102 protein-coding genes and 1 other RNA gene (1 of these 103 only partly in view) are annotated in these 115,343 nt (G+C 48.4%); 64 read left to right on the top strand and 39 right to left on the bottom strand.

Annotation, left to right across the window (positions count from 1 at the left end; all coding sequences use genetic code 11):
- Positions 1–260, top strand: the 3' end of a protein-coding gene (locus tag FHP88_RS07465; protein ID WP_144358409.1) for a LysE family translocator. Its footprint begins 379 nt before the window's first position; only the last 260 of its 639 coding nucleotides appear in the window; its start codon lies off the left edge, out of view; its stop codon occupies positions 258–260.
- A gap of 1 nt (position 261) precedes the next feature.
- Here FHP88_RS07465 and FHP88_RS07470 read toward each other — a convergent pair whose 3' ends face one another.
- Positions 262–513, bottom strand: a complete 252-nt coding sequence (locus tag FHP88_RS07470) for a hypothetical protein (protein WP_144358410.1) — start codon at positions 511–513, stop codon at positions 262–264.
- 97 nt (positions 514–610) lie between these two features.
- The gene (locus tag FHP88_RS07475) at positions 611–1,057 is read right to left on the bottom strand and encodes an Lrp/AsnC family transcriptional regulator (RefSeq protein WP_260843197.1); all 447 of its coding nucleotides are present in this window, start codon (positions 1,055–1,057) and stop codon (positions 611–613) included.
- A 148-nt stretch (positions 1,058–1,205) separates the two neighbouring features.
- Between FHP88_RS07475 and lysA the strand changes: the two genes are divergently transcribed.
- Complete coding sequence (gene lysA, locus FHP88_RS07480) at positions 1,206–2,456, top strand: diaminopimelate decarboxylase (RefSeq protein WP_144358411.1); 1,251 nt, start codon at positions 1,206–1,208, stop codon at positions 2,454–2,456.
- A 205-nt stretch (positions 2,457–2,661) separates the two neighbouring features.
- On the top strand, positions 2,662–4,611 hold the full coding sequence (locus tag FHP88_RS07485) for a methyl-accepting chemotaxis protein (RefSeq protein ID WP_144358412.1): 1,950 nt from the start codon (positions 2,662–2,664) through the stop codon (positions 4,609–4,611).
- A 53-nt stretch (positions 4,612–4,664) separates the two neighbouring features.
- Here FHP88_RS07485 and FHP88_RS07490 read toward each other — a convergent pair whose 3' ends face one another.
- Positions 4,665–6,029, bottom strand: coding sequence for an ATP-binding protein (locus FHP88_RS07490; protein WP_186297644.1), 1,365 nt, complete (start codon positions 6,027–6,029; stop codon positions 4,665–4,667).
- A complete protein-coding gene (locus FHP88_RS07495) occupies positions 6,022–6,696 on the bottom strand; it encodes a response regulator (RefSeq protein ID WP_144358414.1) in 675 nt (224 codons plus the stop codon). Before FHP88_RS07495 ends, FHP88_RS07490 begins: the two co-directional genes overlap by 8 nt.
- 141 nt (positions 6,697–6,837) lie before the next feature.
- Here FHP88_RS07495 and FHP88_RS07500 point away from each other — a divergent pair, with 141 nt between their 5' ends.
- On the top strand, positions 6,838–8,769 hold the full coding sequence (locus tag FHP88_RS07500) for an LTA synthase family protein (protein ID WP_144358415.1): 1,932 nt from the start codon (positions 6,838–6,840) through the stop codon (positions 8,767–8,769).
- A complete protein-coding gene (locus FHP88_RS07505) occupies positions 8,769–9,485 on the top strand; it encodes a phosphatase PAP2 family protein (protein ID WP_144358416.1) in 717 nt (238 codons plus the stop codon). Before FHP88_RS07500 ends, FHP88_RS07505 begins: the two co-directional genes overlap by 1 nt.
- A gap of 34 nt (positions 9,486–9,519) precedes the next feature.
- Here the strand turns inward: FHP88_RS07505 and FHP88_RS07510 are convergent, their stop codons facing one another.
- Positions 9,520–9,948: a hypothetical protein gene (locus FHP88_RS07510; RefSeq protein ID WP_144358417.1), complete on the bottom strand. Its 429-nt coding sequence runs from the start codon at positions 9,946–9,948 to the stop codon at positions 9,520–9,522.
- Between the two features lie 183 nt (positions 9,949–10,131).
- Here FHP88_RS07510 and FHP88_RS07515 point away from each other — a divergent pair, with 183 nt between their 5' ends.
- From FHP88_RS07515 to FHP88_RS07530, 4 genes are all read left to right on the top strand, one after another.
- Positions 10,132–10,449, top strand: coding sequence for a DUF1244 domain-containing protein (locus tag FHP88_RS07515; protein WP_144358418.1), 318 nt, complete (start codon positions 10,132–10,134; stop codon positions 10,447–10,449).
- Between the two features lie 93 nt (positions 10,450–10,542).
- Complete coding sequence (locus tag FHP88_RS07520; protein ID WP_144358419.1) at positions 10,543–11,160, top strand: hypothetical protein; 618 nt, start codon at positions 10,543–10,545, stop codon at positions 11,158–11,160.
- Between the two features lie 205 nt (positions 11,161–11,365).
- On the top strand, positions 11,366–12,235 hold the full coding sequence (locus FHP88_RS07525) for a fumarylacetoacetate hydrolase family protein (protein WP_144358420.1): 870 nt from the start codon (positions 11,366–11,368) through the stop codon (positions 12,233–12,235).
- Between the two features lie 55 nt (positions 12,236–12,290).
- Positions 12,291–13,271, top strand: coding sequence for a hydrolase (locus tag FHP88_RS07530; RefSeq protein ID WP_144358421.1), 981 nt, complete (start codon positions 12,291–12,293; stop codon positions 13,269–13,271).
- 90 nt (positions 13,272–13,361) lie between these two features.
- On the opposite strand, the gene FHP88_RS07535 is transcribed toward FHP88_RS07530, so the two are convergent.
- From FHP88_RS07535 to FHP88_RS07565, 7 genes are all read right to left on the bottom strand, one after another.
- Positions 13,362–14,012, bottom strand: coding sequence for a glutathione S-transferase (locus tag FHP88_RS07535; RefSeq protein WP_144358422.1), 651 nt, complete (start codon positions 14,010–14,012; stop codon positions 13,362–13,364).
- A gap of 204 nt (positions 14,013–14,216) precedes the next feature.
- Complete coding sequence (locus FHP88_RS07540) at positions 14,217–15,425, bottom strand: hypothetical protein (RefSeq protein WP_144358423.1); 1,209 nt, start codon at positions 15,423–15,425, stop codon at positions 14,217–14,219.
- A 601-nt stretch (positions 15,426–16,026) separates the two neighbouring features.
- The gene (locus tag FHP88_RS19455; protein WP_186297645.1) at positions 16,027–16,620 is read right to left on the bottom strand and encodes a sulfur globule family protein; all 594 of its coding nucleotides are present in this window, start codon (positions 16,618–16,620) and stop codon (positions 16,027–16,029) included.
- Between the two features lie 172 nt (positions 16,621–16,792).
- Complete coding sequence (locus FHP88_RS07550; protein ID WP_144358424.1) at positions 16,793–17,119, bottom strand: sulfur globule family protein; 327 nt, start codon at positions 17,117–17,119, stop codon at positions 16,793–16,795.
- A 183-nt stretch (positions 17,120–17,302) separates the two neighbouring features.
- On the bottom strand, positions 17,303–18,424 hold the full coding sequence (locus tag FHP88_RS07555) for a sulfur reduction protein DsrS (protein ID WP_144358425.1): 1,122 nt from the start codon (positions 18,422–18,424) through the stop codon (positions 17,303–17,305).
- Between the two features lie 21 nt (positions 18,425–18,445).
- Complete coding sequence (locus FHP88_RS07560) at positions 18,446–19,696, bottom strand: DUF2201 family putative metallopeptidase (RefSeq protein WP_144358426.1); 1,251 nt, start codon at positions 19,694–19,696, stop codon at positions 18,446–18,448.
- A gap of 33 nt (positions 19,697–19,729) precedes the next feature.
- Complete coding sequence (locus FHP88_RS07565; RefSeq protein ID WP_144358427.1) at positions 19,730–20,776, bottom strand: AAA family ATPase; 1,047 nt, start codon at positions 20,774–20,776, stop codon at positions 19,730–19,732.
- A gap of 353 nt (positions 20,777–21,129) precedes the next feature.
- Here FHP88_RS07565 and FHP88_RS07570 point away from each other — a divergent pair, with 353 nt between their 5' ends.
- Positions 21,130–23,250, top strand: a complete 2,121-nt coding sequence (locus tag FHP88_RS07570) for a bifunctional diguanylate cyclase/phosphodiesterase (protein ID WP_144358428.1) — start codon at positions 21,130–21,132, stop codon at positions 23,248–23,250.
- On the opposite strand, the gene FHP88_RS07575 is transcribed toward FHP88_RS07570, so the two are convergent.
- From FHP88_RS07575 to FHP88_RS07595, 5 genes are all read right to left on the bottom strand, one after another.
- Positions 23,239–24,078 (bottom strand): HDOD domain-containing protein, encoded by an 840-nt coding sequence (locus FHP88_RS07575; RefSeq protein ID WP_144358429.1) that lies wholly within the window; start codon positions 24,076–24,078, stop codon positions 23,239–23,241. The two genes, FHP88_RS07570 and FHP88_RS07575, sit on opposite strands and share 12 nt — an antisense overlap.
- Positions 24,079–24,208: 130 nt before the next feature.
- Positions 24,209–25,117 carry a neutral zinc metallopeptidase gene (locus FHP88_RS07580; RefSeq protein WP_144358430.1) on the bottom strand — a complete coding sequence of 303 codons (909 nt, stop codon included), beginning with the start codon at positions 25,115–25,117 and terminating at the stop codon, positions 24,209–24,211.
- 100 nt (positions 25,118–25,217) lie between these two features.
- The gene (locus tag FHP88_RS07585) at positions 25,218–26,402 is read right to left on the bottom strand and encodes a YbfB/YjiJ family MFS transporter (protein WP_144358431.1); all 1,185 of its coding nucleotides are present in this window, start codon (positions 26,400–26,402) and stop codon (positions 25,218–25,220) included.
- A 107-nt stretch (positions 26,403–26,509) separates the two neighbouring features.
- The gene (locus FHP88_RS07590) at positions 26,510–27,508 is read right to left on the bottom strand and encodes a metal-dependent hydrolase (protein ID WP_144358432.1); all 999 of its coding nucleotides are present in this window, start codon (positions 27,506–27,508) and stop codon (positions 26,510–26,512) included.
- 16 nt (positions 27,509–27,524) lie between these two features.
- The gene (locus FHP88_RS07595) at positions 27,525–28,190 is read right to left on the bottom strand and encodes a DsbA family oxidoreductase (RefSeq protein WP_144358433.1); all 666 of its coding nucleotides are present in this window, start codon (positions 28,188–28,190) and stop codon (positions 27,525–27,527) included.
- Positions 28,191–28,418: 228 nt separating this feature from the next.
- Here FHP88_RS07595 and FHP88_RS07600 point away from each other — a divergent pair, with 228 nt between their 5' ends.
- Positions 28,419–29,159 (top strand): hypothetical protein, encoded by a 741-nt coding sequence (locus FHP88_RS07600; protein ID WP_144358434.1) that lies wholly within the window; start codon positions 28,419–28,421, stop codon positions 29,157–29,159.
- 37 nt (positions 29,160–29,196) lie between these two features.
- Here FHP88_RS07600 and FHP88_RS07605 read toward each other — a convergent pair whose 3' ends face one another.
- Complete coding sequence (locus FHP88_RS07605) at positions 29,197–31,404, bottom strand: putative bifunctional diguanylate cyclase/phosphodiesterase (RefSeq protein ID WP_144358435.1); 2,208 nt, start codon at positions 31,402–31,404, stop codon at positions 29,197–29,199.
- Positions 31,405–31,419: 15 nt separating this feature from the next.
- Positions 31,420–33,546, bottom strand: a complete 2,127-nt coding sequence (locus tag FHP88_RS07610) for an HDOD domain-containing protein (protein WP_144358436.1) — start codon at positions 33,544–33,546, stop codon at positions 31,420–31,422.
- Positions 33,547–33,704: 158 nt separating this feature from the next.
- Between FHP88_RS07610 and FHP88_RS07615 the strand changes: the two genes are divergently transcribed.
- Complete coding sequence (locus FHP88_RS07615) at positions 33,705–34,907, top strand: MinD/ParA family protein (RefSeq protein ID WP_186297646.1); 1,203 nt, start codon at positions 33,705–33,707, stop codon at positions 34,905–34,907.
- 93 nt (positions 34,908–35,000) lie between these two features.
- Positions 35,001–36,110, top strand: a complete 1,110-nt coding sequence (locus FHP88_RS07620; protein ID WP_144358438.1) for a zinc-binding metallopeptidase family protein — start codon at positions 35,001–35,003, stop codon at positions 36,108–36,110.
- An 82-nt stretch (positions 36,111–36,192) separates the two neighbouring features.
- Here the strand turns inward: FHP88_RS07620 and FHP88_RS07625 are convergent, their stop codons facing one another.
- On the bottom strand, positions 36,193–36,924 hold the full coding sequence (locus FHP88_RS07625; protein ID WP_144358439.1) for a hypothetical protein: 732 nt from the start codon (positions 36,922–36,924) through the stop codon (positions 36,193–36,195).
- A gap of 136 nt (positions 36,925–37,060) precedes the next feature.
- Here FHP88_RS07625 and FHP88_RS07630 point away from each other — a divergent pair, with 136 nt between their 5' ends.
- Both FHP88_RS07630 and FHP88_RS07635 read left to right on the top strand, forming a co-directional pair.
- Positions 37,061–38,518, top strand: coding sequence for a circularly permuted type 2 ATP-grasp protein (locus FHP88_RS07630; protein ID WP_144358440.1), 1,458 nt, complete (start codon positions 37,061–37,063; stop codon positions 38,516–38,518).
- A 1-nt stretch (position 38,519) separates the two neighbouring features.
- Complete coding sequence (locus tag FHP88_RS07635; RefSeq protein WP_144358441.1) at positions 38,520–39,440, top strand: alpha-E domain-containing protein; 921 nt, start codon at positions 38,520–38,522, stop codon at positions 39,438–39,440.
- 41 nt (positions 39,441–39,481) lie between these two features.
- Here FHP88_RS07635 and FHP88_RS07640 read toward each other — a convergent pair whose 3' ends face one another.
- Positions 39,482–40,327, bottom strand: coding sequence for a universal stress protein (locus tag FHP88_RS07640; protein ID WP_144358442.1), 846 nt, complete (start codon positions 40,325–40,327; stop codon positions 39,482–39,484).
- 15 nt (positions 40,328–40,342) lie between these two features.
- Complete coding sequence (locus FHP88_RS07645) at positions 40,343–41,821, bottom strand: SulP family inorganic anion transporter (RefSeq protein WP_144358443.1); 1,479 nt, start codon at positions 41,819–41,821, stop codon at positions 40,343–40,345.
- A gap of 602 nt (positions 41,822–42,423) precedes the next feature.
- Between FHP88_RS07645 and FHP88_RS07650 the strand changes: the two genes are divergently transcribed.
- Positions 42,424–45,165 (top strand): PAS domain S-box protein, encoded by a 2,742-nt coding sequence (locus FHP88_RS07650; protein WP_144358444.1) that lies wholly within the window; start codon positions 42,424–42,426, stop codon positions 45,163–45,165.
- Position 45,166: 1 nt separating this feature from the next.
- Here the strand turns inward: FHP88_RS07650 and FHP88_RS07655 are convergent, their stop codons facing one another.
- Entirely contained in the window at positions 45,167–45,760 is a 594-nt protein-coding gene (locus FHP88_RS07655) for an ANTAR domain-containing response regulator (RefSeq protein ID WP_186297647.1), read from the bottom strand.
- A gap of 511 nt (positions 45,761–46,271) precedes the next feature.
- Here FHP88_RS07655 and FHP88_RS07660 point away from each other — a divergent pair.
- From FHP88_RS07660 to FHP88_RS07675, 5 genes are all read left to right on the top strand, one after another.
- On the top strand, positions 46,272–46,571 hold the full coding sequence (locus tag FHP88_RS07660; protein ID WP_144358446.1) for a DUF3135 domain-containing protein: 300 nt from the start codon (positions 46,272–46,274) through the stop codon (positions 46,569–46,571).
- 85 nt (positions 46,572–46,656) lie between these two features.
- On the top strand, positions 46,657–48,966 hold the full coding sequence (locus tag FHP88_RS07665; protein WP_186297648.1) for an EAL domain-containing protein: 2,310 nt from the start codon (positions 46,657–46,659) through the stop codon (positions 48,964–48,966).
- 414 nt (positions 48,967–49,380) lie between these two features.
- Positions 49,381–51,405 carry a methyl-accepting chemotaxis protein gene (locus FHP88_RS07670; RefSeq protein ID WP_144358448.1) on the top strand — a complete coding sequence of 675 codons (2,025 nt, stop codon included), beginning with the start codon at positions 49,381–49,383 and terminating at the stop codon, positions 51,403–51,405.
- Positions 51,406–51,584: 179 nt separating this feature from the next.
- Positions 51,585–51,722 carry a hypothetical protein gene (locus FHP88_RS19125; protein WP_186297649.1) on the top strand — a complete coding sequence of 46 codons (138 nt, stop codon included), beginning with the start codon at positions 51,585–51,587 and terminating at the stop codon, positions 51,720–51,722.
- Positions 51,722–52,606 (top strand): polyphosphate kinase 2 family protein, encoded by an 885-nt coding sequence (locus FHP88_RS07675; RefSeq protein ID WP_144358449.1) that lies wholly within the window; start codon positions 51,722–51,724, stop codon positions 52,604–52,606. The genes FHP88_RS19125 and FHP88_RS07675 overlap by 1 nt, the downstream gene beginning before the upstream one ends.
- Positions 52,607–52,628: 22 nt before the next feature.
- Here the strand turns inward: FHP88_RS07675 and FHP88_RS07680 are convergent, their stop codons facing one another.
- The gene (locus tag FHP88_RS07680) at positions 52,629–53,291 is read right to left on the bottom strand and encodes an alpha/beta hydrolase (protein WP_144358450.1); all 663 of its coding nucleotides are present in this window, start codon (positions 53,289–53,291) and stop codon (positions 52,629–52,631) included.
- A 419-nt stretch (positions 53,292–53,710) separates the two neighbouring features.
- On the opposite strand from FHP88_RS07680, the gene FHP88_RS07685 reads away from it, so the two are divergent.
- From FHP88_RS07685 to FHP88_RS07750, 14 genes are all read left to right on the top strand, one after another.
- Positions 53,711–54,550, top strand: a complete 840-nt coding sequence (locus FHP88_RS07685; RefSeq protein ID WP_260843198.1) for a phosphate/phosphite/phosphonate ABC transporter substrate-binding protein — start codon at positions 53,711–53,713, stop codon at positions 54,548–54,550.
- The gene (locus FHP88_RS07690) at positions 54,547–56,010 is read left to right on the top strand and encodes a sensor histidine kinase (protein ID WP_144358452.1); all 1,464 of its coding nucleotides are present in this window, start codon (positions 54,547–54,549) and stop codon (positions 56,008–56,010) included. The genes FHP88_RS07685 and FHP88_RS07690 overlap by 4 nt, the downstream gene beginning before the upstream one ends.
- Entirely contained in the window at positions 56,003–57,340 is a 1,338-nt protein-coding gene (locus FHP88_RS07695; RefSeq protein WP_186297650.1) for a sigma-54-dependent transcriptional regulator, read from the top strand. Before FHP88_RS07690 ends, FHP88_RS07695 begins: the two co-directional genes overlap by 8 nt.
- A gap of 153 nt (positions 57,341–57,493) precedes the next feature.
- Positions 57,494–57,985: a YeeE/YedE thiosulfate transporter family protein gene (locus FHP88_RS07700; protein WP_144358454.1), complete on the top strand. Its 492-nt coding sequence runs from the start codon at positions 57,494–57,496 to the stop codon at positions 57,983–57,985.
- Between the two features lies 1 nt (position 57,986).
- Entirely contained in the window at positions 57,987–58,631 is a 645-nt protein-coding gene (locus FHP88_RS07705) for a YeeE/YedE thiosulfate transporter family protein (protein WP_144358455.1), read from the top strand.
- 26 nt (positions 58,632–58,657) lie between these two features.
- Positions 58,658–58,969 (top strand): sulfurtransferase TusA family protein, encoded by a 312-nt coding sequence (locus FHP88_RS07710; RefSeq protein WP_144358456.1) that lies wholly within the window; start codon positions 58,658–58,660, stop codon positions 58,967–58,969.
- Between the two features lie 9 nt (positions 58,970–58,978).
- Positions 58,979–59,188, top strand: coding sequence for a hypothetical protein (locus tag FHP88_RS07715; RefSeq protein ID WP_144358457.1), 210 nt, complete (start codon positions 58,979–58,981; stop codon positions 59,186–59,188).
- Positions 59,189–59,294: 106 nt separating this feature from the next.
- Complete coding sequence (locus FHP88_RS07720; protein ID WP_144358458.1) at positions 59,295–59,561, top strand: hypothetical protein; 267 nt, start codon at positions 59,295–59,297, stop codon at positions 59,559–59,561.
- Between the two features lie 4 nt (positions 59,562–59,565).
- The gene (locus FHP88_RS07725; RefSeq protein ID WP_144358459.1) at positions 59,566–60,411 is read left to right on the top strand and encodes a rhodanese-like domain-containing protein; all 846 of its coding nucleotides are present in this window, start codon (positions 59,566–59,568) and stop codon (positions 60,409–60,411) included.
- 54 nt (positions 60,412–60,465) lie between these two features.
- Positions 60,466–60,756: a hypothetical protein gene (locus tag FHP88_RS07730; protein WP_144358460.1), complete on the top strand. Its 291-nt coding sequence runs from the start codon at positions 60,466–60,468 to the stop codon at positions 60,754–60,756.
- A gap of 10 nt (positions 60,757–60,766) precedes the next feature.
- Positions 60,767–61,039, top strand: a complete 273-nt coding sequence (locus tag FHP88_RS07735; protein ID WP_144358461.1) for a hypothetical protein — start codon at positions 60,767–60,769, stop codon at positions 61,037–61,039.
- A gap of 16 nt (positions 61,040–61,055) precedes the next feature.
- Positions 61,056–61,241, top strand: a complete 186-nt coding sequence (locus FHP88_RS07740) for a hypothetical protein (protein ID WP_144358462.1) — start codon at positions 61,056–61,058, stop codon at positions 61,239–61,241.
- Positions 61,242–61,259: 18 nt separating this feature from the next.
- The gene (locus FHP88_RS07745) at positions 61,260–62,183 is read left to right on the top strand and encodes a sulfurtransferase (RefSeq protein WP_186297651.1); all 924 of its coding nucleotides are present in this window, start codon (positions 61,260–61,262) and stop codon (positions 62,181–62,183) included.
- Positions 62,183–62,812 (top strand): hypothetical protein, encoded by a 630-nt coding sequence (locus FHP88_RS07750; RefSeq protein WP_144358464.1) that lies wholly within the window; start codon positions 62,183–62,185, stop codon positions 62,810–62,812. The genes FHP88_RS07745 and FHP88_RS07750 overlap by 1 nt, the downstream gene beginning before the upstream one ends.
- An 83-nt stretch (positions 62,813–62,895) precedes the next feature.
- On the opposite strand, the gene FHP88_RS07755 is transcribed toward FHP88_RS07750, so the two are convergent.
- On the bottom strand, positions 62,896–63,327 hold the full coding sequence (locus FHP88_RS07755) for a type II toxin-antitoxin system HipA family toxin (protein WP_144358465.1): 432 nt from the start codon (positions 63,325–63,327) through the stop codon (positions 62,896–62,898).
- On the opposite strand from FHP88_RS07755, the gene FHP88_RS07760 reads away from it, so the two are divergent.
- The 3 genes from FHP88_RS07760 to FHP88_RS07770 all read left to right on the top strand — a co-directional run bounded on the left by FHP88_RS07760 (position 63,319) and on the right by FHP88_RS07770 (position 66,547).
- The gene (locus FHP88_RS07760) at positions 63,319–63,531 is read left to right on the top strand and encodes a hypothetical protein (protein WP_144358466.1); all 213 of its coding nucleotides are present in this window, start codon (positions 63,319–63,321) and stop codon (positions 63,529–63,531) included. The two genes, FHP88_RS07755 and FHP88_RS07760, sit on opposite strands and share 9 nt — an antisense overlap.
- Positions 63,532–63,942: 411 nt before the next feature.
- Positions 63,943–65,766: a DEAD/DEAH box helicase gene (locus tag FHP88_RS07765; protein ID WP_186297655.1), complete on the top strand. Its 1,824-nt coding sequence runs from the start codon at positions 63,943–63,945 to the stop codon at positions 65,764–65,766.
- 583 nt (positions 65,767–66,349) lie between these two features.
- Positions 66,350–66,547 carry a hypothetical protein gene (locus tag FHP88_RS07770; protein WP_144358468.1) on the top strand — a complete coding sequence of 66 codons (198 nt, stop codon included), beginning with the start codon at positions 66,350–66,352 and terminating at the stop codon, positions 66,545–66,547.
- A gap of 121 nt (positions 66,548–66,668) precedes the next feature.
- Here FHP88_RS07770 and FHP88_RS07775 read toward each other — a convergent pair whose 3' ends face one another.
- From FHP88_RS07775 to FHP88_RS07800, 7 genes are all read right to left on the bottom strand, one after another.
- Complete coding sequence (locus tag FHP88_RS07775) at positions 66,669–67,064, bottom strand: group I intron-associated PD-(D/E)XK endonuclease (protein WP_144358469.1); 396 nt, start codon at positions 67,062–67,064, stop codon at positions 66,669–66,671.
- A 911-nt stretch (positions 67,065–67,975) separates the two neighbouring features.
- The gene (locus FHP88_RS07780) at positions 67,976–68,362 is read right to left on the bottom strand and encodes a hypothetical protein (RefSeq protein ID WP_144358470.1); all 387 of its coding nucleotides are present in this window, start codon (positions 68,360–68,362) and stop codon (positions 67,976–67,978) included.
- Positions 68,359–70,212: a hypothetical protein gene (locus FHP88_RS07785; RefSeq protein WP_144358471.1), complete on the bottom strand. Its 1,854-nt coding sequence runs from the start codon at positions 70,210–70,212 to the stop codon at positions 68,359–68,361. The genes FHP88_RS07780 and FHP88_RS07785 overlap by 4 nt, the downstream gene beginning before the upstream one ends.
- Positions 70,209–71,105, bottom strand: a complete 897-nt coding sequence (locus FHP88_RS07790; RefSeq protein WP_144358472.1) for a toprim domain-containing protein — start codon at positions 71,103–71,105, stop codon at positions 70,209–70,211. Before FHP88_RS07790 ends, FHP88_RS07785 begins: the two co-directional genes overlap by 4 nt.
- Positions 71,095–71,283, bottom strand: a complete 189-nt coding sequence (locus tag FHP88_RS19130; RefSeq protein ID WP_186297652.1) for a hypothetical protein — start codon at positions 71,281–71,283, stop codon at positions 71,095–71,097. The genes FHP88_RS07790 and FHP88_RS19130 overlap by 11 nt, the downstream gene beginning before the upstream one ends.
- Entirely contained in the window at positions 71,280–71,495 is a 216-nt protein-coding gene (locus tag FHP88_RS07795) for a helix-turn-helix transcriptional regulator (RefSeq protein ID WP_144358473.1), read from the bottom strand. Before FHP88_RS07795 ends, FHP88_RS19130 begins: the two co-directional genes overlap by 4 nt.
- A gap of 147 nt (positions 71,496–71,642) precedes the next feature.
- Positions 71,643–72,170 (bottom strand): hypothetical protein, encoded by a 528-nt coding sequence (locus tag FHP88_RS07800; protein ID WP_144358474.1) that lies wholly within the window; start codon positions 72,168–72,170, stop codon positions 71,643–71,645.
- Positions 72,171–72,351: 181 nt separating this feature from the next.
- Here FHP88_RS07800 and hsdR point away from each other — a divergent pair, with 181 nt between their 5' ends.
- The 4 genes from hsdR (at position 72,352) to FHP88_RS07820 (ending at position 79,123) form a co-directional block, all read left to right on the top strand.
- Positions 72,352–74,778 carry an EcoAI/FtnUII family type I restriction enzme subunit R gene (gene hsdR, locus FHP88_RS07805; RefSeq protein ID WP_335341566.1) on the top strand — a complete coding sequence of 809 codons (2,427 nt, stop codon included), beginning with the start codon at positions 72,352–72,354 and terminating at the stop codon, positions 74,776–74,778.
- A 69-nt stretch (positions 74,779–74,847) separates the two neighbouring features.
- Positions 74,848–76,311 carry an N-6 DNA methylase gene (locus FHP88_RS07810; RefSeq protein ID WP_144358476.1) on the top strand — a complete coding sequence of 488 codons (1,464 nt, stop codon included), beginning with the start codon at positions 74,848–74,850 and terminating at the stop codon, positions 76,309–76,311.
- 2 nt (positions 76,312–76,313) lie between these two features.
- Positions 76,314–78,221 carry a restriction endonuclease subunit S gene (locus FHP88_RS07815; RefSeq protein WP_144358477.1) on the top strand — a complete coding sequence of 636 codons (1,908 nt, stop codon included), beginning with the start codon at positions 76,314–76,316 and terminating at the stop codon, positions 78,219–78,221.
- Positions 78,218–79,123 (top strand): DUF3800 domain-containing protein, encoded by a 906-nt coding sequence (locus FHP88_RS07820; protein ID WP_144358478.1) that lies wholly within the window; start codon positions 78,218–78,220, stop codon positions 79,121–79,123. The genes FHP88_RS07815 and FHP88_RS07820 overlap by 4 nt, the downstream gene beginning before the upstream one ends.
- An 82-nt stretch (positions 79,124–79,205) precedes the next feature.
- Here FHP88_RS07820 and FHP88_RS19135 read toward each other — a convergent pair whose 3' ends face one another.
- Entirely contained in the window at positions 79,206–79,367 is a 162-nt protein-coding gene (locus FHP88_RS19135; protein WP_186297653.1) for a hypothetical protein, read from the bottom strand.
- A 371-nt stretch (positions 79,368–79,738) separates the two neighbouring features.
- Here FHP88_RS19135 and FHP88_RS07825 point away from each other — a divergent pair, with 371 nt between their 5' ends.
- From FHP88_RS07825 to FHP88_RS07835, 3 genes are all read left to right on the top strand, one after another.
- Entirely contained in the window at positions 79,739–80,464 is a 726-nt protein-coding gene (locus FHP88_RS07825; RefSeq protein WP_144358479.1) for a hypothetical protein, read from the top strand.
- Positions 80,465–80,612: 148 nt separating this feature from the next.
- The gene (locus FHP88_RS07830) at positions 80,613–84,161 is read left to right on the top strand and encodes a hypothetical protein (RefSeq protein WP_144358480.1); all 3,549 of its coding nucleotides are present in this window, start codon (positions 80,613–80,615) and stop codon (positions 84,159–84,161) included.
- A gap of 101 nt (positions 84,162–84,262) precedes the next feature.
- Positions 84,263–85,105, top strand: a complete 843-nt coding sequence (locus FHP88_RS07835; RefSeq protein WP_144358481.1) for a hypothetical protein — start codon at positions 84,263–84,265, stop codon at positions 85,103–85,105.
- Positions 85,106–85,367: 262 nt separating this feature from the next.
- Here FHP88_RS07835 and FHP88_RS07840 read toward each other — a convergent pair whose 3' ends face one another.
- Positions 85,368–86,585: a tyrosine-type recombinase/integrase gene (locus FHP88_RS07840; protein ID WP_144358482.1), complete on the bottom strand. Its 1,218-nt coding sequence runs from the start codon at positions 86,583–86,585 to the stop codon at positions 85,368–85,370.
- A gap of 164 nt (positions 86,586–86,749) precedes the next feature.
- Positions 86,750–87,126: a transfer-messenger RNA gene (gene ssrA, locus FHP88_RS07845) on the bottom strand.
- Positions 87,127–87,427: 301 nt separating this feature from the next.
- Here ssrA and FHP88_RS07850 point away from each other — a divergent pair.
- Positions 87,428–89,263, top strand: a complete 1,836-nt coding sequence (locus tag FHP88_RS07850) for a C1 family peptidase (protein ID WP_144358483.1) — start codon at positions 87,428–87,430, stop codon at positions 89,261–89,263.
- A 45-nt stretch (positions 89,264–89,308) separates the two neighbouring features.
- Here the strand turns inward: FHP88_RS07850 and smpB are convergent, their stop codons facing one another.
- On the bottom strand, positions 89,309–89,791 hold the full coding sequence (gene smpB, locus FHP88_RS07855; RefSeq protein ID WP_144358484.1) for an SsrA-binding protein SmpB: 483 nt from the start codon (positions 89,789–89,791) through the stop codon (positions 89,309–89,311).
- A gap of 231 nt (positions 89,792–90,022) precedes the next feature.
- On the opposite strand from smpB, the gene FHP88_RS07860 reads away from it, so the two are divergent.
- From FHP88_RS07860 to FHP88_RS07870, 3 genes are read left to right on the top strand one after another with little or no spacing between them, the layout of a single operon-like run.
- Positions 90,023–91,396 (top strand): sodium-dependent transporter, encoded by a 1,374-nt coding sequence (locus tag FHP88_RS07860; protein ID WP_144358485.1) that lies wholly within the window; start codon positions 90,023–90,025, stop codon positions 91,394–91,396.
- A complete protein-coding gene (locus FHP88_RS07865) occupies positions 91,397–91,834 on the top strand; it encodes a type II toxin-antitoxin system RatA family toxin (protein ID WP_144358486.1) in 438 nt (145 codons plus the stop codon).
- Positions 91,824–92,129, top strand: a complete 306-nt coding sequence (locus FHP88_RS07870; protein WP_144358487.1) for an RnfH family protein — start codon at positions 91,824–91,826, stop codon at positions 92,127–92,129. Before FHP88_RS07865 ends, FHP88_RS07870 begins: the two co-directional genes overlap by 11 nt.
- A gap of 50 nt (positions 92,130–92,179) precedes the next feature.
- Here FHP88_RS07870 and FHP88_RS07875 read toward each other — a convergent pair whose 3' ends face one another.
- Positions 92,180–92,677 (bottom strand): outer membrane protein assembly factor BamE, encoded by a 498-nt coding sequence (locus FHP88_RS07875; RefSeq protein ID WP_144358488.1) that lies wholly within the window; start codon positions 92,675–92,677, stop codon positions 92,180–92,182.
- A gap of 90 nt (positions 92,678–92,767) precedes the next feature.
- On the opposite strand from FHP88_RS07875, the gene fur reads away from it, so the two are divergent.
- On the top strand, positions 92,768–93,190 hold the full coding sequence (fur, locus tag FHP88_RS07880; RefSeq protein ID WP_144358489.1) for a ferric iron uptake transcriptional regulator: 423 nt from the start codon (positions 92,768–92,770) through the stop codon (positions 93,188–93,190).
- 18 nt (positions 93,191–93,208) lie between these two features.
- Here fur and recN read toward each other — a convergent pair whose 3' ends face one another.
- Together recN and FHP88_RS07890 are read right to left on the bottom strand one after the other, a co-directional pair.
- Complete coding sequence (gene recN, locus FHP88_RS07885) at positions 93,209–94,888, bottom strand: DNA repair protein RecN (RefSeq protein ID WP_144358490.1); 1,680 nt, start codon at positions 94,886–94,888, stop codon at positions 93,209–93,211.
- A 6-nt stretch (positions 94,889–94,894) separates the two neighbouring features.
- Positions 94,895–95,776 carry an NAD(+) kinase gene (locus tag FHP88_RS07890; protein WP_144358491.1) on the bottom strand — a complete coding sequence of 294 codons (882 nt, stop codon included), beginning with the start codon at positions 95,774–95,776 and terminating at the stop codon, positions 94,895–94,897.
- A 219-nt stretch (positions 95,777–95,995) separates the two neighbouring features.
- On the opposite strand from FHP88_RS07890, the gene hrcA reads away from it, so the two are divergent.
- The 14 genes from hrcA to recD all read left to right on the top strand — a co-directional run bounded on the left by hrcA (position 95,996) and on the right by recD (position 115,314).
- On the top strand, positions 95,996–97,060 hold the full coding sequence (gene hrcA, locus FHP88_RS07895) for a heat-inducible transcriptional repressor HrcA (protein ID WP_144358492.1): 1,065 nt from the start codon (positions 95,996–95,998) through the stop codon (positions 97,058–97,060).
- A gap of 136 nt (positions 97,061–97,196) precedes the next feature.
- On the top strand, positions 97,197–97,802 hold the full coding sequence (grpE, locus tag FHP88_RS07900) for a nucleotide exchange factor GrpE (protein WP_144358493.1): 606 nt from the start codon (positions 97,197–97,199) through the stop codon (positions 97,800–97,802).
- A gap of 88 nt (positions 97,803–97,890) precedes the next feature.
- Complete coding sequence (gene dnaK / locus FHP88_RS07905) at positions 97,891–99,819, top strand: molecular chaperone DnaK (protein WP_144358494.1); 1,929 nt, start codon at positions 97,891–97,893, stop codon at positions 99,817–99,819.
- A 118-nt stretch (positions 99,820–99,937) separates the two neighbouring features.
- Positions 99,938–101,077 carry a molecular chaperone DnaJ gene (gene dnaJ, locus FHP88_RS07910; RefSeq protein WP_144358495.1) on the top strand — a complete coding sequence of 380 codons (1,140 nt, stop codon included), beginning with the start codon at positions 99,938–99,940 and terminating at the stop codon, positions 101,075–101,077.
- Between the two features lie 58 nt (positions 101,078–101,135).
- Positions 101,136–101,939, top strand: coding sequence for a 4-hydroxy-tetrahydrodipicolinate reductase (dapB, locus tag FHP88_RS07915; protein ID WP_144358496.1), 804 nt, complete (start codon positions 101,136–101,138; stop codon positions 101,937–101,939).
- 41 nt (positions 101,940–101,980) lie between these two features.
- Positions 101,981–102,370, top strand: a complete 390-nt coding sequence (locus tag FHP88_RS07920) for a DUF302 domain-containing protein (protein WP_144358497.1) — start codon at positions 101,981–101,983, stop codon at positions 102,368–102,370.
- The gene (locus FHP88_RS07925) at positions 102,370–102,855 is read left to right on the top strand and encodes a hypothetical protein (RefSeq protein WP_144358498.1); all 486 of its coding nucleotides are present in this window, start codon (positions 102,370–102,372) and stop codon (positions 102,853–102,855) included. Before FHP88_RS07920 ends, FHP88_RS07925 begins: the two co-directional genes overlap by 1 nt.
- A gap of 80 nt (positions 102,856–102,935) precedes the next feature.
- A complete protein-coding gene (locus FHP88_RS07930; protein WP_144358499.1) occupies positions 102,936–104,048 on the top strand; it encodes a flagellar hook-length control protein FliK in 1,113 nt (370 codons plus the stop codon).
- Between the two features lie 244 nt (positions 104,049–104,292).
- Positions 104,293–104,580: a LapA family protein gene (locus FHP88_RS07935; RefSeq protein WP_144358500.1), complete on the top strand. Its 288-nt coding sequence runs from the start codon at positions 104,293–104,295 to the stop codon at positions 104,578–104,580.
- 78 nt (positions 104,581–104,658) lie between these two features.
- Positions 104,659–105,822, top strand: coding sequence for a lipopolysaccharide assembly protein LapB (gene lapB, locus FHP88_RS07940; RefSeq protein ID WP_144358501.1), 1,164 nt, complete (start codon positions 104,659–104,661; stop codon positions 105,820–105,822).
- Between the two features lie 47 nt (positions 105,823–105,869).
- On the top strand, positions 105,870–106,589 hold the full coding sequence (pyrF, locus tag FHP88_RS07945; RefSeq protein WP_144358502.1) for an orotidine-5'-phosphate decarboxylase: 720 nt from the start codon (positions 105,870–105,872) through the stop codon (positions 106,587–106,589).
- Between the two features lie 97 nt (positions 106,590–106,686).
- Complete coding sequence (gene recC / locus FHP88_RS07950; RefSeq protein ID WP_144358503.1) at positions 106,687–109,896, top strand: exodeoxyribonuclease V subunit gamma; 3,210 nt, start codon at positions 106,687–106,689, stop codon at positions 109,894–109,896.
- 1 nt (position 109,897) lies between these two features.
- Positions 109,898–113,488 (top strand): exodeoxyribonuclease V subunit beta, encoded by a 3,591-nt coding sequence (recB, locus tag FHP88_RS07955; protein ID WP_144358504.1) that lies wholly within the window; start codon positions 109,898–109,900, stop codon positions 113,486–113,488.
- On the top strand, positions 113,485–115,314 hold the full coding sequence (recD, locus tag FHP88_RS07960; RefSeq protein WP_144358505.1) for an exodeoxyribonuclease V subunit alpha: 1,830 nt from the start codon (positions 113,485–113,487) through the stop codon (positions 115,312–115,314). The genes recB and recD overlap by 4 nt, the downstream gene beginning before the upstream one ends.
- The last annotated feature ends 29 nt before the right edge of the window (positions 115,315–115,343 follow it).

The raw sequence follows: 115,343 nt of genomic DNA on the forward strand, positions 1-115,343 counted from the left end.
ATGTGTTGAATCCAAAGACAGTGGTTTTTTACATGGCTTTTCTTCCACAGTTCATTCAGCCTACTGATCCTGCCCTGACCAAATCACTGTTTCTGGCGGGCATTCACTTTGTTATAGCCAATATCTGGCAACTGATGCTGGTGCTGATGGTACGCCGCGCCTATAACTGGCTGTCGCGTCCGCGAGTGGGGCGTGTGTTTGATAGCCTGACGGGTTCGATCATGGTCTTTTTTGGCTTGCGACTGGGTCTGGAATCTTAATCTACTCTTCTAACCACTCGATCAGATAATAGAGTCTAAAGCCCTCTGAAGAGACAGAAGGGCCGTACACAAGTGCCGGGTAATACTGTTTCGCTTTATCGGCCTGTTCAATGGCCGCTTGTGGTGAGTCCATGATCTGCACACAGTTCTCTGCAAACCGGGCGCGTCGTTTTCCGGGGGCATAGATCACTACATAATGTTTTTCTACGACGGAACTTTCGGAGTCGGCTCCGTGGGTTCTTGGAAAATCCATCCTGCTAAGCCTATATTGTTTTACTGCACTACAGCCTATCGTGATTGAACCCTGTTTAACAATCAGTGCTGTTAATCCTGCAATAGACGGGGCACTCTTACTCTTTTGTTACAGACTGCAATACAGGACAGGTCAGCAGCCGTTTCAGATCGGGGAGTTGTTCGAGTTGACGGCGGATCTGGTTCAGTCTCTCCATGGAATCGGTTTCAGCAAACAGTATCAGATCAATTTCCCCGCTGAGTGCGTGTCCCATTCGGATCTCAGGAATCGTTTGAAGTGTGGGCAGTAATTCATCAAGTTTGAAGGGAGACAGGCTCAGTTGAAAATAGGCTTGCACGGCCTTTTGCCCGGCTCCACCCAATCGGATGGTATAGCCCTGAATAATGCCGCGCTCTTCGAGTCGTTGTATCCGTTCCGCTACCGCACTACGGGAGAGGCCGATATCCCGGCCAATTGCAGACAGAGATTCACGCGAGTGGCTTTGTAATCGGCTGATGATCTGTTGGTCAAATTTATCCATATCCTGAATAGTGCGGTTTTTCAATCATATCGTCCAGTATTCTCTGCACAGTTAAATTAACGGAAATTCTGTCTAAATAACGGGCTAAAACCAGCATTTTTACAGCTGTATGGTCCAGTCGTTATCGCTAGCATCAATTCATCGAATCAAATTAGTCAGGATTAAAGAAGAGATGAATAACACATTGCACTATACAAACCAGCAACTCCACATGGAGTCTGTTTCACTCGATAGCATTGCTGAACAGGTCAGCACGCCTTTCTACTGTTACTCCAGGGCAGTAATAGAGCAGCAGATTTCGGCTTGTAAAAACGCCTTTAAAGTCCTTGATGCCACGCTTCACTATGCGGTCAAGGCGAACAGTAATCTTGCGGTATTAAGAATTATGGCGGGTGCCGGACTGGGTGCAGATGTGGTATCGGCAGGTGAGATGGAAAGGGCGTTGATGGCCGGGATAGCCGCCGAAAAAATTATCTTTTCGGGAGTAGGCAAACGTAAAGCAGAGATGTTGGCGGCCCTGGAGGCAGGTATTGCCCAGTTCAATCTGGAATCGATCTCTGAGCTAAAGGTCTTGATGGTACTTTGTGAGCAGCAGAAAAAAAGGGCCGGCGTCTCTGTGCGAATCAATCCAGACGTGGATGGCAAGACCCATCGGCACATCACGACCGGTGTTAAAGGGAGTAAGTTTGGCATACCGATGGAACAATTATCGCAGGCACTAGGCCTGATTGCTCAGAGTGATCATCTGACATTGCGTGGGCTGGCCGTTCATATCGGTTCCCAGATAGTCACTACTGAGCCTTACCGTGCAGTCTGTGAGCGTTTGCGTGATTGGATCATCGATTTACGGGGGCAGGGTCACGCCATTCAGCATCTCGATCTGGGAGGTGGTTTTGGGATTGATTACGGTGATGGTCAGGTCCTCTCTTTTGAGAATGTTGCCCAGGTCATGCGGCAGGCGTTGCAGGGCGTGAAGGATTTAAAAATTGCTATTGAGCCAGGGCGATCCCTGGTTGGAGATGCCGGAGTTCTGGTCAGCGAAGTCATCTATCGGAAGGAAGTCGAACCCGTACCTTTTCTGATCTTGGATGCAGGCATGAACGACCTTATGCGTCCTGCGCTCTATCAGGCCTCGCACAGCCTGGTGCCACTGATTTCCATGGAGAGAGGACATGAAACAGTGAGTGTAGTGGGGCCCATCTGCGAGAGCAGTGACTCTTTTCATAAGGAGATCAGTTTGCCTAGAATTGAAGAAGGTGAACGTATTGCCCTGCTTCAAGCGGGCGCCTATGGGGCGGTTATGGCCTCTGGCTATAACAGTCGGGACATCATTCCAGAAGTGTTGGTGGATAGTGGTGAATATGCGCTGGTTAGACGGCGAATAAACCACCGAGATCTCCTTGAACTTGAACAAGTTAGCTAAATTACACGGCTGATTTGATCTATATCAGATCGGAGGCTTTTTCACTAAAGTAATGTTCCCCAGGGTCGATAGCCTGATTAACTATGTTGAGACATGCGGAAACGGCGTGGATTTGTGAGCCTTAGGAAAGGCTTTGCATGATCTGATCGGCAATGTGCAAAACCGGTCAGAAAACAAGGACATTTATTCGTCTGGGGAACATTTCATGAGAGCATCAATTACCCATCTGATTCGTTGGTTTCTGTCCTTTTTGGGCATGCGCTCAATCAACAGTCAGTTTCTTTTCTCCTACGCATTGATTTTTTTCTGTGCACTCACGTCCGTGGTAACCATCTATCTGAGTATTGGCGCTGACTCCAATGCTATTAACGTGGCAGGACGGCAACGTATGTTAAGCCAGCGTTTGGCCAAAGAGGCAATGCTGGTCGGCCAACAGGCGGAAAGTCGAGCAGTGATGGATAAGACCATCACATTGTTTGAATCGTCCCATCAGGCACTCATTAAGGGTGATCCTGAGCAGAAAATGGTAGCGGTGAATGATGATGCCATTATTGCCCAGTTGAAGCATGTTGAGTCGCTCTGGTCACCTTACAAGAATATCGTTATTCAATATGCTGAAAAGCCCGAAGCCTCCGCATTGACTGCTATCCAAAAACAGTCTGTGCAAGTACTGGTTGAGATGAATAAGGCGGTAGTCATGATGGCCAACAAGGCCAGCGAAGCGGTGGCATTTCAGCAGGCTATCGCGTTTATCATGACCATTGCCATTCTTATATTGGTTGTTCTGGGTCGTATGTTCGGCATGACAGTTTTGATGTCTGAGATAGAGCGTCTGCGAAATCATTTGAGGGAAGTGAGTAAAGGCGATTTTTCTAAACCGATCAGCTATCTGGAAAAAGATAATGAAATAGGTCATGCCTATGCGGCCTATAACAATATGCTGCAGCAAGTGAGTGAGATGATCCAAGGCGTCTGTAATGTGGCTAATCAAGTCAGTAGCGCGACTGCTGAGGCCACACAAACACTCGATAGAACAGACCAAGGTGTCATTCAACAGCAACAGGAGATTACCCAGGTAGCGACGGCGATAAACGAGATAACAGTTACCGTACAAGATGTGGCTCGCAATACGGCCCATGCAGCCGATTCAGCCACTCAAGCCGATAATGAAGCCCGTACTGGCCAGACGATTGTGAATCATACTCGCACCGGAATACAGAATATGGCGCTGCAGATTGAAGAAGCAGCCTCGACGATCGGCATCCTTGAGAATGATACCCAGCAAGTCGGACAAGTACTTGAAGTGATCACCAGTATCGCTGAACAGACCAACCTGTTGGCACTCAATGCAGCGATTGAGGCGGCTCGTGCGGGTGATCAGGGTAGGGGCTTTGCCGTTGTCGCAGATGAAGTGCGTACACTGGCAAAACGGACACAAGAATCAACGGGCAAGATTCGCGAGATTATTGAGCGGTTGCAGAATCAGGCCGCCGCCTCAGTGAAGGCCATTGGAAAAAGCCGCGAGATTGCCAACCAGAGTGTTGAACAGACAACGGAAGCGGGTGTTGCTCTGGAGAAGATTGTGGAGATGGTGACCACAATCCGTGATATGAGTACACAGATTGCGACCGCGGTGGAACAACAGAGTCAGGTTACGGCTGAAGTGGATCGATCGATTGTCAGTATCGCTGATGTGGCGGATAGTACACGCAAGGCGGCACGACAGACCGTTAATTCCAATGCCCGTATCAGTGAAGAGATACAACAGCTCAACCGGGTTATGTCCCAGTTTCATACGAAGTCCGGTGTTGACCTCTCTGTAGCCAAAGCTGCGCACCTGGCCTGGAAAGGACGCTTGCGTGCCTATCTGGATGGCGAAGGTATGCTGACTGAACAAGAGGCGGTTTCGCATCATGATTGTGTCTTTGGTAAGTGGTATTACGCCGAAGGGATGAAAAGTTATGGCCATCTGCCCGTGATGAAGCAGATCGAACCGCCACACGCTGAATTGCACCAACTCATCAAAAAGATTATCCAGGCTAAAGAGGCTGGAAAAGATGCGGAGGCACAACAGCTCTTTACTCGGGTTGAACCACTTTCAGGGCAGATTGTTAGCTTGATTGATCGGCTGGAAGCAGAAATCAATAAAGCCTGAGTAATGCATATTCACTTGCTTGTAATATGAGTGGGTGAATATTTTCAACCTATCTAGCGGGCTGTTTTAAAGCGAAGCGATATGCTGAACTTTGTGGTTTTAGATGCAGGATTGACTGAAACCTGAGCGTTATGAATATCACCGATTCTTTGCACAATAGATAAACCCAGCCCACTTCCACTGGCGCTATTGTCACTGCCCCGTTTGAAGCGTTGAAACATCTGTGCAACCGCTTCAGGTGGAATACCTTTACCGGTATCCCATACACTTAAAATCACTTCGCCGCTTGTGCTGGAACGGGTTAAGTCAATGCCGGCTTGGGCGGGTGGTGCTGTATAGCGCAGTGCATTTTCCAGGAGATTTCGCAAGGCAATCTCTATCATGGTGGGTTCGCACTCCACATAAATACTTCGTTGATCAGTAGTAAAATTGAGTTTAATTCCGAGCTGTAGGGCCTCGGCCTTCATTGTTGATAATATGTTTTCTGACAGGCTTACTAAATCCACTCTGCCCATAACCAGTGTTCCAGCATCCTCTCTATCCGCTCTGGCAAGGGTAAGCAATTGATTGACTAGATGGGTCGCACGATCAATTCCCTCAACAGCCTTTTTCATTGCATTAGCTTTTTGTTGTGGGTCATCTGCCCTTAATGCAACCTGCAATTGTACCTTTAGACCGGCTAAAGGTGTTCTAAGCTCATGGGCTGCATCGGAAGTAAAGCGGCGTTCATTCTCTATGGCAAGATTTAATCGCTCCAGCAACTGATTAAGTGCAGTGATGAGAGGTGAAACTTCGCTGGGTGCATCTTCGATATTAAAAGGTCGGAGTGAATGGGAATCCATTGCACCGGCTTCATCGACCAGTTGTTTAAGTGGCTTGAGACTGCTGCTAATGCCCCACCAGATCAGCAGACCCATAACAGGCAGTATCAAGATATTGACAGACAGTGTGTCTTTTATCAGGTAGGCGACCAACTCCTCCCGTGCTTCCAGTTTTTGCGCGGTATGAATTACGAGATCAGTCTCTCTGTCCCTTAACGTGAATACCCGCCACTTGCTCCCGTTAAATGTATAATCGCTGAATCCGTCGGGCAGGGCAGTAAGAAACTCTGGTGCACCGCTTGACTGGATAGTAACTTTCCCAATACTGGCCCAGAATGCAATGTTCAACTCATAGGCGTGCATGCGGTCAGAATTCAATTCAATATCGCTAAGCAACTCAAGTTCACCTTCCTTGACCTCCTGCTGCAACAGTCCAAACAGGATGCGTGCGTTTTGTGCAAGACTGGCATCGTAGATCTCTTCCAGTTCATGTGTACTGTCTTTGCTAATCAGTACAAACACACCTAACCACGTCACACCAATCAATCCAATGAGGGTGATGAGCAAACGTTTACGGATTGAGATAGGGCTACTCATGGATATGTGCTTTCTTTGGGATTTTATAACCAATACCACGAACTGTTTCGATGGTTGATTTTCCAAGCTTTTTACGCAAATGGTGGATGTACACCTCAATGGCATTACTCTCTACACCATCCTCCCAGCCATACAGGGCCTCTTCAAGACGCTGTCTGGTCAGTGTCTGTCCGGCATTGCGCAAGAGTGTTTCAAGAATCGCAAATTCTCTGGATGTGCAGGTGATGGGCGTATCCTTGAACTGTACTGTACGACCAGCGGGGTCCAGAGTGATATCACCATACTGGAGTAGTGGTGTGCTGCGACCTCCTTTTCTACGTGAGATTGCACGGAGCCGCGCAGCGAGCTCTTCAAGGTCGAAGGGTTTACTCAGATAATCATCAGCGCCACTATCCAGACCCCTAATACGATCATTCAAGCCATCTCGGGCGGTCAATAACAGCACAGGGATATCATTACCCTGGCGGCGCAGTTTGCCCAGCAACGTCAAGCCATCCTGACCGGGTAGCGAGATGTCCAAAATGAGCAGGTCCAGTGATTTGTCCTGAAGTGCAGTCTCAGCCTGGTTTCCATCCATGATCCAGTCTACGGTATAGCCCATCTGCTGCAATCCGACAGAGAGACCGTCGCCGAGTAATTTGTCATCTTCCACAAGTAAAACGCGCATAACTGAGCCCCATGTGCTGCTGGGTATTGGGATCAAGTAGATCAGATTGTTCTATTGTTGACGAGTTCTCTTAAGTTTCCCTTAATTTTACGGGCGTATTCTCCGTGCAATATTTATCACTTATGTACGGGGAAAGTTCTGATGCAGGCAAAATCACCCAACAGTCGTTTTGCACTAATAGGGTATATGTTATTGATTGCAATAGCCTATTTCTCAGTGACGCGGGGTTTGCTTACGGCTGTCGCCAACTCGCAAGCGGATTTATCGATCATCTCTATTCCAAAAATCTATTTCGTCGGGCTCATCTATGATCTGGCATTTTATAGCTATGCGCTGATCCCTGTCACACTCTACCTGCTGTTTGTTCCTGAGCGGTTGTGGCAGACCACATTTCATCGTGGACTTGTTCATCTAGCGATCTTTTCCACCCTTTACACCCTGGGCTTTATACTTGCGGCCGAACTTCTGTTCTGGGATGAATTCAGCGTCCGATTTAATTTTATCTCTGTCGACTATCTGGTTTATAGGCGTGAGGTCACCGACAATATTCGTGAATCCTATCCCTTGCCACTCTATCTTAGTGCCATCTTTCTGGTAACGCTGGTGGTTTATGGATTGTCTTTCAAACGTATCGCACGCATCCTCAGCGCTCGCCAGCTCTTTCGGCAACGATTGGTTTATGGAATGGGATTGCTGGCGCTTCCCGTGCTGAGCTTTTTCTTGATTAATCAGGATTACCGGGAAGTATCCAATAACAGTTATCAAAATGAACTGGCCAGCAATGGGCCGTATCAGTTTATCTCGGCATTTAAGAATAACGAACTAGACTATTACAAATTCTATCAGACCTTGCCAGATTCAAAGGCGGCTACATTGCTGCAAAAAGAGATCGGTGATGGTAGTCAGGTGAATGCCAGCTTTGATATCAAGCGTCAGGTAGATAACCCGGGCAGCGAACGCCACTTAAATATCTTTCTTATCATGGTAGAGAGTTTAAGTGCCAATTATCTGGAGACATTTGGAAACAGTGAACAGTTAACCCCAAACCTGGATAGATTGGCCAATGAATCGATGCTCTTCACCAATCTCTACGCAACAGGTACAAGAACAACTCGAGGCCTGGAAGCCGTTACGCTCTCTATTCCTCCTACACCGGGTCGCTCTATTGTGAAGCGCATTGGCCATGAAACCAATTTGTGGTCACTCGGAAATGTACTCAAAAAGAAAGACTACGATGTAGAGTTTATCTATGGTGGGCGAGGGTATTTTGAAAATATGAATGCCTTCTTCGCGGGAAATGGTTACGGCATTATTGATCAATCCAGCACGCCGGATAGTGAGATGGGTTTTAGCAATGCCTGGGGTATGGCTGATGATGATCTTTACAATCAAGCCATCAAGGCTGCCGACAGTGCCCATTCTGCCGACAAGCCCTTCTTTTTCCATCTGATGACGACAACAAACCATCGGCCCTATACCTATCCTGATGGCCGTATCGATATACCGTCAGGCAGCGGCAGATCAGGTGCGGTCAAATACACCGATTGGGCCATTGGCGATATGATCGAAAAAGCGCGGACTAAGCCCTGGTTCAAAGATACACTGTTTGTAATTATTGCGGATCATACCTCGGGTAGTGCGGGTAAATCGGCTTTGCCTGTACAGCAATACCATATTCCGATGCTGGTCTACAGTCCTGCACATATCAAGCCGCAAAGAGTCGACAACCTCTCCAGTCAGATCGATGTTGCTCCGACCTTGCTGGCACTGATGAATATGGATTATGAATCAGCCTTCTTTGGCAAAAATATTCTGACCATGAAGCTGGCAGAACAGCGTGCATTGATTGGCAACTATCAGAAGCTGGGACTGTTTGCGGATAATAAGCTCTCTATATTGAGCCCTAAAAGAGGCATGGATAAACAGTTAAATGCGGCGTCTGAAACCCCCCAAGAGACCCATCTTGATCTGGTTGATGCTGATCTTGAACGTGATATTGCTTACTATCAAGGGGCAAGTTATATCTTTTCACAACATCTCAATGCCTGGGAACAGAAGCCGGTAACCCGATAATGCAAGGTAGTCGAACATTTTTGCGTCACCACTTGGTGATACCTTTTCTGGTATTTATTTTATTGGTTATCCTTCTGGAATTAACCGGTATCGATCTGTTTATTGCGGATAGGATTTATCAGCCGGGAGCAGGCGGTTGGACACTCCAGAACAATTACATAGTCTCAGAGTTACTCCATTCTAAAGGTAAGGTGTTTGTAAGAATACTGGCTGTTATTTTATTCGGTATAGCGATTCTGAGTCAGTTTCTACCGGGTCTAAAGCCCTATCGAAAAGCGATCTGGTATCTGGCGTTGGTAATGCCCTTGTCAGGCCTGTTGATCGGTATGAGTAAAGAGATCACCCACGTTGATTGTCCTTGGGATCTGTTGCGCTATGGCGGTGACAATCCTTACCTGAAACTTTTTGAACCTCATCCCGGCGACTATAAATACGGTAAGTGTTTTCCTGCTGCACATGCCGGTGCCGGTTTTACCTTTATAGCACTCTATTTTTTCCTGGCCATTATTCGCCCAGAATGGAAATGGTACGGACTGGCGGCGGGTGTCACGTTAGGTTTGGTTTTCGGTATTACTCAGCAGATTCGAGGCGCCCACTTTCTCTCTCACGACCTGTGGACAGCCGCCGTCTGCTGGTTTAATAGTCTTGGCTGGTACTGGTTCTTCTTCATCAGAGAAAACATGACCCAACAGATACCTGTCACGGTTGAGCAATGACCCAGAGCGTTAACTCTGGGTCAAAGCAGTAACCTTACCATCGATAGATAATCGTGCCAGAGGGCCGGCTATCACTATGGCCGTACAGATAGCTACGGCTGTAGCCTCGATTATTCCAGTAACCCTTGTCTACGCGGTAGTTATCATTATGTTTATAACTGTAGACTCGGTCATTCAGTCGACTTATGCGATTGGAAAGAATCTGCCGCTCTTTTCGTGAAAGATGCCCATCCGCATAAAATTTCCTTTTCAGTTGGCGAATAGATTGTTGCTGATGCCTGAGGCGATCGGCCTCCCGATGACTGATCTTTCCGGATTTGATGCCCCAATCAACACGCTGATTAAGATTCTTGATATCTGAGTGTTTTGTATAACCACGATTATGCTCAGAACCTGCTTGGGCCTGTCCAATTGAGACCAGGCAAAGCCCGGTAATTGCGACCATCTTGATGAATGTTTTCATGTCGATTCTCCGTTTGTGGCGCTCTGTTAATTGACGGTTACAGGTTACAACCCAAAGCCTGAACGGAGCCTGAACGAAAATGAATCAGAATACAGGCCAAAAACCTTGCACATTCCCTTTTGTTTTGAGCGCATAGAAGGGGTAGATTAAGTCTTTATTTACTGAGACTGGCTGGAGAATAGAATGGATGAGCTGGATCGAATAAAGCTAGAGGCGGCCGCATTTCGTGGATTGATCGGGCATCTGCAGGAGCGTAAAGATGTACAGAATATCGATATCATGAATCTGGCGGGTTTTTGCAGAAACTGCCTGTCGAAATGGTACAAGGCAGCAGCGGATGCTCAAGGTATTGAGTTAACCAAGGATGAGGCACTGGAAGCCGTATATGGCATGCCTTACAGCGAATGGAAAGATAAGTATCAGAACGAGGCAACCCCGGAGCAGATGGATAAATTCAATGAAACCAAGCCGCTGCATGCCAAGATAAGTGGACACGTTTAGCAAATTCGTTATCAGTGTGGCGTAGAATATTAACCATACATTATCTATGACATACTGAGCGTCTTATCACGCTGTGCAGATCAAAGGTACGAAATGGCCAAGTCAACACTGGATGAGATTCTTTCCCGACTGCAGACCATGCAGACCGAACTTGAATTGGAGATTGATCGACTTCTCCAAGAGAAGCGAAGGCAATTTCACTATACTCTCCAACAAGGCAAGGTGCGTTTTGAACAGGGCTTCAAGGCACTGCAGCGTCAACAACGTATCGGCTTGTGGCGTTACATTCGTGAAGCTCGACTGGTTCATATCCTCTCAGTCCCCATCATCTACAGCCTGATCATTCCGTTGGTATTACTGGACCTGATGATCACCCTCTACCAGCACACCTGTTTTAGACTCTATGGCATACCGTTGGTGGTACGAGCAGAATACATGCGAGTAGACAGACTGCAACTCTCCTATCTGAATGCGCTGGAGAAACTTAACTGTCTTTACTGTAGTTATGGCAACGGACTGGTTGAGTATTGCCGTGAAATCAGTGCACGTACAGAACAGTACTGGTGTCCGATCAAACATGCCCGACGTACGCCAGACCCGCATCAGCGCATGGATCACTTTGTTGATTTTGGCGATGCCGAGGCCTACAAAAAACGCCTGTCTGAACTCCGCAAGCGTTGGGATGAATTCAAAGCGGATGGTGGGGTATAAAGATCAGTTTGTGAAACTGTATTCTGAAAGGTGTTTTCGTAGGTTGGGGTGAACGAAGAGATGCCCAACAACTGCTGTTAGGCTTCGCTATGCTCATGCCATCCTGGCATAAAATAATCCAATGCCAACTTCTTGAATTGATTGGCAGAGGTTTCGGCATGGTTAGGTGTTGCGCTAATCATAATAACTCACATGGAGTAAGCAGATGAGGCTATTGACCTTTCGCATGGGCGCGGACACACGCTGGGGATTAAGCACAGCTGATGGCGTACTGGATATTGCCGCTGCCCAGGAGGAGCTTAACGGTGATGCCCGACCATTCACCCCTTCCTGCGACCGACTGGCCGAGCTGAGCGAGTTACTCGAACGGGCGAAGGGGCACGAAGATCTCTTTTTCGATGAGGCCGATCTGCAGCTGGGTCCCTGCCTGCCTGTCGCCAACAAGATTATCTGCATCGGGCTCAACTACCGCCGCCATGCGCGCGAGGCCAACATGGCCGAACCGAAAGCGCCAATCCTGTTCGCCAAATACAACAATTGTCTGGCATCGGCGCACGACAACATCAACCTGCCAACAACACGTTACCAGTATGACTATGAGTCCGAACTGGCCGTGGTGATCGGCAAACAGGTCAAGCGCGTCAGTCCCGAAGAGGCGCTCGATTGCGTATTCGGCTACTGTGTGGCCAATGATCTGAGCGAGCGCGAACTGCAGATGAGTGCCGGTCAATGGACTATCGGAAAGATGCTTGATGGGTTCCTGCCCGTTGGCCCCTATCTGGTCACTGCCGATGAGGTGGGCGATCCGCAAAACCTGGGTATCCGCTGTTGGGTTAATGGCGAGTTACGACAGGACTCAAACACCTCCGATATGATCTTCTCCGTTGCAGAACTGATTAGCTATATCTCCTGTTACGCCACGCTGGAACCGGGCGACATCATCGTCACAGGCACGCCCGAGGGGGTAATATTGGGAATGGAAAACAAAGTCTGGCTCAAACCCGGTGATGAAGTTGTGGTGGAGATCGACAAACTCGGTCGCTTGAGCAACCGTATGACCACCACAGATAATTAACAGCGCTCTGCCTCTTTTTACGAGGCAACATTAAATTATTGCCGATAAATTATGTATGATACGCAACAGCGCCTTTAAGCCTGCATGGTGGTTATCCAACCCACACGCCCAAACCGTTTGGCCATTCCTTTTTCGCCGCAGACCCGAGCCCAACACCCGTACTGAAAGCGTTGAATTACCAGATGGCGATTTTTTAGATATCGCCTGGCTGGATAACAATGCTGGCCCCTTCATTCTCATCATGCACGGCCTTGAAGGTTCACTCCAGTCACACTACGCAGCGAATCTACTCATGCAACTGGATGCCGTTGGCTATTCTGCCGTCTTCATGCATTTTCGCGGTTGCGGGGGAAGACCCAACAGGAAAGATCGAAGCTATCATTCAGGCGATACAAAAGATTTCTCTTTCATGCTTGATTATATAGAACGGAAATCAGGACGCAGCGTTGATGCCGCGATAGGATATTCACTGGGTGGCAATGTACTCCTAAAATGGTTGGGCGAGACGGGGACAAAGAGCAAACTTACTATTGCCATTGCCATCTCAGTGCCTTTTCTGCTGGGAGATACTGCAACCCGTCTTGAAAAAGGTGTATCAAAGCTTTACCAGGCCCACCTCTTATCGAGTCTTAAGCGCAGTTATAAACAACGCTTTAAAGACCGACCTTCCCCACTGACTATTGATATTGAGAAACTTAAAACATTTCGAGAGTACGATGACCAAGTGACTGCGCCGCTGAATGGTTTCCGAGGAGTAGATCATTACTATAGTGAATCAAGCTCCAGACAGTATCTAAAAAATATCCAATCGCCCACATTGATCCTGCACGCAAAAGATGATCCGTTCATGTGGCCCACCACAATCCCAACTCAGGAAGAGCTCTCCGAATATGTCACGCTGGAACTTACCAAAGGCGGCGGCCATGTTGGATTTGTTTCGGGTACAATTCCAGGACTAGCCCACTACTGGCTTGAGAAAAGAATCATTGAGGAGCTACAACTGCACATGCCAATCAACCAAAATACACTTGAATAAGTGTGGAGTTTTAATGCACGGGAAAGTGTGGGCGCCCTGTTTTACCTATCGGTAGTGATAAGCGTATTTTCACAACCTCTATATCTTGGCCTATGGAAAAACCGTCGGGGAGTCCTCTGGTTTCCACTGAGGATACTTCACCATAATCGACTGAAAGATTGGAGAGGCCTGCCATTGTTGCAACCAGATTCTCAAATGAGGGTAGGGTGCTTCGTTAAACCATTTTGAATCAACGCCTGCAAATTGGCGAATAAAGGGGAAGATAGCCATGTCTGCAAGTGTGGCGCGTGGGCTGATCAAATAACGACTTTGGCTGAGCCGCTGTTCCAGCTGCCGTAAAAAATATTCACCTTCCAATCGATATACTTGCTCCGTCTTTTCAGGATACCCGATTGAATATTTATACCGGTCAAGCAGCGGCTTAAACTGAACATCGTTTTCTTCAATGAGTTGATTGGTTATCGCACGTTCACCCGGTGACCTGGGTAACCAGTTATCCGGATCATTCTGCTCAAGCGCCCATTCGATAATATCAAGGCTTTCATCGATAATAGCCCCACCATTCAATTGCAAGACAGGAACGGACGCTTTCGGTGAACAACGAATAAACTCCTCCGGTCTATCCTTTAAAAACACTTCACGAAGAATGGTTAATTGGCCGCTGGAAGCAATCGCCAATCGGGCGCGTATGGCGTAGGGGCAACGTCTAAATGAGTAGAGAATCGGCAGTTTGCAGTTCATGGTAGAACTATTTAAACACGTTTTTTATTACCTTGTTTTACCAATCACAATCTTGAAGCGAACTCAGCAAGGTGCTGCATGGGATCGCTTATTGGTTAAACTATATCCAATCAATGAAGTCAGTAATTTGTAGCACCCTTCATAAAATCAATCCAGTAGCCTTATAATTTATTTAGTATGAAAGGTGCCCGATTTACACCGGTATTATTTTTTAAGAAGATTGTTTTGTGGAATTCCCGGTGGGGGTTTAATGCCAGGAACATTCGGCTTTTTGCTTTGAGGCACATCTGATGACGGTATGGTGCCAACTGGCTTCAGCGTTTCGATTCCTGGAATACCTCGTGGAGACGTAACACCAAGGTTCTTAGATTTCAAGCCATGTCCAACAGGGCAATTTATTGAGTAATTTACAACATTTGAAATAAAATATTTGGGCTCGAATCCAACAACATGTAAACGCCCGGTCTCAAGCCCCGCCTTGTTCTCTACCTTCAATTTATGGTTCCCTATTGCGTTTCCATTTCGATCAGTTACGACACGATAAACCGTGCTATGGCGTCCCAAGTGATTCTCCAGTGTGTAAGCCAGCGGCTGATTAGGGTGAGTCGTACTGATACCCACCTGTGCTGCAATTTCACAGGTTCCATCAGCGCGCGTAACAGGCCTGATCTGAATGGTTGTACGTTTAACATTGAAGCTAGTATCTGCAGCGCAGACAATCTCCATAGCGGCTAATCTTTCTGTTGAAGGGAATGAATGCATCTCTACATTGTCGCCTTGGAACGCCTTGTGACCCCATTCTCCCGTTAAAGAAATGATGAGTGGCAATCGACGATCTATGGCAAAAATATCAACAGCACGATTACCCATCCCCAGCATCCTTTCTTTTTCTCTATTACATTCTTTGATGGCGAATTGCGCTATAACATCTCTTGGGATATTAACAGCTGCTGAATCCCGATCTCGGTCCTGATTTGAACCACTATATCTTTTTACCCATTCTAGGGGGTACTCAAGTGCTGCCCTATCACTGGAACTTGACATTACTCTGAATTTAATAGAGGCGTGGTCAAGAGGAACGCCATCCCCATTTGCCGCAATGCCAAAATTGGCCCTGAGTTGAACTACACGGCCATTTAGAAGCTCTGTGTATTCTTGATTTCGACTGATTACTGTCAAAGCAGCAGGTGCAACCCTATCGAATGTCAGGTCTTCTGCATGCCCACTACTTGTCCATGCAAGTGAAGATGTCGGCGAGAGAGCTGTAAAAACCAGCGCTAACCATGGCAAAACAATAACCTTAATTACAGGCGGTAAACGAATAGCCCTGGTAATGGGTGTTGGCAGACTGAACAAGTGCCACTTATTTACGTTTAAACTGCGTTTAAATTGAATCAGACTAGATGCAGCCATTACCATCTCCTCATGTGTTTATATTATTGTGAGTCGAGCGAGACATGCCATTGGTTCAATTATTGTGTAATCACTAAAGATTAGTTATCCGAAACCGCCTTCCACTATTATTGATGATAGGTTATTTATTGAAATAACCATACCACTTAAAATTTGTGGCCTATATGCCGACATGCATAAAGATACTATCCAACACCAAACCACAATTATTCCAGCTAATGTGATTGATGTAACAAATTGCGTCTTTTCGATAAAGCTGAAAAACAAGGTAAGTCCAGCTGCGCTTAATGTCATAAGCTGCGGCTATGAACGTTGAGTTATCTTCTTTGAATCAATTCTTTCTTGAATATAGTGTTTGTGGAAGGTGTTTATTAATTCAGAAGGTGTTTATTAATTCTTTTTAAACCCTAGTTAACGGACACAACTCGTGGTAAGGGGCAGTCGGAGCGGAGCGTAGGCTGTCCCGCACAGGCCGCTCTTTTGCGGTCAGAGTGTACTGACCACCTTGTAAGTACTGAGACGGATTTCTTGCTGACATAAAAAAAGCCCGTGACATGCATCACGGGCTTTTGCGTCAGATCTGAGCGTTTCAGATAAAGACTTATTTTGCTTTACGCGCTTCCATGGCTTGATGCATGGCTTCGTGACGTGCTTCCACCTGCTTTTCAAATTCGGCACGACGGGCTTCACGCTGTTTTTCCATTTCGGTGCGACGCTCTTGCATCTGTTTCTGCATTTCTGCACGATGCTCGTCACGCTGCTTGAGCATCTCTTCACGGCTCATGTTCATATCGGGCTGTGCGAAGGGCGCTTGGCCAGGTGCAGCTTCTTCAAATTGTTTACGCTGTGCTTCCATGGCTTCCATCATGGCTTGATGATGGGCTTCCATGGCTTTCTGCTGTTCTTCACTCATTGCACCGTATGGGGCAACAGGGGCGGAGCCGTAGCCATAAGGCTGAGCGCCATATCCGTAAGGAGCACCGTAGCCACCGTAGTAGGGGTTGTTATAGCCGTAGCCATTGCCTCTACCGTACATGTTACTACGACCACTGAAACTCATGTTGAAATCGCCGGATCCGTCTCCAAAACCGTCACCGAGGCCATTTCCATTCCAGGGATTACCACCCCACCATGCACTGGCGGTCATTGTTACGGTGGTCAGGGCAATAGCAGCAATCAACTTGGTCATTTTCATTGTTTTAAACCTTAACGTGATTTGCAGAGTACTGCAGCCTGTTGTACTGGCATTATCTGTGTGCGCCAGACACGGAATCTCTGCACGGGTTGAATCATTTACTTTTAGGTGATGTGCACATCCTTGTGCATCGATATCCTTTTAATAGCTCGTTAACTACTTGACGAGACTATTATTGAGCAGGAGCCTGTGGGGCAACTGGCTGGCCGTAAGGGGCATAACCGTAAGGAGCGCCATAAGCAGGAGCACCGTAACCAGGAGCGCCATAACCGTAAGGTGCGCCATAGCCACCGTAGTATGGGTTGCCATAGCCGTAGCCATTGCCATTTCCACGTGAGTAACCGTTACCACGACCACTGAAGTTCATGTTAAAGTCACCAGATCCGTCACCCATGCCATTTCCCATGCCGTTCCATGGACCACCGCCCCACCATGCAGAAGCAGTAGCAGAAGCAGACAACATAGCGACAACAGCAGCGATTTTTGCAAATTTGTTCATGAGTATATCTCCTGAGAAATCTTAATAAGTTTTGTATTTTGTTCTGTTAAGCTCTTACAGCTTGCCTTAACTGAGATCTACAATATAAGAAATTACTTAAATAGTAAACAACTATTTTAGTAATTTCTTAATTACAAATTAAATCAGTATGTTAGGTGTTATTATTTTAGCTAGAAAGCCACTTTAAGTGAGCTTTCGTCCGAGAATTACCGAAAGATTAGCCAATAAAGGCTCAGAAACTGGGCGGATTTTTTTGCGCATGACGGTTCCAACGGCATCGGTCAGGCTGAGAATAGGCGTAAGTACAACGTCGTCGAAATGGGCCAGGAATAGCATGGCACGTATTTCAGGTTGTAAAGCAGGGACACTATTGCACAATTCCTGAAGTGGTCCGCTCTCTTGATTGATGAGTGAGTCGACCAGGTTTTCTATCTCTTCTATTTTGCGAAGTTCATCCTGGTGTGTACGGATACACTTATAATAATGACCCACGGACTTGAAGAGTGCGGTGGCAACATCTTGATTGGCCGGTCGCGTTAATGCATCGGCGGCTGTGTGGGCAAAGGTCTGTCCCGTGCTGTGCAACAGTTTCATTAATAATAAAGCATAGGCATTGTTTTTATCGGCAAGCTGCTGGAGTCTTTCCTGATGCGCTTCCAATGCGTAATGAGGTGGATGTGGATCGGGCAGATCGTCCGGTATGGTTTCAAGAAAACCAACGCGATAACTCTTTGTTGAGCGTCCTCTGTTCCAGAGTCGTTGTTTAAGCGCGTCATCAATCAGTCCCGGTTGCAGTACCAGTCGTACGGTTTCCAGCATCATTTGTGGTTCTGTCTCAAAAGGAAGATGTTCCACCAGGTAGGCTGCCAGTTCTGGCCCCAGTGCTCCTGTGGCGACTTCAGGCTGTTCCAACAGGCGTCTCGCATATTCGGCGTGGGGTTCACACCACCAGGCGAGGCGTGCCAGTTCAGTACTTAGTCCTGGTGAGCAGACCACCGCCATGACCGCTTCTGGTTCAGCCAGTTTCAATAGACTGGAGAGGCGTGTACTTTCAACTTGGCCAGTGCGAGTCCATCGCTGGATAAAAACGGGATAACCACCGGGTGAATTAAGCGCAATGCTGGCTAGTACTTCTCGTACTTGCTTGATGTAGCGATCCTGATTACCCGTGGGGTGGAGCTGAGCCTTCATCTCCTTGTCACCCTTCAGTCCGAATACCTCAAGGGTGTTTTCATTGATGCGTATGGCATCCGCATTAACGGCCAGTACATTTAAACGGAGGAGGTCTTCACTTGTCAGGTCCACTGCATCTTTTCCTAAAACGGTTCAGCTCAGCTGAATGCGCTGACCCCAGGGCACTTCAGCCCGTCCCTTGACCAACCAGATCACGGGCATACGCGGTTCATGCTCAGGAAAATGGCCCTGGGCATCAGTGAAGTAGATGAGCAGGTCTGCATTTTCGTCATACTGTTCAACCCACTCGAACACGGGTTTGAAATCAGTGCCGCCACCCCCTTTGAATTCACGGGGTAGTTGAAACTGTTCCCAAGGTTCGGTAATCCAGGGGCTGTCCTCCGTGAGGGCCGCATCACAGGCCAGTAGTGTGATGCGGGCATTTGCCTGACCTTTCAGTGCATCCAGTTCAGAAACAAACTGCTTCATCTCTTCATCGCTGATGGAGCCGCTGGTATCCAACCCGACAATCACTTTCAGTTCATTACTGCGGAGGCTCGGGAGAATGGCATCGCCTTCACGGCGCGAGGGTCTTGCCCAGTTGTAATCATCTCTTGCGGTTGCTGTCATGTATTGTGCCAGCAGCATGCGCCAGGGAATCTGCGGCTGTAGCAGATGGCCGATCATGCGCCCCAGTGCGCCACCCATCTTACCGGCTTGTATCGCTTGCTGATGGGCGCCCGCCAAACGTTGAGTCCACTGGATGGCGAGTTGTTCCTGCTCTCGCTTTGTGAGCGGAGGCGGTTGTTCACCGCCGGATGATCCAGCGTCTTGCTGTTGTTGCTGACCTTGATGTGGAGTATTGCTGGTTTGGTTTTGTTGTCCGCCCTGACCGGTCGAGGGTTGCTCATTTTCGGCATTGCCACCACCGCTGGGACTGCCGCCGGGGTTGGACTCTCCTTGATCATAGATGTGGTGATCATGGGTATTCATATGATCACTCTCATCAATACAGGGATAGATCTCTTCTGCGGTCATGCCGTCATACTCGACAACATGCAGTGCGCCAGGGCAGGGTGTCAGGTCTTCCGCGATCAGCAGGGGATTGATGGCGAGGTCACAAGCGATATCCCAGCGGTATTTATCTCGGTTCATTCTTCGTGCGAAGTGTGAGAGGGCGCAATGCAACGCTTCATGGGCGAGTACAAACTGAGTCTGTTCCAACGTCAGGGCATTGATGAAGTCCGCATTGTAATAGAAGCTGCGGGCATCTGTTGCGGTGGTTTGACACCAATCGCCTTCGGCTTCAATCATCGGTAGACGTAATACCAGTGCACCCAGGAAAGGCTTATCCAGGATAAGCCGAGTCCTGGCGGCACTGAGTTTGGTTTCGAGTTCACTCATTATAAAGGGTTCATCTGTAGGTTTTAATCAACACTACAGGTCATAAAGCATCACATCGGCAACCGCTTCTGCCCATGGAGCAAACTCTGGAATGCCAAAAAGTTCTGCACCAATAGCCCGATGCATATCAGACACCAACATGATACCCATCTCCCGTTGTGGGAAGCGGCTGGCGTATTCCAATATGCGTCCGTAGATGCTCGCGCCTTCGGCACCCTCTTTATGTTTTACCGCGCGCCCCACCAGGGCCGAGGCTACGGCATACTGTAGGTCGATCTCGGTAGGTACCACGACCGGCTCGCCTCGCAGGATGGCATCAATATCTGGTAGCTTGTGCAAGTTGTTAACAAAGGCTGCGAGCTCTATTCCGGCGGCTGGTCCGACACAGGCCTGCAGGGTGTCGGTTAGCAGGTCTGGTATCTGATCAAATTTCTGTAGCCCACGATGCGCAAATTCCCAGGAGCGTGGGGTGGGAAAGGCGACAGGGTTGTGTGCAGGGTCAAAATCAAATAGCCGTTCGGGTCTGAAGCGCAAAAATGCAATGACCCGCTCATCGATGCCATTGTTATAGGCCCAGGTTACCCAGTCATCCAGATGGGTATCCACTTCAAAATGGGTGAAACGATTGGCCAGTGGTGCAGGCATCGTGTAGGTCACACCCCGATCGCCCTGACGATTACCTGCTGCAAAGATGGCCCAGCCTTGAGGTACTTGATACTCACCGAGTCGTCTATCGAGAATCAATTGATAGGCGGCAGCGGAAACACTGGGTGGTGCCGAGGTGATCTCATCCAAAAACAGAATACCCCGTTCACCCTGGTTATTGGCATGGGGTAGTAGTGCGGGCTCTGCCCACTCAACAAGTTCGCCATTGCGAAAAGGGATGCCGCGCAAATCGCTCGGCTCCATTTGGGAGAGTCGAATATCAATGACAGGTACGTTGTGGCGTTCACCCACCTGACTTACTAACTGGGATTTTCCCACGCCAGGTGGTCCCCACAGCATTACTGGTGTGTGATGACCTTGCTCAGTACTCAGATATTCTCGATCAAGAATGGTTGCGATGGCTGCAGGTCGCATGGGACTCCTTGGGGTTAAACGGATACAAATATGCCCTCATATTACAATAACCTACCATAGAAGTGGGAAATACAAGTAATAAGAGATCGTGATGCCTGCTATTATTCAGCTTATGTCGATTCAGTCAAAGCGACATTCATAGACCAGAGGCTTAAGTCATGGCTGAATATGCCGCTATCATTTATGAATGGGTTCCAATGGTACTATTACATAGGCATCATGACGAGATGCCAAGCGGTCCGCCCGGTATATCAAAGATAGCCAGCAGCCATAAAGCAAAAATACAGCCAGTTTATTTTGCACTTTTAACGTTGACTGTTCATTAATATGAGGTCTGTTGATTAGGTATAGGAATGGCTGAAGTACTCCAGGATCAATACCGTGTGTTATTTGAGCACTCGGCAGATGCGATGCTTATCATCGACGAAGGTAGGTTCGTCGATTGTAATGATGCAACGTTAAAAATGCTTGGCGATATGAGTCGATCAGAACTTTTTTCGACCCACCCCTCTCAATTGTCACCTTCCTTTCAGCCAGACGGCGTGCCCTCATTTGATAAGGCCAATGAGATGATCTCAATGGCTATAGAAAATGGATCGCATCGATTTGAATGGGTTCATCGAAAAATTGATGGTACCGACTTTCCAGTTGAGGTTTTACTGACAGCCATCCCCGCAGATGACCGCACACTGTTGCACGTCGTTTGGCGAGACATTACCCAACGAAAAAAAACAGAAGAAGAGCTGCGACTCTCCACCTATGTGATGGAATCGACCAGCGAAGGAATTGTTGTTACGGATATGGATTTAAAGATTATTGAAGTGAATCCAGCTTATTGTAAATTATTGGGCTATACGCGGGATGAAGTTATAGGGCGTAATGCGGGCTTTGCAAAATCTGGAAGGCATGACGCTGAGTTCTATAAGGCCATTTGGCATTCGATTGATATGACAGGTCAATGGCAAGGCGAGATATGGGATAGAAAAAAGAGCGGAGAGGTTTTTCCGATCTATCTGCGTTTGAATGTTGTACGAGATGTAACAGGGCAGCCGCGTTTTTATACGGGGTTATTTTCTGATATCAGCCATCAGAAAAAAACAGAGGAGCAACTGGAGGAGCTGGCATTTTATGATCCTTTGACTAAGCTCCCCAATCGCACGTTGTTTCATCAACGGCTCAGGCAAGATTTGAAAAATTGCCGCCGAGCAAAAAAGAAGCTCGCCTTGCTGTTTATCGATCTCGATCGATTCAAATATATCAATGATTCGCTGGGTCATAGTAGAGGCGATTTGATGCTGGTCGCAGTGGGAGGGCGCATTCAACAGGCTGTACGCTCAATGGATACTGTGGCGCGTATGGGTGGTGATGAATTTACCGTGATTATTACTGACTTGACAGATGAATTTACAGCCGGTGAGGTGGCGGCAAAAATTCTTAAAGAGGTCATTCAGCCAGTCTGGATTGGAGAGCACGAAATTATTCCGCACATGAGTATTGGCATCAGTTTGTTCCCCAAGGATGGTGAGAATGTGGAAGATCTGACCCGCTATGCTGACATGGCAATGTACCATGCAAAAAATGAAGGGGGTGATAATTTTTATTTCTTTCGTGAATCAATGAATAAGGAAAGCCAGAAAAGATTAGTGCTTGAGAATGACATGAACAATGGACTGTGCAATGCGCAGTTTGTGCCTTACTATCAGCCAATAGTTGATCTACGGTCTGGCTGGATAGTGGGAGTAGAGGCATTGGCGCGTTGGCATCATCCGGATCGTGGTCTGGTAATGCCCGATGAATTTATACCGCTGGCAGAAGAGAGCGGTCTAATAACAACCCTTGGCCAGCAGATTTTGCAACAGGCCTGCTTACAGGTAAAACAGTGGATGGATCAGCATTCGCAAGAATTAACGCTGGCAGTTAATCTTTCTGGACGTCAGTTTAATTCAAAAGAATTAGTTCAGGATATTCAGGGTACGCTGGAAGAGGCTGGATTTTCTCACGGTAATTTAATCCTGGAAATTACAGAAAGCATGATGATGGGGCATGTCGATCGGGTGCGTAATCAGCTTGATCAGTTGCATGCTACCGGAATTAAATTAGCGATAGATGATTTTGGTACGGGTTACTCTTCATTGAGTTATCTCCAGCATTTTCCATTAAATTCACTCAAGATCGACCGCTCTTTTGTTACGCACCTGTTGAACGATAGAAATAAACGGGCAATCGTAAAAGCCATAATCTCTATGGCCAATGCGATGGATTTAGATGTCGTTGCAGAAGGAGTGGAGAGTCGGGAACAGGCGCTCTATCTAAAGCAGCTGGATTGTAAGAAAGTGCAAGGTTATTATTTCAGTAAGCCACTGCCAGCAATACAGTTTGAAAAACTGCTAACTAACGAAAATTCCCGATTCAACTTTAATTGTACGGACAATGATTTTGTGGATTCCGATCAAATAAACTCGCTATTTCAGTAGTTCGCTTAAATCCTCTTCAATATCGCTGTACTCAAGACTGCTAATTCCTAGGGTTTCCAGCACGCTTGTTTGGAGTATGTCCCATCGATAAATTTCACGGAATCGTCTGGTTCGATCAATGATGTTTTCAGCCATCTTGAGTATGGCGTAAGTGAGTTGATCACTCTGCCCCGTGATGTGATCCAGGTAATCATATTCGTGGTGCTGAAGGATGATGTCGCAGAGTGACTGCGGCAGGTTCCAGGATGTGGCGATAAAGTATCCCACTACCGCATGATTGGTGTTGTACCTGATGTCTTCTAATGCGGTAAGAGTCTGATCGGAGCTGTCATTGGCTTCTATCAGGGTGCTTCGGTAATCTGGGAAGCGGATTGCCATGGCGGGTATCCCACAGTCATGAAATAGGCCGACCGAGTAGAGGGTCTCCTGTGATACTTTTATACTGAGTTTGCTCTCGATATAGACCATGGCATTGGCAACGTCCGTGGCATTGTCCCAAAACCGTTCGAGTGAGATACAAGCATTGCCAGTTAAGGAACGCTTCAACTCGATTGATGCAACCAGATTGTTGATGCTTTTCAGTCCCAGCAGGGACACAGCCTGGTTTATGTTGCTGATGCTCCGGGACATGCCGTAGAAGGGAGAGTTGACGGTTTTTAGAATGGCTGAAGAGAGACCGACATCCGATGAAACCAGATCGGCTACATCACGCAAAGAAGGGTCGTCGCTGTTGTTGATGGCTTGCAGGCGTACCAGTGTTTCAGGTTTTGGCGGAATCTGAAAGCCATGTGTCAGTACATTAGCAACGGATTGATCTATCGTTATCATCAGTGGCTTCTCACTATAAATTTCGTTTGATACTAACCGAGTTTTCTGCGGGAGTTAAGTAAACAGGGCTTTAGGTTGTTGATCTATGCCAACTAAACGACAGATGAGGGTGCGAAGGGTAATATGGTGTTTAAAGTTTATTCGTCGAAAAGGTATCACACGCTTTTATATTGCCACTGCTGAGGCCGACTTTGAACCAGTTAACCCGTTGCGAAGAGCTGCCATGTGTGAACGAGTCCGGCGTGACATGGCCTTGTGCCTGTTTTTGTAGGCGGTCGTCACCGATGGCACTGGCTGCGGTGAGTGCTTCATCAACATCACCCTGTTCCAACAGTTGGCGAGAACGATCGGCATGATGTGCCCAAATCCCGGCAAAACAGTCGGCCTGGAGTTCTTGCCGTACTGAGAGTTGATTGGCCTGTACTTTACTCAGGGAACTTTTGGCCTTGTGAACTTTACTGGATATGCCGAGTAGAGTCTGGACGTGATGACCGACTTCATGGGCGAGAACATAGGCCTGGGCAAAATCCCCCGGTGCCTTGAAGCGGCGCTTCAGATCATCGTAAAAGCTGAGATCGATATACACTTTTTGATCTGCTGGACAATAGAAGGGGCCCGTGGCCGCCTGTCCCAGACCACAGGCCGATTGCACGGCATTACGAAACAGTACTAAACGGGGTTCTTTGTAATTCCCGCCCATCTCTTTAAACAGGCCTTGCCAGGTGGCTTCGGTATCAGCCAATACTACAGATACAAAACTGACCAACTCTTTCTCCGCAGCGTTTTGTTGGACGGTTTGTTGTTTGTTGGTGGTTTGGATATTGCCGGTTCCCAGCATGCTGCCGAGATTTCCACTGAAAAGACCATAGGCGCCAAGTGCGAGGACGGCGATTAGCCCACCTTTAAAACCAAGCACTTTAAACACCATAGGGAGCAGATTGAGCATGCCACCCCTGCCACCCAGTCCACCTAAGGCAGGTCCGGAGGCACCCCGACGATCCTCAACATTGCGACTCTCTTTCCGTCCGCGCCAGCGCATAGCCTCACTCCATTTTTTCTATCGGTGTTGTGTAGATTCTATCAGCTCTCACAAGAAGCGCGTCAGATACAACCGGCGAATATCGTAAATCTTTGTTAAATCAAACGGCAGCACGGCGCAGTTTTGTCTCGTGTGAGACCAGATAGAGCACCAGGATCAGGCCGATCGCCATTATGATGGCGGCCAAATAGAGGGAGCCGTTATAGGTGCCTGATGTTTCTGCAAGTGTCCCGGCCAGGGCTGGTGCGGCAATCTGTGCGACGCCATAGCTGAGGGTCAGTTTTCCCATCGGCTTGGCGGGTTTGGTGGGGTAAAATTTGCCGATCATGGTCAGCATGAGACTGACAATACCAATGAACGTGCCGCCATAGAGTGCTGCACTGAACATCACCACCACTAGACTGGGATCAAAAGTAGGAAGAATGATGCCGACTATCTGTAGTGCAAAGGCATAGGCCAGTGCCTTGAGTTCACCTGTCTTTCGGGCGATGCGATCCCAGATGAAACAGGCAGGTGCTGCCGCAAGCCCAACAACCAGCCAGGCCGGTTCACCATAACCGTTCAGGGCAGGCTCGGCTTCCACGATGACTACCAGAAAGGTGGCGCTAATGACGTAGCCAAAACCGGCACAGAAGTAGCTGGTAAATAATATAATCATCCATTTGGTTTCTGGCGGCCGATCCTCCATTTTAACGCCACTGGTCGTGAAAGGACTGGTGTCTGGTCTGGGGAGCCAGTTCCAGGCGGGAATAATCAGGATCATTCCAATAGCCGTCAGTGCCAGCCACTGCTGGCTCCAAGTCAGATGGGTTGCCATCAAGTCTACGGCCACTGCACTTAGAACAATACCCAGTCCCAGTCCACTGAAGTGAATGCCCAATTCCATGCGATGGTTATGTCGAATCAGCCAGTTCAGAATCAAACCTGAACCGATTAGGAGACCGGCTGCGCTGCTCAATCCAGCGAAAAAGCGCATGATGCCCCACAGCCAGAGACTTTCACTCAGCGCCATGCCCGCTGTCGTAACCAGTGCCAGGATCAAGCCGATACGATAGAGGGTGTCTTTCAATTGCAGATTACTGATCATGGCAGCGGTCAGGGCGCCGCACATGTAGCCCATATAGTTAAAGGTGGCAAGCCATCCCCCCGTGGCGTCTCCCAATAGGGTCTGTGCCTGCATGATGGGTAACAGGGGGGTGTACGCGAAACGCGCAATGCCGAGGGTCAGAATGAGGCTCATGATGCCTGCAAACAGGACTTTAAAATGGGATGGGGCTTGTGGCATGTGTCCTGTCCAGTGTCGTGTGATCGGTCATTATACCGATATGAATCAGGACTGTGATTATTTTTGTATCAAATGAAACGTTATTTGACCCAATAAAAAATGCGGTTTTAGCTAGGCTCGATCCAGATTCGCCGTAACATGTCGGGGACCCGGTCCCAACTTCTTGGCATGATTATCCGCTTATCCGTTGATGGTATGGGATGTGGATTGCTGATCGTGCCAACCGTGAAGCTAAAGACATAGTCGGGTTCTGCGCCCATACGCAGATCGGTCATGGTAATGGTGCCCTTGAGATTTTCAACCTTGTAAAAGCCCTTGGTAAACCAGGCCAGACGTTGAACGGGCCAATGCTGTTGCAGGTCATCAAGCAGATGGGTTGCACTCGCATAGCGAATAAAACTGATCGTTGGCTTTTCATCGAGTAGCGAGTAGTAGCCTTCATGGTAACCCTTGTTATCCATGGCAACGATTCGCCACAGAATTGTATTAAAAGGTGCTGGGGTTACCAGCAGTGCTGTGGGCGTCAGGTTGGCATTGGACAGACTCTCTTCCGCAATCTGTTTGACATGAAACTGTGCCGTGAAGCTCCAGCCCAGGTAGAGTGTGCTGATTACCAGTCCTGCCTGATTGAATCGCTGTGCCAGTCTGGGGCGGTGGTGTAGTGAGAGTGCGGTAATGACGCCTATCAGTAGCGGTAGGGTATAAAGGGGGTCAATTATAAAGATACTGCCAAGACCTATGGGTGTCTCCACTATAGGCCAGAGCAGTTGTGTGCCATAAATGGTGAAGCTGTCCAAGAGGGGGTGTGTGGTCAGTGACAGGAAGACGAGCCAGAGCCAGCTCCTGCGATATAACTGTGTTGCAGGGTGGATCTTGATGATCAACCAGGTGATTACGGGCGTGATGAGAGTGAGTACCAGCAGAGAGTGACTAAAACTACGGTGATAGGTGAAGTCAGCTACCGGCCCCCCCATGCTGATAAACACATCAAGATCTGGCAGTGTGCCGCAGAGTGATCCCCAGAGTGCTGCACGATAGCCAACGTGACGACCCAGAACAGCGTGGCCGACCGCTGCACCTAATGCAATTTGCGTTATAGAATCCAAAGGAACAGTACCCGCTTTATTGCCCTGCTGATGAATTATCTTCAGAGACCACTTCTCTCAATGTGGTTTTAAATGTCTCAACCGGATGACCGCCCACAATACTGTAGTGATCGTTGATGATGATGGTTGGTACTGAGTTGATTTCCAAAGAGCGGAAGTGTTGTTCCTTTTCCCGAACGCGCTCTGCATACTCATCAGAATCTAATATCGCTTTAGCGGCTTCAACCGGGAGCCCGACACGCTCCACACACTTGAGCAGATCGCTCTGTTTGCTCGGGTTGCCGTTGTCGGTGAAATAGAGTTTGAACAGAGCCAGCTTCAGATCAGTTTGATTGCCTTCATAACGGGCCCAATGCAATAAGCGATGGGCATCAAAGGTATTATAGATGCGTCCATTTTGTTGGAAATTGAACTGAAAACCTAGTTCAGCACCCCGCTGGGTGATCATCTGGTGATTCTCATCAATCTGTTTCAGGGTGGATCCGTATTTTTCCTGGAGGTGTTGATGAATATCCTGGCCTTCTAAAGGCATATTAGGATTCAGTTCGAAGGGTTGCCAGGTAATATCGGCCTCAATCTCGCCGGATAATTCCCGTAGTGCTTGTTCCAGTGATTTATAGCCGATCACACACCAGGGACAGGAGACGTCCGAAACAATATCTAGTTTGAGAGGGTGTGCCACTTGATGCTCCTTGTTCGCAACATGGATTCTAAGGTATCTGTACAAGTATGGCCGATTGGAGCGGCATTTGTTCCTGATTATGTTGTGATTGAGTAAGAAATTTCCATCAGGATTGAAGAAAAGAGTTTGCCCCTGTTTCTACAGTATCAGCTATTCTCTATGTAAGTAGTTAACCCATATAGATATGTCCAGTGGTGTGTGAGCTCACTTGACACAGAGTAGTGACTTATGAACTTTCTTGAATTTAACCATGCGCAGTATAGGGATACTTTCAACGAGGCAGTGGCAGATCTTTCACTCAGCCTGACCTTGGATGAGAGCCAACAGGCTCAACATGCCCTGCAAGGGATTGGTGCCATGCAGGGCTATATCGACATTATGCGGCGTCTTGATTCAGATCGGGAGCAGGGTAATGTCAGTCGTTCAGATGCCACGGATGCAAGCCAGATAGGCGACATGATGCTGCAACTGCTCGATGAACTCGGACATGTGGCGGTAAGCCGGGGTTTAACCGAGACCATGCATCAGATGCATCGACTGTCCTTGCCGGTAGCGCTGTGGATTGTGCAGCATGAAGGCACTATTGAACGGCTGGATATCATTGTTAATGCTGTTGCGTCTTTTGCCAATAATGTGAAAGGCCAAGAACAGTTGACGGCACTATGCCACGTGATAACACAAGTTCAGTCTGCCGTGTCAGAGACGATACGCCGTGATTTGGAAGTCAGTGACCCGATGCGTCCGTGGCGGATTCTTAATCTCAATTGGGGCATTATCGCCACTCGGACACTCAGTCCACAACTTATGGAATCTGTATTTGATCAATTGATCGATGCAATTCCAATTGATGCCAAGGCATTTTTTCAAGAGGGTATGCAACAGATGGATATCGTGGGATATCCTGATTCAGTACGGGCTGTGATGGCGCGTTATAACAATCTGCTTGGCGCAAGCGGAAGTCTGCACTAACAGTTGGGCGAACGTCTTATAATCCGGCGGAAAAGGCTTAAGTGTAGCCTTTCTTCAGAAACAGCCCGACATGTTCTTTCGGCATCGGTCGACCAAACAAAAATCCTTGTGCGTTCGGACAACCCAGTCGCTTCAATTGTTGATGCTGAATCTCTGTTTCTACACCTTCAGCAACGATATCCAGTCCCAGCTCTTTGGACATGGCAATAATGGCCGTCACGATGGAGTTGCGGCTACTGGATGCACGTATACCGCTGATAAAGGAGCGGTCAATCTTAAGCGTGCTCAGTGGTAATGATTGCAGATACCCCAACGAGGAGTAGCCTATGCCGAAATCATCAACGGCTATGCGCACACCATTGGCGTGAAGTTTACGCAGCTGATTGACCACTTGATCCATGTCTTGGATCAGCACGTTTTCTGTTATCTCCAGTTCAAGTGAAGAGCCAGGGATACCATGTTTGGTCATGATGTTGAAAACGTGGTGTTCGAAATCTGTCTGTGCCAGTTGCTTTGAGGAGACATTCACGGCCAGTCTGATGTTGCTGTGTCCGGCTTTGATCCATTTGCTCAGTTCTGCGCAACCACTGTCCAAGACCCACATGCCGATCTCATTGATAATGCCATTCTCTTCGGCAACGGGGATAAATTCGGTAGGGCTGATGATCCCGGCTTCAGGGTGTTTCCAGCGGAGCAGTGCCTCCATTCCAGAGATCATGCCGCTCTGAATATCAATCTGCGGTTGAAAATAGAGTTGCAGTTGCTCTTCATCCAGTGCACGGCGGAGACCGGTATCATAAGAGAGATGCTGATCAGCAGAGCCTTTCATACTATTGGTGAAGAACTCGTAACCATCTTTGCCGTGGCGCTTGACGTGGTACATGGCAATGTCGGCATGCTTGATCAGCGAGTCCATTGATTCGCCATCATCCGGGAAAATCGCGATACCGATACTGAAGCTGACAAAGACCTCGACGCCATCGATAAAGATCGGGTCTTTCAGATTGGCCATGACCTTTTCTACCAGCCTTATGGCGTCCACACGGCCTGATACTTCAGGGACCAGTAGGTTGAATTCATCACCACCAACACGGGCCAGTGTGTCACTGTCACGCAAGCAGTTACGCAAACGGTTGGCTACCGTTTGCAGCAGTTGATCTCCCGCGACATGACCGAGTGAGTCATTAATGACCTTGAAACGATCCATGTCGAGATACATTAAGGCGAGCTGAGTGCCACTGCGTTTTGCTTGTGATATGGCAAGTCCGAGACGATCTCGAAGTAGGGCGCGATTGGGCAGTTGTGTGAGTAGATCGTGATAGAGCTGGAAATTGATGATCTCTTCGGCGCGTTTACGTTCACTGATGTCACGTGCAACACCATAGGTACCCACAAAGCATTTATCGTTGCTTCCAGTCTCCTGATAGATACCCATTGAGTTCAGTTCGATGGAGACCGTGCGGCTCTCGAAATAGCGGCTGGGTTGTGTGTTGTCTTTACAGCGGAGGCGAAACTCTACGTTTCGACTGGCTCTGTCACCCGTGCGTCGTTCGGCAAAGGCGTACTTGGCTTTTTCGACATCCTCTTCATGGACTATCTCTGAGAAGTGATGCCCTATGAGGTCATTCTGTTTGTAATCGAGGAGTTGGCCAATGCGGTCATTTACAAAACAGAAATAGCCCGCCTCATCCAGCATATAGATGATGTCAGGTGAGTTGTCGACGATAAAACGATAACGGTATTCAGAGGCTTCAAGTTTTTGATGTACTTGTTTGATATCTTTTTCTAGCGTGCGCTTCTTAAGTACATTTTCAATAATCCCTAACAGCTCAACCGGGCTATAGGGTTTACGCAGAAAGTCGCTGACACCTTGGCGTAGGGCTTCAGTGGCATTGGCAAAGGTCGCTTCACCGCTGACGATGACCACATCGACATCTGGGAAATCCTCTTTGACCAAATCGAGAAACTCTAAACCGGTGACTTCCGGCATATTGAGATCAAGCAGAATCAGTTCAATCGGATGCTCACGCAATATCTCCAGCGCAGCATAGCCATTGGCCGCAATGAGACTGGCGTGTCCATAGGCTTCGAGGAGGTCGCGCACACTTTCCCGCATGCGGATTTCATCATCCACGACCAGGATTCTGGCTGGCATAGTTGCTGCGGTTGTGGCAACGTTTTCCCTACTGCCGGTTGACTGGGAGATGAATTCACTCCCAAGCCAAGACTCCGTGGACTTCATCATTATTATAATCCCCTGTTATTCGTCACCTAAGCGACGAGGCAGGTGGATAAGAAACTCGGTTCCACCTCCCGAACGTCCTCTGCAGCTAATGCTCCCTTTCAGCTCGTCTATGAGGTTTTTAACAATGGTTAATCCTAAACCAGAATGGCTACTGCCTTTTGTACTTTCTAATGGATTAAACAACTTGCCCATTATTTCGGGGGGAATGCCTGGGCCACTGTCTGCAATGCTGAGTTCAACGTATTCACGTCCCCCGATGTTGATATGGTCACGCGTCTGTAGCCATATCTCCCCGCCATCGGGCATTGCTTCAACGGCATTCTTGACCAGATTGGTGATCACCTGTTTTAGGCTTGCCCTGCTGATCAGAATTGCCGGTAATTTCTTATCGAGTTCTACATGCTCGGTGATGTTATGTGTCTTGAAATAGGATGCCTGAAAAATCTCGGTCAGATCACCGATAACCTCATTAATATCCACCGATAAGGAGGCAATGTGGTGCGGGTCACCGATATCATGCATACGCAGGGCGATATCACCCACGCGTTGAATCTCTTCTTTGATAATCTTCAGGTGGTCAGCAATGGTCGCATCGCCCTGGAATTTTGCTGAGAGCACATGCAGATAGTTATTGATAATACCCAGCGGATTATTGATCTCATGTATGATGCTTCTGGCTTCACGCTTGTGCCATTGACGGGCATTTTCCAGCTTCTCTTCCGTTTTAGAATTCATCAAGCGGCTGGTGTAAATGCTCTGGGCAGCGGTCGCAGAGAAAAGCGGCAGAAATTCCATCATCTGTTGCAGGTTTTCTGGGCTTGATGATCTCAGTCCAACCACGATCACACCGATGCGGTCAGTACCCGCAATGAGCGGAATGCAGAGGATATTTTCTCTATCGAGCGTTCGGGACAGCTGTTGATCGACTAATGATGTTGGATTGTTGTCCTGCGGCTTGAAGGGGCCTTGAACTTTTGCATCAATCAGGGCTTGCGATACAAGACTGCGATCCGGTTTGATCGGTATATTAAATTCAGCTATTTGCACATTGCTAACGGCCCGGGAGGCCACACCCGTCAGATGCTTGTTGTCGGCGTCTACCAGGAAAAGGATACTTCGATCCATCTCGAACAGAATATTTAACTCAGCCAGCACGGATTGTAAAAATGCCTGCAGGTCGGTTTCGCTTCCCGGTTCCAGATTAACGCCACCGAGCAGGGCAAATTCGCGAACCCGCTTAGCAAGCTCCAGGCGAACGGATTCTGTTTCAACCTGTACATTGATTGCACCCGTATCGGCTTTATCGATTCGAATACCCAAGCCGTCAGCCGCCTTCTGAACTTGCTGCCCAATATCTTTCTGCATGGCATCGACCACCGATGGCGTCAATCCAAACAGTAGATCGGCCTCAGCGTAGAGCGTATCCATATCGATACAGGGATCACTCAACTTATGAGTGAAGTTGGTCAATCTGACCAAGCGAGGTGCTTCCAGAAGCCTGTCTGCCGGCTCGTTTTGATAGAGCAGGGCATCACTGATGAATGACTTGATATCCCATTCCTGAACCAATATGGAGCTGACTTCGTGATAGGCCACACCAAACAGCTCTTTTTCCAGACCCGTCAGGATTAAATCGGAATGCTGTTTTAGTAGCAGTTCGTTGTAGGCCTCTGGCTGATTGTTCAGGAAGACCAGTTGCCCCAGCTTGTGCAGAAGCCCGGCCAGATAGGCCTCGTCCGGGAATTCATAGCTGGTGAGTTTTGCCAATGATTTCGCGGCATGGGCACACCAGAGTGACTTATACCAGATGCCGCCCAGGCTACTGCCGGTTTTGACATCAAACCGCGAGAAGAACTGGTGCACTGCCGCATTGATGGCAATGGTCTTGATGTTATCCAGACCCAACACCACCAGGAGTCGGTTGAAGTCTTTCGACTCGTTCCACTGGGCATAGGCGGGGGAGTTGCCCACGGCTGTAATCTTCGCGGTCAGCCCTACATCCTGCTGAATTATTTCTGCTAAATCTTCAAAACTGACGTCGACTTGATGACAGGCTTCGATTAATCTGAGCAATACCTGAGGGACAGAGGGAAGCCTGCCCAGGTTCAATTTTTCGATGCTGGCACGTGATGCGTCATTCATATCCTGACATCCTGCACCAGTTATCGACTATAAGTCAATGAGATAGAAGGGAATTCTGTATAATATTTGGACAGGTGAGAACGATTAAAGCGGCTATAGAGGGAACCTTTGGTCATAATTCGGGTATGAATGCGCCGAAATGTGACCAGGTTAACAAAATGATTGTGATCGCCAGCGGTAAAGGCGGTGTGGGTAAAAGCACCCTTTCGGCCAATCTGGGCATCGCGCTAGGCAGCATGAATCAGCAGGTGTGCCTGTTCGATGCGGACACCAATCTGGCCAATATCAATATCCTTTTCGGACTCAAGCCAAAATATACGCTTCAGGAGTGTCTTGCCGGTGAAAAAAGCCTAGAGGATATTTTACTTCCTGTTTCCGGTCGTCTTGATATAGTCCCTGCGGCCAGTGGAATTGCCGAGTTCATCGAAATGACTGCTGACCAGCAGCAACGCTTGATCACCGGGCTGAAGGGTATTGAAAGAAGCCATGATCTGATTCTGGTCGATTGTGCAGCGGGCATCGGTAACAGCCAGCTTAGTTTCTTTCTGGCCGCCTCTTGTTCTGTACTGGTCATTACACCCGAGCCAACCTCGCTTACAGATGCCTTCTCATTTCTGAAGATGGCCAAACGCTACGGCTTTAATCGCACGGTCTATATCCTGGTTAACATGACATCTGACTTGCATGCTGCCCGATCTGCCTTTAAGCGCTTCAAGCATGCGACAGAGCAGTATCTGCAGCTGGATGTTGGGTACCTGGGTTATGTGCTGTCTGATCCACATGTCCCGGAATCGGTCAGAAAACAGAAACCTGTCATGCTTTACAAGCCAGAGTGCCTGGCCAGTCGTTGTATCAAGGTGATTACAGAGCGACTGGTCCGCTTGATGCAACACGAGAAGACCGATGCGACGTTGTTTAGTCGGTATCTGGAGGAGATGAACCGGCCATTTGGCATAGATCTGACCGTATCCGGTGAGACGCAAGATTCAGCATCTGCTGAATTGGCTTCTGACCAGGATTGGCAACAACAATCACTGGACTATTTGCGTAAGATGGATCGAGACGAAGTGGGCCTTTATCTCCGCCATGCTGTCAGTGAATGGGCAGCATGGCATAATGCAGATGCGACTGAACTGATTCGAGACCACCTCGATTTTTCGGCACATGGAGTAACACAGGCCGATAATCTTGATGCTGGCAATAGGCTCTCTAATGTCACGCTGTTTAGTCGCGCGTCTGGTGATACATTCAATCAATCAGCATTGCCATCACTCCGGTCTTTTTCAGAACAGGTGTCCGAGAGCGAATACTGTGCGGCCGTGCAGTTTGCAGATTTATTGGCCAGAAGTGGAAAGACATAGCTAATCCGCTCCTCTGCGTGTATTAATACTTATGACGCGTGCTAGATTTGGCGGATGGGTTAGATACACGAAGTTAGACAGGTAAATCTGAAAATGAAAACCTACAGTTGTCAATGCGGTGTACGACTGCATTTTGAGAACACCTTGTGCGTGAGTTGTCAGCGTGAATTGGGCTTTCTTCCTGATATCCGCTTACTCAGTGCTTTAGAGCCACGGGGTGATAATTTATGGCAAGCGACTGCCAATAAGTCCAGCTATAGAAAGTGTAGAAACTATTCAGATCATCATGTCTGCAACTGGATGGTGCCAGAGTCAGATAATCATGCTTATTGTTACTCCTGCCGGCTCTCTGAAATTATTCCTGATCTGAGTAATCCGAATAATCTTAAATTATGGGGCCTCATTGAAAATGCCAAGCGCCGTTTGCTTTACAGCCTCTTGTGGCTGGATCTGCCCATCGTAAACAGAGAAGAAAATCCACAGTTAGGCTTGGCGTTCCACTTGATGGAAGATCAGGGTTATTCAGAATTTGCACAAGATATGCCGCTACAAGATGCAGTTTTCACGGGGCATAGAAATGGCATTATTACGTTGAATATTGCTGAAGCCAATCCTGTCTCTCGTGAACAGACACGCGCCCATATGGATGAAAATTACCGTACATTACTCGGCCACTTCCGGCATGAATCCGGGCACTATTATTGGGATGTGTTACTGCGCAATTCTCCCCGCATAGATGAGTTCCGTGCCCTGTTTGGCGATGAACGCATTGGTTATGGTGATGTGATGCAGGGTTACTACGCGAATGGCCCGGTAGCTAATTGGCAGACAAACTGGATTAGCGGTTATGCCAGTGCGCACTCCTGGGAGGATTGGGCAGAGACCTGGGCCCACTATCTGCACATGATCGATAGCATGGAGACAGCGAATGACTACGGATTTGATCTGGGTTCTACAAATGAACACACACCGCGGATGCAACAGTTCAATGCGGACTATTTGGCTTCAATTTCGATCCATGATCTGGTGAATGAGTGGAGTCACTTTACCGTTGCACTGAATGATATGAATCGCAGTATGGGTTTGCCGGACGCTTATCCCTTTGTGCTGACCGACACTATTATCCAAAAACTGGCTTTTGTGCACTCGGTAATTATTGATCAGAGCCGCAGTGGGCGAGAGAGCAAGTCGATATCGAATTAATAGTCATTCCCCAATATGTAAAAGCCATCCTTTCTGGTGGTTTTTACATATCTCTGATCAACAGCCCCTTTAATTAATCGTGTTATTCCCAATCAAATTTCGGCAGCCTGGAAAAAGCCCGCTTGAGTCCCTCATTCCAAGATTTCTGTAGCGTTTTATAATAGGGCGATGCCAGTTTCAGTGACATCTGTCTTGGCTCTTCCAAGCTGTCGCCGTTATACAGGGTAAGTTCAAAGGGTGGGCCAACAGAGATATTACTACGCATGGTTGAGTCCAGTGACACCAGTGCGCAGCGCGCTGCATTATTCAGGGATGAATCCATGCTGATCACACGATCAAGCATGGGTTTGCCATATTTATTTTCGCCAATTTGCAGGTAGGGTGTTTCGATTGAGGCGCTGATATAGTTTCCTTCCGGGTAGATAAGATAAATATCGTGCTCATGGCCTTTTATCTGACCACCCAAAATAAAGCTAGCCCCGGCGCTACCACCATTTTTTTCGATGGCAGGGCCGTGGTGATGTTGCTCTTTCTGGCTGAGGTCCCCGACATAATCAGCAATATCAAACAGGTGTTTGGCCTTTAGGAGATTAAATTTTGCCTTGGGATCATCCAGGTCACGCTGTACGGCATTCACTACGGCCTGAGTTGTAGCCAGATTACCCGCAGACAGAAGTACGATAATACGGTCTCCCGGCCAGAAAAAACGATGCATCTTTGAGCAGGTACGGATGTAGTCAACACCGGCGTTGCTGCGTGAATCGGATGCGAACACAATGCCATCATTGACACTGATCGCCAGACAATATGTCATTCTTTACTCCAGGCGGAAAATACCAGATTTAGCGGGAATAATACCAGATACTCGAATGCCACAAACGGGATATTTTGGCCATTTTACCTTAACTAGGCTAGAGTATTTAGCATGAGCAACTGATTACAGAGACTGTATGACTATTCGTTGGGGCAGTTATAAAGTAAAAGGATTCTACGACGAGTTGATTCGAGTGGCTGGGAAGCCACGACCTTCAGCCGAGGCGCTTTGCCAATATCTGCGCAATCTTTCAGATCGTGAAATTGAAGAGTATAAAACGGCCTCGGAAATGGCCATCAGCGTGATGGGCATTACCTTTACGGTGTACTGTGAGGAAGAGGGCTCAATCGATCGTGCATGGCCGTTTGATATTATTCCTCGAATCATCCCAAAGTCGGAATGGACCCAGGTTGAGAAGGGACTTAAGCAGCGTGTTAAGGCACTCAACTGCTTTATTGACGATATTTATCATGATCAAAATATTGTCAAGGCGGGCATCTTTCCCGCGGGGTTGCTGGAAAATTCTGTCAATTTCCGCCCACAGTGTGTCGGTATCGATCCACCGGGCGGCATATGGGCGCATATCTGTGGATCTGATCTTGTTCGCGATAAAGATGGCGTGATCTATGTACTTGAAGATAATCTGCGTGTTCCGTCAGGTGTCTCCTATATGTTGGAAAACCGTCAGGTAATGAAACGGGTTTTTCCTGATCTGTTTGAAAATCAAAACATTCTTCCTGTAGATGATTATCCCTCCAAGCTTTACGACATGCTTGCCGCCATATCTCCAAGGGTTATAGAGCAGCCTGAAATTGTCGTGCTTACCCCGGGTATCTACAACTCGGCTTATTTTGAACACGCTTATCTGGCGCAACAGATGGGGGCAGAACTGGTCGAAGGTCGTGATCTCGTTGTAGAGAAAGATAACTGTGTCTATATGCGAACGGTTGATGGGTTGTCCAGGGTGGATGTAATTTATCGTCGCATTGATGATATGTTCCTGGATCCAGAGGCCTTTCATCCAGACTCTCATCTCGGTGTGCCGGGTCTGATGCGTGCCTGGAAAGCGGGCAATGTTGCTTTAGCCAATGCGCCGGGTGCAGGGGTTGCCGACGACAAGGTGGTCTATGCTTTTGTGCCGGAGTTTATTCGTTACTATCTTAACGAGGAACCGCTTGTACGCAATGTGCCGACTTACAAATGCGTTGATAAGGACGACAAGGCGTATGTGCTGGAGCATATCGCTGAACTGGTGGTCAAGCCGGCCAACGAATCGGGTGGTTACGGGATGCTGATTGGTCCCCATGCCTCGGTAAAGGAGCGGGAACAGTTTAAAAAGCTGATCAGAAAGGATCCGCGCAATTACATTGCGCAACCGATGCTGATGTTATCAACAGCGCCCACCCTGGTAAATAATCGGGTTGAGCCACGCCATCTTGATTTGCGGCCGTTTATTCTCAGTTCACCAAATGATGCTTATGTCACGACAGGTGGTCTTACGCGCGTTGCGTTAAGAAAAGGTTCTATCGTTGTGAATTCTTCCCAGGGTGGCGGTAGTAAAGATACCTGGATTGTGGACGACGAGGGACGCTAACATGTTGTCACGGGTGGCTGAAAATATCTATTGGATGGCGCGATACATTGAACGCGCAGAGAATACTGCACGTTTGGTTATGGTCAATACCAACCTTCTGTTGGACTTGCCCAAAGGACTACAGCCCGGCTGGCAACCCATTGTTGAAATACTGGGTACAGAAGAGAACTATCTGCAAAACAATGTGGATTTTACTGAGCGCGCGGTACTCAAGTTTCTGATTGCGGATCCACAGAGTCCCAGTTCTATACTGTTTTCGCTGCAAATGGCCCGGGAAAATGCGCGTACCATTCGTGACATCATACCGCGGGAAGGGTGGGAGCAGGTCAATGATCTATACCTGATGGCCAAGAGCAATAGCGCGAGTGGGTACACGAAAAAAGGCCGTTATGACTACCTGAAAAATATCATTCTTGGCGCACAAACGATTACCGGTCTGCTTGCCGGTACGATGCTGCATGATATCGGTTATGACTTTCTGCGTATGGGACGCAATTTAGAACGGGCCGAAATGACAACTCGCATTATCGATGTACGGTCAGCCAATCTGCTGGAGGAGCACGAGGGACTGACACCGTATGAAAATATTCAGTGGATGAGTGTACTGAAATCGTTGACGGCGTATCAGATGTATCGCCGGACCATTCAGGTTCGCGTGCGCCGAAAGGATGTACTCAAGTTTCTACTTAAAGATAAAAAGTTTCCGCGTTCGTTTTTCCATAGCCTTCTGGAAGTTAAAAGTTGTCTGCAGGATCTTCCTCGAAATGAAGCGGCTATTACCCAACTGAATGAGGTTGGAAAAAAAGTACTGCGCGCCGATCAGGCGATTCTTCAACAGAATGAGTTACACCAATTTATCGATGAATTGCAATTGGGCCTGGCCCAGATTAACCAGGCCATTACCCGTACCTATTTTCAGTAGATTGTGGGTTCTTGTGCAGTCTGAACCGTTCTAAAGTGATCCTAACGTAGCAACAATACCGGGACTGAGGCATTACGAACAACGCTGGTCGTTGTGCTACCCACCAGAAAACGACGGATAACTGAGTGGCCATATGCGCCCATGATCAGCATATCGATATCATGCGCTGCTCGGTAATCACACAACACCTTTTCAACCTCTCCGCTCAGCAGCGTGGCCGGTGTGTCAAAGCCTGCGGCTTCAAGGGTGTGCTTTGCCCATTGCAACTGTTCACGATTGCTATGGTTGTCGGTACCGACCATGATGAGATGGCAGGGCATGTCACGAAACAGTGGGCTGGTCGCAACCATCTCAACCCCTTTGCGTGTGGTTGCACTACCATCAAAGGCAAGCATGACCTTTTGCGGTAATCTGTAGTCAGCTGCTGTTGTGATCAAGATAGGGCGGTGCAGGGTGCGTACCACGTTCTCTAAACGGCTGCCGATATGCTCACTGAGATGATCATCGTGTTTCCCCAATACCAGCAAACGGATTGACGTTTCCATTTCGTTCAGAGTCTCTACCAGGCTGCCATGACGTTGGCGGGTGGTAGGGTTTTTTATGGCGCTGTCGAGGGCCCGACTTTTTGCCGCCTCCAGCATTAGCTTGCCTTGTTCCAGGGCGAGTTTGCCCCTTTTTTCATCCAGTGCGGCCAGTTCATCAAGAAGGGCCTCGCGACTACCAAGCCCAATATTGCCACTGAGGTTAGTATCGGTTGGGTATTCTGATTTATCCAGGACATGCAGAAACTCCAGCGGGGCATCCATACGCAGGCTGGCCCAGACGGCGTAGTCACAAACGGTCGTGGATACGTCGGTTCCGTCAATACAGGCAATCACTTGGGTCATTGTTGTTATCCTTCCTCAGTGGTCCATGAGCTTTTCTACAGCATCCGGGTTGTCATGAACAGCAAAACGATCAACAACCGTAGCACTGGCCTCGTTGAGCCCAATCAGTTTTACTTCAGTACCTTCACGGCGAAACTTAAGTACCACTTTATCCAGTGCTGCTACAGCCGTGATATCCCAGAAATGAGCCTGGTAGAGATCGATCACCACCTTGTCGACCACCTCTTTGAAATCAAAAAATTCGACGAACTTATCTGCTGAAGCGAAGAATACCTGCCCGACCACTCGGTATGTACGTTGTGAGCCATCTTCGCTGATTTCAGAGGTGACGTGTTTGAAATGGGCCACCTTGTTGGCAAAGAAAAGGGCGGCCAATAACACGCCAACAAAGACACCGTAGGCCAGATTATGAGTGGCAACCACGACCACGACAGTGGTGGTCATGACGATGTTGGTGCTGAGTGGATGCTTTTTCAGATTAATCAGGGATTCCCAGCTAAAGGTGCCAATGGACACCATGATCATTACCGCAACCAGTGCAGCCATAGGGATCTTGGCGACCCAGTCACCTAAAAAGACTACGAGCAATAGTAAAAATACGCCTGCCGTTAGTGTCGACAGACGCGACCGGCCTCCCGACTTAACGTTGATAACTGACTGGCCAATCATGGCACAACCCGCCATGCCACCAAGTAAACCTGCCGTAATATTGGCTACGCCTTGCCCTTTGCATTCGCGGTTTTTATCGCTCCCAGTATCCGTTAGATCGTCAATGATGGTTGCGGTCATCAATGACTCAAGCAAGCCTACAATCGCCAGTGACAATGAATAGGGGAATATGATGGTCAGGGTTTCCCACGTGAGTGGTACATTTGGCCAGAGAAAAATAGGCAGTGTATCTGGCAACTCGCCCATATCACCAACGGTACGAATATCGAGATCCAAGCCCATAGCAATGGCGGTAAGCGCAATGATGGTCACGAGTGGCGAAGGCACCGCTTTGGTCAGATAAGGGAACAGATAGATGATTCCCAAGCCGCCAGCCGTCATGGCATAGACATGCCAGGTGACACCGATCAGCTCAGGTAATTGGGCCATGAAGATAAGAATGGCCAAGGCATTCACAAATCCGGTTACTACGGAGCGCGAGACAAAACGCATGAGTGAACCGAGCTTCAGATAACCGGCGCCTATCTGCAACAGACCCGTCAGGAGTGTGGCGGCCAGCAGATACTCCAGCCCATGCTCCTTGACCAGCGTGACCATCAGCAGTGCCATAGCACCTGTGGCGGCCGAAATCATCCCTGGTCTACCCCCTACAAAAGCAATCACTACCGCAATGCAGAACGATGCATAGAGACCGATCTTGGGGTCAACGCCCGCGATGATGGAGAAGGCGATCGCCTCTGGAATCAATGCCAGTGCAACGACAGTTCCAGCCAGCAGATCACCACGAATGTTACTGAACCAACTATTTCTTAACGAGACGACCATAAAACTTCCAAGTCATATACTAACGCTACATGTCAGCCGCTTGTTCAATCGCTAACCTGACAGTTCGGAAAATTCCAGGCACTAACAGTAAAAAAGACAATGACAACGTCTTAAGCAGGCATGAGCGTGTTGCTAAAAGTTAGGCTGACTGGATTAACTACAGAATCGCAGGGGATTTAAAATAATTTCCCTAGAGAGGAGGGGTGTATTGGCCGGTTCACATTGAAGCGTTCCGAAAAGACGACATCCCAAAAACTACTCGTGTATCTGAAGGAGCGCGATATTAACATGGTTTGTAGTGGCGTGCATCTCGTAAGTGGAGAGCGGGGTCATGAGTAACATAGGGTGGGGTGTATTATGGGTTAAAGCCAGGAGCAGGAATATAAAGCGTATATCGGAATGTTCAATTCGTACCCAAATATATCGATAATGCTGCGAGCTGTTTTCCCGTGACTGTCAGATAGATTGGCATCAAAAAGGGATGTTGCATTGTATGGTGTGATCTGGTGATTTTTGAATCAATGCTATACGATTTGACACGCTCACAAACGATTAATATTGATGGATAATCATCGGGTATTGCCACACAAACGCCCAATTTCGTGCCTAAGCACCAACTGTTAGAAGAGGACAACGCTATCTCTAGTTCAATGGCTGTTCAGCTTAAGGATCAGTTAAACATCCTGGCAAAAGCGAATTATCGATTCAATAATAATCTAGCGCCAGAGATGATGATGCGCAGTCTGGTTACCTATGGTATGGAATTAGTTGCTGCAACTGCTGGTGCGTTCAATCTCTATAGTAAAGGTATGCCGGCACTCAATGAGTACTGTATTACAGGGGAGTGGACATCAGTTCAACTTCCATGGATCAGTAAGTCAGGCCGTGCCACTGGCTTCGCCACCGAGCAACCAAAGCCTTCTATCTGTAATACTTGTGGAAAGGACTCACAGATCATTCCAGAGAATCAGCAAGCACTGAATATTCACGCAAGGGTTGCCATCCCCATAGTAAGATCACCTGAGGGTGAAGTGCTGGGCTGGCTTGAGCTTTATAATAAAGCGAATGGTTTGAACTTTGATGATCAGGATATAGCGATACTCGAGGTGCTTACTGCGAGTATGGCTACTGCCCTTGAGCAGTACCGAGTAAGGCAAGCTTATCAAAACAGACAGAACACACTGGACATTAATGTTGATCGTTTCATACGCAGCCAACAATTAGCCAATATAGGCACCTGGGACTGGAATATTCAAACGGATGATCTCTACTGGAGTGATCGTATCGGGCCCCTGTTTGGTTATCCCCTGGGTGAACTGGAAACCACTTATGAAAACTTCTTGATGGCCGTTCACCCGGATGATCGCACGATGGTCATTGATGCGATTAATGCGTGTATTAATCAAGAAAAAGGATATCAGATTGAACACCGCGTAGTTTGGCCAGACGGCTCTGTGCACTGGGTCTTGGAGTGTGGCGATGTGCAGCGTGACCAAGCGGGTAAGCCGCTGCATATGCTTGGTGTGGTAAAGGATATTACCCGTCGAAAGGCGGCTGAAGCAGCGCTTCAAACCGAACGGGATTTTGCAGAAGTACTGATTAATACTGCGCAGGCCATTGTATTGGTGCTCGATAATGATGGGAATATTGTCCACTTTAATCCCTATATGGAGGAGGTCAGCGGGTACTCTTTGGGTGAAGTAAAGGGACGAAACTGGTTTGAATCCTTTTTACCTAAGGAGGATGTGCAAAAGATTCGCGAGCTTTTTAATCGTGCCATAAACGATAATCCGCTTCATGGAAATACTATTCCCATTGTTACCAGACGTGGCGAGTTACGTACCATCGATTGGTATGACAAAACGCTAAAAAATGTCGAAGGCAATACTGTGGGTTTGCTCGTGATGGGGTATGACATAACCCAGCGACTAGAAACTGAAGCGGCCCTTCGTGAGAGCGAAGACCGTTTTCGTAATTTGGTCGAGAGTGCAAGTGATTGGATCTGGGAAATTGATCAGGAGGGTCGTTACCAATATGTCAGCCCACATGTGCAGGATATATTGGGATATGAGCCTGAGTCGCTGATCGGCAAATCGCCATTCCATCTCATGCCAATTGAGGAGGCTGAACGAATAGGGGCGATTTTTCAAGAGATTATTCGGCATCGTTCACCCATCAACAAACTGGAAAATATCAACTTACACCGATCAGGCCGGAGAGTGATCCTGGAGACCAGTGGTGCCCCCTTTTTTGATAGTGACGGTGTTTTAAAGGGTTATCGGGGTATCGATCGTGATATCACTGAGCGCAAGACAGCGGAACTGGCGCTTATGGAACAGACGCTGCGTAATAAATTCATTCTGGACAACACCCATGATGGATTTGTCATTGTTACACTGGATGGCCGGTTGCGGGAGGTTAATGATGCCTACTGTAAATTGGTTAAGTACGATCGAGATACATTGCTACGCATGCGGATTGCAGATTTGACTGTTAGCGGTGATCCGAAAGAGGTAGAACGAAGCATAAAAAAAGTCATGGAGCTTGGCCATTATCGTTTTGAATCCAGTCATAGGTGCAGCGACGGTAGCATCGTAGATCTGGATGTCAGTACCAACTTGGCAGCGGTGGGTGAAGATTGGTTCATTTTTGCGTTTGTTAGAGATGTCACTGAACATAGAATTAATGAGCAAAAAAGACTTCTGGAGGTTAGGGCGCAGCGCGATACCCTGGTAAGAGAGGTGCATCATCGGATTAAAAATCATCTCCAAGGTATTATCAGTTTGTTGCGAAATCATATTACTGAGAGACCAGAAATTGCAGAAGCAATGGAGTCAGCCATTGGGCAGGTGGATTCTATTGCGATGATACATGGGCTGCAAAGCAGAATGCAGGAGGGTAGGATTGAACTTGCAATGCTTGTGGGGGTGATCTGTAAGGCGGTAGGCAGCTTGTCATCAACGACCATTCAATTGGATACGAGCCGATTAAGAATGGGTGTCATCATAAGGCCAATGGATGGGGTTCCTGTGGCACTCATAATCAATGAGCTGCTACAAAATGCGCTCAAACACACCCCAGCATTATCCCAAAAAGATATAACTAAAGTAGAACTTTATGCAGAAGATTCGCACGTGGTCCTGCATTTATCCAATCCATCACCGGTCCCGCTCCCTGATGGATTTGATCTTATAAAGGGAACGGGATTGGGGACAGGCTTGACGTTGGCAAGAGATCTTTTGCCACACCAAGGGGCTGGGCTTTCAATCTCCTGGGATGGTGATCAAGTGATAACTCGATTGACGCTCAATAGCCCTGTTATTGCCTTGGAGGAAAAGGAATAAATTAGGACTTGTTGGCACCAAAATCATTAATATAATCTACCGCTTTTAGAATTTCGCTCGCTATATCCTTAACCTTGCGCCGCTCAGAGCGGGCTCGATCGCGAATTAAATCAAATGCCTTGTGCCGGTCGATTCGATGACGCTCTGCGAGGATGCCGACGGCAAAATTGACGGTGTTGGCCGTATCCAGTGCTTTGCCTAATCGTGCTTCAGTTTCCTGTAGCTTGAACATGTCATCTGCCCGTTTCAGGGCGGTTTCAATAGTGGGAACGGCCTTTGCGACATCAATGGGCTTGACCAGATAGCCAAGTGCGCCGCATTCCAATGCGCCTTCCAATGTATCTTTGTCATCATAGGCAGAAAGATGGATGACAGGAATGCCAATGGCATGGAGTTTTTTTGATGCTTCGATGCCGGAGAGTTCAGGCATCATGATGTCCAGAATCGCAAGATCAATAGCGTTATTCGCAGCGATCTCCACGGCCTCTTGTCCGTTTGAAGCCACAAGTACAGTATATCCGGCATCACGTAGTCCACGACCAAAAGTGGCCAGTACCAGTGCGTCATCATCGGCAAGAAGAAGATTTTTACTCATCATGGTACTCCAGACAAAACCTTTATTATTTTGGGTTTAATCTACCAGCTCGCGCATAATCTGACCCTTGCTTTAAATCAAGTGTCAAAGGTTTGCATCCTGCGTGCTATGAATGAGAGGTCTTGTAAACTCAACGAATAAGTCAAAAATTACTTGAAATATTTCTGACCTATGTTATAGATATTATCGGTAGACAAGATTTGATTAAAATCAAAAACACAATAATAATGAAACAAAGAACAGCAGGTTTGGCTCTTCCAATACTGCCATATTCAGCTGATGTAAAATACCGCCCTACCCATGCGGATTGTATATAATTAAGAATCCCTTGTAAGTCATATTTTCAGTCATTTCTGAAAATTCAGGCCGTTTATCCCGCCTCTATAATTCAATCGCTCCAAATAGTCACCGCACGGATGATGTTGGCATGTTTAAGCGTTGTGGTATTTCGGGTTCAATTAATGAGTCCCTAAATATATTAAATAGTTAACGTGGTCGGGTGGTATAGCGCATGAAAGAGAACCAAAATGGTTTTGATGTATTGGATTTCGACCAATGGGCGGTATTGGCAAAAAACGATCCGGAGGCCTTTGAACTGCACCGGGCCCAAATCCTAAATGAGGTGATTGCCCAAGCCCCGGCTCACTCGGCACGCCGACTGAAGGGTATACAGTTTCACGTTGCTATGCTGAGAGATCATGCCAAGCATCCCTTGGGTGCCTGTATGAAAATAAGTAGCATGATGCTTGATAGCTTGTTCAGTGAAATGCCGCAAGCCGTGAGTGTATTGACACAGAACGAAGAACCCTAAATCGACAATTATCCATCGACTCATAAGGTTGTGCCATTCAATGGCAACCGCTTAAACAAAATTGAATCCTGATGAGGATTGGGCAGTGAGTATAAATGAGGAAAAAAATCAGTTGCCACCGACTGTGTCAAATTTCACTGGGGATGCCACAATAGCCGAGTTTAGTAATTTGGCTACCTATGATAAGACCGCCTATCTGGAATACATACTTAATGCGCCGTCAACATATGCATTAATAGCTACAAATCTTGATTTCCGTATCACCCATTACAACCCTGCAGCGCAGCGCCTTTTCAGACTTGAAGATAAGGCGCTTATGGGTAAGAGGGTAACGGAATTTCCGCAGTTGGGATTATCTGTGCAGGGAGAGTTCAGTAAAGCGATCAATAAACTTAAATTGATGGGAGAGTATCGTCATACTATTTGCAGTGTAGCTAACACCTGTTTTGTGGAATGCGTAATATCGGGTATCTATGACAGCAGTGAAAACCTGATAGGTTATTTACTGACTGGGCAGGATGTTACCAGTCGTAATATACAGCAGGAACGTGCAACGAGAAAAGCCGCTGAAGAGCAGTGTCTGGGAAAGTTACTCCGCCTGTCATTAAATGAATCGAGTGTGGATGTTTTTCTGCAACAGTCACTTGAGGCGATTCTTCAGTCAATCCCTTGGCTCAATTTGCTCCCCAAAGGGGTTATATTTCTTGCCGAAAAAAATGACCAAAAAGATATGCTAAAAATGGTGGCCAGCTATCAATTAAACAATACGATAAAGCAAGTTTGTAAGCAGGTTGACTTTGGATATTGTGTATGTGGTCGTGCAGCTGCGCATAAAGAAGTGCTATTTATTGCAGACAGTCATGACGACAGGCACGATGTCCAATACCCGGGAATGGAGCCGCATGGTCACTATTCGGTGCCTATTATTCTTAATGAAACAATACTTGGAATCTTAACACTCTACCTGCCTCCTGGACATACGAAGATGGAGAGTGACAAGTCATTCCTAATGCGTGTCGCAAATGTATTAAGTATAGGTGTGTCAAAAAGGAAAGCTGAAAAGGCATTGGAATACCAGGCGCAATACGACGCTTTGACCAAACTTCCTAACCGTAGTCAGTTAATGCGCCAACTTGATCAGGCATTAGCCAAAGCTACACGTCACGACCACTATGGTGCGGTGATGTTTATAGATCTGGATCATTTTAAGAATATTAATGATTCATTAGGGCATAATGTAGGGGACGAAATATTACAGGAAGTATCAGTTCGCCTGATAAATATATTACGAAAAGAGGATGTGGTAGCGCGACTTGGTGGTGATGAGTTTGTTGTATTACTTACTGAAGTGGGTAGTTGTCCAAAAGAGGTTGCAAGGCAAGCACAATTAGTGGCCGAAAAGATACGGGATTCACTCTCTGAAAATTACCTTATAAATGGCTATTCACTAAACATTACACCGAGTATTGGCGTGGCACTATTTCCGGATAATAACGAAAACTCTCATCAGGTATTACAACAAGCTGATACGGCTATGTATCGTGCCAAATCAGATGGTAGAAATTGTATACGCTTTTTCTTGCCTGTAATGCAGATGATAGCCAATGAACGATTGGAGATAGAGCAAGATCTTCGCTGGGCACTCGATACAAATAAGTTCCAGCTCCATTATCAACCCCAAGTAGATTTCAACGGCCGTGTTGTTGGTGCCGAATGCTTGTTGCGGTGTCCCAATTCTATGGGCGAGTTTAGGCGAGTAGATTTATGCATTGATGTTGCCGAAACGACGGGCCTGATACTGCCTATTGGCGAGTGGGTCTTACGGGAGGCCTGTCTGAATTTGAAAGCGTGGATTGATAGCGGTATTGCAACATCGCTACAGCACCTCTGTATTAACATCAGTCCAAAACAGTTTCTTCAAAGAGATTTTGTGTCATTAGTACAAAGGGTTATCCTTGAAACGGGTGTTGATCCATGCAAGGTGGTCCTCGAGATTACTGAGAGCACCTTGATTGATACGAATTTAGATGCAATATCAACAATGTCGGCGCTCAAGGAATTGGGCGTACGAATCGCTATTGATGATTTTGGCACCGGCTACTCATCACTGTCCTACCTTACCCGGTTGCCACTGGATATCCTCAAGATTGACCGCTCATTTGTATTAGGAGTTAATAATAATCAGAAAAATGCGGCCGTTGTAGAAGCGCTTATGGCGATGGCGCGTCAGCTTGGATTGGATATCGTTTCAGAAGGGGTCGAAACAAAGGACGAAATCAACTTTCTCCTTGAAAAGGGTTGCGAATGCTTCCAGGGATTTTATTATAGCAAACCCCTGTCAATGGATGCTTTTTTGGATTATCTGCGTGACCCGCTCGTGTTGATCGAACATTAGTTTGTCATTTTTTAGGTATAATATATATAAAGGATTTCTAAGGTCTGTCGCTACAGTTAATCAACAAGAATAATATCAAGATGATGTAGCGATTAGCGCATAGGTATCACCCTTCAAATATGTGATATGTATGTGAATTGTAACGTGGCATAAAGGTATTCGTCAGTCGATAGGTTTGGTTGATTTAATACTATGTAGTAAGGCCTTTCTCCCGCCTTTGAATTACGCTTTTTCTCATGAAATACCCATGTGACCAATATTTGAAGATCACCTGGGGTGTCTACATGCATTGAAAGCGTGCTCAAAAAATAATCTAACCTTTGTCGTAGTTATCAGTGATGCCCTACATAGATTAAATATGGGGATAACATTAACTAATAACGGATTAAATAGGCACCAATTGGAGATTGTGAGATGAAGAATATTTTGCTGCCAGCCATGTATTTGATGGAACGGCTTCGCTATCCACTTAAGTTTGGTTTGATTTTTCTTTTTGTACTGATACCACTGGTACTACTGTCAGCTAATCTGATTACTTCTCTCAACGAGAACGTACGGTTTCTTGAAAATGAACGCCATGGATTGGCTTATATTAAAGCTATTAGGCAGCCTATTGAGCATATTCAACAGCATCGTGGAATGATCAGTGCATTTCTTAATGGAGCCAGTGACTTCCGTGAACGCATCTTAAGCAAGCGCGCCGATATCGATAAGCGAATAGATGAACTGTTGGTGGTAGACAGGGAGTTGGGCGATGAACTTGAGACGGCGGGTAAGATTGCTGCCATATTGCAGAAGTGGAATAACATAAAAGCCAACGCCATGAACCAAGAATCTTCGGTTGCGATTAAGGCTCATACCGAATTGCTCGCTGATATGATTGATCTTATGAATCAGATAGCCGATGCCTCAGAAATTACCCTTGATCCAAAACTTGATACCTATTATATGGGTGATGCAGTCGTTAACACGCTTATTAACCTTACTGAAAGCATGGGTCAGGCTAGGGCTGTGGGATCTGGTGTTGCTGCAAAGGGATCGCATACACAAGAAACATTTGTCCGGCTGTCTGTATTAGCAAATAATATTAATGCTTATGCAAAAAAATCTAATGCAGGATTGAATGCTGCAATTGGCGCCAATGAAAAGCTTAGAAATGAATTAGTATCAGCCACATCGTCCAACAAACGGGCAATTAATGATATGCAAGTATTGCTTGGAAAAGTACTAGAAGAATTTGAAAGTATAGGTGTCACTGATAAAGCCGTTTTTGATACGGCAACGGCCGCAATAACGGACACATACCAACTCTATGATGCTATTGCCGATAAGCTAGACAAACTGTTTATAGAGCGTATTGAGTCTGGTAGTGACATTAAGAATCTGACTTTAACTGTTGTGATTTCTATCCTGGTCCTGGTTATTTACCTTTTTGCGGGTTTATATTTCTCGGTGGTTGACAGTATCAATTACATTGGTTTGACGACTAAAAAACTAGCCCAAGGTGACCTGAATACCCGATTGGTATTGAATACGCGTGATGAGCTGCAAAGAGTCGCCACTGACTTTAACGATATGGCCTCAACTTTCCAGGATGTGGTAAAACAAATTACCAGTGCAACAACACAGTTAGCCACAATATCTGAAGAGACGGCTGTTATAACAGAGCAAACCAATCAAGCGATACACACACAATTGAATGAAACCACCCAAGTGGCTACAGCAATGAATGAGATGAGTGCTACGGTTCAAGAAGTGGCATCAAGTACCAGTCGATCCGCGCAGGCCGCAAATGAGGTGAATGGTCAAGCCGCTGAAGGACAGCGTGCAATGCATGAAACAATTGCACAAATTCAACAGCTTTCCGAAAAGGTTGAGATTGCCGGTGCAGTCATTCAGCAACTAGAACAGCATAGTGTTGAAATTGGAGGTGTTCTTGATGTGATCAAGGGGATTGCAGAACAAACCAATCTATTAGCGTTGAATGCTGCAATTGAAGCGGCCCGTGCTGGTGAGCAGGGGCGAGGTTTTGCCGTCGTTGCAGATGAAGTACGTAATCTTGCCAGTAAAACACAGGTTTCAACGGAAGAAATCAATCAAATGATTGAGAAGTTGCAGAGTGGCTCAGCACAGGCAGTTGCCGCTGTTAATAGCAGCCAAATGTTAGCGCGCTCGGCAGTAGAGCAGGCGTCGAAAACTGGGGATACTCTGGCAAATATCAGTATTTCTATTGATCGTGTAAATGATATGAGCACTCAAATTGCAAGCGCCGCCGAAGAGCAAAGTGCTGTCACTGAGGAGATTAATCGCAATATTACGCAGATCAATGAGATGACAGAGCAGACAGCAATAGGTGCAAAACAGAACTCTGCGGCGAATATGGATCAAACAAGATTGGCTGCAGAACTGGAGAGTTTGGTAGGACGTTTTAAGGTATAGATTCATCCGTGCAAGACGTTATCAGGTGACATCCGCACTACTTTGCAGGCATGGCGGTTAGCACGTTTACTGCTAGCTGCCATGTTATTCTGACTGCTTGGCATTTTCCCCTTTACTTTGTTTGGTGATGAGTAAGGGGGCTTAATGCCATAATTCTTCGTTCATTTTATGGATTGTTGATGGCATGGCTGTTCCCGGGTATATTTCGGTACCTTACCATCGCAAAAGCATCGATTCAGCATGCCAACTGTTGTTGGTTTTTCGTTGCCCGTGTGGTCGGTGCCGAGTTGATGTTCATTATCTGGGATAGGGGCTAATGACAAAAATAAATGTGAAAGAATTTCTTGTTGAAGGTAAGGAAAAAATCACCCTTTCCAAGATGAATCACAAAGTCCCGTTACTCTATGACGGTAAGAAAGACTACCAAAAACAAATTAATGCGTTACGTGAAGAGATCGACGAGCGGCAACGTATGATGTATGCACATGACCGCTATGCCTTGCTCTGTGTGTTTCAGGCCATGGATGCGGCTGGCAAGGACAGTACGATCCGCGCAGTCTTTTCTGGAGTCAATCCTCACGGTTTGCAAGTTACCGCCTTTAAACAGCCCAGTGATGAAGAGTTGGATCATAATTATCTCTGGCGTACGACTAAAGCGATGCCAGAGCGCGGCCGTATTGGCGTGTTTAATCGATCCTATTATGAAGAGGTGTTGGTTGTCCGCGTGCATCCCGAAATTCTTACCCGCTACCAACGACTCCCCAAAGAATCTGTTGAGGATCTGCAGCAAGTGTGGACGCAGCGCTATGAAGCTATCCGTAACTTTGAGCACTATGCGCATCAAAATGGTACCCGGGTGTTAAAGTTTTTTCTCAATGTCTCAAAGCAGGAGCAGCGGAATCGATTTATATCACGTATTGATGAAGCGGAAAAAAACTGGAAGTTTTCTGAAGCTGATGTAAAGGAACGTGGCTACTGGGATGATTATATGCAAGCCTATGAGGATTGCATCAATCATACCGCGAGCAAATATGCACCCTGGCATATTATCCCCGCCGATGATAAGCGCAATATGCGTCTGATCGTGTCACACATCGTATTGGATACATTAAAACGCATGGACGTGCATTATCCCAAGATCAGCAAAGCAAGACAAAAAGAGTTACAGGCGATGCGATCCGCGCTGGAAACAGACCTTTAGTATCCTGAGTTTACCTGTCTAACTAAAGGCTCAATTGGTGACAAAGAAACCGAGCGATATCCTCAATCTCTTCGAGGCAGACTGAGTGATCCATGGGGTAGGTGGAATATGCGGGCGCATATCCCATGGATTCAAGTTGTGTCTTGGCTTTTTGTCCGAGTAATTCGGGGACAACGGGATCAGCAGTGCCGTGATACAGGTGGATAGGCAGTTTTGCGTTGGCTCGATGGGTTTTGATAACATCTGCGGTTGCAAAATAGGTCGACATACCGATCAACCCACCCAGGGTGTGCGGGCAGGTTAGAGCGACCTGATAGCCCACAGCTCCACCTTGAGAAAAGCCGGCAATGATGATTCGATTGCTGTTGATACCCCGGGATATCTCCCGATCAATAATAGCCGATACCGCGTTTGCTGAAGCCAGCAACTGCTTTTCATCAATCTGCCGATCAATATCCATCGATAGAATGTCATACCAAGCGGGCATGATGTAACCGCCATTCACAGTGACGGGAATTTCTGGCGCATTGGGAAAGATGAAGCGCACACCGACACTGTTAGGTAACCTTAACTCGGGAACAATGGGGACGAAGTCTTCTCCACTGGCACCTAGGCCATGAAGCCAAATTACTGCAGCATCCACAGTATCGTTTGTTTCAATTTCTATGCAGTTCAGTTCGGTCATGTTTTTAAGGTCTCATAAACATAAACAGCCTACCCTGTTGTGGTGGGCGGTGGGCCTACCGAAAAGCGGTCATAACTAATTGAAAACTAGCTAATAAATAACGCAATCAACAATTGCTGGATGTTGAGTTTGATATAAAGCCACAGCATATCATAATGCACCCAAGTGAGATTCCTGCATTAATTGTGACTCTTAATGGTTTCTTGATCTTAAGAATTTAATCGCAAATTGTCTTAAGATACCTTTGTGTAAAAATCTGATACCTTAATAAAGTCGGAACGGCTGCCTGTTCCAGACTCACATAATAAAAAAATATTACCTAACTGATTGATCAATGTGCAACGGCTAGGATTATAAATACCATGTTTCTCGGGAACGCACCTGGCTTGTAGGCAAGGTGTCACCCTGGCTGGGTTAAGGTGGTTCTGGAGGATGTATTGAGGAAATTCTTTCACTGGTTTGTATTGATTCTGCCATTTGTTTACAGCACTACTTTGTATGCAGAATCTGGTCACAAACACCTTCGCTTTGGTGTATTACCCTTGCAAAGCCCAACAAAACTGGCCGGTATGTTCCTGCCTTTGACCGAGTATCTGGGTAACCATCTAGGACGTCCGGTGCAGTTTGTCACCAGTAGCAGTTTTACCAGCTTTATGGAAAAGGTCGCACAGCGTAAGTATGACATCATCTATCTTAATCCGATGCTCTATAGTCAATCCCGCCCTTATGGCTATAGGGTTATAGCCAAAGTAGCGTCTGAACCCTTCACCGGTATTCTGGTAGTGCGTAAGGCAGGGCCAATTCAAACACTCTCAGCCGATTCACTTCCAAATGGACTGCGCATTGGATTTCCCGATCCGGGTGCCTTTGCGGCAACGGTGTTGGTCCGTGGATACCTTGATTCTATTGGTATAAATGTAGACAGACAGATGCAAGTACAGTATTTCGGTTCGCAGGATTCTGCAATATTGGCGCTCTATAATGGGCTGGTTGATATTATCGGGACATGGCGTCCTTCACTACGTTCGATGCCCGCGTCAGTACGCGCGGATCTGCAGATCATAGCAGAGACCCCACCTCAGCCACAGATGCCCATCGCGGTAAGGGATGACCTGCCACCGGAAGATGTTAGACGGCTCTATCTTGCGTTGACGGGGCTTGCAAAAACAGAGCAGGGACAATCGATTGTCCGGCGCATGGGTTTTAAGCGAGGCTTTGAGTTTGCTGCAGATGAAGAGTATCTGGAGGTGGGCCAGTGACAGGTATCTGCTTGCACTCTAATACGCCCGTGGTTGGTCAGGGTAGGAGCTGGTTTCCCCGGGCCTTTCATACCCTACGTGTACGGTTAATCATTTCGGTAGCGCTGGTTCATGTGGTGCTGATGGGGCAGTTTACCTGGGAGGCTGTTGACCGACAGTCACATGAACTGCGTCAGGAGATGGTCAATCAGGGGCGCTCGCTTGCCAGTCTAATGGTGGTAGCCTCTACCAACGCCTTGTTGTCAGAGGATCTTGCCTCACTCGCAGAGGTTACGCGCCGGGTGGGTGAGCGAGAAGATGTCTCTTATGGTGAGGTGGTGGATGTTCGGGGATTTGTCATGGCTAGCACGCGAGAGGGGCGGGTAGGCCGAAAGGTAGGTCCCATGATTGAACAAAATGATCAGTTTCCACTGAATGAAGATGATCGGATACTTGATCTGCGGGATGAAGTTATTATTGATAGTAGTCGGGTGGGACTGATCCGGTTGGGTTTATCCACTAAAAACCTTGAGAATGCACTTGCTGAGACCCGTAATCGCGGTATTCAGTATATTCTGTTGGCATTGGTCATAGGTAGCATCGCGGCATGGCTTTTGTCTCTTGCTGTTACCCGAAATCTGCACGATCTGACTTTGGCGGCGAAGCGGATCGGTGAGGGTGATCTGAATGCTCGGGTGGATGTTCGTAGTCAGGATGAAACCGGAACCCTGGCACGTGCTTTTAATCTGATGGCTGCTTCACTGCATCGTTCTTCCCGTGAAATAGAGTTGGAGCACCGCAAGCGCACGGATGCTGAACGCTTGGCTTGTGTTGGAGAGATGGCGGCATCAATCGCACATGAGATTCGTAATCCGATGGTCGCACTGATTAATTCGGTAAAACTGCTAGGCAACGAACAACTCTCAGCTGAAGATCACAAGGCGGTATCTGATATCGTCAATACGGAGTCTAATCGTCTGCAACGAATTCTGAACGATTTTCTAATGTTTTCCCGGTTGCCTGATGCAAAGTTGGAACAGGGTGATCTGAAGGTGTTGATTGAGCAAACCATTGGGCTGGTCAGTCAAGATCCTCTCTATGCAGATGGTATATCTTTCGATTGTCGGTATGAGGATGATAACAGCTGCCTGTTTGATTCTGACCTAATGCGTCAGGTGTTAATCAATTTGATGTTGAATGCGATGCAGGCGATATCGGGTGAAGGGAAACTGACAATCCGGTTGCAGCAATTAAACGGTCGGCTTAATGTGAGTATTGTGGATAACGGTCGAGGCATACCCGCCGAGGTGATGCCTGAGATAAATAAACCCTTTTTTACCAGCAGAAAAGAGGGTACGGGTCTGGGCTTACCGGTAGTGCAGCGGATTCTGGCGCAACATGGCACGGCGCTCACCATCACCAGCCGGGAAGGCTCTGGCACTGAAGTGGCATTTGACTTGGACGTGGAAAGCAATGGGTAATGTATTGATTGTTGATGATGAGTTTTCCATTCGCAAGACCGTAAGTCTGCTGTTGAAGGCAGAGGGTTTTGTCCCATTCGAAGCGGCTGGAATTGATGAGGCGCTGGCTTATTTTGATACTCAACCCATTGATCTGATGATCACTGATCTTCGATTGGGTATGGAGAGTGGAATTGATCTGTTGGTCAAGCTGCAAGAGCGTGGACTGAATACTGAAAGTATTATCATGACAGCATTTGGGACAATCGAAACAGCCGTGAAAGCGATGCGCCTGGGAGCCTATGATTACCTGACCAAACCGATCAACCCAGATGAACTGATGTTGCGAGTCAGAAAAGTGCTAGAGCGTAAGGCACTACAAGAGGAAGTTAGACGGCTGCGTCAGGCTCTTGATGGTCGAGAGCATATCCGCTCTATTGTTGCGGCCAGCGCTGCTATGCAACAAGTGCTGGATGTGGTGGCCCGTATTCAAGAAAGAGATATACCTGTTTTGATTACGGGGGAAACGGGTACTGGAAAAGAGGTGATTGCTCAAGCTTTACACCGCACCAGTGTTCGAGCTGAAAAGCCGTTCGTGCCGATTAATTGTTGTACGCTACCTGAGGATATCCTCGACTCGGAACTGTTTGGTCATGTGAAGGGGGCTTTTACCAGTGCGAACGGTAACAGGGAAGGGCTGTTTCAACAGGCGGATGGAGGAACGCTGTTTCTTGACGAGGTAGGCGACGTCAGTCCGCGTCTGCAGGCGAAGCTATTACGAGCTCTTCAGGAAGGGGAGATACGCCCGGTTGGTGGTAATAACATAATAAAGGTAAATGTCAGAGTAATAGCGGCAACAAACCGGGATTTGGAACAGATGGTGGACAAGGGTGAATTTAGAAGTGACCTGCTATTTCGACTCAATGTGCTACCGATCCATCTGCCTGCCTTGCGTGACCGGCGTGACGATATCCTGCCGTTAGCTTGGCATTTTGTAGATCAACTTCGTGAGCGTCTTGGTCGTGATGATCTTGGCCTCTCGTCTTCTGCACAAGAAAAACTTCAACAGTATGATTGGCCGGGTAATGTACGGCAGTTGGAAAACATTATCGAAAGAAGTTTTGCACTGTTCCCTGGGCCGCTGCTGGATGCAAATCAGATTATCATTTCCACACCAGGAAAGGCGCTCATCAGCGATGTACGAGAAGAGGCTACATTGACCATTGCGGATCTTGAGGCCAGACATATCCGTGCGGTGCTGGAAGCAAATGATCATAATCAAGTCGCTGCTGCACGTGTCTTAGGTATCAGTCGTTCGACCCTTAGGCGCAAAATGAGTCAAATGATGTGATTCATTTTGCAACAGGCCTTGTTCAAATTAGATCAGAATAAGTACTTGTTAAAATATTTAACCGCATGTAATCCATAGTAAATATCGATCAATCCTGTTTGGCATTTACCTTGCAATCCTCCCTTTAAAATAATAACTGCAGCGGAGGAGTGCATGGAATTTTTCAAGAAAACCTTCGACCCGGTAATTTCGCTAGCGATTATCTCGGTTCTGAATATCTTTCTATTTCTAACAGTGGGTGCCTGGACCGTGGGCGGTGGCGAAACCATGATGACGGGCCTTATCGCAGAGTTTTTTCTGGGCGATGAGCTGGCTCGCATCCCTTTCTGGGATCTTGTGTTTAAGCCGGATGCGGGTTACTGGAAGATATACATCAGCCTCGGCATGCTTTTCGGTGCACTGATTGGAGCGCTGTTGAGTAAGGAGTTTTATTGGCGCGTACCCAAACATCTTTCTGAGTGGGTCATGATCACGATCGGTGGCTTGCTTATGGGTGTGGGTATCCGCCTCGCTTTTGTCTGCAATGTGAGTACCTTTTTTGGCCTAACCCCTCAAATGAACCTCGGTGGTTATTTATCGATGACCGGCATTATTGCTGGTGCCTGGGTGGGTTCAATCATTTACAAAAAAGTACTGGAGAGTTGATATGTCGGTAGTTGGTCAATGTCTTGCGGCGTTTATATTCGGCTCTATTGTTGGTTTTCTGGTGCAACGCTCGCGCTTTTGTAATACAGCAGCCCTGCGTGATGCCATGCTTTTTAAAACCTATCGCAATACAAAAGCGTTGCTGGTCACTATGATGATCCTCACGGTTGGCTTTACCACTTTCATGACCTTTGGAGATGGCCATCCCCTACAGTTTGATGTGGGAATCAATCAGGTTATCGGCCTATTCTTGTTTGGTATCGGTATGGTTTTAGCTGGGGCATGCACTGTTTCTACCTGGGTTAAGGCGGGTGAAGGTAACGTGGGTGCCATCTGGGCGCTGCTGTTTACCTTTATCGGTATGTTCCTCTTCTCCCTTGTCTGGTCTTACACCTATTGGCCGCCGGCGTCGGCTACCATGACTGGCGAGCCCAATTTGACGGGTCTTCAGTTTGGTTTTGCCAATGCAGCGACTTTGCAGGAAAAGACCGGCATACCGGCACTCTTCTTTGGTCTAGTGCAAACAGCGGTGCTCTACGCGATCTATCAGGCTATTTTGCGCAAGGAACGCAGGATCGCTGAACAACGTGCACCCGCCAGTAAGTCGGTATTGGAAACTCATATAGTCGTTGAAAGTAAATCCTGAACACTACTCAACAGGAGAAAAATAAAATGGGACTTTTTGGACGTAAAAAAGATAAAGATGCGGAGCCTGCAGGCCCAACGGGTGAAGTGACACTTGATGATGGCAATACCTATGCTGTCAGCCAGATTGTGGATTGTATTGGTGATTCCTGCCCAAGGCCGCAGTTGATGACCAAAAAGGCGTTGTCAAATGCAGCAGCTGGAGACGTCATTGAGGTGCGTATTGACAATCCTACTTCAATGGAGTCGATACCCCCAATGATGCCTGAGCTTAACAGTACGCACTTGGGTACCCTCAAGGACGATCGCTATTGGCGTGTCATCGTTCGTCGGCAATAGGATTATTCGATGACAAGGGACTACATAATAATGCTGGCATTCTCGATTTTGGTGGGCGTAATTTCAATTGTTTCGCTCTCTTATATCGCTATAGCACAGCCAGATTATCTCCGTTCTGATCGTGATGGGGTGCCATTCTTCACGCCTCAGGTGGTTAATCCTGAAGGCGGAGAACCGCTGGATATGGGTGAGCTGATTCGCCACTACAAGGGGGAATGATATGTCACTTGATCTACAAACCTGGATTCAACTGGGTATGTTTGTACTTTCAATGACCGTGCTTTATTTCAGCATGATCAGCGATTCATCTTGAGGAGGTCACAGCATGCGTCGAGAGATAGTGGTTTTTAATGTACTCAGCGTATTGGTTACGTTGGGCATCAGTGCAGTGCTTTTTTCCTATGCAGCCATACCGGAGGAGAAGCGTCTTGCCGCCAGTCAACCCAAGCCAATGGAAGATTTTGCCGATGTGGATCTGGGCGCGGACTTTGGGCAGATTCCTGTCGTTGATCTAGTGGGTTATTACCTTGAGAACCCACCCGTAAAAGCCACGGGTTCGGCACCGGTTAAAAGACATTTTGGCGGATGTTAGGGCGATGAAACGGTTTATTCAGATAGGCCGATTATGTCTATTTGCTGGCTTGATAACAGTCACACTTCAGGCAACAGCAAGTAGTGTGCAGTTTATTGAGCAAATACCGAATGGTGACGGATTACGGGTGATTGATACGCGCCCGGTTGCAGAGTGTGAGCAACAGAGTATTAAGGGGGCGCGCTGTTTCTCCGTCGGTGATTTACTTGGTCATAGTGGTCGTTTGCCAAGCCAGCGCGACATAACCTGGATGTTGGGAACACTGGGGCTAAGCGGTTCTGAAACGGTTGTAGTCGTCGGTTACCCGGGAGATGCACGCGATTTTATTGCCGGGGTACTCTATCTCGCTGGTCAGAGAAAGGTATTGATTCTGAGTCCTTCGATGAATCAGATGATTACCTCAAAGAGTATCCCGCTGGCGTCAGGTCAGCGGCGTAGTATGAGTCGTGAATTGCACTATATCGCTCATCCACGTGATGCACAGATCGTTCTTTTGCGGGAGTTACAGCAACGTTTAAGCGGGAACCAATCCTTGCGTCTGTTAGATGTACGTAGTCATGAGGAGTACTGGGGAGAGCTTATAAAGGGCTGGCGTGGCGGCCATATACCAGGAGCAGAGCACTGGTCGCAAAAAAATACGCAACCGATTCGGTTGACACGTATGGATGTTGACACGGTTGTTTATGGACGCGGGCCACTCGATTCGATTGCTTCCTTTGTGCGGTTGCAGACGCAATGGACGCAACCGGCGCAAGTTTTTATAGAGGGTTGGCGTGCCTGGAGTGCTGATAGTCAACTGCCAGTTGATGCAGAAAGTTTTAACGAAAAAAAGATGCTGACTGATTCCTGATAAGTGACAGGTTGGAAGCACAATAAGCCTTTTGGCATAAGAAAGGAGGTATGAATGAGTTTGCTTTTTATAGTATCGACACCAGGAGCGGCCCGGTTACTGTTGCCACTTATTTCGGCGTGTAAAAGGAAGGGTACACGCTGGAGTTGTTTTTTTACTAATGATGGCGTCAATAATTTATCTGAGCCGGGAATGAAGGAAGCGGCCTGCTGCGCGGAACGGGTGGTGGTATGTGAACATTCATGGGCTCGGTTTATGGGCGATACACCTTGTCCGGTAGAACTGGGCAGCCAAACCCAAAACAGTATTATGGTGGGTGAGGCAGATCGGATTGTGAGTCTGTAAGGGGATATATATGTCGAACAAGAACCTCGTTGTACTGGCGCGACGTGATCATGCTGAGGCCATGCGTGTGGCAGCAGGACTGACTATTGCAGGCCATGGCGTTCGTCTGATCTTTATGCGTGGTCCGGTGGAGGAGTCAGCGGAAAACATTGAGCAGGCGGAAACACTGGAGTTGTGTGATATCGAACCAGAAACGACGGTTCCAGGTCAGGAGATTCAGTACATCGACAGTGCAGGGCTTTCTCTTGCACTGTTAAAAGCAGACAGTGTCATCAATCTTTGAGGAGGCTGATTAAATAATGAATATAGCTGTACTAAAGACAGGTTTGTTTCCCGATGCTGAAACGGTTGAAGCGGGAATAGATCATCTTTTATCAAGTTGTAATCTGTATCTTTATGATGCAACACGTGACGACCTGACGGACAGTGATTGGGATCGAGTGCTTGATGAGATTTTGGTTGCCGAACGTCTGATTGTTATCTAAAAAACCAGGAGGATGTATATGAATATTACAAAAAAAATCATGGGTGGGCTGGTACTGTTCGGTTTTTCTTCCATAACCTGGGGTGCTACACCCTTGGTTGATGTGGATTGGATGAAAGCCAATAGCTGCAATGCTGATGTACGTGTACTGGATCTCAGAAACCCACTCGATGGAGGCTCTAAAACAGATTATCTGCGGGCACATATACCCTGTGCAGTTCACACAGATTATCTCAAGGGTGGTTGGCGTACCGAGGTCAATAAAATACCGGGTCAGCTTCCCCCGACTGATAAACTGGAAAAATTAATTGGAGATCTTGGAATCGACAATCAGACCCATGTTGTGGTCTACCATGCGGGTAAAAATGCATTGGATCTTGGTAGTGCAACCCGTGTCTACTGGACATTCAAGGTGCTAGGCCATGAAAACGTCTCTATCCTTGATGGCGGTCTGGCGGCCTATACCGCAGATAAAAAAAATCCATTGGAAAAGGGTAACATTACTCCTGATCCAAAAGCCTTCAAGTCCAAGTTGAATGAGGCACTACTGGCAACCAAGGACGATGTCAAAGTAGCATCAGGCAATGGCATAACATTGATTGATAACCGTCCTACACACCAATATCGTGGAATTAATCGGCATCCCAAGTCAAAACGAAACGGTACCATTCCACAGGCCAGTAGTCTTCCTGAGAGCTGGTTGACGGTGAATGGTGGTGGTAAATTCCGTGATGTAGAGACCCTGAAGAAACTTTACCAGATTGCCAATGTGCCCGCCGAGGGTGAGTTCATCAACTTCTGTAATACCGGCCACTGGGCATCAGTCGGTTGGTTTGTCGGTAGTGAATTGATGGGTAATAAAAAATCACGCTTATATGATGGTTCAATGGTTGAGTGGAGTTCAGATGAAACTCTGCCGATGACTGAGGAAATCAAGCTCTAATGAGCCGATGGCTTATAGGATGGGTGGCCGGAATTATCTTGCTTTTTCCGGCCACTGTTTTTTCTGCAGGAGAACATCAGAGGCGATTCTCCGTGGAGATAGCCCTTCTCGCAGGTGATAGCAGGCTATTTCTCGAGGATGGTCTATCAGCGGAAAAGCGTCAATGGATAGAAGGACGAATAATCAGCAGCAAAAATGTATTACCTCTGCTTGCACGTTACTATCTACAAGAGTCAGGGTATGAAGACCCAGGTATATTGGTGCAGGCTGAAGCATTAAGTGGATATCCCGTTGGGTCCGATACATTGCAGCGGGCGATCAAGGAGATGAGTGAACGCTTTCCTATCCAGTTCGCAGTTGATCTGAATAAACCGCTGGACTCATCGAGTAAGAGGCAAGTGAAATCAGACTATGAGGAGATGTGTCTGGGTTGTCATATTACGACTGCACAGGAAAGGTCTGTTGTCATAGGTGAATTTGGCACCTTTGCACGCTCTATGACGGATGATGAATGGTTGGCACGACTACTGGGTGGGTTACGAGGCGACAGTTATACTGCGCTGGAAAACCCGTTCACTGATACTGAAATTGCGCGTTTTTTTCGTTATGTTAGAGACGAATTGCCCTAGACAAATAAAGCTACCCGTCAACTTTACCAATACAGTGTGTTTAGGCAGTCAGTCGAAAAAGCGGAAGGTTTTCTCGATACGTTTTATATCTCTCGCAAGCACCCCCGCTGCTTTGGCATGTGCACGCCAGTTTTTTTTACCGACCCCGCCACCTCTCGTAACAGTGTCATGGCCTTGGCTTTCTTAAAGCCCGCTGTTTGTCCAAAGGTGAGTAGATCTCCAATTTCAAAATTATCACGTTTTCCATTCAGGCTCATCTGATGTCGGCTGGTCCATGCGCCACTAGGGTTGTAAGAGTAAGCCACATCAAATGCGGGTGAGGGTCGCCATTCGCCCTGTTTATTCATCAGAAAAGCGATGTTCTTCACGTGATCGTCGTGGTTGCGTGCCAGCACATTGAGGAAGGTACGGCGAATCTGTTGTTCGATATCTTCGATGGGTAGTGCAAGCAGTTGAATGGTCTGCACGGCCTGTTCATAGGCGTTGGCACCTGCCTGGTTAAAATCATGCAGCACACGATCCGCCTCTTAGCGCCGGAATATTTTATAGCAACCAAACTAGAAGCTTACCAAGGCAGGGGAAATAACGACCCTCTGCTCAGTCATGATTTGGAAGATATTATCAACCTGGTTGATGGGCGGGAAGAGTTGCTGGGGGAGATAGGGCAGTTGCAAACAAGTGTACGCACATACATTGCCCAACAATTTGCTGAACTATAGAAGCATCAGCGTTTTGACTACGCTGTACAGGGTAACTTGCAGGACAACCAGCGAACAAACCTGTTTATAAATCGGTGGCAGATAATCAGTGAGATGGTTTAGCGAGTAGCATTAGGATGCCTCTCTTTATGCAGATTGATAATAAGCAAGTACTAGGAAAGGGAGGGAAAAAATGACCCCGCCACTTTTTAGCTTTCGGCACTGGTTGTTATTCGAATGTGCCCCCAGGGCGGATGGAATCGGAAGAGGAATTATTTTCTCCAACCAAGGTTATTTAAGTTTATCCTTTTAATGTCGATACTCCGTAATATGGAATGACCCATTTTACTTCAATCTGGAGTAAGTAACTGGTACAGGGATGATTTAATATTGGCTAACCTAATCCCCTCACTCACAAGTTGCGTTCGCCGTATGCAAGCGGGCGAAAAACGCTTTGCATTTAGAATCGGCACTCACCTGGAAGATGACTATCTCTGCTGGTATGAGTTGCCGGTAGGAAAGCGCCAGCGCTATTCAGATTTCATTATTCTTCACCCCTTGCGCGGTCTTTTGTTGCTGGAGGTTAAAGATTGGAAGCTGGAGACTATCCAAAAGATTGATAAGGTCTCTACGACCATCATTACGCCCCGGGGTCTCAAGACAATTAGTAACCCGCTGGAGCAGGTGCGTCAATGCACTTACCAATTGATCAACCGGCTTGAAAAAGATCCCCAGTTAGTTAATCAGTCTGGACAATATAAGGGGCGCTTGGTCTTGCCCTACGGCTATGGGGTGGTGTTGAGTAATATTACCCGTAATCAATTTGATTCAACCGATCTGGGTGAAGTACTGCCTGAACATCAAACCATCTGCAAAGACGAGATGACTGAAAGTGTTGACCCTGAAGCTTTTCAGGAGCGGCTGTGGAATATGTTCAATGTGCAATTTCCTAAAGCGCTGACGCTGCCACAAATAGATCGTATCCGTTGGCACCTGTTTCCTGAGGTTCGTATCAATACGGGTGATCAAGCAAGCCTGTTTGCAGCGGAGCCCGATGAAGCGAGTGTAGAAACCCTGGTGCCAGACATCGTCAAAGTGATGGACATGCAACAGGAGCTGCTGGCTAGAAGTCTTGGGGAGGGTCATCGCGTCATCCACGGTGTTGCGGGATCGGGTAAGACGCTGATTCTGGGATACCGTTGTCTCTATCTGGCTAAGCTGCTGAATAAGCCTATCCTGGTACTCTGCTACAACATTACCCTGGCGGCCAGGCTTCGTGAATTGATGCTGCAACGAGGTGTTAACGACAAGGTCCATATCTACCACTTTCATGATTGGTGTGGTGAACAGCTTCGAACCTATAACATAGATCGACCCAAGCCGGGTGATGGTTATTTTGACCGAATGGTTGAGTCCGTTATTACGGCGGCTGAAAAGGGTGGTATACCCAAAGGGCAGTATGGGGCCGTCATGATCGACGAAGGCCACGATTTTGAACCTGAGTGGCTGAAACTGGTGGTCAGTATGGTGGATGAGGACACCAACTCACTGCTGTTGCTGTATGACGATGCCCAATCGATCTACGCCAAGAAAAATCAACTGGACTTCAGTCTTTCCAGTGTTGGGGTGCAGGCTAGGGGTCGCACGACGGTGCTCAGGTTGAATTATCGAAATACGGATGAGATTTTGAATTTCGCCTATCGTTTTGCCAGCCGGTATTTAAACCATGATGTGAAGGATGAAGATCATGTGCCCCTGGTAGAGCCAGAAACAGTCGGGCGGCATGGTCCTCCACCAGTCGTGAAAGTATTCGATTGTTATGAAAGTGAGGCGGGTTATATTGCCCGTATTTTTCACCGCATGCATGATGAGCAGCAGGTTCCATGGTCTGATATGTGTGTGACGTATCGCAGTAACTGGATGGGTGAAAAACTTAATAATATTTTTGCCCGAGAGGGTGTGCCGTGTCAGTGGCTTGGTAATCAAGAAGCGAAAAAGCATTTCAAGCCGGGTGAAGAGCGTATCAAGTTGATGACCATGCATAGCAGCAAAGGCCTGGAATTTCCTGTTGTAGCGGTATCAGGTGTGGGTTATATGCCAGCCAAAGGTGCTGAGCCTGTATCAGAGGCTAAGTTATTGTATGTGGCGATGACCCGCTCAACAGAGAAACTGTTGATAACGAGTCATAAAGAGACAGCGATTTTAGCGCAGCTCCAAGAGCCTTATGAGCCATTGGATGAAAGTGCCTCCAGCTGAGTAGTGATAGCAGGTAACTTCATGATCTAGGATCTGTTGATTGACGCGTTCCATAAAGTAATTTTGTTCTATATTGCCGGGATTAGAAATGGAGCGAATCCCAAAATCTTTTCCACATAAGGCCAGTAGCGCGGGAAGCAGGCAATAAAAAACCCCAGCTGATATCAGTTGGGGTTCCGTATTTGGTGGAGGCGGGGGCTACCGAAAAGATCAAATAACTGTATGATAATTAATGTTTATATCTAATCGCAGTATTGCAGTTACCCCTATAGTTACCCCTGCAGTCATTTTGTCTGATTTATTTAGTTATGCGGTTATTTAGCGAAGACAAAGAAGCCCTCGCTTCAGCAAGGGCTTCGGACCGCCATCGTCAGGGAATAATTCCCAAGGGCCTTTCGGCTTCAGGTCAGGGTCTATCCAAAAAGGTACTCTTCAAGGCGGATCTTGTCAAAAAACATGGTTGCGTGGATGATTGAACGCCCTTGCTCTTTAGTGTGAATCCTTCTAAGCCTGATGTGGTGGTTGATAGCATATTTGATACCGGCCGGAACATTTATTGAGGCAAGGGATTATAATAAAACCTATGAAACTGGAAATGAAAACAATCAACGGAAAGCCAACGATCCTCTACAACGGAAAAACAGCCGAGGAACGCTTGCGGGAACGCCCGGAATACAAGGGTCTTTCTCCCGAGGAATTCAAAGCGAAGGTGCGAGAAGAAACAAAGGCCATGGTCGAGCAAGTTTTTCGGGAACAAGCCGGTCAGAGAGTAGATCATTAAAGGGATACCTCTAGTTCCGTAAGCGACTTTATGTGCTATTAATTACAGCATAGTTAGCCACCACTCATGCCAATAATCGTGAGAGCGTCTAAATAATCTACGCAAACTGTCAAAGCCCTACCTATATTTTTTTAAATGCTTTTAAAAAATTTACTGGATGCTGGTGGAATCGAATATGGCCTTTGGCATTCAATTTTTTACTATTCTCCCTAAAAGGGCGAATGATGTATCCCCAGTTTCCAGTTTTTGAGAAATAGATAATAAAATCGATAGCAACATCTCCCCACATGTTAGATACAACAACTTCCTCGTTGTTTGTTTCAAGAGACTTTATTTGTATGCGGTAATAATTCAAGTCATCCGCCACAACCAGGTCTGTTTTCTTTCCATGATCTATCACAGGCAAAAGGACTTCCCAGCCGTCACTAGTTAACCAGCTGGTGGCTAATGTTTCGTAGGAAACGGATTTGAAGTGAGCTTGAGTTGGTAGTGGGGGTATTGCATTCATTCTTGGCATAGTGACACCTACGTAATAATTGACGTCGTATGCCAGGTTGTGGCTTCCTGTTTACGAACCGGACAACCTTAAAGGTTAGTCCCCAATTAATATCACTATACAAGTTAAACTTGATATCGAATGACAAAGGCTGCCGGCCTCGACTCAGCCTTAGAAAGACCTATTGTCGTTGATGCCATTATCAGACTCTCAGAGCCGTAATATGTTGAAGGTTAAAAATAGCTTTTGATTAATGCATTGTCAATGCCTGTCAAATAGATAAGCCGTTAAAAAATCGAGTAAATTGAAAGCCTATTAATTAATGATCCGAGAGTCGCCTATTGTCAAAACATTCATGGGGTCTCAATTAATCCGCGGATTGTAATAAATCAGTATTTAAGTTTTTGATTAGTTTTATACGTGCGGCAAACCCGGGCATTGAAATCCGCACAAAGAAATCATGTTGAGCGGTTAGTTTCTTAAAGGTATTCCATTTAAGACCTTTTGGCTTCAGGTCAGAATCTAAGGCCGTGCCTCGCGCGCGCGCGTAATACTCCTGTTTCCTATGCTATTTCACTAGGTGAACCGGGCCATTATGGGAAAGTCGCTCACTGGTCTCGCTCACGAATTGGAAGCTGTCCGTTTCATTATATCGACGCCCATTTAGCTCCGTTCTCAAAACTATTCGAAATATAACAAGAGAATACCTTTGTTGGCGTGCCCGCTAGGTTTAAATTCATTAATTGAAAAACCAAAAGTACTCTTCATTGCCATTCGTGTGGCCTCTAACGTTATTGCCTTAGGCACTGGGTGATGCAGAAGAATGTAACATGCCGGTTTTTACCCTGGATGATCCGCGTATATCATGGACAAGAAATGCGTCAAATAGATCAATAATTCTCAAGAGTGCACCTTGTTTGAGATGAAGATTATTATTCATGATTGTGGTGGTCATAAGGCCATACCTCTGCCGCTTGTTTGAAGCCATGGACTTTCCCCACTATCTTCCGTGCATTGTTCAGGTCGCTTCCTCTGGCTATTAGGGTGAATGTCTTACCGGGATAGTCGCGTAGGGTATAGTGGTATGCGCCGCTCCATGGAAGATTATCATGTCTCTCATTTTCAATCTGAGGTAATCCCGATGGCAGGGGAGTGGCTCCTGTAATCAGTGCTAAAATTTCCGGTTTACGGCTTTTTAGAATGGCAATTATGTCGGTAGTTAGCGCGTTTATTTGACCTGTGATCTTCAGGTAGCCACCCTCAGCCCGGATGAAAAGACCTAGGCTTCGGCAGTGGTCAATAGTCTGTGCCGCGTTCATATCGTCACCTCTGCCTGTGATGAGTATCCATCCGGTATATCTCCATTCGATGTTTTTTTAGTTTCAGAATCTATGTTCACAAAGTTCACAAGTTCACGGTCAGAGTCGTTCGCTCCATTTTTTGCCCCTTTTTCCGTGTCATCTGTGAACTTGTGTACTTTGTGAACTTTGTTTCCGGATTCAGAAATAATCGGAATCGAGCATATATCAACATGCCATCCGTCACGATGTCGCACCGGATCGAATGAAACATCAATGTTCATTGCCCTTAATGCGGGAGCCATTCGGCGTAAAATTTTCCCTAGGCCATGCGGAGAACGCGGCCAGCCTTCTCCATCCTGGTGGTAACGCTCTTCCAGTAGTTCTTTTAGCCGCTTCACCGTTCCGGTCCACCTCGATCTGTCCCGGATCAATTCTTGAATAGCCAATGCAGCGGGGGATGACTCAAGCGATCGGCTCAATGATTCTGCTCGGTTGTCACGATAGATAGCCGTAAATGATGATTCGATACCTAAAACGCGGTGAACAGCCTCACCTAATCGGGCAAAATCAGCCATACGCGGCGGCTTTTCAATATGCACTTTTGGGAGCTCTCGCAACACCGAAACAAAGATATCCAGTAGCCCTGCAAATATTGAAGGACTATCCTGACTGAATGCCTCGTCCAATTCTTTGCGGCCTTTGTAGGTGTCAATCCGAGGTAGGTCTAGATGAATAGTTCTGTCAATCAGGTCTGGTCGGGTAGCTATAGCAACAATGCAGTTAATGATTACAGGCCGTTTAACCTCTATAACCGATTCATCGGCATCACTGTATAGCTTCCGTGCAGCAAATCCCCCGCCAGTAGCCAGCGTGCATAGTGCGTCTTGCATCTTTGGTGGAAGGGTACTCATGTTTTCAAAGGATGCCTGCCAGTTGTTGGATGCGGCCACGAAAACGTCTTGGACATCCTTAGGTGCAGTACGAAGCGGTATACTATTGGGGTCTGATAATTGCCGAAGCCGCTCATGTGTGGATGATTTAGCGCTTCCTTGTTCCCCGGATATTTCCAATATGGTAAAGGGCAGTTCAGGCCGCCACGATTCCAGCAAGAATGCCAGAACGAGCGTTCTATTCGGTTTGGATATATTGATATGCCGCCATAACAGATCAATATTACCGCTGGTGGGGCTAGGCAAAGCTGACGCCGTACTAGACCGAATAAACCGCACTGGCGGGTTGTCGATAACCCGCCAGCCCGATGGAAGCACTTCCACGGCCTGCCATTGGTCATTGGTCATATCAATTAAGTATCCATCGTCGTGCGCCGCACACCTGAGATAAACTTCCCTTTGTTCGCCTTCATGTTTGGCATAACCCTTTAGGGTACTTATCGCGGCCTTGGTTGATGTCTCGGTCGGCGTGAAGCCTAGTTCCTTGAATGCTCGGTATTCGAGCCATTCGAGAAACCCGCAAGAACCCAGCGCCCAGGTTTCTGTGTGTTCGTTCTGGTAAAAGGTGGCGTACCCATCGCCTTTCTCGTTATGGAAGAGTTCTGCTTTATCCCGCACTAGTGCCACCAGTTCATCAGCGTGGCTGGATGTTTCCTCACCATCATGTGACAGCTTTTTAACCGCCTTAGTCCAGTCAGTTATCTGAGAATCTTTATTGGCTTTTTTCAATCTGGCTCGCAGCCTGTTAAAAATGCACAAATCTGATTTATGGATAAACTGTGCGGCCTCAATAGCTTCATTTTCCCAATGGGCCCCTACGTCACCACTCTCAAGTGCTACAACAGCAGATTCAAGAGTCGCCTCGGCTTCAGTTAGAAGGTTAACTGCGTCGCTCAACTGTTCAATAATGATATTCATGAGCGAGACCCCTTTTCATTGCGTTGCTTTACCAGCCGGGCCAGATCATTAAAGTCTGTATCCTTTGGGCCAGCATTTAGCCCTGTGAAGTCTGGAATAACCCAGCTTGCACCAATCGCCTTGGCAGCCTCGATTGCCGCTGCTTTACCTGGGTTGCCTGGGGTGAAGAGGTCATTATCACCACAGATCACTATTTCCCCCGCGAATCGCTTGCGGAGTGTCTGAGCGACCGGTTTTAGATTTCCTGAATTAAAAGCAACGACAACCGGTAGGCTGCTTTCCTGGTGTAGGGTTGCTCCAGTAGCGAAACCCTCGGTGATCAACAGCTTCGGTGCATTGGTCAGTTCTCCAATGATGAAATGTGCTCCCTTTATCCTTCCTCCAGGATGGAAGCGTTTCTGGCCATCTGGCGCGATGGCTTGCAGGCTGGTCAGTTCACCATCAATCTGTACCGGGACTAATAGAAAGTAGGCCTCTTTTCTGGTTCCATAAGGCAGTATGCCCTTGCATTTTAGATAGGCATGATCACCTAGCTCTGGCTGTGCTCTTTTCCATCGACCACGTACCTCAGCGGCGGCTTTTTGATGAATAGAGAGTTTCTCCCTGTCAGCTTTTGCCTTGGCTGCAGTCACCATCAAGGCGATTTGTTGTTGCTCTTGTGCTGACAGGGGTGTGGAGCGTTCGGCTTGCCAGGTTTCTGATAGCCCAGCAGACCAGTCTCCAAAACAGCCGCCCAGACCGTCTTCAAAAAAGATACACCACCCGGACCTGTTGCTTTTGGTTTTTCCAATGCCAGGAAAGCGGTGCATTTTCCCTGGTTGGATGGTGTGAGGTGGTACAAGCCCGACACTTAGCATGGCGTCATGGAAATTAGTGAGTGCGTCATTTTTCATCGCGCTCTCCTATCCGAACAGCCCATTCAGCTACAACGATCGGGATTAACCCCCACAAGGTCAGAGTGACAATAGCGACTTTGATTCGACTGCCAAATCGGATAAAATAAGCTGTGTAAGTAGCAATCTTTGGCCTCGCTTGGTGCCAGCCAGCGAGGCCTTTAATTTTATTAGTCATTTTTCCTGGCCTCCCTCAACAACCGCCTTACGGCTGGCCTTGATTTGTTGGCTTAGCCAGTCATTCACCTCCGCCTCAATCCAGCCGACTGCACGGCCTCCGAGATGCACCGGTTTTGGAAATGTGCCTTTTGATATACGAAGATAAAGAGTCGATCTGGATAAGCCAATGCGGGCTTTAACGGCTTCGATTCGAAGTATTGAATAGTTCACAATAGGGCCTCCTAGGGCTAGTTTGAAGTGCTTAGGACTTCAATCTAACCGGCCCAACTGTCACTAACGGCTAAATGACAGTAAGCTTATTTGCCTGGAGTAAGCTGTTGGCAAATAAGTCTATGTGGAAATGAGGATGCGGGGGGGTCAAGAGGCGTTATCATCTTTCTTATTGCTTTTTATGGCGCGATAAAAAGTGCTTTCTTTTATACCGAATCTTTCTAAAGCTGCGAGCATAATTTCCTGTTTGTTATCTGATTTGTGGTAGCTGCGTCTTTCGAGATATTGAATGAATTCTTTCTCGAAAAACTTTTTTGAACCCGATCTTGGCTTCGACGCACGCTCTTTGTTTAGGGCGCTGTTGACTTTTGCAGAAGCATAATCAACGTGTCCACCGTTGTTGTAGTTGTTCAGTGCTTCAAATGCCTCTGCAAGTGCTGAGATACGATCGTAATGCTCTAGAGGAAAGGGTAGTGGATTATAGTTTGCCTTTTCAGGGACGCTATACAATACCGTTACGCCTACTGCTGCGATATAACGTGTTCGATTTCTCCTCCATATTGCCAACAGTTCCAGTACGTAGTCAGGTTCTAGATCACGCACGCCAGATAGAGCCCTAGAGACCTGATCGGCCAGAACAGTTGGAAATCTGCGCTCGGATAATTTTTTTGTCATTGTCTTGTGTTAATGAGTGTGGTTGTCAATGGGTATCATTGAGGGTGCTTGTCTGCGTTTCCCAAAAAATAAGTGTGGACGTCTGCGAACACAGGGCCTCTTTTATTTCCTTGGATTGTATGGGACTTTACAGTACATTGCTTTGTATGAGTAGTGGAAGGAAGCCCTTGTTATGGTTGGCATAAAAAAAACAACACTCACCGAAACGGACATCATTAGTAAGTTTATTCTTCCAGCCATAAAGATTGCCGGCTGGGATGACATGACTCAGATCCGCCAAGAGGTGAAGCTGCGTGACGGAAAGGTGGTAGTACGTGGTCAGGCTGCTGCCCGAAAGAAGGTAAAATCGGCGGATATCGTCCTCTACCACAAGCCCGGCATGCCACTAGCGGTTATCGAAGCCAAGGCCAATAAACACGAAATAGGCAAAGGGATGCAGCAAGGGCTGGATTATGCCGGTCTACTTGAGGTGCCGTTTATTTTTGCCACCAACGGTGATGGTTTTATATTTCACGACAAGACCAACCCTGCGACATTAGAAACCGAAATCAGCCTGGAAGCGTTTCCCACACCTGCACAACTCTGGCAGCGGTACTGTAACTGGAAGGGATACACCGAGGCACAGCTGCCAATTATCACCCAGGATTACCATGACGACGGCAGCGGTAAGTCCCCCCGTTACTACCAGCTACAAGCGATTAACAAGACCCTAGAGGCGATATCACTGGGACAGAATCGCGTGTTACTGGTGATGGCAACCGGCACCGGCAAGACCTATACAGCATTTCAGATTATCTGGCGGTTGTGGAAGGCACGTCATAAGAAGCGCATATTGTTTCTGGCAGATCGTAATATCCTGGTAGATCAGACCCGCATCAATGACTTCCAGCCCTTTGGTCAGGCAATGACCAAAATTACCGGGAGAACCGTAGACCCGGCCTACGAGATTCATCTGGGGCTCTATCAGGCACTCACCGGCCCAGAGGAAGCCCAAAAAGCCTATAAACAGGTTGATCCCGACTTCTTTGATCTGATCATCATTGACGAGTGCCATCGTGGCAGCGCTGCTGAAGATAGCGCTTGGCGTGAAATCCTGCAATATTTCAGCAGCGCCACCCAAGTTGGCCTTACCGCGACGCCAAAAGAGACTGAAGATGTCTCCAATACTGACTATTTCGGCGACCCGGTCTACACCTATTCACTCAAACAGGGCATCGAAGATGGCTTCCTGGCCCCCTATAAGGTGGTGCGGGTGGATATTGACATCGATCTGCAAGGCTGGCGTCCCACCAAGGGGCAGGTCGATAAAAATGGCGAACTTGTTGATGATCGTATCTACAACCAAAAAGACTTTGACCGCACCATGGTCATTGATGAGCGTACCGAGCTGGTGGCACAAACCATCACCAGTTACCTCAAACGCACCGATCCCATGGCCAAGACCATCGTCTTCTGTAACGACATCGACCATGCCGATCGCATGCGCCGTGCGCTGGTGAATCTAAACCCGGAGCAGGTGGCTAAAAACGAAAAGTACGTGATGAAAATTACGGGTGATGATGAGATCGGCAAGGCCCAGCTGGATAACTTTATCAACCCCAAAAAGCCCTATCCGGTGATAGCAACCACCTCTGAACTGATGAGTACCGGTGTGGATGCCAAGACCTGTAAATTGGTCGTGCTTGATCAAACCATTCAGTCCATGACCAAGTTTAAGCAAATCATCGGCCGTGGTACCCGTATTGACGACCGGTTCAACAAGCTCTGGTTTACCATTCTGGATTTCAAGAAGGCAACGGATAGATTTGCGGATAAGGGTTTCGACGGCATCCCCGAGCGGATAATGATCACCACACCGGGGGAGCTTAACGATGACGACGCAGACCTGGATGACATCATCAACGGTGTCGACCCAGAGGGCAATAGCCCATCAGATGGAGACAATGCCGCAGGCAATGAAGAGGGAACGGGTGACTATGAACCCTTGCCCGATGGGGACTACGGACCCTGGGAAGATGACGAAAATCAGGTCGAGAAATTTTACGTCAATGGCGTTGCCGTTAAAGCCATCGCGGAACGGGTTCAGTACTACGATACCGATGGCAAGTTGGTGACCGAGTCATTCAGGGACTACACCCGCAAGACCATGGCACCTCATTTTGCATCGCTTGATGAGTTTACCAAGCGTTGGAATGCTGCCGAGCGCAAGCAGGCCATCATTGACGAGCTGGAAGGGGAGGGTATCCTCTGGGATGTGCTGGCGCAGGAGGTGGGCAAGGATCTCGATCCTTTCGACCTGATCTGCCATGTAGTTTATGATCAGCCACCACTGACCCGCAAGGAGCGGGCTGACAACGTCAAGAAGCGAAACTACTTCACCAAATACGGCGAGACCGCCCAGGCAGTGTTAACGACCCTGCTGGATAAATATGCCGATGAAGGGGTTCAGGAGATCGAAAATATCCATGTGCTCAAGGTGAAACCCTTTGATGAAATGGGGCGCCCCATCGAAATTGTCAAAAAAGGCTTTGGGGATAAACAGGCCTACCTTGATGCTGTGAGTGAACTGGAAGCCGAGATCTACCGCCTGGACCCCCGTTCTGCTTAAACCCTGTTATATCGTCTGGTACCGCGTCACATGCACCGTGCCGGACGGATGACTATTGAAGAGAAAACTATGTCGATCAGTTCTGTAATCAAATCCATACAAGACATCATGCGTAAGGATGCCGGCGTCGATGGTGATGCCCAGCGTCTGGGCCAGCTATCCTGGCTGCTGTTTCTGAAAGTGTTCGACGCCCAGGAAGAAGAGCTGGAGATGGAACTGGATAACTACCGTTTCCCCATCCCGGAAAAGTACCTGTGGCGCAACTGGGCGGCCGATAACCAGGGCATGACCGGTGATGAACTGCTCGGATTCGTTAACGACCAGTTGTTCGGCGACCTGAAAAATTTCACTGCACCGATCGACAAAAACCCGCGGGGCTTTGTCGTCAAAGAAGCGTTCAGCGATGCCTTCAACTACATGAAGAATGGTACCCTGTTACGTCAGGTAATCAACAAGCTCAATGAGATCGACTTCACCGATTCCAACGAGCGCCATATGTTCGGCGATATCTACGAACAGATCCTGCGTGACCTGCAAAGCGCCGGCAATGCCGGTGAGTTCTACACCCCCCGTGCCGTTACCCGCTTTATGGTCAACCGCATCGATCCCAAGCTGGGCGAAAGCATCATGGACCCGGCCTGCGGCACGGGCGGTTTTCTGGCCTGTTCCTTCGATCATGTAAAAGCCAACTACGTCAAAACGGCCGTCGACCATCAAACCCTGCAAAAGCAGATCCACGGCGTCGAGAAGAAGCAGCTGCCGCATCTGCTCTGTACCACCAACATGCTGTTACACGGTATCGAAGTGCCGGTGCAGATCAGACACGGCAACACCCTCAACAAGCCACTCTCCAGCTGGGACGAAGAAGTCGATGTGATCGTCACCAATCCGCCTTTTGGCGGCACCGAAGAGGACGGTATCGAGAAGAATTTCCCAGCCGAGCTTCAGACCCGCGAAACCGCCGACCTGTTTCTGCAGTTAATCATCGAAGTACTGGCAGAAAATGGCCGGGCCGCTGTGGTCTTGCCAGACGGCACCCTGTTTGGTGAAGGTGTAAAGACCAAGATCAAGAAGCTGCTGACTGAGGAGTGCAACCTGCACACCATTGTTCGCCTGCCCAATGGTGTGTTTAACCCCTATACCGGCATCAAGACCAACATCCTGTTTTTCACCAAGGGCCAGCCCACTAAAGAGGTCTGGTTTTACGAACACCCCTATCCCGAGGGCGTGAAGAACTACAACAAAACCAAACCGATGCGCTTTGAGGAGTTCCAGACCGAGATCGACTGGTGGGGCGACGAGGCCGACGGTTTTGCCGCCCGGGTAGAGAACGAACAGGCCTGGAAGGTGGGCATCGACGAGATCATCGCCCGCAACTTCAATCTCGATATCAAGAACCCGCATGTGGGTGAGCAGGTGAGTCATGATCCCGACGAACTGTTGGCAGATTATGCAGAGCAGCAACAACAGATCGGCGAGCTGCGTAACCAGCTGAAGAGGATTCTGGGCGATGCGCTGGGTAAGGGAGCGTAGTGATGGAGGCGTTAAAGACCCAACCCGTTGTCACCAACAATCCGGCGGACCTGATAACCGATAATATCGATATCTGGACTTCAGCGATTAAGACACGCTCTGCCAGCGGGCGAGGCAGCGGCAAAAAACTCGACCTCTATGGAATCAAGAAACTGCGTGAGCTGATTCTTGAGCTGGCGGTGCGGGGTAAGCTGGTGCCGCAAGATGCCAGCGATGAGCCGGCGCCTGTGCTGCTAGCGAGCATTGCCTCAGAGAAGTCTCAACTGGTCAAAGAAAAGAAGATCCCTCGATCAAAGGTCTTACCGGATGTAACAGATGCTGAAAAGCCTTTTGAGCTTCCTGCTGGGTGGGGTTTAGCGCGACTAGGCAACCTCACGTCAAAGCTTGGCTCGGGAAGTACGCCGCGAGGCGGAAAGAATGCCTATGTGGAAACGGGAATTCCTTTTCTACGTTCTCAAAACGTATGGAATGACGGCTTAAAGCTAGAAGACATAGCCTACATCCCCGAAGAAACGCACCAGAAGATGGAGAAAACAAAGGTCACTCCCGGTGATGTTCTACTCAATATAACTGGAGCCTCCCTTGGGCGCTCCACGATCTTTCCAGAGGAGTTAGTTGAAGCAAATGTAAGTCAGCACGTGACAATCATTCGGCTTATCGAACCCCGAATGGGTCGATTCGTTCACCTCGGAATTCTTTCGCCAATGGTTCAGCGTCTTGTATGGGGGAGGCAGGTCGGAATGGCGATTGAGGGATTAAGCAAAAAAGTATTGAAGATGTTTGAGTTTCCAATTCCGCCGTTAACAGAACAACACCGCATCGTCGCCAAAGTCGATGAACTGATGGCTCTGTGCGACCAGTTGGAGCAGCAAACCGAAGCCAGCATCGACGCCCACGCCACGCTGGTCGAAACCCTGCTGGCGACCCTCACCAACAGCGCCGACGATGTGCAGGACGCACAAGTGTCGCGGGAGGCAAGGACGCCGGGAGCGACCGCCGCCGAGCTGGAACAGAACTGGGCCCGCATGATGGCCACGGATGGCCGGAATGCCGACATTGCAGGAGCAAATGTCGGCCAGACCGTCTTCGACACCCTGTTCACCACCGACCACAGCATCGACCAGCTCAAGCAAACCGTCCTGCAACTGGCCGTCATGGGCAAACTCGTCCCCCAAGACCCCAACGACGAACCCGCCACTGTGCTGCTGAAAAAGATCGCGGCCGAAAAGGCGCAGCTGGTGAAAGAGAAGAAGATCAAGAAGCAAAAGGCACTGCCGCCGATTGGCGAGGACGAAAAGCCCTTTGCGCTGCCGCAGGGGTGGGAGTGGTGCCGATTGGATGATTACGCATACGTCTTTGCTGGGGCCTCGTTTAAGAGTGGTGATTTTACCAATACTGGTAGCACCAAGGTCATCAAAATCACTAATGCCGGTGTTGGTGAGTTGTTGGAAACTGACGACTACCTCCCGGATGAATTTTTGGACAGTCATGCACAGTACGTTGTTCGTAAGGGAGACCTTATTCTGGCGCTGACTCGCCCCTACATTAGTACTGGTTTAAAAATAAGTAGATGCCCAAGTAGTTACGATAAGTCATTACTGAACCAGCGCGTCGCAGCAATTCGTTTAATAGACCAGTCTGCATTTTGTTTTTTGTATCTGAAAAGTTCGATTGTCCTTGATGGATACAAAAAACGATTTGGCGGTAGTGGATTACAGCCTAATCTTAAAATGAACGATGTTACTGATTTGACTTTGGCCGTGCCACCAACTGAAGAACAACACCGCATCGTTACCAAAGTCGACCAACTAATGACCCTCTGCGACCAGCTTAAAGCCCGCCTGCAACACGCCCAGGAAACCCAACTGCATCTGGCCGATGCGATGGTGGAGCAGGCGCTAATTCGATGAGCGAGGACAAGAAGGCAGATAAACCCCCTCTCGGGGAAGATCACCAGCTTCCTCTGTTTGAATTCGATGCCGAGATTAAAGCACTCACCCATGAGCCCGCAGCTGAGGATGAAGCTAGGACTGAGGAGAGCCCGTTTAGCAGGCACATTGTCTATGTCGATGAGAGTGGCGATCACAACTTACAAAGCATCGATCAAAGCTACCCGATCTTTGTGCTGGCTTTCTGCGTGTTCCATAAACGCCACTACAGCGAAGCCATCGTGCCGGCGCTGGAGAAGTTCAAGTTCAATCACTTTGGCCACGACCAGGTGGTGCTGCATGAAAACGAGATTCGCCGGCGAAAGGGGGTGTTCAATATCTTCCAGAGCCGGGAGCACCAACACTCCTTTATGGATGAGCTGACCGGAATTATCGAGTTCAGCAACTTCATCCTGATCAGCGCCACAATTGATAAACGCTCACTCAGTAAGCAGGACGCATCCGATAACGCCTATCACATCGCCCTGGGGCTCTGCATGGAAACGCTCTATGAGTTCCTGCAGGAAAAAGGCGAGCACGAAAAGAAGACCCATATCGTCGTTGAGTGTCGCGGCTCTAAAGAAGATACCGAGCTGGAGCTGGAGTTTCGCAGAATCTGTGACGGCAATAACCGTATGGGCATACCGTTGCCCTTTGAGATTCTCTTCGCCGATAAGAAAGTAATGTCTTCAGGGCTGCAGCTGGCCGACTTGGTGGCTAGGCCCATCGGTCTAAAGACATTGCGCCCTGAACAAGATAACCGAGCCTTTGAGGTGCTAAAGAAGAAGTTCTATTGCGATGGTGGCCGAGAGGATGTGGGCCAGGGCTATGAAGGACTAGGCATGAAGATTTTCCCTGCCCCAAAAAGCGAAAAACCCCGATGAAACCACCGAGGTTATAACGCCGACCGGGATTGCCCAATCCATTTGAGCCCATTATAGAGGGCATTTGGCCTCTTTTTCAAGCTTAGAGTAAACAAACGCCATCTTCTTCCTGCTGCGTATTCCCGGCCATTATGACCGCCCATTCTGTTTCATTATGTCCGGTGAAACGGCTCTGTTCAGAACCGCTGGTCACGATCTTATTATCAGCTCTAACATGCTGTAAATTAAATGTTTTATTCGGCATTCCCGATCCAGTTTGCAGGCCAGGAAAGACGGGGTACTGGCATGACTACACTGAAGAAAGGGTGGCACATCTATTTACTATTGAACACTATCTGTTGATTCCAGCTAGTCGATTGACTTGCGTCAAAGTCATCTAACGATATGGAGCGGACGTTTATCTTGTGGCTGTGCAACAAGGTTGCTGGCTGATAAACTCTGAAACATTAAGGAATGAGCTTCTATGGGCGGGATGCCTCACTCCAAAATTAGCCCTAAATATTGAATACTCATAGAACAATGTAGCGGGATCGTCAATATATTCTACAGCTGTATATTATGACAAACGTGCGAGCCGAATAATCAGATATTAGAAGTCTTATTGAGACACTTGGAATGCAAAGCAACGTAACGCAAAAGTATATAGCCAGACTCGAGCATCTGATTCAGATTGGTTCCGATTTGCCAGAAATGAGCAAGCAAGTCGTTTCGGGTGGTAATTACGTTACCGGAGAAAAGCATTACCGCACGCGGCATTATGTGCCGAGCGATGAGTTCACTGAATGGAAAACAAACGTATTGTCACTTCTTGATGTGGTCGTGCCGGAATCCAGTATTCATCGAACATCGGTGGAACGCATTAACAGTCTCGCAAATGATCCCGGCTCAAAAAAGTTTGGTGTTTCCTTTTTGAAAGCAATTCTACAAGATTTCAAAGAAGGATTTCTCGACAACATCGAACACAAAATTGACGCAGAATTGAATGCTGACTTTCTGGTTCAGGCTGAATCTCTAATTGAGAAAGGGGTGGCCGAAAAATCCCATATACCAGCCGCTGTGATTGCTGGTGCGGTTCTTGAGCATGGTCTTCGAAGCATCTGTCATTCGCTCGAGCCGCCGGAGCCAGACGAAGCAAATGGCAAGCGTCTTATGCTCTCGGCATTGATTGATGCGCTTAAGAAAAGGGGTGCGTACAACGAACTAACAGCGAAGCAACTTCGATCATTCGCAGACATTCGCAACGCCGCCGCACATGGAAACTTTGACGAATTCACCCCAGACCAGGCGAAAAATATGGTTGCTGGCGTGGGTTCGTTCTTGGCGACGCATGCCCCGACATGAAGACTTCTAACAATTGGTTGCATCCGACCGCTTTTCCGCTACGCCTTAGGCTACGCTGCAAAGCGGCGGCTGAAGCACATCGTTATTCGGCTGAAGTCGAGTCTAATTGATACAAATAAATCAAGATAAAAAGGGATTACTTCAATAAATGGCAACAGATGGAAAACAGCTCAGTAATCCTTTTTCGACAGGCAGTGGTGGCGCAAGATTTGAGGCCAATATCCAAGCCACATTTGTTACCTTAATGTTAAGTGGTGGTTACGCCCCCTGCCTGCCCTCATGGCCAATCGTAGAAATAAAGCTGCAGGGCGCAGTAGCAGGCTATGGTACAGATGATCTGATAGTTTTCGTTGAAAATCCGGTAAACAATGATCGCCGACGGTTACTTGGGCAGGTAAAAAACTCGATAGCAATTACCACCAAGAGCAAATTATTTGCCGAGGTTGTTCAAGCAGCCTGGAATGATTTTAATAATCCCAATGTCTTTACTAAAGGAAAGGACGTAATTGCTCTAATTACAGGGCCAATCAATGCCACCGATACCGATGGGGTTAATGGGCTATTAGAACAAGCCCGCCATACACGCGATGCTGATGAGTTTTTAACCCAAGTAGATCGGGCTCATTTTTGCTCAGATAATGTCAGGAATAAACTGACAGCCTTTAAAGCACAGCTCAAAGTCGCCAATAAAGGCAGTGATGTTGAAGAACAGGACTTATACGAGTTCCTTAAACATTTTCATCTTCTCGGTTATGACCTTGCAAAAAAGGGAAGTGTAATTTCGTCACTGCTGAATTCGCATATTGCTCAGTTCAATAAGGATATCCCCGATAAAATTTGGTACCAGATAGTCAATGAGGTACAAGACTTTAATCAATATGCGGGGACAATCACTCTTGATACTCTACCAGATGATTTGGTCGAGCATTTCAGAGAGCCGGAGATCGCACATATACCTAAAGAGCTTGCCAAGGAAGAAGTAGAAGATGAGGTGCAGCCAGTTGCAACTGATTGGAATCAGCATGCATCTGCTCAAAAGCTGGCAGTTGCAAATCTAATCGGAAGTTGGAAAGAAAGCAATGAGGCAGACGTCGCGATTGTCACGCAGATAGTTGGAGAGGACTACAACAGCTGGATAGTTGATCTGCGAGAGACCTTGCAAGTTCATGATTGTCCGTTGTCTTACAAAAATGGTTTATGGGGCTTCAAAGATCGTTTGAAATCCTGGCTGGAGTTAGGGGGCAGGCTTTTTGACGATCACTTGGATACTTTCAAAGCCGTTGCCCTAGAGGTTCTCCGAATTGAGGATCCTTCTTTTGAGCTGCCTGGTGAAGAGCGATACGCTGCTGCCATCCACGGAAAGGTGTTTCCGCATTCTGGCAATTTGCGTGAGGGCTTGGCGGAAGCATTAGCGCTTATTGGTAGTCGGGCAACCTCTTTAATTAATAGCACTCAGGGTAAGGCAGATGCTATTGCGGCATTATCAGTGCGTGAATTGTTCGAGGAAAGTGATTGGGCCCGCTGGGGAAGCCTGAACAGCTTGCTACCAATCCTTTCAGAAGCGAACCCAAATGAGTTTCTATCGGCTGTAGAAAATGCTATAGCCTCCACACCTTCACCCTTTGATAGGTTATTTGAGCAAGAAGATACGGGGGTTTTCGGCAGAAACTATATTACTGGTCTTCTATGGGCGCTTGAGGGTATCGCCTGGGAGGAGACTTACTTGAGCCGCACTGCGGTTGTTTTAGCAGAGATAGCCTCACATGACCCGGGCGGTAACTGGGCAAATAGGCCCGGTAATTCGCTGACAGATATTTTTCTTCCATGGTTACCACATACTTTAGCTTCCATTGAAAAGCGACAGGCAGCACTTAAGACAATCTGTGCTGAGCAGCCCGAAGTCGGTTGGAAGTTGCTGGAGAGCTTACTTCCAAATCAACATTCAACGACTACCGGAACCCATAAACCGAGCTGGAGAGAAACGATACCTGATGAATGGGAGAAAGGTGTTACGAATAACGAATATTGGGAGCAGTCTCGGTTTTGTGCTGAATTGATTGTTGAGCAGGCGGGCTTTGATATCGTTAAGCTCGCGTCTTTGGCGGGTAACTATGATCACTTGCCACCACCTACCTCTGAAATGTTGAGAGATAAGCTGGTATCTGAGCATTGTTTAAAGCTCTCTGAGCAAGAGCGTTTGCCAATCTGGGCTGCTTTGTGCAAATTAATTGCCCGCCACCGCCGTTTTTCAGATGCTAAGTGGTCCTTGGGTGATGATTCTCTGCTTCCTATCGAGGAAATAGCGAGTCAACTGGCGCCAAAAAGCCCTAGCTTACTGAATATTCGTCTGTTTTCAGATGCTGATACTTATCTCTATGAAGGCGATGGAGATTGGCAGGAAGAACAAGAGAAATTATTCCAAATACGGAAAGCGGCCATAGGGGATATCTTGGGCGAAGGAGGTCTCCCTCAGGTACTAGAGTTTGCTATGACAGTTTCCAATGCCCATCTTGTGGGTGACGTGCTGGCGGATATGGATCAACCTGAGTTTGATGCAGAACTCTTACCCTGTTTTCTGGATATGGCAGATCAAAAGCTTTGGTCGTTCGTTGCTGCCTATGCATGGCGTCGGAGGTTCATGGGTAACTGGCAGTGGTTTGATGATATTAACAAGGCAGGCTGGGAGCCAAAGCAGATAGCCTTACTGCTGTGTGCTTTGCCATTTGAGAGAAATGCCTGGGATAGAGCTGCACAGTTGCTTGGTGAAGTCGAAAATGAGTACTGGAATAACACCAGCGCCAATACCTATCAGACAGAGGACGATACTGAGTATGCTCTCGGGAAGTTGCTTGAATTCGGCAGGCCAAATGCTGCGATTGAAGGGTTGACGAGAGATTTATATATGAAGAAAGATATCAACCCAGAATTGGCCTGTGACGCTTTGTTGGCGCTAGTACAGGCTGAAGAGCCTACTGGAAGAATTGACAGCTACCACATCACCGAAATCATTAAAGCTCTTCAAGAGAATGCTGCTACCGATCAAGATAAGCTCTTTCATGTTGAATGGGCATATGTGTCTTTGCTAGACAGTCACAGTGATGGTTCCCCAATCACATTAGAAAATAGGCTAGCTTCCGACCCCGGCTTTTTCTGTGAGCTTATTCAATTGATCTATCGTGCTGAGGGCGCAGAGCCAGAAGAGTCTTCCGAGCAGCGTCGTAATATTGCCACTAATGCATACCGTTTACTTTCTACATGGAAAGTTGTCCCTGGCGCTCGGGCGGATGGAGAATTCGAACCAAATGCGTTTACGGAATGGCTGACTGCTATGGAAGAGATAGTCAAAGCCTCGGGGCATTATGATGTTGCGATGATTCAGCTTGGGGATGTGCTCGTCAATTCCCCAGAGGGACCAGATGGCTTATGGATTCACCCAGTGATTGCAGAAGCAATAAATAGCAGAGAGCGTTCTAGCCTACGCGATGGATATAGCACGGGTATTCATAACTCCAGAGGAGTCCACACAGTTGACCCGGAAGCTAAGCCTGAGAGAGCGCTAGCCGAAAAGTATCGACAGAGAGCCCATCAGGTCGAGAATGCTGGATACCAACGATTAGCTACGACATTACGGGGTGTAGCCGATAGTTATGATCGGGATGCTGAACAAATCATTTCGCGCGGTGGTGTTCCACATTGAGGAGCCGTATAACAAGCCAATGCACTCGGAAATTTTACTCGCTTCGCTCCTAATGTACGGTGAGTGGTGCGTTAAGAGTTTAGTCAAAGTACGAATCATCTATGAAGTTGAAGAAGTTACTGGACCATAATTTCATTAAGCAATTCGAGTCATTGTTAGTAAGTGATTTTGAAAAAAAATTATTCAAGGCGGCTCTAAGGAATTATTGCTCACATGGAAATCCGCTTAGATTTCACAACTTTGCATTTTCCATGAGAGAGTTAGTACTGCATATTATTGATAGAAAGGCGCCAGACTCAAAGGTAACAGCGGCGAGCTGGTATGCGCTCGAAAGTGACAAGTTTGCAGTTACAAGAAGGCAGAAGCTGAAATATTGTGCCCAAGGATTTTTATCTGATGGCTATCTGAGCGAACATGCATTAGAGGATCTTAATCAAAGCATTAAGGATTACTTAAAAGAATTCAATTTTTTCAATAAATACACTCATATTACCGAAAAGCACTTCAAAACCTGTCCGAAAAAGTTCTATGAAGACATGAAGTATATCGTCGAGCGTTCGGCAGAAGTTGTTGAAGAACTTGACTCTCTAGAGAACCTGGTTCTTGAGAGTATCCCAGATTCTTTGCACGAAAAGCTTTTTTTAGAGGTTATAAACTCATTTCCGGACGAGCTATTAATTATCGCCAGCAATGTAATAGTTGAGCAAGTCTCCCCTGAAGAACTAGAGGTTGAGTATCTTGAAGAAAATGGTATTACCGTTGCGGTTTCTGGCACCGTTTATGTTACTCAGGAGTACGGAAAGGGTGAGGACTTTACCGAAATAGGCGGTGACTATCCTTTTAGCATCTCAATTAAGATGTCTGCGGCCTCACCAGATGACATTAAAATAAACCCCAACGAATTTATAGTGGATACATCATCGTGGTTTGGAGAAGACACTTAACAAACGCATGTTAGAAAAGGGGACGCATTTATAGAAAAGGGGACGCATTTATTTTCTACAGACAAACCGGGGGAGTTAATATGAACGTCCGCTACTGGATGCTTCCTGCCGCCTACCTAAGTGTCTTTGACGGCCATGAAGTGTCGTGTGCTGACAGTTTTGCCCTCCGATAGAAATATTCACGAACAACCTGTATATGTCTTGAGGATAATGGACTGCTACAGCCTCGGTATCCTGATAAGTAAGTGTCACGTTGTTGGTTCTACGCACTTTGATTGATTGAAATAATCTCTGCCCCTGTTTTTAGCTTATCAAGATAATCTGCCCACTCTTGCATCATCTTGCGCCGTTCCGGCAGGTGGGCGGTACGGTTGTAGGCACGTCCGTTAGGGTCGCGTACTGCATGGGCAAGCTGGTGTTCGATGTAATCGGGGCGGAAGCCCAACACTTCATCAAGGATAGTTCGCGCCATCGCTCGGAAACCGTGGCCGCTCATTTCGTCTTTACTTATTCCCATGCGTCGCATTGCGGCAAGGATCGCATTATCACTCATGGGTTTGTCGCCTTTTGGATTTCTCGCGCTGGGGAATACATATCGCCCCCGGCCGGTGAGCGGGTGAACCTCCCGCAATATCTCGATAGCTTGTACGGAGAGTGGGACGATGTGCTGGGTGTTCGTTTTGGAAACTGTATAACGCCATTCTGCGGCTTTAAGGTCGATGTCTGTCCATTCGGCGTGCCGAAGTTCTCCGGGTCGAACAAATACCAGAGGAGCAAGCCGTAAGGCGCAGCGGACAATCAGGGTGCCTTCGTAGGCATCGAGTGCACGGAGTATGCCGCCGACTTTTTTCGGATCAGTCACAGCAGCAAAGTGTGTGCCTTTTACTGGAGGGAGTGCGCCTTTCAAGTCACCGGTTGGGTCGCGTTCAGCCCGTCCGGTGGCAACTGCATAGCGGAAGACCTGTCCGCAGTTGCCCAATGCGCGGTGGGCGGTTTCAAGGGCTCCCCGTTGTTCTATCCTGCGGATAACATCCAGTAATTGTGGGGCGGTAATGTCGGCTACTGGGGAGCCACCGATCCAGGGGACGATGTCCCGCTCCAGGCGGCGGATGATCCTGTCGCCATGATTGGCTGACCAGTTGGGGGAATGCTTGGCATACCACTCTCGGGCCACCACTTCAAAGTTGTTGGACTGTTTCGCTACCTTTGCCGACTTCTTGGCCTTGCGGTGTTCTCCTGGGTCAATGCCAGCCGCAACCTGTTTCCGGGCTTCATCTCTCCGTTCTCTGGCGTCCTTTAGGCTTACATCAGGGTAGGTGCCAAGAGATAACAGTTTCTCCTTGTCGTCAAAGCGGTACTTAAATCGCCACCACTTACCCCCTTTCGGGGTGATCAAAAGAAAGAGTCCTCGCTCGTCAAATAACTTCCTTTGCTTGGCCTCTGGCTTGGCCTTCTTGATTGCGGTGTCTGTAAGCGGCATTTTGGGGTAACTGCTCCATGACTCTTGGGGTAACCCCGATAGTTACCCCCGATAGGTTCAGGATTCTATGGGGTAACTTTAGACGCTATAGGACGAATAGGCAATAAAAAAGCCCGCTGTTATGCGGGCTGTAGGCTTTTATTGGATCTTATTAGATGTCGAATTGGTGGAGGCGGGGGGAATCGAACCCCCGTCCGCAAGCACTCCGCCTTTGGCTCTACATGCTTAGTTTCGCCGATTATTTTTAACTGGCTACTGCCCGGCAAACGGGGCGTGCAGACAGCGGTTCCGGTTAAGTTTTAGCGAATCCATCCCGGACAAACTTCATCGCGATCTTGTGAGCTATGACGCCTGAAATGTCCCGAGGGACGCTGGACGCACAAGAACGGCTCCAGTCAGACGGCTTCTACCGGTTATTAAGCGGCGAGAGCGTAGTTGTCGTCGTTGGCAACTATAGTGTTACAGAATTATTAACGAGGGTATCTGTATCCTCGGCATGCACCTCAGGTTTCATCACCCACGTCGAAGCCATGTCGCCCCCTTGGGTATAACCAACAGACAGTATAGCGTGTCTGTTAGTTCCTTGTCCTGTGATATTGGGGGTAATTCTGTTATTTCAATAGATAGCGGGTGGTTTCCTAAACCAATAGTCTGTTCCTACCGACTTTGGTAATGTGGGCTATAGTTGTTTGCAGTAGTGGTACATGGGGTAGGGATACCCTGATAGCAACTATCAGTTCCCATTTCATCGGGTTTCCTCAATCCAATTATCCACTCCTGTGCCTTCACAAGTGTGTGATTTATTGGTCTGTCTGGACTGAATGCCGCAAAGGAATTGATCTATGGCTAAGAATAAAACAGCAATGTTGGATGGCTATCCGTTAACCGCCACGGCAGATCTTCCAGATAACCGGGATTGGGAGTATCAGCCTCCTCCCATGTCCCTGAAGCGGTACTTGAATAAGCCCCGCACTTTGATGCCGCTAGATCAGAAAAGTGAGGGGGCCTGCACAGGGTTCGGCTTGGCTGCAGTGATCAATCTGTTGAATCAAGCGCGTGGCAGTAAGGTTAAGGTGAGTGCCCGTATGCTGTATGAGATGGCCCGTAAGCATGATGAGTGGCCAGGAGAGGATTATGCAGGTTCATCTTGTAGGGGCGCGATAAAGGGCTTTTCCAATATGGGGGTCTGTCGGGACAGCTTCTGGCCTTATCGCGATGGCAAGCCAGGGGAACTCACTGTCCGTGCAGCAAAGGATGCCCGTTCAAATACCATCGGTGCCTATTATCGTCTGAATCATCGAATCAGTGACTTCCATGCCGCTATCAACGAAGCGGGGGCTATTTTCTGTTCTGCCAATGTGCATGAGGGTTGGGCTTCCAGTGCCATCAAGCGGGATGTGATTCCGCTGAGTGATGAGATCACCGGTGGGCACGCTTTTGCCCTGGTGGGGTATAACAGCAAGGGTTTCTGGGTGCAGAACTCGTGGGGTAAGGGCTGGGGGCAGGGTGGTACAGCGCTTTGGACCTATGAGGATTGGTATGAAAATCTGGTTGATGCCTGGGTCCTTAGCTTGGCCTTGCCGACGCCTCAAATATGGCATCTGGGGAGTGCGCAGGCAGGTTTTGCCCGGGATGGTTCGGCCGTGGCACGCAGCTCACCACCCAGGGGTAAGATTGCGGGACATTTTGTACATATCGATGATGGTAAGTTCCATGATGCCGGTAGCTATTGGAGTAACCTTGATGATGTTAAGGCAACCGCTGCACGACTGAAGGAGAGTACCAAGTACGATCATCTGCTGATCTATGCGCACGGTGGATTGAACAGTCCCAAAGACTCAGCCAAGCGCATTGCTGCCATGCGGGATGTATTTAAGGCCAATCGGATCTATCCGTATCATGTGATGTATGACACCGGGATACTGGAAGAGCTGCTGGATGTGATTCGCTCGCGGGGTGACCGGACAGGCGATCGGGTTGGTGGGATGAGTGATTGGTGGGATCGCTTGCTTGAAAGACTTGCCAGGCGTCCGGGTAGAGCTTTGTGGCGTGAGATGAAGTTTGGTGCGAGTGCTGGTTTTGAGCAGAACCGCGCGGGTGTACAGACGCTAAAGGCATTCACAGATGCACTGGGTCAGGGGAGTGGGCTTAGGTTCAAACTGCATCTGGTTGGCCATAGTACGGGGGCCGTTTTACTGGCTCATCTTTTGTCCGCAATACAGACGTTGGCGCCCAAGCTCCGTATCAGTAGTTGCAGCTTGCTGGCGCCCGCTGCCACGGTTGATCTGTTTGACAGTCACTACAAACCGATCATCGCAACACCGTCTACTCAGTTTGGTATTAATGAGATGACGATTTATAACCTCAGCGAGCAGTTGGAACTGGATGATGCTGTGGGTCCCTACCGTAAGTCACTGCTCTATTTTGTTTCACGCTCTTTTGAGGAAGATACGCCTGCTCCGATATTGGGGATGCAGTTATACAGTAAGAAGCTGGATAACAAGCTGACAGGCCTGGAGCTTGTATACAGCCAGGGTGATGTGGTCAGAGAGCCGCGTAGTCTGAGTAAGGTGCATGGTGGGTTCGACAATGACCCGGCGACGCTGAATGATCTACTCAAAAGGGTGTTGGGGAAAAAGCCTACAAGGTTATTTACATCATCAGATTTGGAGTATTAGTAATGAGCGGCCATCTGTGTGTAATGGCAGATGGCCGCCGCATCCTTACTGGGCCTTGAGAATACGTTGTTTGTCTCGATCCCAATCCCGGTTCTTTTCTGTTTCACGCTTGTCATGTAACTGCTTGCCTTTGGCCAGACCAACTTCAAGCTTGACTTTGCCTTTCTTCCAATAGAGTGCTGTCGGAACCAGTGTATAGCCCTTGCGTTCGACCATGCCAACCAGTTTGTCCAGCTCTTCACGATGCAATAACAACTTTCGGGAGCGCATTGGCTCCGGTTTGATGTGTGTTGATGCACTCAGTAGTGGCGTGATGTTGGTGCCGACTAAAAAGGCCTCGCCACCTCGTATAAAGATATAGCTGTCGGTGATCTGTACACGACCATCCCGTATGCTTTTGACTTCCCAGCCTTGCAGGGAAATACCGGCCTCATAGCGGTCTTCAATAAAATATTCGTGACGCGCCTTCTTATTAAGCGCAATGGTTGAGCCGCCATGCCCAGCTTGTTTTTTAGATTTCTTTGCCATGAGTCAAATTGTATGTGACAGGGTAGGGCTGACGCTAGTCTGATAATCAATAAACCGCTGTGTGTGCCACGAATTTCCAATAAACCTCTGTGTGTGTCCCGAATTTCCCAAGCTGTGGCTGGGTTAACTTGTGCTGATGGCGAAATTCGCTGAGAATGCGGATTCTCTGTCTTAGGATAGGGTTGTGGCTAGGATGCCCGGTAGCCGACAAACTTGCGGAGGAGTAACGCCTTGTCCCAGCGCATATCCATTCATGGTCAATGGTCCTCACGCCTGATGTTTATTCTGGCGGCGACTGGTTCGGCTGTGGGCTTGGGAAATATCTGGCGGTTCCCCTATATCACTGGTGAAAACGGCGGTGGTGCCTTTGTATTGGCCTACCTGATATGCCTGGCGATCGTAGGTATACCCATCATGATGGCTGAGGTGTTGATCGGCCGACGTGGTCGGCAAAGTCCTGTGTTCAGCCTGCAGGCCTTGGCAGTTGAGGCCGGTGGAAACAAGGCTTGGCGTTGGGTGGGCTGGGCCGGGATGCTGGCTGGCCTGATCATCCTCTCTTACTACAGTGTGATTGCAGGCTGGACGCTCGCCTATGTGGTGCGGATAGCCAGTGGCTCGCTGGTGCGTGTGACAGCAGAGGGTGCAAGTAGTATTTTTGCACAACTGGTGATCGATCCTGAACGGTTGCTGGCCTGGCATACCATCTTTATGGTGATGACAATCAAGGTGGTTTCACGCGGAGTCAAACGGGGTCTGGAGCAGGCTGTCAAGATCCTCATGCCCCTGCTGTTTGCCATGCTGTTGGTTCTGGTCATCTACGCGTGGCGTCAGGGTGATTTTGTGCAAGCCTATCTTTTCATGTTTGACAGTGATTTCAGCAAGCTGACCCCCTCGGCGTTGCTCGTTGCCCTGGGGCATGCCTTCTTTACACTCAGTGTTGGTCTGGGTGCCATGATGGTCTATGGCGCTTATATGCCAAGTGGTCTATCCATTGCCAAGACATCTATCCTTGTGGGCCTTTTGGATACGGTGGTGGGCTTGTTGGCTGGGCTGGCCATCTTTTCCATTGTTTTCGCCCACGATATGGCAGTAGGCGAGGGTCCAGGGCTGATATTCCAGACGCTTCCCATTGTATTTGGACAGATGCCTGGCGGGAGTTTTTTTGGGACACTCTTTTTCCTGTTGCTGGTTTTTGCGGCCTGGACCTCGGCTATTGCCTTGATTGAGCCGATGGTAAGCTGGATCGTCGAGAAGCGGGAAATCGATCGGATTCGTGCGGCTATCTGGACAGGTATTGTGGCTTGGTTACTGGGAATTGTGACTATTTTGTCATTCAGTAGTTGGTCATTCAGTTTCCGTTTTGGTGGTGAATTAAAGCGGCATGGTCTGTTCGATGTGCTGGATATCCTCACTTCGAGTATTATTCTCCCCCTTGGCGGATTGTGTATCGCCCTCTTTGTGGGTTGGGTGATGTCCCGGGAGTCTGTTGTTGATGAAATGGGCGGGCGATCAGGGATTGATTTCAAGCTGTGGTATTTTGTCGTTCGGTTTATAACGCCTGTGGCCGTTGTGCTGGTCTTTCTGCAGGCGATAGGAGTGGTTTAGTTGCCTGTAGTACATAAGAGCGCCTTGGTGGCGCATTCAGCGGAAGAGATGTTTGAGTTGATCAATGATGTTGAATCCTATCCGCAGTTTCTTCCCTGGTGCAAATCCACCCAGTTGCTTTCTAGAGACAGCGAGCAGTTGTGTGGCCAGCTCGAGGTGTCACGGATAGGTATTAGCCAGGTATTTTCCACCTGTAACCAACTTTTTCCCTATGAGCGGATAGTGATACAGTTAAAAGATGGGCCATTTAAACGATTACACGGTGAATGGCGTTTTACTGCATTACGAGAGGATGCTTGTAAGGTGGAACTGGAGTTAGAGTTCGAATTTGCAGGGAAGTTGATCAATTCAGCATTTGGTGCCGTATTTAGCCAGATTGCTAATACATTAGTTGATGCATTCTGCAAACGTGCAGATGAGGTAGCCCGTGGTAAGTGAACAATTTGAAGTAGAAGTGGCCTATGCAAAAGCCGACGAGCAGGCCATATTAAAGGTGCTGGCGGAGCAGGGGACGACGGTCAGGCAGGCGGTTGAGCGCTCTCATATAACGGATCGCTTTCCTGAAATCGATATTGAAAATGCCAAGTTTGGTATCTTCGGTAAGGCCGCAAAAGCAGACGCTGAGCTCAATCCAGGTGACCGTGTGGAGATCTATCGACCCTTAATCGCTGATCCAAAGCAGGCCCGTAAAAAACGGGCTGCAGAGGGGAAAGATCTTAAAAAAGGGAATTAATATTCGGTGTTGGATCGGTGTTGCCTTGGTATTCGGCCGATCCACATCGACTAGTCGTCAGATTTGATGCCGACGGATTCAAGGGCACGACTAAAGATGCCTTGGCGATCGCCTGTGTAATCCGGTACCGTGATAACGACCTCTTCATCAGAAAGCTTATTTTCCTCGAGAGGAGGCTCTGCTTGGGGGCGGTAGTCTCCTTCGATACGTGTTAGGCGATCATCTTCAAAATAGAGCGCCACACGCTGCTGTATGAGCGCTTCATTGCCCTGCTTCATGCTGTAGTAGTAATCCCACCGGTTTTGATGAAAGACATCAACCAGCATCGGGGTCCCAAGCAGATAACTGACCTGGCTCTTTGACATGCCAGGCTTCAGTTTATTGATCGACTCCTGAGAGACGACGTTGCCCTGCTGGATATCGGGGCGATGGATCAAAGGGAGCTTGTTGAGCGCATCAGGTATCGCGTTACTCGCCTCCTTGAAGGTGGAACAGCCGGTTGCAAGTAGACTTGCACCACATACCCAATAGATGAGAAGCTTTTGCATTAACTCTTTCCGGTTATAAGGGCGATACCCAATTACGATGGCCGGAATGATACCTGATTCATGGCTCGAAAACACCTGAGGTAATTTGTTTTGGAAGATCAGGAAATTAGAAATGCAGGCCTGAAGGTAACCGCACCCCGGGTGAAGATTTTAGAGTTGCTGGAAAGAAGCGATGAGCAGCATGTCAGCGCCGAGGATGTTTATAAAATGTTGTTGGCGGCGAATGAAGATATTGGTCTGGCGACCGTTTATCGCGTACTCACCCAATTTGAAGAGGCCGGATTGGTGGAGAAGCACCATTTTGAAGATGGCTACTCTGTATTTGAGCTCAATAAAGGGGAGCATCACGACCACATTGTCTGTGTCACCTGTGGTCGGGTTGAAGAGTTTGTTGACGATACTATTGAAAATCGTCAGAAAAAGATCGCCGACGATCTCGGCTTTCAGATCAGCGAGCATGAGTTGGTGATTTACGGCAAATGTCTGGACGACAACTGCAACCACAAACGCTAGTTGGTTGTGATGGCTCCTTTACGAGGCAACCGCTTGGGGGCGGCTGACCATTTCTCGGGCATGTGCCAGTGTTTGTGCAGTAATTTCCACCCCACCCAGCATGCGGGCAATCTCTTCGATACGTGCATCGCCTGCCAGTTCTGCTAGGGCCGTGTGGATGCCATCCCCCTGGGTCTCCTTCTCAACCCGCAGATGATGATTACCCTGCGAGGCAACCTGCGGCAGATGAGTGACGGATAGCACTTGTTGTTTCGTTCCTAACTCTCGCAGCATTCGGCCGACAATTTCTGCTGTTCCGCCGCCGATACCGACATCCACTTCATCAAATATCAGCGTAGGCACTTGGGTGCAACTCGCGGTGGCAACCTGTATTGCCAGGCTGATACGTGAAAGCTCGCCGCCTGAAGCAACCTTTGCAAGGGGTCTGGGTGGGTGTCCGGGATTGGCCGTTACCAGAAATTCAATCCGGTCCAGCCCCTGGGCTGACGCCTTATCCGCTGTCAATGTTTCGACTTCAACCACCAGACGTCCATGTGGCATGCCCAGCGACAACATGCCTTGGGATACCTGCTGGCTGAGCTTTTTAGCCGCTTTAAGGCGCGATTGTGTGAGTGCCTTCGCCTGCTCAAGGTAGGTCTGCCTGAGTTGGTTGACCTGTTGCTCCAGGTCTGCCAAATGAGAATCTGCATTGTCCAGCGCATCCAGTTCAATCTGCAGTTGCTGTACTAGCTCATGCAATTCTTCCGGTTTACAGCGATATTTGCGTGCGATGTCGTGTATCTCCCGCAGGCGTCGGTCCAGATAGTCCAGGCGATTGGGGTCGAGCTCTAGATTATCGGCATAATGACGCAACGCCGAGAGCGCCTCACTTACCTGAATGGCGGCGCTATCGAGTAATTCGCAGGCCTCATTCAGCCCTTTATCGAGTGCGGCAAATTCAAGTAAATCATGGTGGGCTCGGCTGATCAGAGAAAGGGCGGCCTGTTCGTCGTCATCCAGATAACTCAGGGCTGCGTTGCACTGCTCGATTATTCTTCCTGAATTACTTAGCAGGGTATGTTCCTGTGTGATCTCTTCGAGTTCATTCTCTCCGAGTCGAAGATGGGTGAGTTCTGTGAGTTGATAGCGCAGGAGATCAATACGATCCCCGCGTTCCTTCGCCTGGTCTTTTAGCGTGGTGAATTTCTGCTCGGTTTCGTGCCAGGCCTGGAAGCTGGAGGCGGTCTGATGGCAGAGTGGGCCGTGTGCTGCAAATTCATCCAATAATTGGCGTTGGTGATTTCGCCGTAAGAGTGACTGATGGGCATGCTGTCCATGGATATCCACCAACTGTTCTCCCAGCTCTTGCAGTGATTTGAGCGGGGCAGGTGTACCGTTAATGTAGGCACGGGAACTGCCATTCTTCATCAACACCCGGCGCATGATGCATTGGCCGTCGTCATCCAGGGCATTCTCGACCAGCCAGTTCTTTACAGTAGGCAATGTCTGAGTATCAAAGATGGCCGTTATTTCAGCCCGCTCGCAACCCGTGCGAATCATGCCGTTATCTGCCCGGTCGCCGAGAATCAACCCCAGGGCATCTACCAGGATCGATTTCCCCGCGCCTGTCTCACCGGTGAGAACTGTCATCCCGGGATGCAGCGTCACTTCCAGTCTGCTGACAATAGCGAGGTCTTTGATATTGATCTGCTGCAACATCAGTAATTACTTATCCCTTGGAGTAGTGTTGTGTTCGCTCCAGCCCAGTTTTGTTCTGAGGATATAGAAATGATCGTGATTGATCGGATGGATCAGCCGAACTGGATTGGTATGTTTGCGAATTATAACGCGATCCCCCTTGAGTGGCAGACTGGTCTGGCCGTCACAGGTGACCCGTAAATGGATGTTCTCAGCAGGATCACACACCACTATCTCAATTTCACTGTCACCATCCACCACGATAGGGCGATTACTCAGGGTGTGAGGGCAAATCGGCACCAACAGCGTTGCGTTTAGATCGGTATGCAGCAGGGGGCCTCCACCGGAAAGGGCGTAGGCAGTGGAGCCCGTAGGCGTCGAGATGATAATGCCATCGGAACGTTGAACATTTACAAAACTGCCGTCGATGTATGTCTCGAACTCGATCATTCGGGCAATGTTCCACTTATGTACGACGACATCATTAAAGGCGGTGTGATGAACGCCGTCGATCTCAGCGCTGAGTAGAAAGCGGGACTCTTCACGATATTCACCGGAAAAGATCTGTTCCAGGGTGGTCAGCATATCCTTGGGGGAGACATCAGCGAGAAAACCCAACCGCCCTAAGTTGATACCCAGCAGGGGCACTTCGTAGTCAGCGAGACTCCGTGCGGTATGCAGCAATGTGCCGTCACCACCTACGACTATGGCCAGATCGGATTCAACACCCAACTCATCCAGAGAGGCCGCAATCATCTTATGGTTAGGTACCCGGCTGGCGGTGCTTTCTTCTAACAGAACGCGGTGTCCACGTCCGAGCAGAAAGCGGCCCAGTTCAAGAATGGTTTCTCGGGGGGAGACTTCGCCATGTTTTCCAATCAGGCCGATCGTGTGAAATTTTTGCGGCATGGCTCGCTTCTTCTGTATGGGTGGAGTTTAGATACGAAACTTAACATGGCGCCGGTATGCCGCCAACCGATAGCATGTGCTTTTGGAATTGAAGGATCTATTCTTGACACTGTCATGGGTCAAAATGATAATCCCTCTGTTTAGCACTCAATCAACACGAGTGCTAATAGGTCCGTCCGTAGCTTGCAGGCGGGGTGTGGTGTTTTGGCGAGGTAGGATGTGACGATAAAGAAGGCATCGAGCGAGTTACCGGTGAATGAACGTGCGCAGCACCTACTGAAAGTTCTTATTGAGCGTTATATTCAGGATGGTGAGCCGGTGGGTTCCCGGACGCTCTCTCGTGACTCAGGCCTTGATCTCAGTCCCGCAACCATTCGCAACGTGATGGCTGATCTGGAAGATCTTGGGTTGGTGACTTCACCCCACACCTCTTCAGGACGCGTGCCTACAGCGACCGGCTATCGCATGTTCGTCGATACCCTTGTGACGCTTAAACCCCTTGAGGCGGGCAAGATACAGCAGTTGGAGTCAGGGCTGTTTAGTTCTTCTGATCCGAAGATTTTGGTGGAATCGGCTTCAAAGTTGCTCTCTCGATTGACCCATATGGCCGGTCTGGTGATGATTCCACGACGCAAACAGCTCACCTTCAGGCAGATCGAATTTTTACCGCTCTCCAGCAAACGATTGCTGACTATCCTGGTGACCACCGAAGGCGAAGTGCATAATCGAGTCATCGAAGTCCGCAAGAACTATTCTCCTTCCCAATTGGTCGAGTTCGCCAATATTCTCAACCAGCACTACATTGGCACCTCTATGGAGGAGATGCATACGCGTCTGGTGCGGGAGATGGAGCAGGCGCGCGCGGATATGAATCAGATCATGGCGCAGGCGTTGGAGATGGCTGAGCAGGTCATTGATCCTGAGATTGGCGGCGACGACTATGTCATGGCGGGTCAGACTAATCTGATGGATTTCAATGACTTCTCGCAAATGAACAAACTGCGTGAACTGTTCGATTCATTCACTGAAAAGCACGAGATTTTACATCTGCTGGATGGCTCCATGCTTGCAGAGGGCGTGCAGCTCTTTATCGGTGAGGAGTCCGGCTATAAGCCGCTGGATCAGTGTAGCCTCGTGACGGCTTCCTATCAGCTCGACAGCAAAGTGGCCGGTGTGCTGGGGGTGGTTGGGCCTACGCGTATGGCCTATGATCGGGTGATTCCCATCGTTGATATTACCGCTAAGCTATTGAGTTCAGCCATGCAGTCGCGCAAGGATAAATAATTAGCCATTTGGCTTGAAACGACGTTAACCATCCCCAAATTGTGGTGATTGATCTGGAATTGCCATTCCAAACAGACTGCTGATACGCAGTGTTGTTGGAAATTATTAGTTTTATCAAAAAGTTAGAGGAAACAGGATGAGTAAAGATCAGGACCAGGCCAGCGATCAGACTGTTGCTGAAGAAGCTATCGAAATCACAGGTCAAGTGGAATCGGTATCGGAACAATCGACGACTGAAGCGCAGACTCCTGAAGAATTAACCTTGTTGCTTGAAGATGCCAGAGCCAAGGCGGATTCACACTGGGATCAGTTAATGCGTACCCAGGCCCAGATGGATAATCTGCGCAAACGGCATGAGCGGGACTTGGAGAATGCCCACAAATTTGCTTTGGAGCGCTTTGTAAATGAGCTGCTCCCCGTCAGGGACAGCTTGGAAATGGGGCTTGTGGCGGCGGGTGAGGAGAGCTCAACCATCGATCATTTGCGCGAGGGTACTGAACTGACCCTAAAGCTCTTTTCCGATGTCATGGACAAGTTCAATGTTGAACAGATTAATCCAGAGGGCGAACCCTTCAATCCCGAGCTTCATCAGGCGATGAGTATGATGCCGCGGGCTGATGTGCCACCCAATACGGTCGTGCTCGTTGTGCAGAAAGGGTACACGCTGAATGGTCGTTTGGTGCGCCCAGCGATGGTTATGGTATCCCAGGCGGAAGCAGGTCAGGTTGACGACCAAGCCTGACCTTGAAAACTGCGGGGTTATCCCCATTTTGAGTAACAGCCAAAACAATTTTTTGTAATTTAGAAACAGTTAACCGGAGAGACAAACAATGGGAAAGATCATCGGAATCGATCTGGGCACAACGAACTCCTGCGTAGCAGTGATGGATGGTGATGGTGCCCGTGTTATCGAGAACAGCGAAGGCGATCGCACCACCCCCTCTATTGTCGCTTACAACAAAGAGGGTGAAGTGCTGGTCGGACAGTCTGCAAAACGTCAGGCAGTGACCAATCCGCAGAATACGCTGTTTGCGATCAAGCGGTTGATCGGGCGTCGATTTGAAGATGACGTCGTTCAGCGCGATATCGAAATGGTGCCCTACAAGATCGTCAAGGCGGACAACGGTGATGCTTGGGTAGAAGCGAACGGTAAGAAGATGGCGGCTCCCGAGGTTTCTGCAAAGATTCTTCAGAAAATGAAGAAGACCGCTGAGGATTATCTGGGTGAAGAGGTGACGGAAGCGGTCGTAACCGTACCGGCCTACTTCAATGATTCCCAGCGTCAGGCAACCAAAGATGCAGGGCGTATTGCCGGCCTGGATGTTAAACGTATCATTAATGAACCTACTGCAGCCGCTCTGGCTTACGGTATGGATAAGAAACGCGGTGATCAGAAACTGGCTGTCTTCGATCTGGGTGGTGGTACCTTTGATATCTCCATTATCGAAATTGCCGAAATTGATGGCGAACATCAATTTGAAGTGCTCTCCACCAATGGTGATACCTTCCTGGGTGGTGAAGACTTTGATATGCGTATCATCGACTTCCTGGTGGAAGCATTCAAGAAAGAGCAGGGTTTTGATCTGCGCAATGACCCGTTGGCCCTGCAGCGTCTGAAAGAAGGTGCTGAGAAGGCCAAGATTGAACTCTCCAATGGACAGCAGACCGATATCAATCTGCCCTATATCACGGCTGATGCAACTGGCCCGAAACACTTGAATATCAAACTGACTCGCTCCAAATTGGAAGCGCTGGTTGATGATCTGGTGACCCGGACTATTGCCCCTTGCCGTACGGCATTGAATGACGCTGGCCTGACTGCCGCTGAGATTGATGAAGTGATCCTGGTGGGTGGACAGACCCGTATGCCTAAAGTCCAGGCCGTCGTAGAAGAGTTCTTTGGTAAGACTCCACGTCGTGACGTGAATCCTGATGAGGCCGTTGCCATCGGTGCGGCTATCCAGGGTGGCGTACTGGGTGGTGAAGTTAAAGATGTACTGCTGCTGGATGTAACCCCACTGTCGCTTGGTATCGAGACCATGGGTGGCGTTATGACCAAACTGATCGAGAAGAACACGACTATCCCGACCAATGCCAGTCAGGTATTCTCGACCGCTGATGATAACCAGACGGCCGTTACCGTGCATGTACTGCAGGGTGAACGCGAGCAGGCTGCCGCGAACAAGTCTCTGGGTCGATTTGATCTGACCGATATCCCACCGGCTCCGCGGGGTATGCCTCAGGTCGAGGTAAGCTTTGATATAGATGCCAACGGCATACTCAATGTTTCCGCTAAAGACAAGGCGACCAACAAAGAGCAATCAATTGTTATCAAGGCCTCTTCAGGTCTGAGTGATGACGAAGTCGATCGAATGATCAAGGATGCCGAGGCGCATGCGGATGAGGACCGTAAGTTCAATGAACTGGTTCAGGCACGCAATCAGGCCGACAATATGATCCATGCCATTAACAAATCAATGGCAGAACTGGGTGATGAGAAGCTGGAGCCTGGCGAGAAGGATTCGATTGAAGCGGCCATTAAAGAGCTTGAAGAAGCGGTCAAAGGCGACGACAAGGATGCGATTGAGGCTAAGACCAAGACATTGACTGAGGCCTCTGCCAAGATGGCTGAACGGCTCTATGCCCAGAAAGGTGGAGAAGATGCCGCCGCTGGTGGCGCTGCGGGTGCAGAAGCGTCCTCGGGTAAGGACGACGATGTCGTCGATGCCGAGTTCGAAGAGGTTAAAGAGGACAAGTAATTACACCAAAGTGACGGATCTTTTCGTCTGATATTTAACAGCTTAGGCGCGTTGGCATAGGGTCTGTAATGGTACCCTGTGCCTTCGCGTTTTAGCGGTTTTACAAAGTAGATTGAATATGTCGAAACGTGATTTTTACGAAGTACTAGGTGTCAGCAAGAACGCCAGTGAGGCCGAGATTAAGAAGGCGTACCGGAGACTGGCGATGAAGTTTCACCCAGACCGGAATGCGGGTGACCAATCGGCAGAGACAGAGAAGAAGTTCAAAGAGGCCAAGCTGGCCTATGAAGTCCTTTCCGATGCCCAGAAGCGTGCCGCCTATGACCAGTTTGGACATGCCGGTGTCGATAACTCTATGGGTGGCGGCTATGGTGGACATGGTCAGGGCGGTAATTTCAGCGACATCTTTGGCGATGTATTTGGTGATATCTTTGGCGGCAGGGGCGGCGGTGGCTCGCGTGTCCATCGCGGTGCGGATCTTCGTTATAACCTGCAACTCTCACTGGAAGATGCTGTAGCGGGTACCAGCGTAAAAATTCGTGTCCCCACCATGGTCAAGTGTAATCCCTGTAATGGCTCGGGGGCCAAGAAAGGGACCAAGCCAAAGACCTGCTCCACCTGCGCGGGACATGGTCAGGTGCGCATGCAACAGGGTTTTTTCTCTGTTCAGCAGACCTGCCCAACCTGTCGGGGCAAGGGTACGGAGATTGAGTCTCCCTGTCCGGCCTGTCATGGTGCTGGGCGGATTCAAGAGCACAAGACGCTCTCCGTTAAGGTGCCGCCCGGTGTTGATACCGGTGATCGGATCCGGCTCTCGGGTGAGGGTGAAGCGGGCGAGAGCGGTGGGCCTGCCGGCGATCTCTATGTCCAGGTTTCGGTGAAACAGCATGAGATATTTACCCGTGAAGATAACCACCTCTTTTGCGAGGTGCCCATCAGCTTTGTCACGGCTGCTTTGGGTGGAGAGCTGGAAGTTCCTACCCTGGGTGGCAAGGTCGTACTAAAGGTTCCGGCCGGAACCCAATCAGGAAAGATGTTCCGCATGCGAGGTAAAGGTGTAAAGCCTGTTCGCGGTGGGCCGGTAGGTGACCTGCTGTGCAAAGTGATGGTGGAGACGCCGGTTAATCTTACAGAGACGCAGAAAGATCTGCTGCGACAACTGGAAGAGAGCATGCAGGGGGCTGGTAGTAAACACAGTCCACACTCTGCTGGCTGGGTCGACGGGGTAAAGAAGTTTTTTGAAGGCATGGGATTCTGATTGATCTAGCCCGTCTTATTAACTTGTCTCGATACTTTATATTTGCCAGGAAAAGAAAATGATCAGAGTTGCTGTTGTGGGTGCCGCAGGACGTATGGGGAAGTCACTGATTCAGGCCGTGACAGAGGCTGATGGTTTTGTTCTGGGTGCAGCGACTGAACGTCCCGGTAGTTCGCTTGTGGGTGTCGATGCCGGCGAATTGGCGGGAGTTGGACGGCTGAACGTGGCTATCGCTGATAATCTTGAATCTGTTGTGGATGTTTTTGATGTTCTGATTGATTTTACCGCACCGCAGGTATCGATGAACCACGTCGCCATCTGTCGTGCCCACGGTAAGCGAATTGTGATAGGTACAACCGGATTCACTGATGAGCAAAAGGCGGAATTACGTGATGCCGCACAGGATATGGCCATCATCCTTGCGCCGAACATGAGTGTTGGTGTCAATCTCTGCTTTAAGTTGCTGGATATTGCGGCCCGTGTCATGGGTGATGATGTGGATATTGAAGTAATCGAGGCGCATCACCGCCATAAAGTGGACGCCCCCTCAGGTACGGCACTGCGCATGGGTGAAGTGGTAGCTGATGCCCTGGGTCGTAATCTGAAAGAGTGTGCGGTCTACGGCCGTGAAGGTATCACTGGAGCGCGTGACCGTAAGAGTATTGGTTTCGAAACCATCCGTGCAGGTGATGTCGTGGGTGACCACACGGTTCTGTTTGCCAGTATGGGTGAGCGGGTGGAAATTACCCACAAAGCCTCTAGCCGCATGACTTTTGCCAATGGTGCTGTTCGCGGAGCTGGGTGGCTGATGCAGCGGGATAATGGTCTGTTTGATATGCAAGACGTCTTAGGTCTGCGCTAAGCCTTGGCGGGACACTTTTAAGCAGGATAAGTGGAGCAGTTATGTACGAATTTGGCCTTACCTTAAACATCCCTTTTGATCAGGCAATGGAGCGTGTCCGCCAGGTCTTGATGGACAATCAGCTGGGCATTGTCAGTGAAGTCGACGTTCAGGCGACACTCAAGAACAAGATAGGGAAAGATATACCCGCTTACCGAATTCTCGGTGCATGTAACCCAGTGCTGGCTGATCGTGTGCTGGAAGCTGAACCTAATGCGGGTACACTCTTACCCTGTAATTTGATCCTGCGTGCCGTATCTGAAAATGAAACTGTCGTCAGCTTTATGGATCCTGTTGCCGTGTTGGGCCTGTCGGAATCTGCTGAGGTAAAGGCAGTGGCGGCCGAGGCAAGAGCCAAGCTGGATCAAGTGGTTGCACAGCTTAAAGGCTGATGCGACATCGCCTCGCACTAATACAACTTATTTTAGCGGTTTGGTTGCTGTTCCCATTAATCCAGGGATGCAGCAACGATCTACCTTCCCCCGAAGAGCAGATCAGGCAACTGATCGTCGCGGGCGAGCAGGCGGTTGAGTCCCGGTCTATCTCTGCAGTGCAGGCACAGCTGTCAGATCAGTATGCCGATACAGCGGGTCATCAAAAGCGTACGCTTGCTCGTCTCCTGGCGGGTTACTTCATCTCACATCAATCGATTCATCTGTTGACCCAGGTTGGCGCAGTAAACCTGATCGGAGAAGATCAGGCCGAGGTGACGGTTTTTGTTGCAGTGGCGGGTCAACCCATTAATGCGCCGTCAGATTTTCTATCCCTGCGAGCGAATCTTTTGCGTTTTGATCTCACGCTGAGCAAAGAGACGTCACAATGGCTAGTGCGCAGTGCACGCTGGCGGAAGGCGGATATGAGTGATTTCCTGGAGTAATCATCTCTTGCTTCGAAATGTTGTTGGCATAATTACTGCTCTTAATCGATTAAAGTTTCCAATCGATAGCGGAGCAAACTATGAGCAGTGCGATGACAGGTGCAAATTTAGGTCCATCCTTGATGCCATTTTCACCCGGAAAGGGTCGCTCACTGTCATCTGAGATAACAGCAGATGGTTTGAAAGATACTGATTTCAATGCAATATTTTCACAAGAGGTCATTTCTTCAGATAATTTGCCGGGTCTTGAGCAACTCTTGTCGGCGGACCAACTTTTAGCATTACGCCGATTTTTGGAAGACGGCAATGAGTTGCCGGTTTCGGCAGATATTGCCGACGGAACACTGCTCGGAAACCCGGCGCTGCTTCAGTTGATGGTCCAACTGAGTGGAGAGATCGATGCGAAGGAGTCGCTCTCAATAACTGATGGGTCTGCTAAATCACTTGGAGCACAGTTCAGTTTCGCTGATCTGAAGGCTATGTTACTGCGGCAACAGGGTGGAAGCGGTAATGGGGGCGGATTAGCTGCTGAGCCAGGCGCAAAACCGCTTAATTCTGCCTCACTACTGCTTCCTAAAGCGGAGATACCGTTTGAGCTGCAATTGATTAAACCATCCTTGTTGTCGACAGATCTATCGACAGCACTCTCACAAGGTAATACAGCGGGTAATACCGCCACTTTTGCCTCTATGCTGAATGGTATGGATTCGCTCTCTTCTCAACGTACAGGATTATCTGTTCCGCCCCCTATTACGCTTCCAACAGGTGAGAAGGGATGGGACAACGTCCTGAGTAACCGTATTATGTGGATGGTCGGTAATCAGACGCAGAATGCCTCCTTGCAGATTACACCGCGCCATCTGGGTCCAATCGATATTCAGGTTTCTGTGCAGAATGAGCAGACCAGTGTCAGCTTTGTTGCGCAGAATGCTGCAGTCAAAGAGGCGCTTGAAGCCGCCATTCCACGTCTACGTGAAATGTTTTCCGATAGTAATCTACAATTGGTCAATGTGGATGTGGGCCAGCGTGAGGCAGGTCATTCAAGTAGCTCAGCCGATCGTTTCAACCCGGGGGGTGGTGATGGTAAAGGCCCGGGAAATTCCAATGGTTTGGGACAATCAGGGGATGAAGAGGGTCTTCCTCAGTCTCCAGTGGTGGCGACAGGTATAGGGCTTGTCGATGATTATGCCTGATTGTCAGATGTCCCTCATGCGGCTTTCGTAAATAATAGCTGAAACGTCTCCGCTATCTCGTCTTTTTGTGTTGTTTTGATTCACTCAAACTAGAATTATCCTGTTTAAAAACAGCATCATACAAATGATGTTGAGGATATTTTGCTGGTTAAACAATTTGCAGGTACGTATCCTGACCAATCTTGGTTATTATATCTCTGATACGAACCCGCTTTACCAAGAGATCGAAGGGAGAGACTAGGCCGTGCGATTCCTGAAACTGATATTCATTTTTCTGATTATGATGATTGGCGCTGCCTTTGCGGTGATGAATGCCGATACTGTAAAACTGAACTACTATTTTGGTGTGCAGGAGTTACCACTTTCAGTGATTCTGGTCGGAGCAATTGGTGTTGGTGCCTTGTTGGGTGTACTTGCAACACTGGTCGGCTCGCTCAAACTGAAGCGGGAAAATATGACGCTGAAGCACAAGGCCAAGGTAGCCCGTCAAGAGGTCAATAACCTTAGATCGATTCCGATAAAGGATAGTTGATATCATGCTAAAAAAAGGGATGGCGCGATTCTCAGGAGAGATTTTTATCCCGCTCAATAAAATGTCCTCGTTACCATTATGATGGAACTGCTTTGGTTACTACTGCCGGTTGCGGCTGCTTCTGGCTGGTGGGCGGCAAAACGAAGTGATGCACGGCAGGATGTGACACTCGCAGAACGGACGCCGGGCTATTTTAGCGGGCTCAACTACCTCCTCAATGAACAGCCCGATAAAGCGATTGATGTTTTTATCAAAATGCTTGAGGTGGATAGTGATACAGTCGAAACCCATTTGGCGTTGGGTAATCTGTTCAGACGTCGCGGTGAAGTGGACCGGGCGATAAGAATCCATCAAAACCTGATTGCAAGACCCACATTGAATCGTGAACAGCGTGCTCAGGCATTGCTGGAGCTTGGTCAGGATTATATGAAGGCGGGTCTGTTGGATCGTGCTGAAAGTCTGTTCACTGAACTGGGCGAGATGAATATGTTTCAGTCTCAGGCCTTGGGCAATTTGTTGACCATCTATCAGGAGGAGAAAGATTGGGATAAATGCCTCCAGATTGCTAAACGGTTGGAACAACTCACCAATCGATCTTTGCGAAAAGAGTGTGCCCATTTCTATTGTGAATTGGCTGAAGAAGCGCAATTCAGGAAAGATCTGAATAAGGCATCGCAGTTGCTCAAAAAGGCACAAATAGCCGATGAGGGTTGTGTTAGGGCGACTATCCTTCAGGGAGAGATTGAAGTACTGAATGGCGCTAACAAAAATGCTTTGCGCACATTTCGTCAAGTTGAGCGACAAGATCCGAGTTATTTATCAGAGGTTCTCCCGGCAATTATTGATTGCCATATGGCATTGGGACAGCGCGCTGAGTTAATCAAATATCTGCATCAGCTTCATCAGAAACATCACACGGTGAGTTGTGTATTGGCTTTGACGGGCTTTATCCAGAAGGATGAAGATGATGCCGCGGCAATCCAGTTCCTGGCAAATTTCTTACATGAGCATCCTAATTTGGCAGGGCTCGATCGCATGGTCGAATTATCCCTCAAAAGTGGTAAAGGAGATGCGCAGGAGAGTTTGGGCATATTGCAACAAATTCTTCAGAAACTTATGGAAAAGCGCCCCGCCTATCAATGTCTGAGCTGTGGCTTCACTGCAAAGACACTTCACTGGCATTGCCCAAGTTGTAAAACGTGGGGCAGTATTAAACCGCTCCAGGAAGTGGACGAAAACTGACTATAGGCTAAACCGGAATAGCCCCAGATAAAGAGAATATAGAACTAATGACTGCTGTATCAAAATCACCAAGAATTATTGTGGCGCTGGACTATGCTTCTGCCGCACCGGCACTTGATTTGATTTCCGGACTTGATCCCAAGACCTGTCGCCTTAAGGTCGGCAAAGAGATGTTCACCCGTTTGGGCCCTACTTTCGTAGAAAAGTTAGTGGGGCAGGGTTTTGATGTTTTCCTGGACCTGAAATTTCATGATATCCCCAATACGGTAGCGGCTGCTTGTGCGGCAGCGGCTGATTTGGGTGTATGGATGGTAAATGTTCACGCCTCCGGGGGGCGCAAGATGATGGTCACTGCCAGAGAGCGGCTTGAGACTTTATCACACCGCCCACTCTTGATTGCGGTAACAGTATTGACCAGTTTGGGTGAGAAAGATATCGCTGAAGTTGGGTTTCTAGGTGCGCCAGCAGATAATGTGATTCGGCTGGCTCGACTGACCCATGAATCAGGATTGGATGGCGTTGTTTGTTCACCTCTGGAAGCCGCTGAGGTTCGACCACTGGTCGGCAAGGATTTTTTGCTGGTAACACCGGGCGTTCGTCCAGCGAGCGCAGCGCAGGATGATCAGAAACGGGTGATGACACCGTTAGATGCGCTGAATAATGGTGCAGATCTTCTGGTGATCGGTCGACCAATAACTGCCGCTGACGATCCGCAATTGAGCTTGAATCGTATCCAGCAGGAGATTGCAGGTTTCCCTGGCGGCTAAACAGATTGACAATATGGGCTCTCAGGATGGGCCTGCCGGACGGTTAGCATGCGTTAAGACATGACGCGTCCTGGCTACTTTGACAGAACATACCCATATGCTTCACCTCTACCACAGTAATCGATTGGAGCGGCTGGCTGAGCAGTTGGCCGATATCCTTGTGGTGCCACTCGGTAACCCGTTAACTGCGGAGACCCTTGTGGTACAGCATCAAGGGATGGGGCGTTGGCTTTCTCTGGAGCTGGCCCAGCGTCTTGGTATCTGCGCCAATACGAATTTCCTACTCCCTGCCGGTTTTATCTGGCAGTTACTTCGCAAGCTCCTTGATGATGTTCCCGAGCTCGATCGTTATCAACCCGCACAGAATCAGTGGTGGTTGTTTGAGCGACTCGGCAAGCCTCTTTCAGAGAGTTGCTTCTCACCGTTGAATAACTATTTGCAAACGGATGATGAGTTGATGCGATTTCAATTGGCGGGTGAGATCGCCAACTGTTTTGATCAATACCTGGTGTATCGACCCGAGTGGATCAGGGCTTGGCAGAGGAGGGAAGTTGCTGCGCCGGGGGATGGCTGGCAAGCCTTGCTCTGGCAAGAGCTACAAGCCAGTCGACGCGGTAAACACTGGGTCGATCTTCAGCATCAATTACATGAAGCCGCTGCTACAGGTGCGCTGCATTCGGAACGACTGCCGGGGCGTGTCTGCCTGTTTGCACTGACGTCACTCTCGCCAGGGTATCTGGATATTCTACATGCCGCTTCCCAGTGGATGGATATTCATCTCTTCATCCTCAACCCTGCGGAAGGTTATTGGATGGATCTGGTTTCAGAAAAAGAGCATAGCCAGCGCGAACTGGCGTCTAAAACGGATGCACTTTATCTGGATCAGGGTAATTCGCTTTTGACCTCTCTGGGAGGGCAGGGGCGTGACTTTTTCTCATTAATGACCGCCTATGATCCTGGTTCATGGGATGTCTTCATAACGCCAGAGCCGGATACGCTTCTACATCGTATACAGCGCGATATTCTGTTGTCCTATTTAGATGATCAAGCTGAATTGAGCCCGTTAGATCCAAATGACCGATCTATTGAGATTCATGTCTGCCACAGTCCGATGCGGGAGTTGGAGGTATTGCATGATCAACTGCTGGATCGGTTTAGGTTGGATCCCTCTCTGCAGCCAACAGACATTCTGGTCATGATGCCGGACATGGATACTTATGCACCTTATATCGAGGTGGTATTCGGTGAATCCAATGAATTAGCCGCCATTCCCTACACGCTATCAGACCGTAGTCAGATAAACGAGTCGCCAGTTGTTGCCCTGTTTCTACAACTTCTAACCTTGGCGGGGGGGCGTTACCCGGTAGACCAGATTATCTCACTACTTGAACCCCCGGTGTTGCATCGACGGTTTGGTCTGGAAGAGAGTGATCTCACCCGAATCCATCACTGGGTAGAGTTGGTAGCAATTCGTTGGGGAAGAGATGGCTCTGATCGTGCTGCATTCGGTCTGCCGGTAACTGGGCAAAATAGTTGGCAAATGGGTTTGGATCGTCTGCTGCTGGGTTATGCGTTTCCCGGAGAGGGCGATGAGCTGTTTAATGGATTACTGCCCTGTGCCGAAGTAGAAGGTTCTGAGGCACAGATACTCGGCCATCTGCACAGCTTTATCTCCGCTCTCTTTGATCTGGAAGAGCAGATACTTAGTTCAGCACACATGCACGTTTGGAAAGATCGAATCAATAATGTGATTGATCGTTTTTTTGACCCGGATGAAGAGACTGTAGATCAGGTGCAGGCACTGCGCAGTGCCATTGCGCGCATAGTGGAGACAGCGACACAGGCGGAGTTCCAAGGGACGGTTACCCGCGAGCTGATTATTTCACAACTTCGCCAACAGCTCTCTGTTCCAGCGAGTGGTCGATTCCTCGGGGGTGGGGTGAACTTCTGTGCCCTAACGCCGATGCGCGCATTGCCTTTCAGAGTGATCTGTATGATCGGCATGAATGACACCGTATTCCCGCGTGACAGACAACCTGTTGGGTTTGATCTAATGGCAAATAGTCATCGGGTAGGAGACCGCTCGAGACGGGCTGATGATCGCTATCTTTTTCTTGAGACGCTGATCTCTGTACGCGAACAACTCTATATCAGCTATACCGGACGTGATATCCGGGATAACAGTCCACTGCCGCCCTCTGTATTGGTCAGCGAGTTGATGGATTATCTGGATGCTACATATGAATTGAGTGCGGAGCATTCTGTCTCGGCTTGTTTGACAACACAACATCCTCTGCAGCCGTTTAATGCCCGTTATTTTAAACCGGACAGTCGGTATTTCAGTTATTCACAATCCAATTGCCTGGGTGCTGAAGCGCTGTTACATCCCTCGATAAAACCGGCGCCCTTTTTGCCGAAAGCGCTGTCGGAGCCAGATGAAACGTGGCGCCACATTGAACTGAATCAGTTGATTGGTTTTTATCTCAATCCCGTTCGCTATCTGTTATCCAGGCGCCTGGGAATAAATATAGCAACTGACCAAGCCTTGTTGGAGCGTCGTGATCCGTTTGAGTTGGACTATTTTGAGCAGGGTGAACTGTTTGTTCGGTTAGTTCAGGGAACACTGACCGACCTGGATCGTAACACACTCTTATCCGTGGAGCGTGCCAGAGGGGTGTTGCCGCACGGTGTAACAGGTGAGATAGCGTTTGATGGTCTGGTTGATACAGCCAAGCACTATGCCGCCGTCTTGACCTCGTTGAGAAAAGGTCAACAGATTTCCCCGCTTTCTGTTGATCATACGCATGACCGATTGCGTTTGGTGGGACGGCTTGAACAAATACAAACTGATGGCGTACTCGGCTACTCATACAACAGACTCCCCGACACCCGACTGTTAGGACTCTGGATACGTCATCTGGTGCTGAATGTATCTGCTGCGTCGGATGTTATTCCGGTTACACGGTGGTTGAGCCAGGATGGATTGTTGACTTTTTATCCTGTACCTGAGGCGATAACGCTGTTGAATGAGTTGCTGGATCTATATTGGCAAGGTCTCATGCAACCGATACCCCTGTTCCCCAAAAGTTCACGCGCCTATGTGACCCATCTGTTGCAAGATAAACCCCGCGAAAGCTGTTTGAAGGGTGCATATGAGCGGTGGTTTGGCGGTTTTGCAGGGTATGCTGAATATGACAATCCCTATTATCGTTTGGCCTTTTCCGATGGTGAAGTGCTCAATGAACAGTTTGAGGCAATAAGCGAAAGGGTGTTTGGCCCGTTAATATCTGCGATGGAGATGCGCTGATATGCAACGGCTCTCGCTCATGGATACCCCGCTTAGTGGCATGAACCTTATCGAGGCAAGTGCCGGTACAGGAAAGACCTACACCATTACGGGTCTCTATATAAGGCTCATTGTTGAGCAGGGCCTGACAGTGGATCAGGTTCTCGTCGTCACCTATACCAAGGCGGCAACAGCCGAATTGCGTGAACGCATTCGAACAAGAATGGTCGCGCTGAAAAGGGCCTATGAAACGGGTAAGGATGATGCGTTAAGCCGCGCACTTTTAGTTGAGCATGCGGATTGTGAACAACGGCTGCAACGTTTGAATCTGGCTATTCTCAGTTTTGATCAAGCGGCTGTATTTACGATTCATGGTTTCTGTCAACGACTGTTGGCACAAAGCGCCTTTGAAAGTGGCATGCCATTCCAAACAGAAATGCTTCTGGATGAGCGCGAACTGATGCAGGAGATCGTAGACGATTTCTGGCGTATACAGATTCAGGATATTCAGCCAGGCTTACAGCGCTATCTGTTGCAGAACGGTTTTTCGCCCGAAAGACTTGCGATCGATGTACGGGGCAAGATTAACAAACCCTACATGGAAATCAAGGGTTGCTCCATGCCGGAGGCCATAGCCGATCTTGAATCCACTTTTTATCGGGTTCTTGGTGAGGTACGCCAGGCGTGGGTGTCATCACGAGATGAGATCACCCGGCAACTTCGGGAGAGTGACGGTCTGAGCCGAAGCAAATATCCAATCAATTCGATTGATAACTGGGTCATTGAGATGGATCGCTTTCTCCAATCCAATCCGGGGCCGCGTTTCAAAGCGTTGGAAAAGTTTTCTACCTCGACTATAAATGCTTCGCTCAAAAAAACAGGCACTGCACCAAGCCATCCGCTATTTGATCTGTGCGATCAACTGTTACCGATACTGGATGCGTTAGAGCACTATTATGAGCAAGCCAGGGTGGCCTTGTTTGAACGATTGATACGCTATATCAATGAAGAATCAAGAGTTCGAAAACTGCGCCTGAGAGTTCAATCCTACGATGATTTGTTGTTGAATCTGGATAGGGCGTTACAGGGGCATCGGGCCGAGCAACTTATCCTTGCAGTACGCCGAACCTATGCGGCTGCTTTGATTGATGAGTTTCAAGACACGGATCCGATTCAGTATGAGATATTTCGTAGACTGTTTCGGTGCGACAGTGGCTCACTTTTTCTGGTGGGTGATCCGAAGCAGGCAATCTACAGTTTTCGTGGGGCCGATATTTTTGCCTACCTCAAGGCTCGTGCTGATGCCGGTAACTGTTATACGCTGGATGTGAATTGGCGCTCCGTGCCAGCGTTGATTCAAGCGGTTAATACACTTTTTGATCAGCCACAAGGTGGCTTTCTGTTTCCCCAAATCCCGTTTCATCCCACGCTGCCAGCAGAGAAGGAACATCTGGATTTGCAGGTAGCCGATGAGGATTCGACCAGTTTTAATGTTGGTTTTATGCCCGGGAAGCTGAGTAAGGAGCAAGCAACCCTTGCTGCGACGCAATGGACAGCTGATGAGATTGCCCGGCTTATCCAGTTGGGCAGGGAGAATCAGGCGTTATTAGCGGGTCGATCTTTACAAGGTGGTGATATCGCCGTGCTTGTCAGGAGTCACCGACAAGGTGAGATGGTCAGGCAGGCCTTATCAGAACGGGGTGTCTACAGTGTCCAGCGTTCTCAACAGGATGTCTTCAAGTCCCATGAGGCAATCGAGATTGAGCGGATCATGCTGGCGATTCAATCTCCACACAATGAGGGTTTAATTTTTGCAGCACTGGCAACTGATCTGCTGGGCATTTCGGGTGAGGAGATTGCGAGGCTGTCCGAAGATGAAGCACGTCTCTCAACTCATCTGGAACAGTTTCATGTTTATCACCTGATCTGGTTGCAACAAGGATTCATCCGCATGTTCAGACACCTGATGCGTGAATGTCAGGTGGTTGAGCATACACTGAAACTTGAGAATGGTGAACGCAGGCTAACCAATCTATTGCATCTGGCAGAACTGCTGCATCAGCAAGAGAGGAATACGGCTGCAGGTATGGAATCGATGTGCAACTGGCTGAACCAGTTGCGGCTGGGGGAACGGCCAGAGGATGAGAGTAGCCAGTTACGTCTTGAGAGTGATGATAACCTGGTGCAGATTGTCACTGTCCACAAGAGTAAGGGGCTGCAGTATTCTGTAGTGTTCGCCCCTTTTGTCTGGGATGGGGGTGTGCGGTCTGCAAGGAGCGGCGAAGCCTGTAGTTTTCATGATCCTGAGCAAAATTACAGGGCCGTCCTTGATCTTGGTTCAGCGGATTGGAAAACGGCCAATACCATTGCTATTGATGAAGCGCTTGCTGAGAGCTTGCGCCTGCTATATGTAACACTGACACGGGCACAGCATCGCTGTTATATCACCTGGGGGCAAGTCAGCGGTGCTGATACATCACCACTCGCTTGGCTGCTTCATCCGCCTGCTGGAGGCGTTGCCAGCGACTCAGTCGCACAGTTGGCAATACAGTTCAAAAAATTAACCGAAGACGATTTACTGAAACGTTTACAGCACTGGGTAGATCAGTTGGAAGGCCATGCAAAAATAGAAAGGCTTGATACGATTCGCTCACCTATTCGAGTGAGTGCCATGAGTGAAACACAAGGACAACAGTCGTTGAACTTTGAGTCGCTATGCACTCGCCAGTTTAATCGTAAACTGAGTCGTGGTAACGCCGTGACCAGTTTTTCTGCGCTTGCGTCGGGCCATGAATCTTTTGAACGGCCTGATCATGATGCTTTTCAGGAATTTGTAAAGGATGAAGCAGAGCTGAGGCCGGGGCGTACTCGGTTTACTTTTCCACGCGGCGCTAATCCGGGCAGTTGTCTCCACGCGATTTTTGAGCGCCTTGATTTTTCTGGCCATACGCAAGAGGAATTGCAGCGGCTGGTACATCAGCAACTCGACCTTTATGGTATTGATTCTGTTTGGCAGGAAGTCGTTTGCCAGATGGTTAGTGATGTACTCGTAACTCCACTTGAGTCAGGCAGTGTGCTGAAGCTTAAACAGCTGACTAAATCACAGTGCCTGGTCGAGATGGAATTTAGTTATCCTGTTACTGATCTTAAAGTGTCAGCGCTGTCTGCATTATTGACTCAGCAGGGCATGGGTAACAGTGAAGAGATGAGACAGGCGATCAGTCGGTTGAGCTTTCGTGATATCAAAGGTTATATGAAGGGTTTTATAGATCTGATCTTTGAATATGAAGGATGCTATTATTTGCTTGATTATAAATCAAATTGGTTGGGTGATAAGCCGGGTGATTATGCCCAAGACAGACTACAGGCGGCGATCGCGCGTGAAGGCTATTATTTACAGTACCTCCTTTACAGTGTCGCGCTGCATCGATACCTCTCAAAGCGATTGAGCAACTATGACTATGAAACTCATTTTGGTTCTGTTTACTACTTGTTTCTTCGTGGTATGTCACCGGAGACTGGCCCGAACTATGGTGTGTTTAAGGATCGCCCTCACCGCCAGTTAATCGAGTCACTTGATAACTATTTTGCATCGGCAGGTGTTGAGATATGAGCTCGACCAAGCACCTCCTTTATGGGTTGCAAGTTCAGGGTCTGTTCTCTGACCTGGATGTTCACTTCGCCACCCTGATGGGAAAGCTTTCGAAGGATGAGAGCCAAGCGCTGCTGCTGGCGGCCGCACTTGTTAGTCATGTCAGTAGCATGGGCCATGTATGCCTCTCTTTGGCAGAGTGGAGTGATCAGCTTGTAGGGGATGCGGAAATGGGAGACGCACTCCGACTGCCGTCACTCGACAAATGGCGAGAGCAGCTTCTTCAGTATCAGGTCGTAGGGCAACCCGGTGAGCGCACGCCGCTGATACTGGATCATGCTGATCGACTCTACCTTCATCGTTACTGGGCTTACGAGCAGCAGCTGGCAATAGGATTGCTGGAACTCAGCCAGGCTGAGATGATCACGCCTGATCTATCACGGCTACAGCCGATGCTGACGCAACTGTTTCCTGTTGAGGAAGGGGGAGTAACGAATTGGCAGAAGATAGCGGCGGCAGTCTCGGTTATAAAGCGTCTTACCGTGATATCCGGCGGGCCGGGAACCGGTAAGACCAGTACTGTCGTGCGTATTCTTGCACTGCTGCTGCAACAGGCCGGAGATGATCCGCTCTCAATTGCTTTGGCCGCTCCTACAGGCAAAGCTGCAGCACGATTACAAACATCTATACAGCAGGCTATCAATCAGCTATCGCTCGATGCCTCACTGATCGAAAAAATACCCGATCAGGCGATGACCCTACATCGGCTGATGGGCAGTCGCCGTGATTCGATTCTGTTTCGGCACAGTGCTGAGAATCCGTTATCCTGTGATCTATTGATAATCGATGAAGCATCTATGGTCGACGTAGCGCTAATGGCAAAGGTGATTGCTGCCTTGCCTGCGCAGGGTCGGCTCATTCTTTTAGGTGATCGGCATCAGTTGGCTTCCGTTGAAGCGGGAGCCGTTTTGGGCGATATCTGCAGTGAGGGGAGGGGGTTTTCTGAACCATTCCGTGTGCAACTGGGTTGTGTGGTGGGCGAGGCGATTTCGGATATTACCCCCTCTCAAGGAGTCCTCTCTGATTCCATTGTAGAGTTAACCCATAGCTATCGATTTGACCAGAACAGTGGTATTGGTCAACTGGCAGGGGCTGTAAACAGGGGGGATTCCGTTGCAGCCCTGTCACTGTTGGAAGATGCGCGCTTCACTGATATCCATCTGTTAAAGCGCGCTGATGATCCCGTCGCTGTGGCACTTTTGCACTACACCGACTATCTGAACCGGGTCAAGCAAGGGGCTCCGATTGAGGCGATCTTTGAGGCGTATGAAAAATTTCGTGTGTTGTGTGTATTGCGCTTAGGTGAGCAAGGCGTGTCGGGTTTAAACGAGGCGATCTATGAAGGGCTGGTTGCGGCACATCTGATACCGAGGGGTGATCCCTGGTATCCAGGGCGCCCATTACTGATTACCCATAATGACCACAATCTGAAGCTGTATAATGGGGATATCGGAATCCTGCTTCAGGATCAGTCGGGTCAGAAAAGCGTCTATTTTCAGACTCCTGACGGTTATCGAACAGTGAGTCCATCACGCTTACCGCGTCACGAAACGGCCTTTGCTTTGACGGTGCACAAGAGCCAAGGGTCTGAATTTGAAAGCGTTCTTTTTATATTGCCCGCCAATGATAACCCTCTGTTGAGTCGTGAGTTGATCTATACTGGTTTGACGCGTAGTCGCACACAACTGATGCTCTGTGATCAGGCTGGGGTTTTAACCACTGCCCTTAATCAGCGTATTAAGCGAACATCGGGACTCAAGGACCTGCTGTGGCAGGGAAGTCACTGACCTTGCAATGTGTGATAACAATCACCCTT

This window comes from Sedimenticola selenatireducens, assembly GCF_007625115.1.
Taxonomy (GTDB): domain Bacteria; phylum Pseudomonadota; class Gammaproteobacteria; order Chromatiales; family Chromatiaceae; genus Sedimenticola; species Sedimenticola selenatireducens_A.

Excerpts from the sequence above, each read along its gene's own strand:
- FHP88_RS07470 (WP_144358410.1), bottom strand. The coding sequence starts at position 513 with ATGGATTTTCCAAGAACCCACGGAGCCGACTCCGAAAGTTCCGTCGTA.
- lysA (WP_144358411.1), top strand. The coding sequence starts at position 1,206 with ATGAATAACACATTGCACTATACAAACCAGCAACTCCACATGGAGTCT.
- FHP88_RS07485 (WP_144358412.1), top strand. The coding sequence starts at position 2,662 with ATGAGAGCATCAATTACCCATCTGATTCGTTGGTTTCTGTCCTTTTTG.
- FHP88_RS07490 (WP_186297644.1), bottom strand. The coding sequence starts at position 6,029 with ATGAGTAGCCCTATCTCAATCCGTAAACGTTTGCTCATCACCCTCATT.
- FHP88_RS07495 (WP_144358414.1), bottom strand. The coding sequence starts at position 6,696 with ATGCGCGTTTTACTTGTGGAAGATGACAAATTACTCGGCGACGGTCTC.
- FHP88_RS07500 (WP_144358415.1), top strand. The coding sequence starts at position 6,838 with ATGCAGGCAAAATCACCCAACAGTCGTTTTGCACTAATAGGGTATATG.
- FHP88_RS07505 (WP_144358416.1), top strand. The coding sequence starts at position 8,769 with ATGCAAGGTAGTCGAACATTTTTGCGTCACCACTTGGTGATACCTTTT.
- FHP88_RS07510 (WP_144358417.1), bottom strand. The coding sequence starts at position 9,948 with ATGAAAACATTCATCAAGATGGTCGCAATTACCGGGCTTTGCCTGGTC.
- FHP88_RS07515 (WP_144358418.1), top strand. The coding sequence starts at position 10,132 with ATGGATGAGCTGGATCGAATAAAGCTAGAGGCGGCCGCATTTCGTGGA.
- FHP88_RS07520 (WP_144358419.1), top strand. The coding sequence starts at position 10,543 with ATGGCCAAGTCAACACTGGATGAGATTCTTTCCCGACTGCAGACCATG.
- FHP88_RS07525 (WP_144358420.1), top strand. The coding sequence starts at position 11,366 with ATGAGGCTATTGACCTTTCGCATGGGCGCGGACACACGCTGGGGATTA.
- FHP88_RS07530 (WP_144358421.1), top strand. The coding sequence starts at position 12,291 with ATGATACGCAACAGCGCCTTTAAGCCTGCATGGTGGTTATCCAACCCA.
- FHP88_RS07535 (WP_144358422.1), bottom strand. The coding sequence starts at position 14,012 with ATGAACTGCAAACTGCCGATTCTCTACTCATTTAGACGTTGCCCCTAC.
- FHP88_RS07540 (WP_144358423.1), bottom strand. The coding sequence starts at position 15,425 with ATGGCTGCATCTAGTCTGATTCAATTTAAACGCAGTTTAAACGTAAAT.
- FHP88_RS19455 (WP_186297645.1), bottom strand. The coding sequence starts at position 16,620 with ATGAAAATGACCAAGTTGATTGCTGCTATTGCCCTGACCACCGTAACA.
- FHP88_RS07550 (WP_144358424.1), bottom strand. The coding sequence starts at position 17,119 with ATGAACAAATTTGCAAAAATCGCTGCTGTTGTCGCTATGTTGTCTGCT.
- FHP88_RS07560 (WP_144358426.1), bottom strand. The coding sequence starts at position 19,696 with ATGAGTGAACTCGAAACCAAACTCAGTGCCGCCAGGACTCGGCTTATC.
- FHP88_RS07565 (WP_144358427.1), bottom strand. The coding sequence starts at position 20,776 with ATGCGACCTGCAGCCATCGCAACCATTCTTGATCGAGAATATCTGAGT.
- FHP88_RS07570 (WP_144358428.1), top strand. The coding sequence starts at position 21,130 with ATGGCTGAAGTACTCCAGGATCAATACCGTGTGTTATTTGAGCACTCG.
- FHP88_RS07575 (WP_144358429.1), bottom strand. The coding sequence starts at position 24,078 with ATGATAACGATAGATCAATCCGTTGCTAATGTACTGACACATGGCTTT.
- FHP88_RS07580 (WP_144358430.1), bottom strand. The coding sequence starts at position 25,117 with ATGCGCTGGCGCGGACGGAAAGAGAGTCGCAATGTTGAGGATCGTCGG.
- FHP88_RS07585 (WP_144358431.1), bottom strand. The coding sequence starts at position 26,402 with ATGCCACAAGCCCCATCCCATTTTAAAGTCCTGTTTGCAGGCATCATG.
- FHP88_RS07600 (WP_144358434.1), top strand. The coding sequence starts at position 28,419 with ATGAACTTTCTTGAATTTAACCATGCGCAGTATAGGGATACTTTCAAC.
- FHP88_RS07605 (WP_144358435.1), bottom strand. The coding sequence starts at position 31,404 with ATGATGAAGTCCACGGAGTCTTGGCTTGGGAGTGAATTCATCTCCCAG.
- FHP88_RS07610 (WP_144358436.1), bottom strand. The coding sequence starts at position 33,546 with ATGAATGACGCATCACGTGCCAGCATCGAAAAATTGAACCTGGGCAGG.
- FHP88_RS07615 (WP_186297646.1), top strand. The coding sequence starts at position 33,705 with ATGATTGTGATCGCCAGCGGTAAAGGCGGTGTGGGTAAAAGCACCCTT.
- FHP88_RS07620 (WP_144358438.1), top strand. The coding sequence starts at position 35,001 with ATGAAAACCTACAGTTGTCAATGCGGTGTACGACTGCATTTTGAGAAC.
- FHP88_RS07625 (WP_144358439.1), bottom strand. The coding sequence starts at position 36,924 with ATGACATATTGTCTGGCGATCAGTGTCAATGATGGCATTGTGTTCGCA.
- FHP88_RS07630 (WP_144358440.1), top strand. The coding sequence starts at position 37,061 with ATGACTATTCGTTGGGGCAGTTATAAAGTAAAAGGATTCTACGACGAG.
- FHP88_RS07635 (WP_144358441.1), top strand. The coding sequence starts at position 38,520 with ATGTTGTCACGGGTGGCTGAAAATATCTATTGGATGGCGCGATACATT.
- FHP88_RS07640 (WP_144358442.1), bottom strand. The coding sequence starts at position 40,327 with ATGACCCAAGTGATTGCCTGTATTGACGGAACCGACGTATCCACGACC.
- FHP88_RS07645 (WP_144358443.1), bottom strand. The coding sequence starts at position 41,821 with ATGGTCGTCTCGTTAAGAAATAGTTGGTTCAGTAACATTCGTGGTGAT.
- FHP88_RS07655 (WP_186297647.1), bottom strand. The coding sequence starts at position 45,760 with ATGAGTAAAAATCTTCTTCTTGCCGATGATGACGCACTGGTACTGGCC.
- FHP88_RS07660 (WP_144358446.1), top strand. The coding sequence starts at position 46,272 with ATGAAAGAGAACCAAAATGGTTTTGATGTATTGGATTTCGACCAATGG.
- FHP88_RS07670 (WP_144358448.1), top strand. The coding sequence starts at position 49,381 with ATGAAGAATATTTTGCTGCCAGCCATGTATTTGATGGAACGGCTTCGC.
- FHP88_RS19125 (WP_186297649.1), top strand. The coding sequence starts at position 51,585 with ATGGCATGGCTGTTCCCGGGTATATTTCGGTACCTTACCATCGCAAAA.
- FHP88_RS07675 (WP_144358449.1), top strand. The coding sequence starts at position 51,722 with ATGACAAAAATAAATGTGAAAGAATTTCTTGTTGAAGGTAAGGAAAAA.
- FHP88_RS07680 (WP_144358450.1), bottom strand. The coding sequence starts at position 53,291 with ATGACCGAACTGAACTGCATAGAAATTGAAACAAACGATACTGTGGAT.
- FHP88_RS07695 (WP_186297650.1), top strand. The coding sequence starts at position 56,003 with ATGGGTAATGTATTGATTGTTGATGATGAGTTTTCCATTCGCAAGACC.
- FHP88_RS07700 (WP_144358454.1), top strand. The coding sequence starts at position 57,494 with ATGGAATTTTTCAAGAAAACCTTCGACCCGGTAATTTCGCTAGCGATT.
- FHP88_RS07705 (WP_144358455.1), top strand. The coding sequence starts at position 57,987 with ATGTCGGTAGTTGGTCAATGTCTTGCGGCGTTTATATTCGGCTCTATT.
- FHP88_RS07710 (WP_144358456.1), top strand. The coding sequence starts at position 58,658 with ATGGGACTTTTTGGACGTAAAAAAGATAAAGATGCGGAGCCTGCAGGC.
- FHP88_RS07715 (WP_144358457.1), top strand. The coding sequence starts at position 58,979 with ATGACAAGGGACTACATAATAATGCTGGCATTCTCGATTTTGGTGGGC.
- FHP88_RS07720 (WP_144358458.1), top strand. The coding sequence starts at position 59,295 with ATGCGTCGAGAGATAGTGGTTTTTAATGTACTCAGCGTATTGGTTACG.
- FHP88_RS07725 (WP_144358459.1), top strand. The coding sequence starts at position 59,566 with ATGAAACGGTTTATTCAGATAGGCCGATTATGTCTATTTGCTGGCTTG.
- FHP88_RS07730 (WP_144358460.1), top strand. The coding sequence starts at position 60,466 with ATGAGTTTGCTTTTTATAGTATCGACACCAGGAGCGGCCCGGTTACTG.
- FHP88_RS07735 (WP_144358461.1), top strand. The coding sequence starts at position 60,767 with ATGTCGAACAAGAACCTCGTTGTACTGGCGCGACGTGATCATGCTGAG.
- FHP88_RS07740 (WP_144358462.1), top strand. The coding sequence starts at position 61,056 with ATGAATATAGCTGTACTAAAGACAGGTTTGTTTCCCGATGCTGAAACG.
- FHP88_RS07745 (WP_186297651.1), top strand. The coding sequence starts at position 61,260 with ATGAATATTACAAAAAAAATCATGGGTGGGCTGGTACTGTTCGGTTTT.
- FHP88_RS07750 (WP_144358464.1), top strand. The coding sequence starts at position 62,183 with ATGAGCCGATGGCTTATAGGATGGGTGGCCGGAATTATCTTGCTTTTT.
- FHP88_RS07760 (WP_144358466.1), top strand. The coding sequence starts at position 63,319 with ATGCAGCACACGATCCGCCTCTTAGCGCCGGAATATTTTATAGCAACC.
- FHP88_RS07765 (WP_186297655.1), top strand. The coding sequence starts at position 63,943 with ATGCAAGCGGGCGAAAAACGCTTTGCATTTAGAATCGGCACTCACCTG.
- FHP88_RS07770 (WP_144358468.1), top strand. The coding sequence starts at position 66,350 with ATGAAACTGGAAATGAAAACAATCAACGGAAAGCCAACGATCCTCTAC.
- FHP88_RS07775 (WP_144358469.1), bottom strand. The coding sequence starts at position 67,064 with ATGCCAAGAATGAATGCAATACCCCCACTACCAACTCAAGCTCACTTC.
- FHP88_RS07780 (WP_144358470.1), bottom strand. The coding sequence starts at position 68,362 with ATGAACGCGGCACAGACTATTGACCACTGCCGAAGCCTAGGTCTTTTC.
- FHP88_RS07785 (WP_144358471.1), bottom strand. The coding sequence starts at position 70,212 with ATGAATATCATTATTGAACAGTTGAGCGACGCAGTTAACCTTCTAACT.
- FHP88_RS07790 (WP_144358472.1), bottom strand. The coding sequence starts at position 71,105 with ATGAAAAATGACGCACTCACTAATTTCCATGACGCCATGCTAAGTGTC.
- FHP88_RS19130 (WP_186297652.1), bottom strand. The coding sequence starts at position 71,283 with ATGACTAATAAAATTAAAGGCCTCGCTGGCTGGCACCAAGCGAGGCCA.
- FHP88_RS07800 (WP_144358474.1), bottom strand. The coding sequence starts at position 72,170 with ATGACAAAAAAATTATCCGAGCGCAGATTTCCAACTGTTCTGGCCGAT.
- FHP88_RS07810 (WP_144358476.1), top strand. The coding sequence starts at position 74,848 with ATGTCGATCAGTTCTGTAATCAAATCCATACAAGACATCATGCGTAAG.
- FHP88_RS07815 (WP_144358477.1), top strand. The coding sequence starts at position 76,314 with ATGGAGGCGTTAAAGACCCAACCCGTTGTCACCAACAATCCGGCGGAC.
- FHP88_RS07820 (WP_144358478.1), top strand. The coding sequence starts at position 78,218 with ATGAGCGAGGACAAGAAGGCAGATAAACCCCCTCTCGGGGAAGATCAC.
- FHP88_RS19135 (WP_186297653.1), bottom strand. The coding sequence starts at position 79,367 with ATGCCGAATAAAACATTTAATTTACAGCATGTTAGAGCTGATAATAAG.
- FHP88_RS07825 (WP_144358479.1), top strand. The coding sequence starts at position 79,739 with ATGCAAAGCAACGTAACGCAAAAGTATATAGCCAGACTCGAGCATCTG.
- FHP88_RS07830 (WP_144358480.1), top strand. The coding sequence starts at position 80,613 with ATGGCAACAGATGGAAAACAGCTCAGTAATCCTTTTTCGACAGGCAGT.
- FHP88_RS07835 (WP_144358481.1), top strand. The coding sequence starts at position 84,263 with ATGAAGTTGAAGAAGTTACTGGACCATAATTTCATTAAGCAATTCGAG.
- FHP88_RS07840 (WP_144358482.1), bottom strand. The coding sequence starts at position 86,585 with ATGCCGCTTACAGACACCGCAATCAAGAAGGCCAAGCCAGAGGCCAAG.
- FHP88_RS07850 (WP_144358483.1), top strand. The coding sequence starts at position 87,428 with ATGGCTAAGAATAAAACAGCAATGTTGGATGGCTATCCGTTAACCGCC.
- smpB (WP_144358484.1), bottom strand. The coding sequence starts at position 89,791 with ATGGCAAAGAAATCTAAAAAACAAGCTGGGCATGGCGGCTCAACCATT.
- FHP88_RS07875 (WP_144358488.1), bottom strand. The coding sequence starts at position 92,677 with ATGCAAAAGCTTCTCATCTATTGGGTATGTGGTGCAAGTCTACTTGCA.
- recN (WP_144358490.1), bottom strand. The coding sequence starts at position 94,888 with ATGTTGCAGCAGATCAATATCAAAGACCTCGCTATTGTCAGCAGACTG.
- FHP88_RS07890 (WP_144358491.1), bottom strand. The coding sequence starts at position 95,776 with ATGCCGCAAAAATTTCACACGATCGGCCTGATTGGAAAACATGGCGAA.
- grpE (WP_144358493.1), top strand. The coding sequence starts at position 97,197 with ATGAGTAAAGATCAGGACCAGGCCAGCGATCAGACTGTTGCTGAAGAA.
- dnaK (WP_144358494.1), top strand. The coding sequence starts at position 97,891 with ATGGGAAAGATCATCGGAATCGATCTGGGCACAACGAACTCCTGCGTA.
- dnaJ (WP_144358495.1), top strand. The coding sequence starts at position 99,938 with ATGTCGAAACGTGATTTTTACGAAGTACTAGGTGTCAGCAAGAACGCC.
- dapB (WP_144358496.1), top strand. The coding sequence starts at position 101,136 with ATGATCAGAGTTGCTGTTGTGGGTGCCGCAGGACGTATGGGGAAGTCA.
- FHP88_RS07920 (WP_144358497.1), top strand. The coding sequence starts at position 101,981 with ATGTACGAATTTGGCCTTACCTTAAACATCCCTTTTGATCAGGCAATG.
- FHP88_RS07925 (WP_144358498.1), top strand. The coding sequence starts at position 102,370 with ATGCGACATCGCCTCGCACTAATACAACTTATTTTAGCGGTTTGGTTG.
- FHP88_RS07930 (WP_144358499.1), top strand. The coding sequence starts at position 102,936 with ATGAGCAGTGCGATGACAGGTGCAAATTTAGGTCCATCCTTGATGCCA.
- lapB (WP_144358501.1), top strand. The coding sequence starts at position 104,659 with ATGATGGAACTGCTTTGGTTACTACTGCCGGTTGCGGCTGCTTCTGGC.
- pyrF (WP_144358502.1), top strand. The coding sequence starts at position 105,870 with ATGACTGCTGTATCAAAATCACCAAGAATTATTGTGGCGCTGGACTAT.
- recC (WP_144358503.1), top strand. The coding sequence starts at position 106,687 with ATGCTTCACCTCTACCACAGTAATCGATTGGAGCGGCTGGCTGAGCAG.
- recB (WP_144358504.1), top strand. The coding sequence starts at position 109,898 with ATGCAACGGCTCTCGCTCATGGATACCCCGCTTAGTGGCATGAACCTT.
- recD (WP_144358505.1), top strand. The coding sequence starts at position 113,485 with ATGAGCTCGACCAAGCACCTCCTTTATGGGTTGCAAGTTCAGGGTCTG.